The organism is Sphaerotilus sp. (assembly GCF_031429695.1).
In the GTDB taxonomy this organism is placed as follows: Bacteria; Pseudomonadota; Gammaproteobacteria; order Burkholderiales; family Burkholderiaceae_C; genus Sphaerotilus.
Window position 1 is genome coordinate 1 of sequence record NZ_JANPAB010000063.1, and the last position, 92,752, is coordinate 92,752.

82 protein-coding genes, 2 tRNA genes and 3 pseudogenes are annotated in these 92,752 nt (G+C 66.1%); 62 read left to right on the plus strand and 25 right to left on the minus strand.

Annotated features, from left to right (window positions below; all coding sequences use genetic code 11):
- Positions 1 to 480: 480 nt before the first annotated feature.
- The 3 genes from RMP06_RS12375 to RMP06_RS12385 are packed head-to-tail and all read right to left on the minus strand — an operon-like array spanning position 481 to position 4,609.
- Positions 481 to 2,604 carry a transglutaminase TgpA family protein gene (locus tag RMP06_RS12375; RefSeq protein ID WP_310462087.1) on the minus strand — a complete coding sequence of 708 codons (2,124 nt, stop codon included), beginning with the start codon at positions 2,602 to 2,604 and terminating at the stop codon, positions 481 to 483.
- A complete protein-coding gene (locus RMP06_RS12380; protein WP_310462088.1) occupies positions 2,601 to 3,623 on the minus strand; it encodes a DUF58 domain-containing protein in 1,023 nt (340 codons plus the stop codon). The genes RMP06_RS12375 and RMP06_RS12380 overlap by 4 nt, the downstream gene beginning before the upstream one ends.
- 11 nt (positions 3,624 to 3,634) lie before the next feature.
- Positions 3,635 to 4,609 carry an AAA family ATPase gene (locus RMP06_RS12385; RefSeq protein ID WP_310462089.1) on the minus strand — a complete coding sequence of 325 codons (975 nt, stop codon included), beginning with the start codon at positions 4,607 to 4,609 and terminating at the stop codon, positions 3,635 to 3,637.
- An 81-nt stretch (positions 4,610 to 4,690) separates the two neighbouring features.
- On the opposite strand from RMP06_RS12385, the gene RMP06_RS12390 reads away from it, so the two are divergent.
- Entirely contained in the window at positions 4,691 to 5,629 is a 939-nt protein-coding gene (locus tag RMP06_RS12390; RefSeq protein ID WP_310462090.1) for a histone deacetylase family protein, read from the plus strand.
- Positions 5,630 to 5,646: 17 nt separating this feature from the next.
- Here the strand turns inward: RMP06_RS12390 and RMP06_RS12395 are convergent, their stop codons facing one another.
- Genes RMP06_RS12395 through RMP06_RS12425 form a run of 7 tightly spaced genes read right to left on the minus strand, consistent with a single transcriptional unit; the run spans position 5,647 to position 13,158 of the window.
- Complete coding sequence (locus tag RMP06_RS12395; protein WP_310462091.1) at positions 5,647 to 6,309, minus strand: energy transducer TonB; 663 nt, start codon at positions 6,307 to 6,309, stop codon at positions 5,647 to 5,649.
- Between the two features lies 1 nt (position 6,310).
- The gene (locus RMP06_RS12400) at positions 6,311 to 9,697 is read right to left on the minus strand and encodes a pilus assembly protein (RefSeq protein ID WP_310462092.1); all 3,387 of its coding nucleotides are present in this window, start codon (positions 9,695 to 9,697) and stop codon (positions 6,311 to 6,313) included.
- A gap of 6 nt (positions 9,698 to 9,703) precedes the next feature.
- Complete coding sequence (locus tag RMP06_RS12405) at positions 9,704 to 10,363, minus strand: pilus assembly PilX family protein (protein ID WP_310462093.1); 660 nt, start codon at positions 10,361 to 10,363, stop codon at positions 9,704 to 9,706.
- A gap of 22 nt (positions 10,364 to 10,385) precedes the next feature.
- Positions 10,386 to 11,582, minus strand: a complete 1,197-nt coding sequence (locus RMP06_RS12410) for a PilW family protein (protein WP_310462094.1) — start codon at positions 11,580 to 11,582, stop codon at positions 10,386 to 10,388.
- A 10-nt stretch (positions 11,583 to 11,592) separates the two neighbouring features.
- Positions 11,593 to 12,024 (minus strand): type IV pilus modification PilV family protein, encoded by a 432-nt coding sequence (locus tag RMP06_RS12415; RefSeq protein ID WP_310462095.1) that lies wholly within the window; start codon positions 12,022 to 12,024, stop codon positions 11,593 to 11,595.
- A 10-nt stretch (positions 12,025 to 12,034) separates the two neighbouring features.
- On the minus strand, positions 12,035 to 12,670 hold the full coding sequence (locus RMP06_RS12420; protein ID WP_310462096.1) for a GspH/FimT family pseudopilin: 636 nt from the start codon (positions 12,668 to 12,670) through the stop codon (positions 12,035 to 12,037).
- A gap of 2 nt (positions 12,671 to 12,672) precedes the next feature.
- Positions 12,673 to 13,158, minus strand: a complete 486-nt coding sequence (locus tag RMP06_RS12425; RefSeq protein WP_310462097.1) for a type IV pilin protein — start codon at positions 13,156 to 13,158, stop codon at positions 12,673 to 12,675.
- 178 nt (positions 13,159 to 13,336) lie between these two features.
- On the opposite strand from RMP06_RS12425, the gene ettA reads away from it, so the two are divergent.
- Entirely contained in the window at positions 13,337 to 15,001 is a 1,665-nt protein-coding gene (ettA, locus tag RMP06_RS12430; RefSeq protein WP_310462098.1) for an energy-dependent translational throttle protein EttA, read from the plus strand.
- A 48-nt stretch (positions 15,002 to 15,049) separates the two neighbouring features.
- A complete protein-coding gene (locus RMP06_RS12435) occupies positions 15,050 to 15,388 on the plus strand; it encodes a P-II family nitrogen regulator (protein ID WP_310462099.1) in 339 nt (112 codons plus the stop codon).
- A gap of 15 nt (positions 15,389 to 15,403) precedes the next feature.
- Here RMP06_RS12435 and RMP06_RS12440 read toward each other — a convergent pair whose 3' ends face one another.
- From RMP06_RS12440 to RMP06_RS12460, 5 genes are read right to left on the minus strand one after another with little or no spacing between them, the layout of a single operon-like run.
- Entirely contained in the window at positions 15,404 to 15,784 is a 381-nt protein-coding gene (locus tag RMP06_RS12440; protein WP_310462100.1) for a diacylglycerol kinase, read from the minus strand.
- 43 nt (positions 15,785 to 15,827) lie between these two features.
- The gene (locus tag RMP06_RS12445) at positions 15,828 to 16,376 is read right to left on the minus strand and encodes an RDD family protein (protein ID WP_310462101.1); all 549 of its coding nucleotides are present in this window, start codon (positions 16,374 to 16,376) and stop codon (positions 15,828 to 15,830) included.
- Positions 16,377 to 16,403: 27 nt separating this feature from the next.
- The gene (locus RMP06_RS12450; protein ID WP_310462102.1) at positions 16,404 to 17,135 is read right to left on the minus strand and encodes a DUF3106 domain-containing protein; all 732 of its coding nucleotides are present in this window, start codon (positions 17,133 to 17,135) and stop codon (positions 16,404 to 16,406) included.
- 4 nt (positions 17,136 to 17,139) lie between these two features.
- The gene (locus tag RMP06_RS12455; protein ID WP_310462103.1) at positions 17,140 to 17,682 is read right to left on the minus strand and encodes a DUF3619 family protein; all 543 of its coding nucleotides are present in this window, start codon (positions 17,680 to 17,682) and stop codon (positions 17,140 to 17,142) included.
- A 5-nt stretch (positions 17,683 to 17,687) separates the two neighbouring features.
- Positions 17,688 to 18,254 carry an RNA polymerase sigma factor gene (locus tag RMP06_RS12460; protein WP_310462104.1) on the minus strand — a complete coding sequence of 189 codons (567 nt, stop codon included), beginning with the start codon at positions 18,252 to 18,254 and terminating at the stop codon, positions 17,688 to 17,690.
- A gap of 286 nt (positions 18,255 to 18,540) precedes the next feature.
- On the opposite strand from RMP06_RS12460, the gene RMP06_RS12465 reads away from it, so the two are divergent.
- The 8 genes from RMP06_RS12465 to pbpG all read left to right on the plus strand — a co-directional run bounded on the left by RMP06_RS12465 (position 18,541) and on the right by pbpG (position 28,291).
- The gene (locus RMP06_RS12465) at positions 18,541 to 20,268 is read left to right on the plus strand and encodes an acetolactate synthase 3 catalytic subunit (protein WP_310462105.1); all 1,728 of its coding nucleotides are present in this window, start codon (positions 18,541 to 18,543) and stop codon (positions 20,266 to 20,268) included.
- 19 nt (positions 20,269 to 20,287) lie between these two features.
- Positions 20,288 to 20,779 (plus strand): acetolactate synthase small subunit, encoded by a 492-nt coding sequence (gene ilvN, locus RMP06_RS12470; RefSeq protein ID WP_294000799.1) that lies wholly within the window; start codon positions 20,288 to 20,290, stop codon positions 20,777 to 20,779.
- A gap of 58 nt (positions 20,780 to 20,837) precedes the next feature.
- A complete protein-coding gene (gene ilvC / locus RMP06_RS12475) occupies positions 20,838 to 21,854 on the plus strand; it encodes a ketol-acid reductoisomerase (protein WP_310462106.1) in 1,017 nt (338 codons plus the stop codon).
- Between the two features lie 141 nt (positions 21,855 to 21,995).
- Positions 21,996 to 22,781: a class I SAM-dependent methyltransferase gene (locus RMP06_RS12480; protein WP_310462107.1), complete on the plus strand. Its 786-nt coding sequence runs from the start codon at positions 21,996 to 21,998 to the stop codon at positions 22,779 to 22,781.
- An 8-nt stretch (positions 22,782 to 22,789) separates the two neighbouring features.
- Entirely contained in the window at positions 22,790 to 23,632 is an 843-nt protein-coding gene (gene pssA, locus RMP06_RS12485; protein ID WP_310462108.1) for a CDP-diacylglycerol--serine O-phosphatidyltransferase, read from the plus strand.
- A 213-nt stretch (positions 23,633 to 23,845) separates the two neighbouring features.
- Positions 23,846 to 25,519, plus strand: a complete 1,674-nt coding sequence (gene leuA, locus RMP06_RS12490; RefSeq protein ID WP_310462160.1) for a 2-isopropylmalate synthase — start codon at positions 23,846 to 23,848, stop codon at positions 25,517 to 25,519.
- 13 nt (positions 25,520 to 25,532) lie between these two features.
- Positions 25,533 to 27,074, plus strand: coding sequence for a 2-isopropylmalate synthase (locus RMP06_RS12495; protein ID WP_310462109.1), 1,542 nt, complete (start codon positions 25,533 to 25,535; stop codon positions 27,072 to 27,074).
- Between the two features lie 200 nt (positions 27,075 to 27,274).
- A complete protein-coding gene (gene pbpG / locus RMP06_RS12500; protein WP_409050165.1) occupies positions 27,275 to 28,291 on the plus strand; it encodes a D-alanyl-D-alanine endopeptidase in 1,017 nt (338 codons plus the stop codon).
- 12 nt (positions 28,292 to 28,303) lie between these two features.
- Here pbpG and RMP06_RS12505 read toward each other — a convergent pair whose 3' ends face one another.
- Positions 28,304 to 29,080: an IclR family transcriptional regulator gene (locus RMP06_RS12505; RefSeq protein ID WP_310462111.1), complete on the minus strand. Its 777-nt coding sequence runs from the start codon at positions 29,078 to 29,080 to the stop codon at positions 28,304 to 28,306.
- Positions 29,081 to 29,114: 34 nt separating this feature from the next.
- Between RMP06_RS12505 and RMP06_RS12510 the strand changes: the two genes are divergently transcribed.
- From RMP06_RS12510 to zapE, 5 genes and pseudogenes are all read left to right on the plus strand, one after another.
- The gene (locus RMP06_RS12510) at positions 29,115 to 30,257 is read left to right on the plus strand and encodes a TIGR03790 family protein (RefSeq protein ID WP_310462112.1); all 1,143 of its coding nucleotides are present in this window, start codon (positions 29,115 to 29,117) and stop codon (positions 30,255 to 30,257) included.
- A 226-nt stretch (positions 30,258 to 30,483) separates the two neighbouring features.
- Complete coding sequence (locus RMP06_RS12515) at positions 30,484 to 33,339, plus strand: 2-oxoglutarate dehydrogenase E1 component (RefSeq protein ID WP_310462113.1); 2,856 nt, start codon at positions 30,484 to 30,486, stop codon at positions 33,337 to 33,339.
- Positions 33,340 to 33,402: 63 nt separating this feature from the next.
- Positions 33,403 to 34,650: a 2-oxoglutarate dehydrogenase complex dihydrolipoyllysine-residue succinyltransferase gene (odhB, locus tag RMP06_RS12520; protein WP_310462114.1), complete on the plus strand. Its 1,248-nt coding sequence runs from the start codon at positions 33,403 to 33,405 to the stop codon at positions 34,648 to 34,650.
- Positions 34,651 to 34,667: 17 nt separating this feature from the next.
- Positions 34,668 to 36,095 (plus strand): annotated as a pseudogene (lpdA, locus tag RMP06_RS12525) (dihydrolipoyl dehydrogenase).
- A 90-nt stretch (positions 36,096 to 36,185) separates the two neighbouring features.
- Positions 36,186 to 37,286 carry a cell division protein ZapE gene (zapE, locus tag RMP06_RS12530; RefSeq protein ID WP_310462115.1) on the plus strand — a complete coding sequence of 367 codons (1,101 nt, stop codon included), beginning with the start codon at positions 36,186 to 36,188 and terminating at the stop codon, positions 37,284 to 37,286.
- A gap of 18 nt (positions 37,287 to 37,304) precedes the next feature.
- Here the strand turns inward: zapE and RMP06_RS12535 are convergent, their stop codons facing one another.
- Entirely contained in the window at positions 37,305 to 38,072 is a 768-nt protein-coding gene (locus RMP06_RS12535) for a PP2C family protein-serine/threonine phosphatase (protein WP_310462116.1), read from the minus strand.
- A 48-nt stretch (positions 38,073 to 38,120) separates the two neighbouring features.
- Here RMP06_RS12535 and RMP06_RS12540 point away from each other — a divergent pair, with 48 nt between their 5' ends.
- A complete protein-coding gene (locus tag RMP06_RS12540) occupies positions 38,121 to 40,136 on the plus strand; it encodes a DNA repair helicase YoaA (protein WP_310462117.1) in 2,016 nt (671 codons plus the stop codon).
- A 29-nt stretch (positions 40,137 to 40,165) separates the two neighbouring features.
- On the opposite strand, the gene RMP06_RS12545 is transcribed toward RMP06_RS12540, so the two are convergent.
- Positions 40,166 to 40,981, minus strand: a complete 816-nt coding sequence (locus tag RMP06_RS12545) for an outer membrane protein assembly factor BamD (RefSeq protein WP_310462161.1) — start codon at positions 40,979 to 40,981, stop codon at positions 40,166 to 40,168.
- Between the two features lie 57 nt (positions 40,982 to 41,038).
- Between RMP06_RS12545 and RMP06_RS12550 the strand changes: the two genes are divergently transcribed.
- From RMP06_RS12550 to RMP06_RS12645, 20 genes and pseudogenes are all read left to right on the plus strand, one after another.
- Positions 41,039 to 42,064: an RluA family pseudouridine synthase gene (locus RMP06_RS12550; protein ID WP_310462118.1), complete on the plus strand. Its 1,026-nt coding sequence runs from the start codon at positions 41,039 to 41,041 to the stop codon at positions 42,062 to 42,064.
- 212 nt (positions 42,065 to 42,276) lie between these two features.
- Positions 42,277 to 42,783, plus strand: a pseudogene (gene scpB, locus RMP06_RS12555) (SMC-Scp complex subunit ScpB); the annotation flags it as partial.
- A 25-nt stretch (positions 42,784 to 42,808) separates the two neighbouring features.
- Positions 42,809 to 44,929 carry a pseudouridine synthase gene (locus RMP06_RS12560; protein WP_310462120.1) on the plus strand — a complete coding sequence of 707 codons (2,121 nt, stop codon included), beginning with the start codon at positions 42,809 to 42,811 and terminating at the stop codon, positions 44,927 to 44,929.
- Between the two features lie 98 nt (positions 44,930 to 45,027).
- On the plus strand, positions 45,028 to 45,453 hold the full coding sequence (gene ndk, locus RMP06_RS12565; protein WP_310462121.1) for a nucleoside-diphosphate kinase: 426 nt from the start codon (positions 45,028 to 45,030) through the stop codon (positions 45,451 to 45,453).
- A 26-nt stretch (positions 45,454 to 45,479) separates the two neighbouring features.
- Positions 45,480 to 46,646 carry a dual-specificity RNA methyltransferase RlmN gene (rlmN, locus tag RMP06_RS12570; protein WP_310462122.1) on the plus strand — a complete coding sequence of 389 codons (1,167 nt, stop codon included), beginning with the start codon at positions 45,480 to 45,482 and terminating at the stop codon, positions 46,644 to 46,646.
- A 10-nt stretch (positions 46,647 to 46,656) separates the two neighbouring features.
- A complete protein-coding gene (pilW, locus tag RMP06_RS12575) occupies positions 46,657 to 47,592 on the plus strand; it encodes a type IV pilus biogenesis/stability protein PilW (RefSeq protein ID WP_310462123.1) in 936 nt (311 codons plus the stop codon).
- Positions 47,585 to 48,520, plus strand: coding sequence for a helix-turn-helix domain-containing protein (locus tag RMP06_RS12580; protein WP_310462124.1), 936 nt, complete (start codon positions 47,585 to 47,587; stop codon positions 48,518 to 48,520). The genes pilW and RMP06_RS12580 overlap by 8 nt, the downstream gene beginning before the upstream one ends.
- Before the next feature lie 8 nt (positions 48,521 to 48,528).
- Positions 48,529 to 49,818, plus strand: coding sequence for a flavodoxin-dependent (E)-4-hydroxy-3-methylbut-2-enyl-diphosphate synthase (gene ispG / locus RMP06_RS12585; RefSeq protein WP_409050163.1), 1,290 nt, complete (start codon positions 48,529 to 48,531; stop codon positions 49,816 to 49,818).
- Between the two features lie 8 nt (positions 49,819 to 49,826).
- Positions 49,827 to 51,110: a histidine--tRNA ligase gene (gene hisS / locus RMP06_RS12590; RefSeq protein ID WP_310462125.1), complete on the plus strand. Its 1,284-nt coding sequence runs from the start codon at positions 49,827 to 49,829 to the stop codon at positions 51,108 to 51,110.
- A 66-nt stretch (positions 51,111 to 51,176) separates the two neighbouring features.
- On the plus strand, positions 51,177 to 51,851 hold the full coding sequence (locus RMP06_RS12595) for a YfgM family protein (protein WP_310462126.1): 675 nt from the start codon (positions 51,177 to 51,179) through the stop codon (positions 51,849 to 51,851).
- A complete protein-coding gene (locus RMP06_RS12600; RefSeq protein ID WP_310462127.1) occupies positions 51,848 to 52,987 on the plus strand; it encodes an outer membrane protein assembly factor BamB in 1,140 nt (379 codons plus the stop codon). The genes RMP06_RS12595 and RMP06_RS12600 overlap by 4 nt, the downstream gene beginning before the upstream one ends.
- Positions 52,988 to 53,050: 63 nt before the next feature.
- On the plus strand, positions 53,051 to 54,391 hold the full coding sequence (gene der / locus RMP06_RS12605) for a ribosome biogenesis GTPase Der (protein WP_310462128.1): 1,341 nt from the start codon (positions 53,051 to 53,053) through the stop codon (positions 54,389 to 54,391).
- A gap of 75 nt (positions 54,392 to 54,466) precedes the next feature.
- The gene (gene hfq, locus RMP06_RS12610) at positions 54,467 to 54,709 is read left to right on the plus strand and encodes an RNA chaperone Hfq (RefSeq protein ID WP_179635053.1); all 243 of its coding nucleotides are present in this window, start codon (positions 54,467 to 54,469) and stop codon (positions 54,707 to 54,709) included.
- Between the two features lie 41 nt (positions 54,710 to 54,750).
- Entirely contained in the window at positions 54,751 to 56,013 is a 1,263-nt protein-coding gene (gene hflX / locus RMP06_RS12615; RefSeq protein ID WP_310462129.1) for a GTPase HflX, read from the plus strand.
- 173 nt (positions 56,014 to 56,186) lie between these two features.
- Positions 56,187 to 57,380: an FtsH protease activity modulator HflK gene (gene hflK, locus RMP06_RS12620; RefSeq protein ID WP_409050166.1), complete on the plus strand. Its 1,194-nt coding sequence runs from the start codon at positions 56,187 to 56,189 to the stop codon at positions 57,378 to 57,380.
- Between the two features lie 15 nt (positions 57,381 to 57,395).
- Entirely contained in the window at positions 57,396 to 58,274 is an 879-nt protein-coding gene (gene hflC / locus RMP06_RS12625) for a protease modulator HflC (protein ID WP_310462131.1), read from the plus strand.
- Positions 58,275 to 58,463: a DUF2065 domain-containing protein gene (locus RMP06_RS12630; RefSeq protein WP_310462132.1), complete on the plus strand. Its 189-nt coding sequence runs from the start codon at positions 58,275 to 58,277 to the stop codon at positions 58,461 to 58,463.
- A 69-nt stretch (positions 58,464 to 58,532) separates the two neighbouring features.
- Positions 58,533 to 59,696: an ATP phosphoribosyltransferase regulatory subunit gene (locus RMP06_RS12635; RefSeq protein WP_310462133.1), complete on the plus strand. Its 1,164-nt coding sequence runs from the start codon at positions 58,533 to 58,535 to the stop codon at positions 59,694 to 59,696.
- A 47-nt stretch (positions 59,697 to 59,743) separates the two neighbouring features.
- Positions 59,744 to 61,093 carry an adenylosuccinate synthase gene (locus RMP06_RS12640; RefSeq protein ID WP_310462163.1) on the plus strand — a complete coding sequence of 450 codons (1,350 nt, stop codon included), beginning with the start codon at positions 59,744 to 59,746 and terminating at the stop codon, positions 61,091 to 61,093.
- A gap of 30 nt (positions 61,094 to 61,123) precedes the next feature.
- Positions 61,124 to 61,645 carry a phosphoribosyltransferase gene (locus tag RMP06_RS12645; RefSeq protein ID WP_310462134.1) on the plus strand — a complete coding sequence of 174 codons (522 nt, stop codon included), beginning with the start codon at positions 61,124 to 61,126 and terminating at the stop codon, positions 61,643 to 61,645.
- Positions 61,646 to 61,765: 120 nt separating this feature from the next.
- Here the strand turns inward: RMP06_RS12645 and RMP06_RS12650 are convergent.
- Positions 61,766 to 61,850, minus strand: a tRNA-Leu gene (locus RMP06_RS12650).
- Positions 61,851 to 61,931: 81 nt separating this feature from the next.
- A tRNA-Leu gene (locus RMP06_RS12655) sits at positions 61,932 to 62,016 on the minus strand.
- Between the two features lie 67 nt (positions 62,017 to 62,083).
- Between RMP06_RS12655 and rnr the strand changes: the two genes are divergently transcribed.
- The gene (gene rnr / locus RMP06_RS12660) at positions 62,084 to 64,453 is read left to right on the plus strand and encodes a ribonuclease R (RefSeq protein ID WP_409050164.1); all 2,370 of its coding nucleotides are present in this window, start codon (positions 62,084 to 62,086) and stop codon (positions 64,451 to 64,453) included.
- A 10-nt stretch (positions 64,454 to 64,463) separates the two neighbouring features.
- Here rnr and RMP06_RS12665 read toward each other — a convergent pair whose 3' ends face one another.
- The 3 genes from RMP06_RS12665 to RMP06_RS12675 are packed head-to-tail and all read right to left on the minus strand — an operon-like array spanning position 64,464 to position 67,863.
- Positions 64,464 to 66,065: an NAD(P)H-hydrate dehydratase gene (locus RMP06_RS12665; RefSeq protein ID WP_310462136.1), complete on the minus strand. Its 1,602-nt coding sequence runs from the start codon at positions 66,063 to 66,065 to the stop codon at positions 64,464 to 64,466.
- On the minus strand, positions 66,062 to 66,508 hold the full coding sequence (locus tag RMP06_RS12670; protein ID WP_310462137.1) for a PIN domain-containing protein: 447 nt from the start codon (positions 66,506 to 66,508) through the stop codon (positions 66,062 to 66,064). The genes RMP06_RS12665 and RMP06_RS12670 overlap by 4 nt, the downstream gene beginning before the upstream one ends.
- Complete coding sequence (locus tag RMP06_RS12675) at positions 66,505 to 67,863, minus strand: amidase (protein ID WP_310462138.1); 1,359 nt, start codon at positions 67,861 to 67,863, stop codon at positions 66,505 to 66,507. Before RMP06_RS12675 ends, RMP06_RS12670 begins: the two co-directional genes overlap by 4 nt.
- A gap of 213 nt (positions 67,864 to 68,076) precedes the next feature.
- Between RMP06_RS12675 and rpsB the strand changes: the two genes are divergently transcribed.
- From rpsB to RMP06_RS12755, 16 genes are all read left to right on the plus strand, one after another.
- Positions 68,077 to 68,826, plus strand: a complete 750-nt coding sequence (gene rpsB, locus RMP06_RS12680) for a 30S ribosomal protein S2 (protein WP_310462139.1) — start codon at positions 68,077 to 68,079, stop codon at positions 68,824 to 68,826.
- An 89-nt stretch (positions 68,827 to 68,915) separates the two neighbouring features.
- On the plus strand, positions 68,916 to 69,812 hold the full coding sequence (gene tsf, locus RMP06_RS12685; RefSeq protein WP_310462140.1) for a translation elongation factor Ts: 897 nt from the start codon (positions 68,916 to 68,918) through the stop codon (positions 69,810 to 69,812).
- A gap of 49 nt (positions 69,813 to 69,861) precedes the next feature.
- Positions 69,862 to 70,572: a UMP kinase gene (gene pyrH, locus RMP06_RS12690; RefSeq protein ID WP_293998698.1), complete on the plus strand. Its 711-nt coding sequence runs from the start codon at positions 69,862 to 69,864 to the stop codon at positions 70,570 to 70,572.
- Between the two features lie 39 nt (positions 70,573 to 70,611).
- Positions 70,612 to 71,172 carry a ribosome recycling factor gene (gene frr, locus RMP06_RS12695; protein WP_310462141.1) on the plus strand — a complete coding sequence of 187 codons (561 nt, stop codon included), beginning with the start codon at positions 70,612 to 70,614 and terminating at the stop codon, positions 71,170 to 71,172.
- Positions 71,173 to 71,231: 59 nt separating this feature from the next.
- Entirely contained in the window at positions 71,232 to 71,984 is a 753-nt protein-coding gene (gene uppS / locus RMP06_RS12700; RefSeq protein ID WP_310462142.1) for a polyprenyl diphosphate synthase, read from the plus strand.
- 13 nt (positions 71,985 to 71,997) lie between these two features.
- Complete coding sequence (locus tag RMP06_RS12705) at positions 71,998 to 72,834, plus strand: phosphatidate cytidylyltransferase (protein WP_310462143.1); 837 nt, start codon at positions 71,998 to 72,000, stop codon at positions 72,832 to 72,834.
- Positions 72,831 to 74,054 (plus strand): 1-deoxy-D-xylulose-5-phosphate reductoisomerase, encoded by a 1,224-nt coding sequence (locus RMP06_RS12710; protein WP_310462144.1) that lies wholly within the window; start codon positions 72,831 to 72,833, stop codon positions 74,052 to 74,054. The genes RMP06_RS12705 and RMP06_RS12710 overlap by 4 nt, the downstream gene beginning before the upstream one ends.
- 6 nt (positions 74,055 to 74,060) lie before the next feature.
- Positions 74,061 to 75,425: an RIP metalloprotease RseP gene (gene rseP, locus RMP06_RS12715; protein ID WP_310462145.1), complete on the plus strand. Its 1,365-nt coding sequence runs from the start codon at positions 74,061 to 74,063 to the stop codon at positions 75,423 to 75,425.
- Positions 75,426 to 75,429: 4 nt separating this feature from the next.
- Positions 75,430 to 77,733: an outer membrane protein assembly factor BamA gene (bamA, locus tag RMP06_RS12720; protein ID WP_310462146.1), complete on the plus strand. Its 2,304-nt coding sequence runs from the start codon at positions 75,430 to 75,432 to the stop codon at positions 77,731 to 77,733.
- Positions 77,734 to 77,735: 2 nt separating this feature from the next.
- Positions 77,736 to 78,290: an OmpH/Skp family outer membrane protein gene (locus RMP06_RS12725; RefSeq protein WP_310462147.1), complete on the plus strand. Its 555-nt coding sequence runs from the start codon at positions 77,736 to 77,738 to the stop codon at positions 78,288 to 78,290.
- Positions 78,287 to 79,348: a UDP-3-O-(3-hydroxymyristoyl)glucosamine N-acyltransferase gene (gene lpxD, locus RMP06_RS12730; protein ID WP_310462148.1), complete on the plus strand. Its 1,062-nt coding sequence runs from the start codon at positions 78,287 to 78,289 to the stop codon at positions 79,346 to 79,348. Before RMP06_RS12725 ends, lpxD begins: the two co-directional genes overlap by 4 nt.
- Positions 79,349 to 79,407: 59 nt before the next feature.
- The gene (gene fabZ / locus RMP06_RS12735; RefSeq protein ID WP_310462164.1) at positions 79,408 to 79,848 is read left to right on the plus strand and encodes a 3-hydroxyacyl-ACP dehydratase FabZ; all 441 of its coding nucleotides are present in this window, start codon (positions 79,408 to 79,410) and stop codon (positions 79,846 to 79,848) included.
- 16 nt (positions 79,849 to 79,864) lie between these two features.
- Positions 79,865 to 80,653 (plus strand): acyl-ACP--UDP-N-acetylglucosamine O-acyltransferase, encoded by a 789-nt coding sequence (lpxA, locus tag RMP06_RS12740; protein ID WP_310462149.1) that lies wholly within the window; start codon positions 79,865 to 79,867, stop codon positions 80,651 to 80,653.
- Between the two features lie 12 nt (positions 80,654 to 80,665).
- Entirely contained in the window at positions 80,666 to 81,814 is a 1,149-nt protein-coding gene (gene lpxB / locus RMP06_RS12745) for a lipid-A-disaccharide synthase (protein ID WP_310462150.1), read from the plus strand.
- On the plus strand, positions 81,786 to 82,454 hold the full coding sequence (rnhB, locus tag RMP06_RS12750; RefSeq protein ID WP_310462151.1) for a ribonuclease HII: 669 nt from the start codon (positions 81,786 to 81,788) through the stop codon (positions 82,452 to 82,454). The genes lpxB and rnhB overlap by 29 nt, the downstream gene beginning before the upstream one ends.
- A gap of 16 nt (positions 82,455 to 82,470) precedes the next feature.
- The gene (locus RMP06_RS12755) at positions 82,471 to 83,247 is read left to right on the plus strand and encodes a TrmH family RNA methyltransferase (protein WP_310462152.1); all 777 of its coding nucleotides are present in this window, start codon (positions 82,471 to 82,473) and stop codon (positions 83,245 to 83,247) included.
- A 6-nt stretch (positions 83,248 to 83,253) separates the two neighbouring features.
- Here RMP06_RS12755 and ppsR read toward each other — a convergent pair whose 3' ends face one another.
- Complete coding sequence (gene ppsR, locus RMP06_RS12760) at positions 83,254 to 84,075, minus strand: posphoenolpyruvate synthetase regulatory kinase/phosphorylase PpsR (protein ID WP_310462153.1); 822 nt, start codon at positions 84,073 to 84,075, stop codon at positions 83,254 to 83,256.
- A gap of 196 nt (positions 84,076 to 84,271) precedes the next feature.
- On the opposite strand from ppsR, the gene ppsA reads away from it, so the two are divergent.
- From ppsA to dnaB, 8 genes are all read left to right on the plus strand, one after another.
- Positions 84,272 to 86,674, plus strand: coding sequence for a phosphoenolpyruvate synthase (gene ppsA, locus RMP06_RS12765; RefSeq protein WP_310462154.1), 2,403 nt, complete (start codon positions 84,272 to 84,274; stop codon positions 86,672 to 86,674).
- A 178-nt stretch (positions 86,675 to 86,852) separates the two neighbouring features.
- Entirely contained in the window at positions 86,853 to 87,134 is a 282-nt protein-coding gene (locus RMP06_RS12770) for a DUF4212 domain-containing protein (protein WP_310462155.1), read from the plus strand.
- On the plus strand, positions 87,127 to 89,232 hold the full coding sequence (locus RMP06_RS12775) for a sodium:solute symporter family protein (protein ID WP_310462156.1): 2,106 nt from the start codon (positions 87,127 to 87,129) through the stop codon (positions 89,230 to 89,232). The genes RMP06_RS12770 and RMP06_RS12775 overlap by 8 nt, the downstream gene beginning before the upstream one ends.
- A gap of 118 nt (positions 89,233 to 89,350) precedes the next feature.
- Positions 89,351 to 89,719 (plus strand): 30S ribosomal protein S6, encoded by a 369-nt coding sequence (rpsF, locus tag RMP06_RS12780; protein WP_179635079.1) that lies wholly within the window; start codon positions 89,351 to 89,353, stop codon positions 89,717 to 89,719.
- Positions 89,719 to 90,057 carry a primosomal replication protein N gene (priB, locus tag RMP06_RS12785; protein WP_310462157.1) on the plus strand — a complete coding sequence of 113 codons (339 nt, stop codon included), beginning with the start codon at positions 89,719 to 89,721 and terminating at the stop codon, positions 90,055 to 90,057. The genes rpsF and priB overlap by 1 nt, the downstream gene beginning before the upstream one ends.
- Positions 90,058 to 90,066: 9 nt before the next feature.
- Positions 90,067 to 90,351, plus strand: coding sequence for a 30S ribosomal protein S18 (gene rpsR, locus RMP06_RS12790; protein WP_179635080.1), 285 nt, complete (start codon positions 90,067 to 90,069; stop codon positions 90,349 to 90,351).
- A 10-nt stretch (positions 90,352 to 90,361) separates the two neighbouring features.
- Entirely contained in the window at positions 90,362 to 90,814 is a 453-nt protein-coding gene (gene rplI / locus RMP06_RS12795; RefSeq protein ID WP_310462158.1) for a 50S ribosomal protein L9, read from the plus strand.
- A gap of 111 nt (positions 90,815 to 90,925) precedes the next feature.
- On the plus strand, positions 90,926 to 92,344 hold the full coding sequence (gene dnaB, locus RMP06_RS12800) for a replicative DNA helicase (protein WP_310462159.1): 1,419 nt from the start codon (positions 90,926 to 90,928) through the stop codon (positions 92,342 to 92,344).
- An 84-nt stretch (positions 92,345 to 92,428) separates the two neighbouring features.
- Here the strand turns inward: dnaB and RMP06_RS12805 are convergent.
- A pseudogene (locus RMP06_RS12805) lies at positions 92,429 to 92,626 on the minus strand (Bax inhibitor-1 family protein); the annotation flags it as partial.
- Positions 92,627 to 92,752: the final 126 nt, after the last annotated feature.

Consider the following 92,752-nt stretch of genomic DNA (forward strand, 5'->3'; position numbering starts at 1 on the left):
CAGGATTGGAAGTCCGCCATGAACCAGTTCGCGATACTCTACGGCGAGCGGTTCACCCACGCCGCCTACGGCGGCTTTCGATAACCCGGCCAACTGGCCAGTTCAACCAACCGCCTCACACACAGAAATCCGGACACTCTCGGGCGGTGTCGGGCTACGGCCGTTTCCGCTGGAACCTGGCCCGGCGCCTGCGCTTCAACCGTGGCGGCAGCGACCTGTCCCACATGCTGGACCGCCAGATGGCCGGCAAGATCGATTCGTGGTCCATCCGCTTCTGTTTCCACCAGTTCAACCACGGGCTGCTGGATGTGTTCCCGGTGCGCTCGCTGGTCGAGAACATCGGCTTCGGGGCGGGCGGGCAGCATTGTCGGCAGGACGTGCGTGGCTGGACCTCGCAGGTGCAGACCGAGCCGCCCGCTGTCTTCGATCTGCCGACCGAGGTGCGCACGGATCCGGAGGTGCTGCGGCAGTTCCGCCGCTTCAACAGCCTGTCTGCGCGGGCGGTGCGGGTGGTGAAGCGCTGCATGCTCGCCTGCTCGGCGCCTGAACCGGGCGTTCGGGCAGCCGCGCCGCCGCCCGCTGCGCCGCGCGCCACAGCGGACGCAGTGCGGCGCGTTGTCCGGCCGGTGCATAGCGCCACTGGCTGAGCGTCTCCAGCAGGTGGGCGAGGCCGACGAGGTCGGTGTCTGTCTGGCCGCGCAGGTGCTCCAGCAGGCCGGCGGTGGCAAGGTGGTCCGGCGCGTCGTAGCCCCGGCGCCGCAGGACGTGCCGCAGACGTTCGTGGTCCCGCAGCCAGGGGTCGCGCCGCCGTGTCCGTGCCCGCCACGCCGTCCAGGCTGCTCCGATGCCGACAGCTGCGGCAAAGGCGCCGGCCAGCAGGCGACCCAGATCCTGGCTGTCCAGCCTCTCCTTGCCGAGTGCCGCCAGCAGATCCTGCTGCCGGTGGGTCGAGTAGCCCAGGACCCACTGTTTCCACTGGTGCTCCGCGGCGCCCCAGACCGCACGGGCCTGGTCCAGCAGGCGCGGATCGAGATCCACCAGCGTCTGCCCGATCAGCCCGCGTGGCGCGGCCAGCCGCTCGCCGCGCCGGATCCGCTCCGGTGCCACGGCGCCCGTCGGATCCAGGCGCACCCAGCCGCGTGCTGCGTGCCAGTACTCCACCCAGGCGTGGGCGTCGCGCTGGCGGACCTCCAGTACGCCGTTGAGCGGGTTGACCTCGCCGCCCAGGTAGCCGGTGACGATGCGTGCCGGAATGCCCCAGCGGCGCAGCACGACGGTGACCGCGGCGGCGTAGTGTTCGCAGAAGCCGGCCCGGCCGTCGAGCCAGAAGTCGTCGACCGGATCCTTGCCGAGCAGCCCTGGCGCCAGCGTGTAGACATAGGGCTGCTGGCGGATGTGGTCGAGCAGCCACTGGGCGCGGCGGCCGCTGTCGGCCGGGTCTGCGCCGAAGACCACCCGTTGCGCGTCCGCCCAGGCGCGGGTTCGCGGATGCTGGCCATCCGGCAGTGCAAGGTAGGGCACCCAGCGCGGGTCGTCTGCGTCGACCGGGGGGCTGGGCGCGGCCTTGGCGTCGTGCTGCGGCGTCTCCAGCACGGCGGTGGCGAGGACGCGCATCCGCTCGGTCAGCGGCCGTTGGGTGTACCAGTCACCTTCCGGGTGGCGCCACCACGGCAGGTCCAGCTCGGCGTCGGGCAGCGTCGGGCGGGTCCGGGCGTTTTCCAGCATGGGCAGCGTACCGAGGCCGAGCGGCTCCACGGTCATCTCATAGCGCACAGAAGGGGCGGTGCGCGCGGGTGGTGGCTGCGGCGTTGGATCCGTGGCGTGTGCGGTCCGTTGCTGGCGCTGCCAGCCGCTGCCTTCCGGCGCGCTCAGCACCGGCCCGCGGAAATACAGCAGCGACGGCGCGGGCACGGCGCCCTCGAACTGCAGGCGCAGCGCCAGCGTGTCGTCCTGGGCCAGTTCGGCCACATCGCCGAGCGCGAGGTGGTCCGACAGGCCCGTCTTGCCGGTGCCCGGCCCCGGCATCGCCCACAAGGGCGCCACCCGCGGGAATAGGAGAAACAGCGCGATGACCAGTGGCAAGCCGGTCAGCAGCAGCCGCGTCGACAGGGCCAGCGCATGCCGCAGCGGTGGCAGGCCACCGGGATGGTCCGGCAGGTGGGCCAGTACCAGCGCGGCGATCAGCAGCCACACCGAGAGGCCCATCGCCAGCGCCGTGGCCAGCGACTGGGAATGCAGGAAGTTGGCGAGCACCAGGAAGAAGCCGAGAAAGAAGACCACCGTGGCATCGCGGCGCGCGCGCAGCTCCAGCGTCTTGAGCGCCGACATCACCACCAGCAGCGTCACGCCAGCCGACGGCCCGAGCAGCGACTGGTGGCTCGCCAGCGTGCCCGCCGAGGCGCCCGCCAGCGCCAGCACCAGCAGCCAGCGCGACGGCAGTGCGCCCCCGCTCCAGGCTAGCCACGCCCGCCAGCCCAGCGCCGCATACGCCAGCGTGGCGCACCACGGCGGTACTTGCGCGAGTTGCGGCAGCAGTGTCCAGGCCAGCGCCGCCAGCAGGAACAGGGTGTCGCGGGATTCGCGCGGCAGCGTCGCCCAGGTCATGGGGCACTCCAGAGGGCGAGCGCGTCCAGGCACTTGCGCCGATGGCCAGGACCGGCCCCGGCGTCGACCTGCAACGCACCCAGGCTCAGGCGGTAGTGCAGGCCCTGCGCGTCCGCCTGCAGCACCCAGGCGCTCAGGCGGCGCAGGCGGGCCTCGGGGTCGAGGCCGTGCAGGCGGTCGCCATCCAGATGTCGCTCGCGGGACTGCCGGGGCGGCGGCACCTCGCGCACCAGCAGCCCGCCGCCGGCCGCCAAGCTCTGCGCCGAGCGGCGCCAGAGCACTTGCGATGGCCGGTCCTCGCGCCGCCAGGGCCGTGCGCCGTCGTCGTCCCCCGGCTCGGGCAGGAGGCTGGTCCGGCGAGCGGGCGCGTCGGCCGGATCGGTGGTGTCATCCTGCGGGATCGGCGGGGCATCGACCTCCGGTGCCGGCCAGGCGAGCGGCTGGTGCGCGATCCGCCACACCGTCCAGACCCGGAACAGCCCGAGCGGAAAGCGGCTGGAGAGTTCCAGTGGCGGCAGGGTCTGCAGTCCGCGCTGCGCGAGGGTCCGCGTCAGACGCTGCAGCGCGTCCGGACCGGGTGTCCAGGCGAGCGGGACGCCCTTGGCCGCATCGCGCCAGCGCATCACCAGCCCGTGGCGGCCGAGGCGCATGGGGTGGCGCCAGCCGGTGGCCGAGGTCTCGTCCTGCAAGATGATGTCGATGTCGATCGTCTGGCCGACAAAACCTGGCTCGCTCGTCCTTGCACGCAGGTGCAACCCGCTCAAGGTCGCGTGCGTGGCGTGCAGGGCGACCAGCGCGGCGCTGGCGAGCGTGAAGGTCAGCAGGTGGCCGAGGTTGAGCTGGTAGTTGATCGACGCCAGCAGCAGGCACGCCAGCAGCACGCAATACAGCAGGCCCGATGCGGTGGGCACGATGTAGAGCTTGCGGTGGTCGAGCCGCACGGCGTCGGTGCGCGGATGGCGCCGGACCCACCAGGTTTGCCAGCGCACGGTCCAGGGCTGGCGCCAGTCGGGCAGCAAGGCCGCTCGCCTCAGACCAGCCGCACGGCTTCGAGCATCGCCCGCACCTGCGCGGCCCGGCTGCGCCCGGCGCCGCTGCGGGGCGGCAGGCGGTGGGCCAGCACCGGCACGGCCAGCGCCTGCAGGTCTTCCGGCGTGACGTGGGAGCGCCGGGCGAGAAAGGCCCGAGCGCGTGCCACCCGCAGCCACGCCAGTGCCGCCCGCGGCGACAGCCCCTGCGCGAACCACTGGCCGTTGCGCGTCACGGCGATCAGCGCCTGCAGGTAGTCCAGCAGCGCGGGCGCCGCATGCACACGCTGCACCGCGGCCTGCGCAGCCAGCAGCTCCTGCGCGGACATCACCGGCTGCAGGTGCCGCACCGCCTCGCGCCGGTCGTGGCCTTCGAGCAGCGCCCGTTCGGCCGACGGGGACGGATAGCCGAGCGTGAGGCCCATCAGGAAGCGGTCGAGCTGGCTTTCGGGCAGGGCGTAGGTGCCGAGCTGCTCGGTGGGGTTCTGGGTGGCGATGACGAAGAAGGGCGCCGGCAGGGCGCGGGTCTGGCCGTCGAGGCTGACCTGGCGCTCTTCCATCGCCTCCAGCAGCGCGCTCTGGGTGCGCGGGCCGGCGCGGTTGATCTCGTCGGCCAGCAGCACCTGCGTGAAGACGGGGCCTTGATGAAAGACAAATCCCTCGCGTGCGCGCTCGTAGACACTGATTCCGATCAGGTCGCTGGGGGTCAGGTCGGCAGTGAACTGCACTCTGGAGAAGTGCAGGCCGAGCGAAGCGGCCAGGGCCTGGGCGAGGGTGGTCTTGCCGACACCGGGAACATCCTCGATCAGCAGGTGGCCGCCGGCGAGCAGGCAGGCCACGCTGTCGAGGATCTGTGCATGCTTGCCCACCACCACCGACCCGACCTGGTCGATCAGGCGTTCCAGCGCTTCGGTCAGCGGTGTCTCCGGGACCGAGGATGGCGGGGGCGTCAGGAGCGTGTGATGTGGGCGGTTCATCATTGGTGATACCTTACCCGAACCGAAACGAAGCTTGAGGGACAACACAGCGGGCGACGGATGCCCGGTGTGCCAGACAACATGAGCACTGCCTTTTATTCCCACCCCGACTGCCGCGGCCACGACATGGGTCCCGGCCATCCCGAGTGTCCCCAGCGCCTCGATGCGATCGAAGACCACCTGCTGTCCACCGGCCTGGACATCGCGCTGCTGCGTCCCGACGACGTGCCGCTGGCGAAGCACTCGGACCTGATGCAGGCGCACAACGAGGGGTACCTGCTCGAACTCGACGAGTTCATGCAGCAGGCGATCCTCACCGGCGAACACCGCGCGCTCGACCCGGACACCACCGTCTGTCCCGGCACACGCCAGGCGATGCTGCGGGCGGCCGGGGCCGCGGTCGCCGCCACCGACGCGGTGATCGATGGCGTCTACCGCAACGCCTTCTGCGCGATCCGCCCGCCCGGCCACCACGCCACGCGTTCGCAAGCGATGGGCTTCTGCTTCTACAACAACGTCTGCATCGCGGCGCGCCATGCGCTGAACGTGCGCGGCCTGAAGCGCGTGGCGATCATCGACTTCGATGTTCACCACGGCAACGGCACCGAGGACATCATTGCCGGCGACGACCGGGTGCTGATGGCCAGCTTCTTCCAGGACCAGCTCTATCCCTACAGCGGCGGTGTGCCCATGGGCGACAACATGGTCAACGTGCCCGTGCCGGCCTACACCCGCGGCATGGACGTGCGCGAGCTGATCGAGATGTACTGGATGCCGCGGCTGGAGGCTTTCCAGCCCGAGATGGTCTTCATCTCCGCCGGCTTCGACGCGCACCGCGAGGACGACCTGGGGCAGCTCGGGCTGGTCGAGGCGGACTACGCCTGGATCACGCAGCGGCTGGTCGACGTCGCGGACCGCTACAGCCAGGGCCGCATCGTGTCGTGCCTGGAAGGTGGTTACGTGCTGAGTGCGCTGGCACGCAGCGTCGCGGCCCACCTGCGGGTGCTGGCCGACGTCTGATCGGGGCCTGGTCCGGGTCAGCGCGCGGCGGTCTGCGCACTGTCGCGCAGCGGCTCGGTGGCGTATTCGACCTCGATGCGCAGCCGCGAACGGGTCGGGCGCCCATCCACCTCGCCCGGCACGAAGGCACTGCGCAGGAACGTCTGCCGGGTCGCGTCTTCGAGCAGCGGAGGCAGGCCACTGTCGTCTGCCTCGTCGATGCGCACCCGCTGCACCACGCCGCGGTCGTCGATGAACAGCGTCACCACGGCCCGGAAGCGGCCGGACGGCGCCAGCTCCGGGTAGAGCAGGTCGATGGACTGCTGGGGTGCCGGGGCCTTGCTCAGCTGGTTGCGTGGCAGGTAATCGGCGTCTGGATCGCCGGCCGGACCCTCTTGTGGTGTGGCGGGTGGCGCTTGCGCTGCGGCTGCGGGACCGGCGCCGGTGGGCGGCAGGGTGTCCGGATCCCCGCTTGGCGGTGCTGCGCGGTTGGCCGTGGCGGGCGGGATGAACGGCGCCGGGCGGGCTGGCCTGGCCGCGGTCTCGGCGCGTATGCGCACGTCCATGCCGGACGGACTGCCATGTGCCGGACCGCTGTGCGCCGGCACTGACGCAGGCAAGGCGCCAGACAGCAGTGCGCCAACATGCAGCGCGACCGAGCCGGTCACGCAGGCCGCCAGTACCACGCCGCGCACTGCCATCTCAGTTCAGCTCGCGCCAGGCCGCGCGTCGCAAGGTGTTGGATTTGCTGCGGATGCCGAGACCGGCTGCCTTGAGCTGGGTGCTCTGGTCGCGCTTGGTGAAGAAGGCGCTGACCCGCCCGGCACTGTCCATCACCCGGCTGACCCCGACGATGAGCGAGGTCGAGATCTCCACGTCCCGCACGTCGCCCGACGGCAGCAGGAACTGGTAGAGGTAGGAGCTGCCGCCATTGCCGCAGGGATCGCCGTTCGGCACGGTCGAGGCGAAGGCGATCAGGCCCGAGGCCAGCGGAATGCCGTCCAGCGCCACGCGCTCGCCGCTGGACTGGTTCAGGTCGACGTACCAGCCGTTCTGGGCATTCCAGTCCACCGATTTGGCTTCGTCGAGGCGGCGACTGGTGTTGAGTTCCTGGCGGACCAGCCTGGCGTTCGGGTCGCGCAAGGGGCCGATGCCGGTGCTGCCGAGCGTGTCCCGGATCGAGTAGATGCTCTGCAGACCGGTGGACGCCAGATCGGTGTTGTTGATCAGGCGCCCGGTGCCGAAGGACACGACGGTGACCGGCACATTGTCGAACACCAGTTCGGTGAGGACCGGCTTGCCGGTGATGGGTTGCGGCACCAGACTCGGCCCGAGTGCCTGACCGAGCAAGGTCGCTTCGATGCCGGAGGGGGCGATCCGGTCGTCGTGGTCGAAGCGCCAGAGGTTGCCCAGCATGTCGCCCGCATAGAAGCGCAAGGCCGTGTTGTCCGTGTCGCTCGGTACCCAGGCGTTGAGGCGACCCAGGTTGCTGGGCGTCGTGGTGTCGCCGGCCGAGGTGATGATCTCGCCCGCGCCGGTGCGCAGCTTGCCGGTCATGGCGTCCACCAGGTAGATCCGGCCGCGGCCGTCGCCGACGTTGTTGATGCCGGAGGTGAAGGCCACCAGCCAGGTGCCCTTGGCGTCCTTGGTGATCACCGGATTGCCGAAGGTCAGACCCAGGTTGGCGTCCGAGAACTCCCAGAGCAGCGCCGGGGAGGCCGGGTTGGTGATGTCGAGTGCGTAGTAGTAGCGGCCGCCCGCGCCCATGCCACCGACGAGGACGGTGTGCCACTGACCGTTGGCGAAGACGTCGCCGATGGTGGGCGTGGCGTCGAGCAGGTTGCTGTGGTTGGCGTCATAGCCCACGTCCGCAAGCCGCCGCAGGTGAGACAGCACACCGCGCGGCACGAAGGCCCACAGTTCATCGCCGCCGACGGGGTCGGTTTCGTTTTCGCCGACCTGGAAGGCGTGCAGCATGCCGTCGTTGGCCGGGGCGTAGACCATCTTGGCGCGGCTGGCGTGGTCGGTGACAAATTGCGCATAGCCCGCGTCGGCGTATTTGAACGGGGGTTTGGCGACGTAGACCGGCGCAGCGTTCACGAAGTCGCCCAAGCGGGAGTACCGGTTGCGGAAGACCTGGTTGTCCGGTGCGGATGCACCCATCTGGAGCAGCAGGTCACCGCGCAGGAAGTTCACCAGGTTATTGCCGGTGGCCTTGTCCATCGCGGCTGGCGTGAGACGGGTGCATTGCGACAGCGGGCGCGGACCGGCGCAGAGGTCGTCGAAGTCCGAGTTGTATTTCAGGCTCAGCAGGTTGGCGTAGGTGAAGTCGAGCAACTTGCCCGCACCGTTGCCGAACAGCACGCGCCGCGGACGGGCGACGAGGTCACGCGCGTCGAGCCGGGTCCGGGCGCTCCAGACGGCCTTGCCGTCGCTGGTGTCCGGGGCGATCAGACCCGCGGTGACCGCGTCCGTGGTGAACTGGAAGGCGCGCAGGTCGCCGTGCCAGGTGGGTGAATTGCTGTAGCTCGGCAGAAAGACCCAGTTGTCGCCGGTCACCGGCGTGAGCGAGCTGGCCGAGGCGGCGGCGCTGGAGCCGGCGTCCTTGCTGATCTCGTTGAGCGTGGTGCCGATGGCGTCGGACAGGGTCTGCGGGTCGGTGGCCGAGAAGTACTGGCCGCGGCCGTTGACGGCGGCGTGCCACAGGTCGTCGATGTGGGTGGCGTTGGTCGTGTTCGGGGTGGTGCTGACCGTGCCGATCGGCACCGGCCACACCTTGTTGTTCCGGCCGGCGACTATGTCGGCATAGTCGCCGGTGCCCAGCGTGAGGTAGTTGCGGTCGTAGGAGAGGGTTCCCTGCACGCCCAGCCCGACCGTGAAGGTGTTCAGGTGCTGGTGGGTGGCCGAGTCGCGCTTGGTGGCTGGCACGTTGTTGGTGAAATCGGTGCGCAGGTCGGTGGCCCAGAAGTACTGGGCCACGTCGGCCAGCGAATCGCTGTCGCCGCCGCCCGAGGTGCCGGTGCTGTCCTTCATGGGCCTGGCCTCGGCGCCATCCTGCTGGCCGACACGGGTCCGACCGTCGAGCTGGAGGGGGCCGTAGGTGGCGGTCTCCAGACCCGGGTAGGGGCTCTGCCCGCTGTTCCAGTAGCCGTCGGTTGACAGCAGCGCGTAGTTGCGCTGGCAGGAATACTGGACCGGGTCGGCGCGCTGGCCGGCGATCTTGTTGGCGAAATAGCGACCGGTCTTGGACAGGGCCCCCCGCAGCGGCGTGAAGCCCTCGGCGGTCTGGGCGGTGTAGAGCAGGTCGTAGAAGCTGCTGCGCTGGGTCGCGGTGAAGTCCTTGACGTCGAGGAAGCTGCTGCTGGTGACGCTGCTGTCGCTGATGACGGTGAAGCCGACGCGGAACTCGTCGCCGATGCCGCGGAAGGCCTCGCCGGCGGCGGTGCGCATCAGCAGGCGGCGCGTGCGGTAGTAGGCGTGCCAGTTGGCGTATTTCTGCCGCAGTACCGCGTCGGACGTGGTGGTGACGGTGACCGGGATGAACTGGTCCGAGGGTTCGCTCCTGCTGAGCGTGCAGTCCTTGTAGAACGGGGTTGACCTGTCGGGGTTGCCGTCCGGCCGGTAGGACCAGGACAGCGGGGTCAGCTTCTTGTCATTCTTGTAGGCGTAGTAGACGCTGCCGTCGAGCGACGTGGCGCCAGCCGACAGATTGAAGCCGTCGTCCGGTGCCGCGGCAAAGCTCGCATCGGGGTAGGAGGTGCCGTTGGCGCGGACCGGCGGGCGGTAGGACAGGCCCGGGTTGAAGGCCAGACCATTGCAGTGGGCCGAACGGTAGCCGTAGTTGTCACCGAGGACGGCATCGCCATCGTAGATGCCGGCCTCGTCGGGCATGTAGGAGTACGCCATCGAGCCGGAGTCGTCCAGGATGAACATGATGTTCGGCTTGACCTGGGACAACGAGGCACTCAGCGGCACATTGGACACGTCGATCAGCGCTGCGTGCGCGCTGCCGATCGTCCCGCAGCAAGCCAGTGCGGCGGCGAGGGCCAGCAGGCCGAGAGGGTGGCGACGGGTGGGCATGCGGTTCATGGCGACTCAGAAATGCACCAGCGTTTCGGTGGTGCTGACCGTGTTGCGCGCGCCCTGGGCACGCACGACGATGCGGTAGTACTCGGCCACGCTGCTGGAGCCGATGCGCACCGGGTTCTGGCTGTTGATCTCGCCGCGTTCGCTGGTGACCTGGCTGGTGGCGTTGAGCGGGCGAGGGCACTGGTTGGTGCCCGTGGTCGAGCTGCCGGCTTCCGAGCACAGCCGCACGATGAGGAAATGCGCCGTGATCTGGTTGGCCAGCGACTTGGTACGGGTGGGCAGGCAGTCCACCGGAGTCGGGCCGCGCTGCGAGCGGCAGCTGTCGCTGTTCCAGTCGATGGCCACGCGGCTGGCGGACAGGCTGGTCGAGGTGGGGTCGAGTCCGGGCACCAGTTGCGCCCAGTAGCCCTGGTCGCGCTGGGTGACGTTCAGGCCATCCGGGTCGGTCTTCTGCCGCTCTTCGAGCCACAGGATGGCGAGCCGGGTGGCTTCGTCCGTGGCCATCAGGGTGTCCTGCTTGAAGCTCAGGTTGCCCAGGATGGTGGTGCCGGTGTCGACCGAGCGGATCATCGCCACCGCCGCCAGCGACAGCGCGACCACGGTGACCATGGCGAACAGCAGCGAAACGCCGCGCTGCTGGCGGTGGTTCAGCGGGGATGGGTTCATCGCGAGGTGCTCCATGGGCGGCTCACGCGGGTTGCCACAGCAGGTTGCGCAGGGGGATCACGGTCTCGAAGACCTTGTAGCGGTAGTTGCGCCAGTCGTCGCCGGCACCGGGCGGTGCTTTGTCGACACGCAGTGGCTCGGCAGTGACGCCGTCCGGATACCAGACCGGCAGCGTTGGCGTGACCCACTCGCTGGCGGTCCGCACGGCCGACTGGGTGGGGCGCTGTTCGTTCTGCGTGCTGCGGGCGACCACCGCCACGCGCACGGCCACCACGCGCTGCCAGCCCTTGGCCGTGGTCGGTGACACCGCGGTCCAGATGTCGGCGACCTGGTCGGCGATGGCGCTGGTGTCGATGCCGTAGACGGCCTGGAGCTGGACGATCTGCGGATAGAGGTCATCGGCCGTGGTCTGGCCGGTGCCGCTGTCGAAGGAAATCTGGCGCAACTGGTAGGGGATCTGTGACGCAGGGGTGTCGCATCGGGCCTCGGCCAGCCCGGTCACGCAGAAGCGCCGGCTGACGAGGGTGCCCAGGTCGAGCAGCAGGCTGCCAGCGGCGTAGGACAGATCGGTGCTCTGGGTACCGGGGAAGACGGTGTTGGTCAGGTCTTGGTTCCAGGGGCCGTCGGCGCCGGCGTCATGGAAGAGCTGGTTGCTGGCGGCCACTGGCTCGGCGCTCACGTTGAACAGGCTGCAGTAGCGGGCCGGGTCGGTCGGATCGGGTGTCGGGGTGGGCACGGCCAGCATCAGGTCGCCCTTGTGGTGGCCCAGGCCGGTGTTGTTGCCGATGACGAAGACGTTGCTTGCGCGCAGGTGGCTGCCCGCGACGCGGGTCGGCAGCGCAAAGTCGGCGTGGTTGCTCATCAGGACGTCGAGGCTGTCCGCCGCGCCGTCCGCCCCATCGGTGATGACCACCGGTGCCAGCGTGCGCTCGAACCGGGTGGCCACGCCGGCCCGCTGGCCGACGATGCGGCAGCCGGTGGCGCCACCCTCGGACATGCCGTAGCCGCTGGTCTGCACGTCGCGCTGCAGGGTCTGCAAGGCCAGCGCGCCGTTGACCTGGGCGTCGGAGCCGGCGGTGATGGTGCGCTTGCGGCCTTCGTAGACCGTGGTGACCTGGGCGATCACCAGCACGGCGAGCAGGCCGATGACCATGCCGACCATCAGCTCGATCAGCGTGACGCCGCTCTGGGCGGCGGGGGAGGCGGGAGACGCGGTCATGTCGCTCGGGTCAAGGCTGGACGGGGTTGGGGTTGACCGCGGTGGTGGTCTGGAACTGGCGAAGCTCGTCGCTGGGCGCCTGCCAGGTGACCTTCACGGTGACCTGCCCGGGTTCTGTCTTCGAGACCTCGGCCTTGCCGACGCCGGTGGGCAGGCGCTCGCTGACGCGGTCCATCCAGCGCTGGCAAGGTGGATGGCCGGCGCAGTTGCCGGCGTCATAGAGCGCCAGGTTGCGGCTGTCGGTCCACATCAAGCCAACCAGGTCGCTGGCGAGGTAGGCGGCGTCGGCGCGGTACTTGGCGCCGCTGGTGGCGCGGGTCATCGAGGCCTGCAAGCCGACCAGACCAAGCACGGCCAGCGAGAAGATCAGCAGCGCGATCAGCGCTTCCAGCAGCACGAAGCCTTGGGTGGATGGCGCTGCAGCGGTGCGGGAGTGGATCACGGGCATCTCCTCAGTTCACCAGGCAGCGGCGGGTGTCGCGCGGATCGGTTGCGGCGGGGTCGCAGGTGCGCACGGTGCCTCCGATGTTCAGCACCACGTGCAGCGTCCGGCTGGTGCTGCTGCCGGGGTGCTTGACCACGATGCAGCGGATCGGCGCAGGCACCGGCTGTGCACGTCCGAAGCCGTTGAACAGCACCTGGGCCTGACCGGTGGCGTTCCCGCAGGACGCATCGCGCACTTCCAGCGTGACGCCCGGCGAGCCGTCGCCGCGGGCGTGCCTGGCGACGAGGCGGGTGCCGGTGGTGGTGCCCAGCGGTTGGCCGCACTGTCCCGCGGGGTTGTCCAGGCTCACGACCCACGAAGGCGAGGTGGACGACACCGTGCAGGTGTTGTCCAGCGTGCCTGGCTGGGCGTCGTTGGACACCAGCGAGAACAGGATCGGTTCGTTGCGCCGCACGGCCTCGGCGCGGGCGCGGTTCAGGCCGCTGCTGATCGATTCGGCGGCGTTGCGGATCTCGGTGTCGAGCATCCAGTCGCGCACCAGTGGCGTGACCGCCATCAGCAGCGCGCCCAGCACCGCCAGCGTCACCATCAGCTCAATCAGCGAGAAGCCGGGCGCAGCGCGTGGAGGCACCAAGGTCACCATGCTTAGCACTCCGTGCCGCGCTTGAGCCAGCACGCTTTGCTGGTGACGGCGCCCTTGAACTGGGTGGTGCCCTGCTCGCCAGCTTCGTTGAGCGTGTAGTCGTGGCCCTTGGTGTGGCCGCTGGTGCCGGTGGCGGTGAGGGTGTAGGCCTGGTTGCCGTTGTTGCCGCTGAGCTTGCAGGCGTAGCTGAACTTGGCGCCGGTGGCGGGCTGGTCCGAGAACTTGATCTTGCCCTCGCCGCAGGTGTTGGTACCGTATTGGCGGTTGTCCTGGTAGTACTGCTCCATTGCCACGCGCTGGCTGGCGAGCGTGCTGAAGGCCTCTGGCAGTTCGCTGCGGCGGATGTAGTCGCTGTAAGCCGGCATCCCGATGGCGGCGAGGATGCCGATGATGGCCACGACGACCATCACCTCGATGAGCGTGAAGCCGCGTGTGCCCGACGAACAGGTGCGGCGGACGGAAGCGAGGGCGGATGCGGGCAGGGCCATGTCGGCTGGCGACCGGGAAATCGCGCAAAAATGAAAAGGTACCCCGATCGTAGGTGCCAAGCGCCTCGGCGTCACGCGGGCGGCCCGCCGTTGATCGGCCGCAGCGGGCCGTTCGTCGGCTGGGCGGCGGGCTGGGTGACAATACGCGATTGGCAACCGACAACCCCACAAGACACCCATGGCCCAGTACGTTTTCACGATGAACCGCGTCGGCAAGATCGTGCCGCCCAAGCGGCAGATCCTCAAGGGCATCTCGCTGTCCTTCTTCCCGGGCGCCAAGATCGGCGTGCTCGGCCTGAATGGTTCGGGCAAGTCGACGCTGCTGAAGATCATGGCCGGTATTGACAAGGACATCGAGGGTGAAGCCACCCCGATGCCCGGACTGAAGATCGGATACCTGCCCCAGGAGCCGCAGCTCAACCCGGACCAGACCGTGCGCGAAGCGGTCGAAGAAGGCATCGGCGGCGTGATCTCGGCCAAGAAGCGTCTGGACGAGGTCTACACCGCCTACGCCGACGAAAACGCCGACTTCGACGCGCTGGCCGCCGAGCAGGCCGAGCTGGAGGCGATCATCGCCGCCGCCGGCAGCGAGAACACCGATCTGCAGCTCGAAATCGCCGCGGATGCGCTGCGCCTGTCGCCGTGGGATGCGGTGATCGGTAACCTGTCGGGGGGTGAAAAGCGCCGCGTGGCCCTGTGCCGCCTGCTGCTGTCCAAGCCCGACATGCTGCTGCTGGACGAGCCGACCAACCACTTGGACGCCGAGTCGGTCGAGTGGCTGGAGCACTTCCTGCAACGCTTCACCGGCACCGTGGTGGCCATCACCCACGACCGCTACTTCCTCGACAACGCCGCCGAGTGGATCCTGGAACTCGACCGGGGCCAGGGCTTCCCGTACAAGGGCAACTACTCCGACTGGCTGGAAGGCAAGGGCAAGCGCCTGGAGCAGGAGCAGAAGACCGAAGACGCCCGTGCCCGCGCGATGAAGGTCGAGCTGGAGTGGGTACGCAAGAACGCCAAGGGGCGTCAGGCCAAGAGCAAGGCGCGTCTGGCCCGTTTCGAGGAACTGAGCGACGTTGACTACCAGAAGCGCAACGAAACCAACGAGATCTTTATCCCGGTCGCCGAGCGCCTGGGCAATGAAGTGATCGAGTTCGACGGCGTCACCAAGAGCTTTGGCGACCGGGTGCTGATCGACAATCTGAGCTTCAAGGTGCCGGCAGGTGCCATCGTCGGCATCATCGGCCCGAACGGCGCCGGCAAATCAACGCTGTTCCGCCTGATCCAGGGTGTGGAGAAGGCCGACACCGGCGAGGTCAAGATCGGCAAGACCGCGCGTCTGGCCTTCGTGGACCAGAGCCGCCAGAGCCTGGACGACACCAAGACGGTGTGGCAGGACGTCTCGGGCGGACTCGACAACATCGTGGTCGGCAAGTTCGTCATGCCCAGCCGCGCCTACATCGGCCGCTTCAACTTCAAGGGCAACGACCAGCAGAAGCTGGTCGGCAGCCTGTCGGGCGGTGAGCGGGGTCGTTTGCACCTGGCCAAGACGCTGGCACAGGGCGGCAACGTGCTGATGCTGGACGAACCGTCGAACGATCTGAACGTGGAAACCCTGCGTGCGCTGGAAGAGGCGCTGCTGGAGTTTGCCGGCTCGGCCATGGTCATCTCCCACGATCGCTGGTTCCTGGACCGCATCTGCACCCACATCCTGGCGGCCGAAGGCGATTCGCAGTGGGTCTTCTTCGACGGCAACTACCAGGAGTACGAGGCCGACAAGAAGCGCCGCCTGGGCGAAGAGGGTGCGCGGCCCAAGCGGTTCCGCTACAAGGCCCTCAAGTGACGCCCTTGATTGATGCTAAATTGACCTGAACCCAGTCGGAGCACCCCCATGAAACAGATCACCGCCATCATCAAGCCCTTCAAGCTCGAAGAGGTCCGCGAGGCACTCGCCGAGGTGGGCGTCACTGGCCTGACCGTCACCGAGGTCAAGGGTTTCGGCCGCCAGAAGGGCCACACGGAGCTATACCGCGGTGCCGAGTACGTGGTCGATTTCCTGCCAAAGGTGAAGATCGAGGTCGTCGTGAAAACGGTGGATGTCGATCGCTGCCTGGAGGCCATCGTCAAGGCAGCCAAGACGGGCAAGATCGGCGACGGCAAGATCTTCGTGACCGCCGTGGAGCAGGTGATCCGCATCCGCACCGGCGAGACCGACGAAGCGGCGGTCTGAGCGGCTCTAGCCCATTCAGGCGATGAACCGGTGCCAGAGGGCCGCGGCCCAGATGGCGCCGGTCACGGCCAGGGACAAAAAAACCGCGGCACTGCCGAAATCCTTGGCCCGCTTGGCGAGTTCGTGCAGCTCGAACGAAATGCGATCGACTGTGGCTTCGACGGCCGAGTTGAGCAGCTCGACGATCAGCACCATCACTACGCTGCCCGCGAGCAACGCGGTCTCGATCCAGGTCTGGCCGACCCAGAAGGCCAGTGGAACCAGCATGACGGCGAGCCAAGTTTCCTGGCGAAAGGCACTCTCGCCGAGGTAGGCGCTGGTGAGTCCTTGGAGGGAATAGCCAGCGGCGTGGCGGATGCGATCTAGGCCGGTGCGGCCCTTGTGGGGATTCGTCATGGTGGCGCCGATTGTGCCAGCGCCAACCTCCCTGGTGCGCGGTTCAGCGGTGGCGCGGGGCTGGGCGCCAAGTCACTAGCCGGGTCTGGCAGAGGCGGTCGTGCAGGAACTGCTGGTCTGGCAACAGCCGCGTCAAGGCGGCGTAGGCAACCACGCCTGCCAGCAAGGCCAGCGCGTATTCGCCGGAGGTGTGGAGCTTCAGCGCGGCGGCCACTCCAAGTGCTGGCAGAAACCACAACCAGCTCAGCGTGTAGCGGGCCAGCGCGTTCATCCAGCCCAGTGGGTGCCCGTCTCGGCGAACGACCCGGATATGCCAGGTCTTCATTGCCACGGTCTGGCCGCTGTGAATCCAGAACCAGGCGAAATACAGTCCCAGCATCCCGAACAGGAACGCCTGCAGCTCGACCCGGCCTTGCAGCGCGTGGCGTTGATCGGTGAGGGTTGAAAATAGCAGCCCTGCAATCATCAGCACGCCAAACAGAACCACACCCTCGTAGAGCATGGCGGCCACGCGCCGACGCAGGCCAGGTGTCGGCAGTGCAGCCAGATCGGCGTTGTCAGGGGTGTAGGGCAGGGCGGAGCGGGAAACCATCAATCAGTCAATCAGCGAACGGAACGGTCAGGGCACATCCGGGCTCGGCGCAGGGCTGGTGCCGACACCTTGCGGGCCGCGCTGCGGCAACAGGGTGTCGTTCTGGACGAATCCTTGTGTCGCGGCGATCTTCGGCAGGCCCGCCTGCTGGTGCCGCGGGGGCGTCGGTGGCTTGTTGATCGGCCGCGTGCTGGCACCGATGCCGGCCTGCACCGTGCCGGGTGCCACCGATTGCGGCCGGGCCGTCTGGGGTGCTGTCACGATGTTGGACTTGGCTGGCGTGCTGTCCACCGTCGGCGTCTTGCGCGCGGCCGCGGCTTGAGGCGCCGAAGCAGGAGCAGGTCGATTGCCGGCCTGGGTGGACAAGGCCTGGCGCTGTTCGGCAGGCAAGTTCTGATAGGCCTCCCAGCGGGTCTGGCGCTCGGTGGCGGGCACCTTGCGCAGCTCCTCGAAGCTGATGCGCGCCACATTGCGCTGCGCGGGAGTCATCGAGGCCCACTCGACCATGCGCTCGCGCAGACGCTCTTGTTGCACAGCGGGCAGGCCGGGGTAGCGAGTCGCGACATCGCGCCACTTCTGCTTGCGCAGACTGTCGATGTCGCTCCACTGGCTCTGCAGCGGTTGAAGCGCCTGGCGTTCGCCAGCACTGAGTTCGGCCCAGGCCGGACCGGTCTGGGCAGCGACTTGCATCGACAAGGCGAGTGCAATGCCGGCCAGTGCGCCTGTCCCCGACCAGGTCCGAACGACTTTTCGCGCCATGGTGTCAGTTCCCCGCCGATGCGAGCATGCTAGGGGAGTCCTCGGCGGGGGCTGCCGTCGATGCAGGTACTTCTGGTGGGCGGCGCAGGAACTCGCCGAAACCCGCGTCAAGATAGGCTGCTGGAGGCAGGTCATCGCCCAGCAGCGCAGTGTCGATCTCGGCAGCTTGGGCGATCTGCTCGCGTGATTCCCACTCGCCCAGCCCAGTCAGGCCGACAGCAAGAACCAGTGCCGGCACCAGCCAGCCCAGCCGACTCCACCACACCGACTCGCTTCCGCCGCCCATGTGCCCGAGGGTGGTGGCACCGGAGTGCGCATCAATGCCGACGATCGAGATGTCCGGTGCCGAGGCCGCCTGGGGTCGCCGCATCGCCACGGCCTGGTGGCGGGCCTGCGCCAGCGCCTGCATGCGCGCCACACGCAATCGCTCGCTGATGTCGTGGGGCAGCGTTTGGGCGCCAGCTTCGAGATGGGCGGTCAGGCGCAGGGCGAAGCGCGCCTCCAGGGCGTCTGCTTCTCCGGGCAGCAGGTTGCGTGCAATCGACACGGTGTTCACAGTGAAATTCCCTTGGCTTTCAGCGCTTTGGCCAACGCATGCACTGCGCGCGAACAGTGCGTCTTGACACTTCCCTCCGAGCAACCCATGGCCGCGGCGGTCTCGGCAACATCCATTTCCTCCCAGTAACGCATAAGGAAGGCTTCACGTTGACGGCCAGGAAGCTTCGACACCTCTTCTTCGATCCTTTGCAAGGTTTGTACCCGTGCGAAGGCGCTGTCGGCACTTTCGGTATCACCTGCAGTGGTTTCGGTTGCCAGGTGTTCCAGCAGATCGAAGTCCGCATCCCCGTCGTTGCCCTCGAAGTCGGAGAAATTCTTCAGGACGGCGTTGCGGACCTTCTGGTGGCGAAACCAGTCCATCGTCGCGTTCGACAGGATGCGCTGGAACAGCATCGGCCACTCGTTGGTGGGTCGATCGCCATAACGCTGCGCCAGTCGGATCATGGAATCCTGGACGATGTCGAGCGCAGCATCCTCGTCACGCACCATGTACACGGTGCGCTTGAAGGCGCGTTTTTCGACACTTTGCAGGAAGTCGGAGAGGGCTTGATCTTCGGCCAAGGAGGTTGCGCCGGATGGGGCGGCGTGCGTCGGGAGCAGGGGTGGCGGGCGTGTTGATGTCGGCGGGCGCGATTATGGCACCGGCCCACTTTGCGCCGCACTGCAGCAAGGCTGCCACGCAAGAGTGCGATAATCCCGCCTTCGCACGAAGCGTGCAATGGTCTGCGCTGCTCGCCCGACCCGGGTGACAGCGTCAACGACCCCCCGGCACCAATCCCACCTCACAAGGGCGAGGGGAGGCGCACCGATCGATTTTCGTCAGAGAAAACCCGAAAGGTTCATTCACATGGACAACGCTACGCCCGAGCTGAACGGCTCGGAAATCCTGGTCCGCTGTCTGCAGGCCGAAAACGTCGAATTCATGTGGGGCTATCCCGGTGGATCGGTCCTCTACATCTACGACGCTCTCTACAAGCAAGAGACGATCCAGCACGTTCTGGTGCGCCACGAGCAGGCGGCCGTACACGCTGCTGACGGCTATGCGCGCGCCACCGGCAAGGTCGGCGTCGCACTCGTCACGTCCGGCCCTGGTGTCACCAATGCGGTGACCGGCATCGCCACGGCCTACATGGACTCGATCCCGATGGTCGTGATCACCGGCCAGGTGCCGACGGCCGCAATCGGCCTCGACGCCTTCCAGGAGTGCGACACCGTCGGCATCACGCGCCCGATCGTCAAGCACAACTTCCTGGTCAAGGACGTGCGCGACCTGGCCATGACGCTCAAGAAGGCATTCCACATCGCCCGCACCGGCCGCCCCGGTCCCGTGGTCGTGGACATCCCGAAGGACGTGTCGCTGAAGACGACCACGTTCCAGTATCCGGACACCGTCGAGATGCGTTCGTACAACCCGGTGCGCAAGGGCCATGGCGGGCAGATCCGCAAGGCTGTTGCGCTGCTGCTGTCGGCCAAGCGCCCCTACATCTACACCGGCGGCGGCGTGATCCTGGGCAACGCCTCGGCGGAGCTGCGCGAGCTGGTCGATCTGCTGGGCTACCCGGTCACGAACACGCTGATGGGCCTGGGGGCGACGCCGTCCACCGATCCGCGTTTCCTCGGGATGCTGGGCATGCACGGCACCTACGAAGCCAACATGACGATGCAGAACTGCGACGTCCTGCTGGCGGTGGGCGCGCGTTTCGATGACCGCGTGATCGGCAACCCGAAGCACTTCGCCTCGGTCGAGCGCAAGATCATCCACATCGACATCGACCCGTCCTCGATCTCCAAGCGCGTCAAGGTGGACATCCCCATCGTTGGCGACGTGAAGGACGTGCTGCAGGAACTGATCACCCAGATCCGCGAACACCAGCAGCGCGCCGAGCCGGCCGCGATGAACGCCTGGTGGTCGCAGATCAACGAGTGGCGTGGTCGGGAGTGCCTGAAGTACAAGAACTCCGACGAGGTCATCAAGCCGCAGTACGTCGTCGAGACCCTGTGGAACCTGACCCGCGGCCGTGACACCTACATCACGTCCGACGTGGGTCAGCACCAGATGTGGGCGGCGCAGTATTTCGGCTTCGACGAGCCGCGCCGCTGGATCAACTCCGGCGGCCTGGGCACGATGGGGGTGGGCCTGCCCTACGCCATGGGCATCAAGCTGGCCAAGCCCGAGTCGGACGTGTTCTGCATCACCGGCGAAGGCTCGATCCAGATGTGCATCCAGGAGCTGTCCACTTGCCAGCAGTACGGCACGGCGGTCAAGGTCATCTCGCTGAACAACCGCTACCTGGGCATGGTGCGCCAGTGGCAGGAACTGGACTACCAGGGCCGCTACTCGCACAGCTACATGGATGCGCTGCCCGACTTCGTGAAGCTGGCGGAGGCTTATGGCCACGTCGGCATCAAGATCGAGAAGCCCTCCGAGGTCGAACCGGCCCTGAAGGAGCTGATCCGTCTGAAGGACCGCACCGTGTTCCTCGACGTGCGCACCGACCGGACCGAGAACGTCTGGCCGATGGTCAAGGCAGGCCAGGGCATCACCGAGATGCTGCTCGGCTCCGAAGACCTGTGACCCCGCCCAGGAAAACGACATGAAACACATCATTGCCCTCCTGCTGGAGAACGAAGCCGGCGCGCTCTCGCGTGTGGTCGGCCTGTTTTCGGCCCGTGGCTACAACATCGAGAGCCTGACGGTCGCCCCGACGGAAGACGCCTCGCTGTCGCGCATGACCATCGTCACCAGCGGCTCCGACGAGGTCATCGAGCAGATCACCAAGCACCTGAACCGCCTGATCGAGGTGGTCAAGGTGGTGGACCTGACCGAAGGCAGCTTCAGTGCCCGCGAGCTGATGCTCATCAAGGTGCGCGCCGTCGGCAAGGAACGCGAGGAGATGATGCGGCTGGCCGACATCTTCCGCGGCCGCATCATCGACGTGACCGACAAGAGCTACACCATCGAGCTGACGGGTGACTCCGAGAAGCTTGATGCCTTCATCCAGGCGGTGGACCGCACCGCCATCCTAGAAACCGTGCGCACCGGTACCAGCGGGATCGGGCGCGGTGAGCGCATCCTGCGTGTTTGAACGATCCCCGCTACAGCTCCCACAGCTACAACAGCTACAGACTCAGAACGGAACTCCCATGAAGGTTTATTACGACAAGGATGCCGACCTCTCCCTGATCAAGGGCAAGAACGTCACCATCATCGGCTACGGCTCGCAAGGCCATGCCCACGCCCAGAACCTGAACGACTCGGGCGTCAAGGTCACGGTCGGTCTGCGCAAGGGCGGCGCCTCGTGGTCCAAGGCGGAAAAGGCTGGCCTGAAGGTCGCCGAGATCGCCGACGCCGTGCGCGACGCCGACGTGGTCATGATCCTGCTGCCCGACGAGCAGATCGCCACGGTCTACAACGCCGAAGTCGGCCCGAACATGAAGGAAGGCGCTTCGCTGGCCTTCGCCCACGGCTTCAATGTCCACTACGGCCAGGTCGTGCCGCGCAGCGACATCGACGTGTGGATGGTTGCCCCGAAGGCTCCGGGCCACACCGTGCGAGGCACCTACGTGCAAGGTGGCGGCGTGCCGCACCTGATCGCCGTATACGCCGACAAGACCGGCAAGGCGCGTGACCTGGCCTTGTCCTACGCCACCGCCAACGGCGGCGGCAAGGCCGGCATCATCGAGACCAATTTCCGCGAAGAGACCGAAACCGACCTGTTCGGCGAGCAGGCCGTTCTGTGCGGTGGCGCGGTCGAGCTGATCAAGGCCGGTTTCGAGACGCTGGTGGAAGCCGGCTACGCGCCCGAAATGGCGTACTTCGAGTGCCTGCACGAGCTGAAGCTGATCGTGGACCTGATCTACGAAGGCGGCATCGCGAACATGAACTACTCGATCTCGAACAACGCCGAGTACGGCGAGTACGTGACGGGTCCGAAGATCGTGACCTCGGCCACCAAGGACGCGATGCGCCAGTGCCTGAAGGACATCCAGACCGGCGAATACGCCAAGTCCTTCATCCTGGAAAACAAGGCCGGCGCCCCGACCCTGATCAGCCGCCGCCGCCTGACCGAAGAGCACCAGATCGAAGTCGTCGGCGAAAAGCTGCGCGCGATGATGCCGTGGATCAAGGCCAACAAGCTGGTCGACAAGACCCGCAACTGATGGCGTGAATGCCCGATGGCTTGACGCCATCGCAAGTTGAAAACGGCGCCGATGGCGCCGTTTTTTTTTGCCTGTGCTGCGAGGATGGGAAGATTATGTAATTATTTGTTTCATAACATCTTCACATTCAGGAGGCCACCCATGGCGCAAGCAGGCCCGGTTCCGCACTGGGAAACGTTCTACGCATCGGACGACGTTGTCCGCCACTACGCCCGACAGTCTCGTCTGCAATTGCCGGAGCGGGCCATCTTCAACCGCATTGGCCCAGCGCTGTCCGAGAGTCATCTGCTGGACTTGGGGGTTGGCGGGGGGCGCACCACGATGGAGCTGGCGCTGCGCTGCAAGTGCTACCTGGGGGCGGACGTTGCTGCCCCGATGGTGGCGGCCTGCCGGGAGCGGTTCGCCGAGCTGATCCTGAACCACGGTCTCCGGTTCGAGGTGGTGGATGCGCGTGCCATGCCCTTCGAGGATGCGTCCTTCGACGTCGTGCTCTTCAGCTTCAATGGCATCGATCTGGTGGGTGCCGATGCGCGGGCTACGGCACTGGCCGAGTGCCGCCGTGTCTTGCGGCCGGGTGGGCACCTGGTGTATTCGTCGCACAACCTGAACTGGATGGACAGCCGGTGGGGCATCCGCTGGCAGGGCCTGCGCAACTACATCGAAACCCAGCGTTTCTGGTCGCAGATACAGCGCATCAACCGCAGTGTGTGGCCGATTGTGGCGCGTGACTGGGTGGAGCTGATCGACCCCCTGGCCGGTGGGAGCAACTGCTACATCCGCCCGCTGGAACTGGTCCGTCAGACGCTGGAGCAAGGTTTCGAGGATCTCCAGCTCTATGATCTGCGCGGTCGGCAGATCGACGATCCGCAGCAGCAGGCGCGATTGACCGACCCATGGGTGTACGTCCATGCCCGCGCTTCGCGATAATCCATTCCATGAACGATCAAACATCGCCCGACCGTCCCGATCCCCTTGATGAGCTGGATGGACCGGTTCCAAGCCGTCCCCGCCGCAAAGGCATCTACATCCTGCCCAATCTCTTCACGCTGGCGGGCCTGTTCGGCGGTTTCTACGCCGTCGTGATGGCCATGAACGGGCGCTTCGACCAGGCCGCGATCGGCGTGTTCTGCGCGATGGTGCTGGACAGCCTCGACGGCCGCGTCGCCCGCATGACGAACACCCAGAGCGCCTTCGGCGAGCAGATGGACAGCCTGGCCGACATGGTGTCGTTCGGCGCTGCCCCGGCGCTCATCGTCTACGAATGGGCGTTGCGTGGTCTGGGCAAGCTCGGCTGGCTGGCGGCATTTGTCTACTGCGCGGGTGCGGCGCTGCGGCTCGCGCGGTTCAACACCAACATCGGCATCGTCGATAAACGCTTCTTCCAGGGGCTGCCCAGTCCGGCAGCGGCAGCACTTGTCACGGGCCTGATCTGGGTGATGGATGACATGGGCTACAAGGGTGTGCGCGATATCCCGTGGCTGACCTGGGTGGCGTTTGCGCTGACGCTGTACGCAGGGCTGACGATGGTCACCAATGTGCCGTTCTACAGCTTCAAGGACGTGAACTTCAAGCGCACGGTGCCGTTCATCGTGATCGTCGCGATTGCGCTGGGCATCGCGGTGATCACCTACCACCCGCCGCTGGTGCTGTTTGGGGTGTTCATCGTCTACGGGCTGTCGGGCTACGTGGTCTACGCGATCAAGAAGTCCAAGGGCCGACCGGTGAGCGTGATCGCGACCTCCACAGACGAGCCGGATGAAGAGGGCCTGCACCGCTGAAGCGCGGGTCTTGCGTGCTATAGTGATTTGATGATCTGCGTTGTCTGCTTCCTCTCGCTGCGACTACTAGGAGTGCCCCGGGCGCGCTGATCAGTCACATCTCTACCCCTTGTGGATCAACGGCCCGCCTCAGCGCAACGCAGCGGGCCGTTTGTATTTCTGGTGCGGCGTTGCAGGATCCTCGTTTCCTTCATCCCGTCACACCCCATGAGCATGTTGAGCAACCCCGCCGAGAAATACCGCCCGTTCGCCCCGGTGCGCCTGAGTGACCGCACCTGGCCCGACGCCGTGCTGACGCAGGCGCCGATCTGGTGCAGCGTCGATCTGCGCGACGGCAACCAGGCGCTGATCGAACCGATGGACAGCGAGCGCAAGCTGCGCATGTTCGAGCTGCTGGTGCGCATCGGCTTCAAGGAAATCGAGGTCGGTTTCCCTTCGGCCTCGCAGACGGATTTCGATTTCGTGCGCCGCCTGATCGAGCAGCGGCGCATCCCTGATGACGTGACCATCCAGGTGCTGACCCAGGCGCGCGAGCACCTGATCGACCGCACGTTTGAGGCGGTCGAAGGGGCTCCCCGCGTGGTCGTGCATGTCTACAACGCCACTGCGCCGGTGATGCGCCGTGTGGTGCTGGGGCTTGACGAGGACGGCATCGTCCAGCTGGCTGTGACCCATGCGCAAATGATCCGTGACCGCGCCGCACAACGCCCCGGGACGCACTGGACCTTCGAGTATTCGCCCGAGATGTTCTCCGGCACCGAACTGGCATTTTCGCGCCGCGTGGTGGACGCCGTCACCGCCGTCTGGCAGCCGACACCGCAGCACAAGTGCATCGTCAACCTGCCTTCGACGGTCGAGCACTCGACGCCGAACATCTTCGCCGACATGGTCGAGTGGATGCACCGCCATCTCGCCCGCCGTGACGCGATCGTGCTGTCCGTCCACCCGCACAACGACCGCGGCACGGGCACGGCGGCCGGCGAGCTGGCGCTGATGGCCGGCGCCGACCGCATCGAAGGCTGCCTGTTCGGCAACGGCGAGCGCACGGGCAACGTCGATCTGGTCAACATCGCGCTCAACCTCTACACGCAAGGGGTGGCGCCGGGCCTGGATTTCTCCGACATCGACGCCACCCGCCGCACGGTCGAGCACTGCAACCAGTTGCCGGTGCATCCGCGCCATCCGTATGTGGGCGAGCTGGTCTTCACCTCGTTCTCCGGCTCGCACCAGGACGCGATCAAGAAGGCGTTCGCAGCCCGGCGCGAGGGGGATCTGTGGGACATGCCCTACCTGCCGATCGACCCGAAAGACCTGGGCCGCAGCTACGAGGCCGTGATCCGTGTCAACAGCCAGTCGGGCAAGGGCGGCATCGCGTATTTGCTGGAAGCGGAATACGGGCTGGAGTTGCCGCGGCGGCTGCAGATCGAGTTCAGCCAGGCGGTGCAGGCGGTGACGGACGGCGAGGGCCGCGAGGTCAGCGCCGCCGACCTGTGGACCATTTTCGAGCGCGAGTACGGGCTGGACCGGCGCACGGACGACCTGCGTGTCCTCCACCAGGAGGATGCGGGGGCTGACGGGGTCGTCCGTGTCAGCGCCGAGTGGCATGGCCCGCAAGGCTGGCAGGCGCTCGGCGGGCAGGGCAACGGGCCGCTGGATGCCTTTGTCAACGCCCTGAGCCTGGCGATCGGGCAGTCCGTCGAGGTGCTCGATTACCACGAGCATGGCATCGGCGCCGGGGCCGGCGCACGGGCTGCCGCCTACGTCGAGGTACGTGTCGGGTGCGGCGCGGCCTGTTTCGGCGCGGGCATCGACGCCAACATCGTCACCGCGTCGATCCACGCGGTGCTGTCGGGCTGCGCGCGTGCCGCTCGACTTTCCATGGACTGAGGAGCCCATCACCATGACCGACAAACTCATCATTTTCGACACCACCTTGCGCGATGGCGAGCAGTCTCCTGGCGCTTCGATGACCCGTGACGAGAAGCTGCGCATTGCCCGGCAACTGGAACGGCTGAAGGTCGATGTCATCGAGGCGGGCTTTGCGGCTTCGTCCAACGGTGACTTCGAGGCGATCAAGGCGATTGCGGCGGCGATCAAGGACGCGACCGTATGCTCGCTGGCTCGGGCCAACGACCGCGACATCTCGCGCGCCGCCGAAGCACTGCGTGGCGCCAATTCGGCGCGCATCCACACCTTCATCGCCACCAGCGCCCTCCACATGGAGAAGAAGCTCCGCATGACGCCCGAGGAGGTGCTGCTGCAAGCGCGCATGTCGGTGCGCTTTGCCCGCAATCTGTGTGCGGACATCGAGTTCTCGCCGGAAGACGGCTACCGCTCGGATCCGGATTTCCTCTGCCGCGTGCTGGAAGCCGTGATCGAGGAAGGAGCGACTACGCTGAACATCCCGGACACGGTCGGCTACGCGATTCCCGAGCTGTACGGCAACTTCATCAAGACCTTGCGCGAACGGGTGCCGAACTCGGACAAGGCGATCTGGTCGGTGCATTGCCACAACGACCTGGGCATGGCGGTGGCGAACTCGCTGGCCGGCGTGAAGATTGGCGGAGCGCGGCAGGTCGAATGCACGATCAACGGCTTGGGCGAGCGTGCTGGCAACTGCTCGCTCGAAGAGATCGTGATGGCGGTGAAGACCCGCCGCGACTACTTCAACCTCGACCTGCGCATCGATGCGACCCAGATCGTGCCGGCCTCGCGCATGGTCGCGCAGACCACCGGCTTCGTCGTGCAGCCCAACAAGGCCATCGTCGGCGCCAATGCCTTTGCCCATGCCTCCGGCATCCACCAGGACGGCGTGCTCAAGGCGCGTGACACCTACGAGATCATGCGTGCCGAGGACGTGGGCTGGGCCGCCAACAAGATCGTGCTGGGCAAGCTCTCGGGCCGCAACGCGTTCAAGCAGCGGTTGCAGGACTTGGGCATTTCGCTGGAGTCCGAGGCCGAAGTGAACACGGCGTTCATGAAGTTCAAGGATCTGGCCGACCGCAAGAGCGAGATCTTCGACGAGGACATCCTGGCGCTGGTCAACGACGAAAGCGTCAGCGCCGACGTGGAGCACTACCGCTTGCTCGCGCTGTCGCAGCAATCCGAAATGGGCGAGCGACCGCACGCGAAGGTGGCGTTTTCTGCCGGTCTGACCGAGTACCACGCCGAGTCCGACGGCAACGGTCCGGTGGACGCCAGCCTCAAGGCCATCGAGTCGAAGATCGCCTCGGGGGCTGAACTTCTGCTGTATTCCGTGAATGCCATCACGTCCGGCAGCACGGAGTCGCAGGGCGAAGTCACGGTTCGGCTTCAACATGGCGGCCGCGTTGTGAACGGTGTGGGTGCAGATCCGGACATCGTCGTCGCGTCGGCCAAGGCTTATCTGGCCGCGTTGAACAAGCTGCACAGCAAGGCTGAGCGCGTCGCTGCGCAAGGTTGACGTCGGTATCGCGCGAACAGGGGTACAAAACTGAAAATCATCGGGGCTTGCGGGCCTTGTGGAAATGTGTTTCCTTAACCTAGACTGAAATCAGTTCCCTGTCGTGCGGTATCCAAAGGTATTTTGTGAATCAAAAAAAGCTGAGTGGGGCGCGGGCTGCTTCGAAATGGGTGGCCTTGCTGCTGGGGATATGGGTAGCGATGTCCGGTGCAGCAGACGCCACGCCGCGCACCAGCAAGGCCGAGGCCCATGCGGCCAAGGTTCGCAAGGCCGCTGGTGACCGCAGTGGTCAGAGAACGGTGGCGCTCAAATCGGCTGGTCGTGGCAATGCGGCGCGCAGCCGAGCGCAGATGTTGGAGGCCGCAGAGCCACCGCGCCTGTCCTTTGGTGAGGCGAGTGGTCTGCACGCGGTGCGGGATCCTCTTGATCTGAAATCCAGCGTGGCCCTGGTGGTTGACCAAGACACCTCCGAAGTGCTGTTCAGCAAGAACTCGCAGGTGGTTCTGCCGATCGCGTCACTGACCAAGCTCATGACAGCGCTGGTGGTGGTGGAGTCCAAGGCGCCGATGGACGACATACTGCGAGTGACCGACGAGGACATCGACACCGAGAAGGGCAGTCGATCGCGCTTGGTGATCGGCTCCGAACTCAGCCGGGGCGAGCTGCTGCACCTGGCGCTGATGTCGTCTGAAAATCGTGCGGCCAATGCGTTAGGGCGTCACTACCCGGGTGGGCTCGCCGCGTTCGTCGCCGCCATGAACCGCAAGGCCGCTGTCCTGGGCATGACCGGCACCCGCTACGTGGAACCGACGGGCCTGTCGAGCGACAACCAGTCCAGCGCGGCCGATCTGGCGCGGCTGGTCAAGGCGGCGTACGGCTACCCGCTCTTGCGGCAGCTATCGACCTCGCCGGAGCTGGAAGTCGCACTCGGCCACCGCACTGTGCAGTTCCACAACACCAACAAGCTGGTCAGCAATCCGACGTGGGAAATCGGATTGCAGAAGACGGGCTACATCGTCGAGGCGGGGCGCTGCCTGGTGATGCAGGCGCGGCTGTCGGGGCGGCAGCTCATCATGGTGTTCCTGGATTCCGCAGGCAAGTATTCCCGCCTGGGTGACGCGGAACGGGTACGTCGTTGGCTGGAGTCGTCGGAGTCGGTTCGTCCGGCCAAGCATACGCCGGCACATCCCCCGGTCAGTGCAGGATCTGTGTCCTGAGCTGGGTGCCCGTCAGGGTTGATGGTGGCCGAGCGCGGTGGAAATCGCCGCCGCCGTGTCCCGCAGCTTGTCGCACCAGCTTTCTTCCAGGCGGTCAGCCGGTGCCGAGATCGACAGTCCGGCGATGAGCCGGCCCTGATCGTCGTGGATGCCGGCGGCCATGCAACGTACCCCCAGTTCCAGCTCTTCGTTGTCGCGCGCCATTTCGGTCTGGCGCACGCGGGCGAGTTCACGCTCCAGCATGGGCAGGTCGGTGATGCTGTTGCGGGTGTGGCCGGCCAGACCGGTGCGTGTGGCGTAGCTGCGCACCCGCTGCGGATCGTCGTGCGCCAGGAAGAGTTTTCCGACCGAAGTGAGGTGGAGCGGGGCCCTTCCGCCGACGGCACGGACCACCTGCATGCCCGACCGTTCGGAATACGTGCGTTCGATGTAGACGATTTCGTCACCCTGCCGGACGGACAGGTTGACCGGCTGGTGGGTCAGCTTGTGGAGTTCGCGCATGGGAACGAGTGCCGCGTCGCGCACATCCAGCCGGGCCTTGACGAGATTGCCCAGCTCAAGAAGTCGCATCCCGAGGCGATAACTGCCCGCTTCGGGGCGGTCCACGAAGCGCCCGATGGCCAGATCGTTCAAGATCCGGTGTGCGGTCGATGGATGCAGACCGGTCTGTTCGCTGATCAGTTTCAGCGAGACGGGATCCTGGTGTGCTGCCAGCACGTTCAGCAGCGTGAACATGCGGTCCATCACCTGAATGGCCGGTGTCTGACTGGAACTGTCCTTTTTCGTCATGGTGACTCGAGTGAAATTCAATGCCTATTTTTGCATGGCGAAACACTGGATGCGGGACTGCCTTGCCATTGTTGTCGGCGGCTGGCTGGTGACTGGGGCTGGGCTGGTGTTTGCCCAGGCGACCGAAGCCGGTCCGCAGGCTGCATCCAGCACAGGCGCGGGAGCCTCGGCACCGAACATACGGCCGCGTCCCTTGGTTCGTGTACCCCGCGTCATCGGCCGTTTGCAGGCGCAGGAACTGGGTCTGGTGATCAACACGGCTGACCCGTATTCGGTTGAAGTCGGCGACTACTACCGGCGCGTTCGCCGCATTCCGGAAACGCATGTGCTGCGCATCGAGTTGCCCGTGCAGGCCCGCCTGAGTACCGTCGATCTGGAGCGCCTGCGCCGCCGCATCGACGAGCAGTTTGATGCCGGCGTGCAGGCGCTGGCACTGGCCTGGACACAGCCCTACGCCGTCGAGTGCCAGTCGATCACCTCGGCGGTGACGCTGGGCTTTGACCCGCAACTCTGCAACCAGCCCTGTGGCCGCCGCGCGGCTTCACCGCTGTTCAATTCCGCCACCTCGGCGCCGTTCAAGGATCTCGGGCTGCGGCCATCGATGCTGTTGGCCTCCTCCGATACGGAACGCGCGCGCAAGCTCATCGACCGTGGTGCAGCGTCTGACCATACGCTTGGTCTGGTGGGCGCCGCCCCGGTGCAGGCGCACTTCATGACGACAGCGGACACGTTGCGCAGTGTGCGTTCGGTGCTGTTTCCGCCAGCAGGGCTGCAGCGGCGCATCGGGCTGGACAACCATCTGGGTGAGGGTGATCTGCCGCTTGACACCACCCGCGTGGTGCTGGTGCAGACGGGTGTCGCCCAGTTCCAGGGCGCGGACGCAATCGACTGGGTACCCGGTGCGCTGGCCGATCACCTGACTTCGTTCGGGGGGCAACTCGACCGATCGGCAGGACAGAGCACAGTGCTGGACTGGCTTGATGCCGGTGTCACTGCCAGTTATGGAACTGTCAGCGAACCGTGCAACCATCTGCAGAAGTTCCCGCACCCGCAAATCCTGCTGCTGCATTACCTGCAAGGCAGTACCGCGCTGGAAGCCTACTGGAAGAGTGTGGCTTGGCCGCAGCAGGGCTTGTTTGTGGGGGAGCCTCTGGCCGCACCGTTTGCGCGGCAGTGAGCGAATTTGCAACACCATGTCCAGGAGCACCGCACCATGACGCCCCACATGCCGTTCCGGCCAGAAGCCGGTGCTACAGTCCTCGGCTTGACTTTATAGGTCCTTCCCGTCCCCTTTCCTGGCAACAGCTAAGGCGGGTCGCGATCCGCCAATCGGTTTAGCCGTGTCGCGGAAGGTTGTTCAACCCATCCAAGCCCTGGGTACCGGGGCGCTAGGTGAGCGAAATATGATGAAGCAATACGGGTCCAACTCGTACCTGTTCGGTGGCAATGCGCCCTATGTCGAAGAGATGTACGAAGCGTACCTCGACAATCCGGGCTCTGTCGACGACAACTGGCGTGACTACTTCGACGCGCTCCAGCATGTCCCCGCGACCGATGGCTCCGACAGCCGCGACGTGGCCCACGCGCCCGTCATCGAGTCGTTTGCGCAGCGGGCCAAGGCCAACGCCTTCGCCCACAAGGCCAGCGCGACCGATCTGGCCATCGCCCGCAAGCAGGTGCATGTCCAGTCCCTGATCGCTGCTTACCGCTTCCTCGGTTCGCGCTGGGCAGACCTCGATCCCCTCAAGCGCGCCGAGCGCCCCAAGATCCCCGAACTCGAACCGGCGTTCTACGACCTGTCCGAGTCCGACATGGACATCACCTTCAGCGCGTCGAACACGTATTTCAGCAAGGCTGAAAACATGACGCTGCGCGAGATCCTGCAAGCGCTGCGCGAGACCTACTGCGGGACGCTGGGCGCAGAGATCATGCACATCACCGACCCGACTGAAAAGCGGTGGTGGCAGGAGCGCCTGGAGTCGATCCGCAGCAAGCCGTCATTCACGCCGGAAAAGAAGAAGCACATCCTCGACCGCCTGACCGCCGCCGAAGGCCTGGAGCGCTTCCTCCACACCAAGTACGTCGGCCAGAAGCGTTTCTCGCTCGAAGGCGGAGAGAGCTTCATCGCGTCGATGGACGAGGCCGTGCAGCGCGCCGGCACCAATGGTGTGCAGGAAATCGTGATCGGCATGGCCCACCGCGGTCGCCTGAACGTGCTGGTGAACACCCTGGGCAAGATGCCGAAGGACCTGTTCGCCGAGTTCGACCACACCGCGCCCGAGAACCTGCCCTCCGGCGACGTGAAGTACCACCAGGGCTTCTCCAGCGACGTGTCCACCGTCGGCGGCCCGGTCCACCTGAGCCTTGCGTTCAACCCCTCTCACCTGGAAATCGTCAACCCGGTGGTCGAAGGCTCGGTCAAGGCTCGCATGGACCGCCGCGGCGACAAGACCGGTGACCAGGTGCTGCCTGTGCTGGTGCACGGCGACGCGGCCTTCGCCGGCCAGGGTGTCGTGATGGAAACGCTGGCGCTGGCGCAGACCCGCGGCTACTACACCGGCGGCACGCTGCACCTGGTCATCAACAACCAGATCGGCTTCACCACCTCCGACCCGCGCGACGCCCGCTCGACGCTGTACTGCTCGGACATCGTCAAGATGATCGAAGCACCGGTGCTGCACGTGAACGGCGACGATCCGGAAGCGGTCGTGCTGGCCACGCAGCTCGCGATGGACTACCGCCAGGCGTTCAAGAAGGACGTGGTCGTCGACATCATCTGCTTCCGCAAGCTGGGCCACAACGAGCAGGACACTCCCTCGCTCACCCAGCCGCTGATGTACAAGAAGATCGCCCAGCATCCCGGCACGCGCCGCCTTTACGGCGACAAGCTGGTGGCACAAGGTGTGCTGCCGGCCGATGGCCCGGACGAGATGTTCAAGGCCTTCCGCGCTGCAATGGACGCCGGCAAGCACACGGTCGATCCGGTGCTGACCAACTTCAAGAGCAAGTACGCCGTCGACTGGGCGCCGTACCTGGGCAAGAAGTGGACCGATTCGGCCGACACCGCGCTGCCGATGACCGAAATCCGCCGCCTGTCGGAGCGCATCACGACGATCCCGCCGACGTTCAAGGCCCACCCGCTGGTCGAGAAGGTCATCGCCGACCGCGCCGCGATGGGCCGTGGCGAGATCAACGTCGACTGGGGCATGGGCGAACACCTCGCCTACGCCTCGCTGGTGGCTTCCGGCTACGCCGTGCGCCTGTCGGGTGAAGACTGCGGACGCGGCACCTTCGTGCACCGCCATGCCGTGCTGCACGACCAGAACCGCGAGAAGTGGGACACCGGCACCTACGTGCCGCTGGAGAACATCGCCGAGAACCAGGCGCCGTTCGTCGTCATCGACTCGATCCTGTCGGAAGAGGCGGTGCTGGGCTTCGAATACGGCTACGCCGCGGCCGAACCCAACACGCTGACGATCTGGGAAGGCCAGTTCGGCGACTTCGTCAACGGCGCACAGGTCGTGATCGACCAGTTCATCGCGTCCGGTGAAGTCAAGTGGGGCCGCTCCAACGGCCTGACGCTGATGCTGCCGCACGGCTACGAAGGCCAGGGTCCGGAGCACTCGTCGGCCCGTCTGGAGCGGTTCATGCAGCTTGCCGCCGACATGAACATGCAGATCGTCCAGCCGACGACCGCCAGCCAGATCTTCCACCTGCTGCGCCGTCAGATGGTGCGTCCGCTGCGCAAGCCGCTGATCATCATGACGCCGAAGTCGCTGCTGCGGAACAAGGACGCGACCTCGCCGCTGACCGAGTTCAGCAAGGGCGAGTTCCGCACCGTGATCAGCGACCTCAGCACCACGCTGGATGCGTCCAAGGTCAAGCGCCTGATCGCCTGTTCGGGCAAGGTCTATTACGACTTGGTCAAGAAGCGCGAAGAGAAGAAGACCGACGTGGCCATCATCCGTGTCGAGCAGCTGTATCCCTTCCCGCACAAGGTCTTCGCCAACGAGCTGAAGAAGTACCCGAACCTCGCCGAGATCGTGTGGTGCCAGGACGAGCCGCAGAACCAGGGTGCCTGGTTCTTCGTGCAGCACTACATCCACGAGAACATGCAGGACGGTCAGCGTCTGGGCTACGCAGGTCGCCCCGCTTCGGCCTCTCCGGCGGTCGGTTACTCCCACCTGCACCAGGAGCAGCAGAAATCGCTGCACGACCAGGCCTTCGCCAAGCTCAAGGGCTTCGTGCTGACCAAGTGACCTGGACCTGAGGCCGCGATCCCTGCGGCCTCACCTCGCTAACTTCACAAGATTCGAATCATCATGGCCATCGTAGAAGTCAAAGTCCCCCAGTTGTCCGAGTCGGTTGCCGAAGCAACCATGCTGCAGTGGAAGAAAAAGCCCGGCGACGCCATCGCGATCGACGAGATCCTGATCGAGATCGAGACCGACAAGGTCGTGCTCGAAGTGCCCGCGCCGGCCGCCGGCGTGCTGGTCGAACTCGTCGTGGGTGACGGTGGTACGGTCGGCAGCGACCAGGTGATCGCCCGCATCGACACCGAAGGCAAGGCCGGTGCTGCCGTTGCCGCCTCTGCCGCGGCGCCCGCTGCTGCGCCGGCCGCCGCCGCCGCGGTCAACAAGGGTGACATCGCCATGCCTGCCGCTGCGAAGCTGCTGGCTGACAACAACCTGTCCGTCTCCAGCGTCGCGGGCACCGGCAAGGACGGCCGCGTCACCAAGGGTGACGTGCTCGGCGCTGTCGCTGCGGGCACCAAGGTGGCTGTGCCCGCCCCGGTGGCTGCGCCGGTCGCCCCGTCGGTGGCCAGGCCGCTGCCGACCGTGGCCGCTCCGGCCCCGGTGAACCTGGGCGACCGCCCGGAACAGCGTGTGCCGATGAGCCGCCTGCGTGCCCGTGTGGCCGAGCGCCTGCTGCAGTCGCAATCGACCAATGCCATCCTGACCACGTTCAACGAAGTGAACATGGCGCCGGTGATGGAGATGCGCAAGAAGTTCCAGGAGCGGTTCGAGAAGGAACACGGCGTCAAGATCGGCTTCATGAGCTTCTTCGTGAAGGCGGCTGTCCATGCGCTGAAGAAGTTCCCGGTGCTGAACGCCTCGGTGGACGGCAACGACATCGTCTACCACGGCTACTTCGACATCGGCATCGCCGTCGGCACGCCGCGCGGTCTGGTGGTGCCCATCCTGCGCAATGCGGACCAGATGAGCTTCGCCGACATCGAGAAGAAGATCGCCGAGTTTGGCAAGAAGGCCAAGGAAGGCAAGATCTCGATGGACGACCTGACGGGCGGCACGTTCTCGATCTCGAACGGCGGCACCTTCGGCTCGATGCTGTCGACGCCGATCATCAACCCGCCGCAGTCGGCCATCCTGGGCGTGCACGCGACCAAGGACCGTGCGATGGTGGAAAACGGCCAGGTCGTGGTGCGCCCGATCAACAACCTGGCGATGTCCTATGACCACCGCATCATCGACGGCCGCGAAGCCGTCCTGGGTCTGGTGGCGATGAAGGAAGCGCTGGAAGATCCGGCCCGCCTGCTGTTCGACATCTGATCGGAAGACGCAAACCCATGTCCAAGCAATTTGACGTCGTCGTGATCGGCGGCGGCCCCGGTGGCTACATCGCCGCGATCCGTGCCGCGCAACTGGGCTTCCAGGTCGCCTGCATCGACGAATGGAAAAACGAAAAAGGCGGCCCGGCCCCGGGCGGCACCTGCACCAACGTCGGCTGCATCCCGTCCAAGGCGCTGCTGCAGTCGTCGGAGCACTTCGACCACGCGGCCCACCACTTCAATGACCACGGCATCAGCCTGGACAACCTGAAGATGGATGTGGCCAGGATGGTCGGCCGCAAGGACACCGTCGTGAAGCAGAACAACGACGGCATCCTGTTCCTGCTGAAGAAGAACAAGGTCAGCTTCTTCCACGGCCGCGGCTCCTTTGCCAAGGCGGTCGAGGGTGGCTATGAAATCAACGTGGCCGGCGCTTCGAACGAAGTGCTGACCGCGAAGAACGTCATCGTCGCGACTGGCTCCAACGCCCGCGCGCTGCCGGGCGCGGCGTTCGACGAGGACAAGATCCTGTCGAACGACGGCGCACTGCGCATCGGCGCGGTGCCGGCCAAGCTCGGCGTGATCGGCTCGGGCGTGATCGGGCTGGAGATGGGCTCGGTCTGGCGCCGTCTGGGCTCGGAAGTCACCATCCTCGAAGCGATGCCCGGTTTCCTGGGTGCTGCCGACGAAGGCGTGGCCAAGGAAGCGCTCAAGGCATTCAAGAAGCAGGGCCTGAAGTTCGAGTTCGGCGTGAAGATCTCGAAGGTCGATGCGTCGGGTGACGGTGTGGTCGTGTCCTTCACGGATGCCAAGGGTGCCGAGCAGACGCTGGCGGTGGACAAGCTGATCGTCTCGATCGGCCGGGTTGCCAACACCATCGGCCTGAACCCGGAAGCGGTGGGTCTGCAGCTCGACGAGCGCGGCATGGTCGTCGTGGACGCGGACTGCAAGACCAACCTGCCGGGCGTGTGGGCGGTCGGTGACGTGGTGCGCGGCCCGATGCTGGCGCACAAGGCCGAGGAAGAAGGCGTGGCGGTGGCGGAGCGCATCGCCGGTCAACACGGTCATGTCAACTTCGCGACCATCCCCTGGGTGATCTACACCAGCCCGGAAATCGCCTGGGTCGGCCGCACCGAGCAGCAGCTCAAGGCGGACGGCGTCGCGTACAAGGCGGGCCAGTTCCCGTTCCTGGCCAATGGCCGGGCGCGTGCACTGGGTGACACCACCGGTTTTGTCAAGATCCTGGCCGACGCCAGGACCGACGAGATCCTGGGCGTCCACATCGTCGGTCCGATGGCGTCCGAGCTGATTTCGGAAGCCGTGGTGGCGTTGGAGTTCTAGGCCTCCGCCGAGGACATCGCCCGCATCTGCCATGCGCACCCGTCGCTGTCGGAAGCCACGAAGGAAGCGGCGCTGGCCGTGGACAAGCGCACGCTCAACTTCTGAGCTGGCGCGGGTTCTGCCCGCTGCATGCAACCATGGGGGGGCGGCGCGAGTCGCCCCTTTTTCCGTCTTCCCTTGCCCGCCTTGCCGACCATGCCCACCGTCACCGAGATCTACCACCGGACCCTCGCCGAACGCGGCTACCAGGCCGACCCGGCCCAGTTGCGTGCCGTGGCGGCGCTGCAGCGCTGCGAGGACGAGTGGATCGCGTACAAGTCCCGCCGCAGCAACGCGCTGACGAAGGCGCTGATCCGGCCGCCGCTGCCGCGCGGGGTCTACATGCACGGCGGGGTGGGGCGGGGGAAAAGCTTCCTGATGGACAGCTTCTTCCAGGCCGTGCCGCTGCAGCGCAAGACGCGGCTGCACTTCCACGAGTTCATGCGTGAAGTCCACCGCGAGCTGCAGGAACTCAAGGGCATCGCCAACCCGCTGGACGAACTGGGAAAACGCATCGGGCGGCGCTTCCGGCTGATCTGCTTCGACGAGTTCCACGTGGCGGACGTGACCGACGCGATGATCCTGCACCGGCTGCTGGACGCGATGTACGCCAACCGGGTGTCGATCATCACGACCTCCAACTTTCATCCCGACGAGCTGTACCCGAACGGGTTGCACCGCGACCGCATCCTGCCGGCCATCGAACTGCTCAAGGCCAAGCTCGAAGTCATCAGCGTGGACAACGGCACCGACTACCGCCGCCGCACGCTGCAGCATGTCCAGCTTTACCACACGCCGCTGGGCGCGCAGGCCGATGCGGCGATGACACAGGCGTTTGACGAGCTGGCCGAGGTCAAGGACGAGTCACCTGAGCTGCACATCGAAAACCGCGTCATCCACGCCCGGCGCAAAGCCGGCGGGGTGGTGTGGTTCGACTTCAAGCAGCTCTGCGGCGGACCGCGTTCGCAGAACGACTACCTGGAGCTGGCGACCCAGTTCCACACGCTGCTGCTGTCGGGTGTGCCGATGATGTCGCCGCGCCTGGCCTCGGAAGCGCGGCGGTTCACATGGCTGATCGACGTGCTCTATGACCGGCGTGTCAAGCTGATCCTGTCGGCGGAAGTGCCGCCCGAGCAGCTCTACACCGAAGGCCCGATGTCGCACGAATTCCCGCGCACCGTCTCGCGCCTGACCGAGATGCAGTCGGAGGAGTTTCTGGCGCTGGAGCGGCGCGACGTGGACACCTCGCTGACCTGAGCGTCGGGATGGGCGGTTTCAGCCCAGCGTGTCGAGCCGCACGAGGGCGACCGAGAGGTTGTCGCCGCCACCACGGGCGCGCTGGCGTGCCTTGCTGATGAGCATCTTGCTGGCGTCGCGCGGCTTGAGCGCGTTGACGATGGTGCCCAGCTCGCGGCTGGTGAAGTAGTGCCACAGGCCGTCGCTGCAGACCAGCAGCGAGTCGCCCGTTTCCAGCCGGTCCATGCGGGCCACGGTGATCGGTGGATCTTCGTCCGCACCCAGGCAGCCGGTCAGCAGGTGGGCGTGGGGGTGGTCATTGGCCTCGTCTTCGTTGATCTCGCCGTCTTCCACCATGCGCTGCACGAGCGAGTGGTCGAAGGTGCGGGTGAGCATGTTCGACCCGCGGAACACATACACCCGCGAGTCGCCCGCATGGATGATGTGGCACTCGCGGTTGGGTAGGACGAGGAAGGCGGCGAGGGTGCTGTGCGGCTCCTGCTCGGAGGTGATGGCCGTCAGCTTGATCATCAGGTGCGATTCGAGCACGATCTTGCGCAGCAGTTCGGACGCGGAGTCCTTGGCTGGGGCAAATCGTTCGAAGAGCTGGCGGGCGATCAGCACCACCTGATCGGCGGCCTTGCGACCCCCACTCTTGCCGCCCATGCCGTCGGCCAGGATGGCCAGCAGGCAACCTTCGGCGCGAGGGTGCGTGAAGACCTCCACCTGATCTTGTTGATACAGTCGATCACCGCGGTCGATGCCTGTGGCCGCCAATAATCGATATCCAGGGGAATCCGGTGTCATGTCGAAAACTATAAACGGTTCAGCCTTCTTTTCCGGCGAATGATGCAAATGCCAGCGCCAATACCGGCAATCAGCGCACGTTCTCCCTTGCGCGACGAAGTGGCACGGGCTTTCGCCGCCGACGGTGAACTTGCGCAGGCCGATCGCCGCTTTCAGGCGCGCGAGGTGCAGACGACCCTGGCCGACGCGGTGGCCGAGACGCTGGAGTCGCGCAGCGTGCTGGTCGCCGAGGCCGGCACGGGGGTCGGCAAGACCTTTGCCTACCTGGTGCCGCTGCTGCTGTCCGGGCTGCGGGCGATGGTGAGCACGGCCACCAAGAGCCTGCAGGACCAGCTTTTTCTGCGCGATCTGCCCAGCCTGATGCGTACCTTCGGCCTGCCGGTTCAGATCGCATTGCTCAAGGGGCGCAGCTCCTACCTCTGCCTGCACCGGCTGGAGCAGGCCCGCCACACCAACGAATGGCCGGACCGGCAGGCCCTGCGCCAGCTCGCGCGCATCGAGGTCTGGGCGCAGGGCACCCGCAGCGGCGATCTGGCCGAACTCGACAGCCTTGACGAGCGCTCGCCCGTGATCCCGCTGGTCACGTCGAACCGCGAAAATTGCCTGGGCAGCGAATGCCCGAAATTCCGCCAGTGCCATGTCGTGCAGGCGCGCCGGCACGCGCTGCAGGCGGACATCGTTGTCGTCAACCACCACCTGTTCTTCGCCGACATGGCGCTCAAGGACACGGGCATGGCCGAGCTGCTGCCCACCGTGGACGCCGTGATCTTCGACGAGGCGCACCAGCTCAACGAGGCAGGGGTGCAGTTTCTGGGCAAGCTGCTCGGCACCAGCCAGCTACTGGACTTCAGCCGTGACCTGCTGGCGGTTGGCCTGACCGAGGCACGCGGCTTCGGGCCATGGACAGAACTGGCGGCGCGCTGCGAGCTGGCGGCGCGGGAGCTGCGGCTGGCGAGCGCGGGGCCGCTGCGTGGCGCGGTGCGCTTGCGCTGGGAGGAACGTGCAGGCCGCCCCGAGTTCACCGAAGCGCTGGAGCGTGTGCGCGCGGTGAGCGCCGAGACCCTGGAACACCTGGCTGCCGTGGCCGATGGGGGCCCCGATCTGGCCAAACTCGAAGACCGGGCGCGCGCGCTGGTGTCCCGCGTCGAGGCCTTTCTGCAGGCCCCTGCACACGACCATGTCCGCTGGATCGATCTGACCGCCCACCAGGCCCGCCTGACCGAGGCACCGCTGGACATCCGCGACACCTTGCGCGCACAGGTTGAAGGCGGCAGCCGGGCGTGGATTTTCACCTCGGCCACGCTGGGTGACGATCCGGCGCTGAGCTGGTTCACCCGCAGCGTTGGCATGGAAGAGGCGCGCACGCTGCAGGCGGGCAGTCCGTTCGACTATCCGGCCCATGCCCGGCTGTACGTGCCGACCCGGTTTCCCAAGCCGGCTGAACCGGCGCATCCCGGTGCGGTGGCCGATCTGGCCGGGCGCTGTGCGCAGGCGCTGGGTGGCCGCACCTTCGTGCTGACGACCACGCTGCGCTCCTTGCAGCAGATTGGCGCAGGTTTGCGCGAACGGCTGGCGCCGGACGGCATCGCCGTGTTCGTGCAGGGCGAGGCGCCGAAACGGGCCATGCTGGCGCAGTTCCTGGCGGCGCCGCGCGGCGTGCTGGTTGGCTCGCACAGCTTCTGGGAGGGCATCGACGTGCCGGGCGATGCGCTGCAGTGCGTGCTGATCGACAAGCTGCCGTTTCCGCCGCCGAACGATCCGCTGGCCGAGGCGCGCAGCCGCCAGCTGGAGGCCGAAGGCGGCAACGCCTTCAACGACTATTTCATCCCGGAAACCGCCATCGCGCTGAAGCAGGGCGCCGGGCGGCTGATCCGCAGCGAAACCGACCGTGGCCTGCTGGTCGTGTGCGACAGCCGGCTGGTGCAGATGGGCTACGGGCGCCGCCTGCGGGCCGCCTTGCCGCCGATGACGCCGCTGGCCAGCGAGGAACAGGCGCTGGCGTGGCTGCGGGAGCTGGCCGAGGCCCATGCCGCGGAGTCGCGCACGTCCTCGACGCCGGTGTAGCGCCCTCAGGCGCCCATGTGCTCAGGCGTTCACCACAGGCGCCACCAGCGTGCCTTCTCGTCGTAGTCGCGGCCGATCCACTGGCTGCGTGGATAGTTGGTTTTCAGCACACGCTGGGCGTCGTCGCGCAGCGGCACGAGGCCAAGCTTGTCGTAGCTGGCGGCCATCAGGAACAGCGCCTCTTCGGCGGCCGGCACGCCGCGGAAATCCTGCAGCGCCTGCTGCGCACGGTTGGCCGCGGCCAGATAGGCGCCGCGCATGTAGTAGTAGCGCGCCACATGCACCTCGGAAGAGGCCAGTGCGTTGACGATGTACTTCATGCGCACCTTGGCGTCGGGTGCGTATTTGGACTCAGGGAAGCGATCGACGAGTTGCTTGAAGCTCTGATACGCGTCACGCGAGGCTTGCTGGTCGCGCTCCGAGAGATCCTGCTTGGCCAGATTGCCGAAGATGCCCAGATCGTCATTGAAGTTGATCAGGCCCTGCAGATAGTAGGCATAGTCGCCGGCGGGGCTGGTCGGGTGCAGCTTCAGGAAGCGTTCGACCACGGCCAGCGCGCGGGCCTTCTCCTGGTGCTTGTAGAGGAGATAGGCCTGTTCGAGCTGCGCCTGTTGCGACAGCAGGGTGCCGGCGGCGCGGCCTTCGATGCGCTCGTAGAGCTTGATCGCGCGGTCGTTTGCACCGTTGGAGGCCTCCTCCCGCGCCTCTTCGTACAATTTGGCAATGCTCTTGCCGTCATCGACGTTTTTGGGCTCCGACGCGCAGCCGCCCAGTTGACAGGCCAGGGCCACCCCGAGCACGAGGGAGGCGAGGCGCAGAGCCGGTGTCGGGCAGGGCTTGAACATGGTGGTCATGGGCCGGACCCGCGGGTCGGGCCAGATTGGATACAGAGCGTGAATTATATGAACGGGCCCCAGGGCCAGCATGAAGCTTCGGAAGTTGTCGAGGACATTGAGGAGGAGAGCCCAGAGGAAGGCGTTGCTGCATCGCCTGCCGAGATCGAATGCCGCCGGGCCGAGGTCGATCGGGCCTCGCACGGTCTGCGGCTGGACAAGTGGCTGGTGGGTCTGGCGCCCGAGTTTTCGCGCAGCCACCTGCAGCAGCTCATCGACGCCGGGCATGTCCGCAGTGCCGGGCAGGTGCTGACCAGCGCGTCGCGCAAGGTGGGCGCCGGGCAGATCATCGAGGTGGCGCTGCAGCCCACGGCACAGAGCAGCGCCTTCCGTGCCGAGCCGATCCCGCTGGACGTCGTGTTCGAGGACGCCACGTTGATGGTCGTCCACAAGCCGGCTGGGCTGGTCGTGCATCCGGCGGCGGGGCACTGGTCGGGCACGCTGCTCAACGGCTTGCTGGCGCACCACGCTGGCGCGGCGTCGCTGGCGCGGGCGGGCATTGTCCACCGGCTCGACAAGGACACCTCGGGCCTGATGGTTGTGGCCAAGACGCAACTGGCCCAGACGGCGCTGACCCGTGCGATTGCCGCGCACGAGGTGAAGCGCGAGTACCTGGCGCTGGTCCACGGGGTGGTCGATGGGGAGCCGTTCACCATCGAGGCGCCGATCGGGCGTGACCCGGTGTCCCGCATCAAGATGGCGGTCGTGACCAGTGGCAAACCGGCGCGCACTGACGTGGCCTGCCTCGCGGTGCGGGATTTCGGCCCGTCGCCGCAGGCCGGGCGCGTGAGTGCCGTGCGCTGCAAGCTGCACACCGGGCGGACGCACCAGATTCGCGTCCACCTGGCGCGGCGCGGGCATCCGCTGCTGGGGGACGGCGTGTACGGCGGCAAGCCTGCGCTGGGCGTGACGCGGCAGGCACTGCACGCCACGCACCTCGGACTGGCGCACCCGCTCACCGGCGAGTGGCTGTCGTTCGACCGGGCGTTGCCGGTGGACCTGGCGACGGCCTGGAAGCAGGTCACGCAGGGCTGAAAGGGCTTGGTTGTGCGGGCAGGGTGCATGGCAAGCCGTTCAACGCTACAATGTGGTCCAATCCATCAGGAACGCGCCCTGCGTCTGCGTCCTGCGAGCCCCGACCTTCACTTGGTCCGGGCAACCACCCCAAAACCCGACAGCGATCTTCCCCAGACGGGCTGCCCATGGCGGCGAGCCTGTCAGCTTCGCCCAGGTATCAGACCGAACCCATGAATACACGGGATGCCAAACGCGTCCTCGAAACCGCACTCATCTGTGCGCACCAGCCTTTGCCGGTCCGCGAACTCCGTCACCTGTTTGATGGTGCAGTGAGCGCGGACAGTGTGCGCATGTTGCTGGACGAACTGGCACTGGACTGGCAAGGGCGCGGCGTTGAGCTGGTGTGCGTGGCGAGTGGCTGGCGGTTCCAGAGTCGCCCTGAAATGCGTGTCCATCTGGACCGGTTGTATCCAGATAAACCCGCCCGCTATTCGCGCGCCACGATGGAGACCCTGTCCATTGTGGCCTACCGACAACCCGTCACCCGTGGTGACATTGAAGACATCCGTGGCGTGACGGTCAGCACGCAGATCGTCCGGCAGCTCGAAGAGCGTGGCTGGATCGAGGTCATCGGGCACCGCGAGGGCCCCGGGCGTCCGGCGCTGTACGCGACGACCCGACAATTTATGGACGATCTGGGCCTGAAATCCCTGGATCAATTGCCATCCCTGGAATCTCTCCCCGAGGCCTGAGGCCGAACGCATGAACGAACATCAAGACACCGCTGACCAGACTGGCGCCGACGCCGCTGCAGAGACTCCCGAAGCCCCGAAAAAGCGCCGTGCGCCCCGCAAGACGGCGCTGGCCGTCGTGGCGCCGGATACGGTGACGGCCGACGCCGCGCCGGTGGACGCTGCTGCACCGGTCGCCCTGAAGCCCCGCGCGCTGCGCAAGCCAGCGGTGGTCGCCGAGGTGATCGACGCCGTGGTGCAGTCGGGCGTGCAAGACGTCGCATCGGCACCGGTCGAGGCCACCGAGGCATCTGTGCCGGCCGCACGCCCCGCCCGTGCGCCGCGCAGCCGCAAGAAGGACGAGTCCGCAGCGCCTGCCACCGTGCAGGAAGCGGCTCCGGCCGACGCTGCCGCCCTGTCGGCCCCGGTCGCGGTACCTGTGGTCCACGCGATGGTGGAGCCAGTGGGTTCCATCGCGTCCTCGGAGGCCGCATCGGACACCGCCACGGCCTCCCCCGTGGGTGAAGAAGCCGGTGGGCACCGCCGCGAACGCGACCGCCAGCGCCGCAAGGAACGCCTTGGTCCGCGTGAAGACGGTACGGCTGCCGCCCCCGCCAGCGAGGAAGAATTCGAGGTCATCGTCGTCAGCGGCGGCGATGACGATCCCGTCGACGTCGGTACGCTGTTCGCTGAGGTGGTGTCGGGCGACTACGACGCCGAAGTGGCGCCAGACGCCGACGACGAACTGGTCGATCCGGGCAAGCGCGTGCTGCGCCCTGAGCCCGAGGCGCCCAAGTTGCACAAGGTGCTGGCCCAGGCCGGCATTGGCTCACGCCGCGAGATGGAGCAGCTGATCCAGGACGGGCAGGTTTCCGTCAATGGCGAGGCCGCCCACATCGGCATGCGCATTGCTCAGGGCGACCAGATCCGCATTGCCGGCCGCCCGATCAAGGTGCGCATCGCGCCGCCGCCGGCCCGCGTGCTGGCTTACCACAAGGAAGTCGGCGAGGTCGTCACGCACCACGATCCCGAAGGCCGACCGACCGTGTTCCGCCGCCTGCCCCGCCTGCACACCGGCAAGTGGTTGTCGGTGGGCCGGCTGGACATCAACACCGAAGGCCTGCTGCTGTTCACCAACTCGGGTGATCTGGCGAACCAGCTCATGCACCCGCGCTTCGGCGTCGAGCGCGAGTACGCGGTACGGGTACTCGGCTCGCTGGCGACCGAGCAGCGCGCCCGTCTGCTGGACGGCGTGGACATCGAGGGCCAGAAAGCCGCCTTCAAGTCCATCGAGGATGGCGGTGGTGAGGGCACCAACCGCTGGTACCGCGTCGTCATCACCGAAGGCCGCAACCGCGAAGTGCGCAAGCTCTTCGACAAGGTGGGCCTGGCGGTCAGCCGGTTGATCCGCATCCGCTATGGCACCGTGGTGCTGCCGCGTGGCCTCAAGCGTGGTGTGTGGGTCGAGCTGGACGACCAGGACGTGCGCACGATCCGCACACTGGCCAGCCCCGACCAGCCGCCGGCCCGCGTGGCGCCGAACGATGGCCCGCGGGGTGGCCGGCCGCAGAAGGGCCGCGGGCAGGACCGTCCGGAGCGTGGTGCCGAGCCGCGTGCCAACGACCGCGGCGGACGCGGTGGCGAGCCGCGCGCCGAGCGCGATCCGCAGGCGCCGCGTGGCAAGGGTGCGCAGCATGGCGGTGACCGCGGCCAGGACCGGGGGGATCGCCAGGGTGGGCGTCCGGGTGGTCAGGGTGGTGGTGCGCCGCAAGGCCAGCAGAACCGCCCGCCGCGTGGCCCGCGGCAGGATGGGCCGCCGCAGGGTGGTGGCTATGGCAACCAGGGCGGCAACCAGGGTGGTGGGCAGGGCGGAGGCCGTGCGCCGCGCAATGACGGCGACGATCCGTTGCACATCCCGAATCCGTTGGAGCAGACCTTCGACAAGCGTTTCGTGTCCGGCTCCAAGCGCATCACGACCGGCTTTGGCCGCCCGACCGAAGAGCCGACGCCGGGCAGTGGTGGCGGAAATCGCAAGGGTGAACCGCGCCAGCCGGACCCGATGGAGACCTCGGTGGGCTACATCGGCGCCGAGGCTTACTTCACCCGTCCGGGTGGTGGTAACAACAAGGGGCGCGGCGGCCGTCGGCGCTGAAAGCGCCACACACTTCACCGCTAGAATGCCGGGTTTTCCCCGGTTTCGACCCTGATTCGACCGATTCTGTCCACCCTATCCCACAAGGAACCCATTCCATGGCCATCGAACGCACCCTGTCCATCATCAAGCCCGACGCCGTCGCCAAGAACGTCATCGGCCAGATCTATGCCCGTTTCGAAGGCGCCGGCCTGAAGATCGCCGCTGCCAAGCTGGTGCAGCTGTCGCGTGCCGACGCTGAGGCGTTCTACGGCGTGCACAAGGCACGCCCGTTCTTCAACGATCTGGTGAACTTCATGATCTCCGGCCCGGTGATGATCCAGGCGCTGGAAGGCGAGAACGCCATCCTGAAGAACCGTGAGCTGATGGGTGCTACCGACCCGAAGAAGGCTGAAGCCGGCACCATCCGCGCTGACTTCGCTGATTCGATCGATGCCAACGCCGTTCACGGTTCCGACGCTGCCGAAACGGCCGCCGTTGAAATCGCGTTTTTCTTCCCCGGCATGAACGTTTATAGCCGCTGATCGGCGTCTGAACCCGCGCTGACGACATGACCACCGACGCTGCCCTCGACGCTGTCAACCTGCTCGACTTTGACCTCGACGGGCTGGCCGCGCATTGCGAGCGCCTGGGCGAGAAACGCTTTCGCGCCGTCCAGCTGTTTCGGTGGATACACCAGCGCGGTGCGCGCGACTTCGACCAGATGAGTGATCTGGCCAAGTCGCTGCGCGCCAAGCTTGCCAGCGGCTCGGTCATCCGTCCGCTGCCCATCCTTTCCGAGCACCGCTCCACCGACGGCACAGTCAAGTGGCTGTTCGACGTGGGCGCAGGGGATGCCGTCGAGAGCGTCTTCATCCCCGAAGAAGGTCGCGGCACGCTGTGCATCTCGTCGCAGGCCGGCTGCGCGGTGGGCTGCCGTTTCTGTTCTACCGGGCACCAAGGCTTTTCCCGCAACCTGAGCACCGGTGAAATCCTGGCGCAGCTCTGGTACGCCGAACACACGCTGCGCCGCGACCTGAACCGCCCCGTCGGCGAGCGCGTGATCACCAACGTCGTGATGATGGGCATGGGCGAGCCGCTGCAGAACTATGGCGCACTGGTGCCGTCGCTGCGCGTGATGCTCGATGACCATGGCTACGGCCTGTCGCGCCGGCGCGTGACGGTGTCGACCTCCGGTGTCGTGCCTTTCATGGACCGGCTGCGCGTCGATCTGCCGGTGGCGCTGGCCGTGTCGCTGCATGCACCCGAGGACACGCTGCGCAATGAACTCGTGCCGCTGAACCGCAAGTACCCGCTGGCCGAGTTGCTGTCGGCGTGCCTGCGCTACCTGGACACCGCGCCGCGCGACTTCATCACCTTCGAGTACTGCATGCTCGACGGCGTCAACGACAGCGACGAGCAGGCGCGGGCGCTGCTGGCGCTGGTCGGGCCGAAGGGGCCGGTCGGTCGGCTGCCGTGCAAGTTCAACCTGATTCCGTTCAATCCGTTCCCGGCGTCGGGGTTGAAGCGCTCGGACAACGCCCGTGTCCAGGCCTTCGCCAAGGTGCTGGTCGACGGCGGGCTTGTCACCACGGTGCGCAAGACCCGCGGGGATGACATTGACGCTGCCTGCGGGCAACTGGCCGGCGAAGTGCAGGACCGCACCCGTGCCCGCGAGCGCATGGTGCGTGTGCCGATCCGCGTGGTGCGTGCGGCGCCACCGGCGTTGCCGAGCTGACACCGTCAGGATGGCGATGACCCTGCTGCGTTGGTTCATGGGTGGTGTCGGCCAGCGCGGCGGGCACTTGCTTTCCGCCATGCTGGTCATGGTGTTGCTGACGACCGGCTGCGTATCCGGCCCGGCCCTGCCCGTGCCGATGGGCGAGGCCAGCCCGACCAGCGTCAGCGGGCCTCGCCCAACCGCTTCCTCTGGATCCATGGGAACGGCGTCGTCCACCGTGAATGCCGCTGGCCGGCGCGATCTGGTGACTTCCTCCGATGAACCCGAAACGGCCAAACGCGCCCGTATCCGCACCGAACTGGCGGCCGCCTATTTCGGTCAGGGGCAATACGTGACCGCGCTGGACGAGGTCAAGCGGGCGCTGTCGGTCGATCCGAACCATGTGTCGGCACTGAATCTGCGTGGGTTGATCTACGCCAACATGGGCGAGTTCGCGCTCGCGGAAGAGAGTTTTCGCGCTGCGCTGCGGGTGCAACCTGCCGATGCCGACACGCTGCACAATTTCGGCTGGTTCCTCTGTCAGCAGCGCCGCTACGCGATGGCGCGCCAGCAGTTCGAGGCGGCGATGGCCGTTCCCCAGTACCGCGAGGCCGCGCGCACGCTGCTTGCTGCGGGGATCTGCGAGGCCCGAGCGGGTGAATTGCCGACCGCCCAGATCATCCTGCAGCGCAGTTTTGACCAGGATCCCGGCAATCCGGCCACCGTGTTCAATCTGGCCGACGTGCTGAAGCGCCGTGGCGATCTCGAACGCGCGTTTCTCTACATCCAGCGGCTCAACCAGACACCGGAGCTGGTGAGCCCGGAGACGCTGTGGCTGGCAATCCGCATCCAGCATCGACGAAATCTGACCTCGTCCGTGGAAGAATTGGGGGCATCGCTGCGCACGCGATTCCCGAAATCACGCGAGGCAGCAGCCTACGACCAAGGACAGTTTGATGAGTGATGTGACAACGCCGCCTGCTGGCTCTTCAACGGCCGGCGCCATGCTGCGTGCCGCGCGCCAGGCACGTGGGCTGGAGATCGATGCATTGGCCCAAGTACTGAAGGTGCCTGAGCGCAAGCTGGCGGCGCTGGAGGCCGACCGCTACGACGAGCTGCCCGGGCTGTCCTTCGTGCGCAGTCTGGCGCAGTCCTATGCGCGTCAGGTCGGATTGGACACGGCCAGGGTGCTGGCCCTGCTGCCGAGCGCCGGTCCGCCGCCGCAGCAACAGCTCGAAAATGTGTCCCGTGGCCTGCAGACCCCGTACCGGGAGGGCGCCAGCAGCAACCCGTTCGGTCGCAGCGCAACGGGTCTGCCAGAGTGGCTGAAGCCGGGTTTTCTGGTGCCGGCGATCCTGCTGCTCGCGGCGCTGGCGTTCTGGTTTGCGCCGCCGATGCGCTCGATGTTCGGTGCGATGGGTTGGCCGGCGGCGGGTGCCGAATCGGCGGGCACGGCCTCGGTGTCCGAGGTGTCTGCGTCCCCCGCCAGTGCCGCCAGCGCGGTGAGTGCCGGGATGCTGGTGTCGGCGCCGACGGCGGTCGTGGTGCCTGTCGCGCCGGCGGCTTCGAGTCCTGTCGCTTCGCCGGTGTCCGAAACTGTGCACTCCGCGCCACCGGAACCCGCTCCCAACGAGGCCAGCGCGCCTCCGGCCGTGGGCGGCGCGGTGGTGCTGCGCACGACGGGCGAGTCCTGGATCGAGGTACGGGATGCGGGTGGTGCCGTGCTGCTGTCGCGCACCGTGCTGCCGGGTGAGGTGATCGGTCTGGATGGTGCCATGCCCATGCGCCTGAAGGCCGGCATCGCCAGCGTGACGCAGGTGACCGTGCGGGGTGAGCCCTTCAGTCTGACCCCATTCACCCGCGGCAACATCGCCACCGCCGTTCTGAAGTGAGTCCGACCATGAATGCTCCGATGCCCGTGCCGATGTCCGAACAACCGATTCCGCTGGGTGAGCCCGCCGCGCGCCGCAGCCTCCAGGCCCGTGTCGTCTGGGGCGACCGTGTCGTGACGGTCGGCGGGGATGCGCCCGTGCGCGTGCAATCGATGACCAACACCGACACGGTGGACGTGATCGGCACGGCGATCCAGGTCAAGGAACTCGCGCTGGCCGGCTCCGAGATGGTCCGCATCACCGTCAACACGCCCGAAGCCGCCGAGGCCGTGCCGCACATCCGCGATCAGCTCGACCGGATGCAGATCGACGTGCCGCTGATCGGCGACTTCCACTACAACGGCCACCGCCTGCTGACCGAATTCCCCGCGATGGCGCAGGCGCTGTCCAAGTACCGCATCAATCCGGGCAACGTCGGCAAGGGCGACAAGCGCGACCGCCAGTTCGGCATGATGGTCGAGGCGGCGATCCGCCACGACAAGCCCGTGCGCATCGGCGTGAACTGGGGCAGCCTGGACCAGGAACTGCTCGCCAGCCTGATGGATGTCAACGCCGGTCGCGCCCAGCCCTGGGAAGCGCGTCAGGTGATGTACGAGGCGCTGATCCAGTCGGCGCTCGACTCGGCGGCTTACGCGGTCGAACTCGGCATGCGGCGGGAGCAGGTGCTGATCAGCTGCAAGGTCAGCGGTGTGCAGGATCTGGTCGCCGTGTACCGCGAACTCTCGAAACGCTGTGACTATCCGTTGCACCTCGGCCTCACCGAAGCGGGCATGGGCACCAAGGGCACGGTGGCGTCGGCGACCGCGCTGGGCATCCTGCTGCAGCAAGGCATCGGTGACACGATCCGCGTGAGCCTGACCCCAGCACCGGGCGAGGCGCGCACGCAAGAGGTGACGGTGGCGCTGGAGATCCTGCAGTCGCTGGGGTTGCGTACCTTTGTGCCGAGCGTGACGGCATGCCCCGGTTGTGGCCGCACGACGAGCACCACGTTCCAGGAACTCACGCAGCAGATCGACCACTTCCTGCGCGCGCAGATGCCAGTCTGGCGTGCCAAATATCCGGGCGTCGAGACAATGAAGGTGGCCGTGATGGGCTGTATCGTCAACGGCCCTGGCGAGAGCAAGCACGCCGACATCGGCATCAGCCTGCCCGGCACGGGTGAGGCGCCCGCTGCGCCGGTCTACATCGACGGCGAGAAGGCCATGACGCTGCGCGGCGACGGCATCGCCAGCGAGTTCCAGGCCGTGGTCGAGCAGTACATCGAGCGCCGCTTCGGCCAGAAGATTTCCGTTTCCTGAATTCCCTGATGAGCGAAAAAATCCAGGCCGTCAAAGGCATGAACGACCTGCTGCCGCCGGATTCGGCGCGGTGGGAGTGGTTCGAAGACTGTGTGCGCGCGCTGATGAAGCGCTACGGCTACGCCAACATCCGCACCCCCATCGTCGAGCCGACGCCGTTGTTCGTGCGCGGCCTGGGCGAGGTCACCGACATCGTCGAGAAGGAGATGTACTCCTTTGAAGACAAGTTGAACGGCGATGCGCTGACGTTGCGGCCGGAAGGCACGGCGGGTGTCGTGCGCGCCGTGGTGCAGCACAACCTGCTGTACGAAGGCCCGAAGCGGCTGTTCTACATCGGCCCGATGTTCCGCCACGAGCGCCCGCAGAAGGGCCGCTACCGCCAGTTCCACCAGGTGGGTGTCGAGGCCTTGGGCTTCGCCGGCCCGGACGTGGACGCCGAGGTGATCCTGATGGCGCGCAGCTTGTGGCGCGACCTGGGCTTGACCGATGTACGGCTGGAGATCAACAGCCTCGGCCAGGCGGAGGAACGCAAGGCCCACCGTGTCGCCCTGATCGCCCACTTCGAGGCCCATGCCGCCCTGCTGGACGAGGAGGCGAAACGCCGCCTGCACAGCAACCCGCTGCGCATCCTCGACACCAAGAACCCGGCGATGCAGGCCGTCGTCGAGGCCGCGCCGAAGCTGATGGACTTCCTCGGCGAGGCCTCGCTGAAGCACTTCAATGCGGTGCGCGCGGTGCTGGACGCGGTCGGCCAGCCCTACCGGATCAACCCGCGCCTCGTGCGAGGCATGGACTACTACAACCTGACCGTGTTCGAGTGGGTCACCGACCGCCTCGGCGCACAGGGCACGGTCTGCGGCGGTGGACGCTATGACGGTCTGATCGAGCAGATCGGCGGCAAGCCGGCGCCGGCCGTGGGCTGGGGTCTGGGCATCGAGCGGGTACTGGCGCTGCTGGAAGACAGCGGTGTGGCGGTCCCGGTGCAGGTGCCCGACGCCTACGCCGTCGTGCCCGACGCGGCGGCGCTGGCCACGGCGATGGTCACGGCCGAAGCACTGCGTGAGCGGGGCCTGAAGGTCGTGCTGCACGCGGGCGGCAAGGACGGCCCGGGCAGCATGAAGTCCCAGTTCAAGAAGGCGGATGCCAGCGGTGCCCGTTATGCGTTGGTCTTCGGTGGCGACGAACTCGCGCAGGGCATGGTCGCCGTGAAGCCGCTGCGTGACGGGGGCCGCGCCCAGGCGCTGCGTCCGCTGGCCGATGTCTCCGCCTGGGCGGCCGAGATCGCCGACTGATCCGGCGTGGCACGACCGCGACCCGCATAATCCTTCCCTCCACGGTTACACCTCCGACACACGCGCATGGCATCCCATCTCGACCTCGAAGAACAGGAACAGCTCGACCAGATCAAGCATTTCTGGGCCAAGTTCGGCAACCTGATCACCTGGGTGCTGCTGATCGTGCTGACAGCCTATGCCGGCTGGAACGGCTGGCAGTACTGGCAACGTGACCAGGCCGCCAAGGCCGGTGGCATCTACGACGAGCTGGACCGCTCGGCGCAGGCTGGTGACGCCGAGCGGGTCACCAAGGTGTGGGCCGATCTGCAGAGCCGCTATCCCTCGACCGCCTTCGCGGAGCAGGGTGGTTTGCTCGCCGCAAAGGTGCAGTTCGACAAGGGCCAGGCCGACGCCGCCCGTGGCACGCTGGAATGGGTGGCCCTTAATGCCAAGGAAGACGAATACCGCGCGCTGGCCCGACTGCGGCTGGCCGGTGTGCATCTGGAGGCCAGGCGGTTCGACGAAGCCCTGAAGCTCGTCACCTCGGAGGTGCCCGAGTCGCTGACGGCGTTGGCCGCCGACCGCCGGGGCGACATCCTGCAAGCACAGGCCAAGCCGGCCGAGGCCGTGGCTGCCTACCAGCAGGCCTGGAAGGCGCTGGGCAAGGAGGTCGATTACCGTCGCCTGGTCGAGGCCAAGCTGGTTGCACTGGGTGCGGCGCCGCAGGAAGAGGGCGCTGCCTCGGGGGCTGCGCAATGACCCGGCTGCGCGTGCGCGGGCGCACTGCTGTCTGGCGTTGGCTGGCCGTGTCGGCGGCGCTGGTCCTGGGTGCCTGCTCGTCGGTCGAGAAGCCCAAACCCACGCCGCTGGAGCCGCTGTCGGCCAGGATTGCTGGCAAGCAGGTCTGGCGCGCGAGCATGGGCAAGCCGTTGCACGGCATGACCGTGGCCGTGCTCGGCGACCGATTCATGCTCGCCAGCGAGGATGGCCGCATCACGAGCCTGGACATCGGCACCGGCGCCGTCCGGTCGCAGGTGTCGGTTGGTGCCGCGCTTTCGGCTGGAGTGGGCAGCGATGGCCGACACGCGGCGGTGGTGACGCAGAACAACGAACTGGTGGTCATTGACGGTCAGCGCGAGATCTGGCGGACCCGTCTGAATTCGCGCGTGGTCACGGCGCCGCTGGTGGCGGGTGAGCGCGTGTTTGTCCAGGCGGTGGACCGCAGCGTGCTGGCCTTCGACGTATTCGATGGCCGCCGGCTATGGACCGTGGGCCGCTCGGGCGAGGCGCTGTCGCTGGCGCAGCCGGGCGTGCTGCTGGCCTACCGCAACACGCTGCTGGTCGGCATGGGGGCACGTCTGCTTGCCCTCGATCCGCTGACCGGTGCCGTGCGCGCGGACAGCACCTTTGCCTCCCCCCGCGGCACCAACGAGGTCGAGCGACTCGCCGATCTCGTCGGCCCCGCAGCGCGCAGCGGCGAAGTGGTCTGTGCGCGCGCCTTCCAGGTGGCGGTGACCTGTCTCAATGCCGAGCGCAACGCCGTGCTCTGGAGCCGTCCGCAAGGCGGTTTCGAGGGGCTGGCAATCGACCCGGAATTCGTCGCTGGTGCCGATGCCACCGACCGCATCAGCGTCTGGCGGCGTGCCAGCGGCGATGTGGCCTGGACCTCGGACCGCCTGCGCTACCGGGGTCTGACGGCGCCGTTGTCGGTCGGCTCGACCCTGGTGTTCGGCGACAGCGAGGGCTGGCTGCATGTGTTTTCGCACGACCGCGGCGAGCCGCTGCTGCGCTTGTCCACCGATGGCAGCGCGATCGTCGCGCCGCTGGTGCGGTCCGGACTGACGATGCTGGCGGTCACCCGGTCCGGCAACGTCTTCGCGTTCCGGCCGGAATGAGCCCGCCGTTGCTGTTCCTTCTCCCATAACAACCATTCAACCGCTACAGATCGGAACCGACCCATGAAACCCGTGATTGCCCTCGTCGGACGTCCCAACGTCGGCAAGTCCACGCTGTTCAATCGACTCACTGGACGCCGCGACGCGATCGTGGCCGACTACGCCGGACTGACCCGCGACCGCCATTACGGCGACGGCGCGCTCGCCGGCCATGAATTCATCGTCATCGACACCGGCGGCTTCGAGCCGGACTGCGTCACCGGCATCTTCCAGGAGATGGCCAAGCAAGCGCGCCAGGCGGTGGCCGAGGCGGATGCCGTGATCTTCGTCGTCGATGTCCGCGCCGGTCTGTCGGCGCAGGACCACGACATCGCCCGCTACCTGCGCACGACCGGCAAGCGCGTGCTGCTGGCCGCCAACAAGGCTGAGGGCATGAAGGACGGGCCGCAACTGGCCGAGTTTCACGAGCTGGGCATCGGCGAGCCGCTGGCGGTGTCGTCGGCGCACGGGCAGGGCATCCGCAGCCTGGTCGAACTGGCGCTGGAGGGCATCGCGCCCGAGGTCGAGGAAGACGACGGCGTGCCCGAAGAGCAGCGCCCGACGCGGCTGGCCGTGTGTGGACGCCCGAACGTGGGCAAATCGACACTGATCAACACTTGGCTGGGTGAAGAGCGTCTGGTGGCGTTTGACCTGCCCGGCACGACACGCGATGCGATCGAGGTGCCCTTCGAGCGCAATGGCCGAAAGTACCAGCTGATCGATACGGCCGGCCTGCGCCGCAAGGGCAAGGTGTTCGAGTCGATCGAGAAGTTCTCGGTGGTCAAGACGCTGCAGGCCATCGGTGACGCCAACGTCGTGCTGCTGCTGATCGATGCCACCGAAGGTGTGTCGGACCAGGACGCCCATATCGCCGGCTACGTGCTTGACGCGGGCCGGGCCGTGGTCATCGCGATCAACAAGTGGGACGCCATCGACGAGTACCAGCGCCAGACGCTTCAACGCTCGATCGAGCAGCGACTGGCCTTCCTCAAGTTCGCGCCCATCCTGCACATCTCCGCCAAGCGCCGACAGGGCCTGGGGCCGCTGTGGAGCGCCATCGACGAGTCCTGGGCCTCCGCCAAGCGCAAGCTGCCCACGCCGGTGCTGACGCGCCTGCTGCAGGAAGCGGTCGATTTTCAACAGCCCAAGCGGGCGGGAATTTCTCGCCCCAAACTGCGTTATGCCCACCAAGGTGGACAGAACCCGCCGTTGATCGTGATCCATGGCAATGCCGTGGAACACATCACCGACGTGTACAAACGCTATCTGGAGAGCCGTTTCCGCGAGCATTTCAAGCTCGTTGGCACTCCGTTGCGTATCGAGTTGCGCTCCTCGCGCAATCCCTTCACGGAAAAGGATTCCTGATCCGTCGGATCGTGGTCCCGGGCGTGTGATAACGTGCGGGCCTTCTTAGACTCCATTTCCAACACGGAGAATATCGTGAGCAACAAAGGGCAACTGCTGCAAGATCCCTTCCTCAACCTGCTGCGCAAGGAGCATGTTCCGGTGTCGATTTACCTCGTCAACGGCATCAAGCTGCAGGGCCACATCGAGTCTTTTGATCAGTATGTGGTTCTCCTGCGCAACACCGTCACCCAGATGGTCTACAAGCACGCGATTTCGACCGTCGTGCCGGGCCGACCGGTGAACTTCCACGCGGCAGAATCGCCGGAAGCCAGCTGACCGCCCGCAGCGGCCAGCCAGATGCGTCACCTCGAAGCACCTTGACTGCAACGGACTCTTCCCCTCTCCCACGCGCTGTTCTGGTCGGGGTCGATTTCGGCGTAACCGCGTCTTTCGATGCGACGCTGGATGAACTGGCCCTGCTGGCGCAGTCTGCCGGTGATGACCCGGTCGCCCGGATCATCTGCCGCCGTCGTGCCCCCGATGCCGCACTCTTCGTCGGTTCGGGCAAAGCCGATGAAATCAAGTTAGTCGTGGCTGAGCACGGCGCCCAGTGCGTGATCTTCGATCAGGCGCTGGGTCCGGCCCAGCAACGCAATCTTGAGAGGCACCTGGGCGTCGAGGTTCTCGACCGAACGGCGCTCATCCTCGAAATCTTTGCCGCCCGAGCGCGCAGCCATGAAGGCAAGCTTCAGGTCGAACTCGCGCGGCTGCAATACCTCTCCACCCGCCTTGTGCGCCGCTGGTCCCACCTGGAACGGCAGCGCGGTGGTGTCGGTCTGCGCGGCGGTCCGGGTGAAACACAGATCGAGCTGGACAAGCGCATGATCGTCGTGCGCATCAAGGCGGTGAAGGACCGGCTCGACAAGGTCAAGCGCCAGCGCGGCACCCAGCGCAAGGCGCGCGAACGCCAAGGCACTTTCCGCGTCTCGCTGGTCGGTTACACCAATGCGGGCAAGAGCACGCTCTTCAACACGCTGGTCAAGGCGCAGGCCTATGCTGCCGACCAGCTGTTCGCCACGCTCGACACGACGACGCGCCAGATGTACCTGGAAGAAGCGCAGCGCAGTGTGTCGCTGTCCGACACCGTGGGCTTCATCCGGGCGCTGCCGCACACGCTCGTCGATGCCTTCCAAGCCACATTGCAGGAAGCGATTGACGCGGACCTGCTGCTGCATGTGGTCGATGCGGCCAGCCCGTTCTGGCTGGAGCAGATCCGTGAAGTCGAGCGCGTGCTGCACGAGATCGGCGCGAGCGACGTGCCGCAGGTGCTGGTGTTCAACAAGTTGGACGCCATGGAGCCTGCACAGTTGCCGCGCGTGCTAGGTGATGTGTACGAGCTGGAGCCCGGGCGTGCGGTGCCGCGCTGGTTTGTCAGCGCCCGCTCGGGTGAAGGTCTGGTCGCGTTGCGCCAGGTCATCGCTGAAGCGGCGCTGAACCAGGAGCGACTGGCCGCGTCGGCGCGTCTGGATCCACGATTCGATCCCGACCGCAGCGATGTCGATCTTGTCGATGACGATGATGAGGTCGATGACACGACGCCAGAACGGGTCGAAACCCTGCTCACGCCGCCGGCGGTGTGATGCGTGTTGTAATTTCGGACATGAACAAAACGAATCCGATGGATGCTTACACGCCTGTTCGGGCCCCGTTGGGGGCCGTGGCTGGATCTGCGCTGAAGCTGATTTCCGGCGCCACCAGGGCCCTTGTGCAGCAGTTGCGCGGCGCCCGTGCTGCCCCGGCTGCCGCAGATGTCATGGCCAATTCCGGTCGCAACGACGGTCCACCGGATCTCGACGAACTCTGGCGCGATTTCAACCAGAAGCTCGGCGGCTTGTTTGGCGGCAAGACGCCCGCAGGGCGTGACGGCGGAGGCCCGCCTCCTTCCGGGCGCCCGGATCCGTCTTCTGATGGTCGGCTGTTCGGTCTGGGCGGCGGGTTGGTGCTGGGTGTAGCGGCCTTGTTGTGGTTCGGAAGCGGCTTCTTCATCGTGCAGGAGGGTCAGCAGGCCGTCATCCTGACGTTCGGCAAATTCAGCCGCACGGTGGATGCGGGCATCCAGTACCGTTGGCCAGGGCCGTTCCAGTCGCATGACACCGTCAATGTGACGCAGACCCGTTCGACCGAAGTGGGGCGCAACTCTGTCGTCCAGGCGACTGGTCTGCGTGACTCGTCGATGCTGACGCAGGACGAGAACATCGTCGATATCCGCTTCACGGTGCAATGGCGCCTGAAGCAGGCCAAGGACTTCCTGTTCGAGAATCGCAATGTCGAGGAAGCGGTTCAGCAGGCTGCCGAATCGGCCGTCCGCGAGATCGTCGGCCGCGGCACGATGGATTCTGTTCTCTACGAGCAGCGCGACGCGATTGCCGTGGACCTGGTCAAGTCGATCCAGGCGCAGCTCGACCGTCTCAAGGCAGGCATCCTGGTGGTCAACGTCAATGTTCAGAGCGTGCAGGCGCCTGAGCAGGTGCAGGCCGCGTTCGACGATGCCTTCAAGGCCGGTGCCGACCGCGAGCGCCTGAAGAACGAAGGCCAAGCCTACGCCAACGATATCATCCCGAAGGCCCGCGGCACCGCCGCCCGTCTGGCGGAAGAATCGGAAGGCTATCGCGCCCGGGTGGTGGCCCAGGCCGAGGGTGATGGCGAACGCTTTCGCAGTGTGCTAGCCGAGTACCAGAAGGCACCCGGCGTGACCCGCGACCGGATGTACATCGACACCATGTCCCAGCTGTACGCCAATGTCAGCAAGGTGCTGGTCGATTCCCGCAGTGGCAGCAATCTGCTGTACTTGCCGCTCGACAAGCTGGTCGCGCAGTCGGGGGCTTCATCGGCGACAGCGGCTTCGGCGGTACCGCTGGTGCCTTCAAGCACCGATGGCGCATCGGGCAGCAGCGTGGACGTGCGTTCACGCGATGGGCAACGCGGCCGCGACCGTGACGTGCGCTGAGCAGGGGAACTCCAAATGAATCGAATCGGACTAATCGCGGTCAGCGCGCTGCTGGCGTTGCTCGTCACCATGTCGATGCTGTTTGTCGTCGATCAGCGCAATTTCGCTGTCGTCTACTCGCTCGGTGAAATCAAGGAAGTCATTGCGGATCCTGGGCTGAAGTTCAAGCTGCCGCCGCCTTTGCAAAACGTGATCTTCATCGACCGCCGCACGCAGACGCTGGACAGCCCCGAGACCCGCCCGGTGTTCACCGCCGAGAAGCAGAGTCTGGTCATCGACTGGTTGGTCAAGTGGCGCATCACCGAACCGCGCCAGTTCATCCGCAACACCGGTGTCGATCTGCGCAATGCCGAGGCGCGCCTGTCGCCAATCGTGCAGGCGGCCCTGAACGAGGAAGTCACCAAGCGCACCGTGCGCGCGATGCTCTCGACCGAGCGCGACAAGGTGATGCAAGGCGTGATGCAGCGCCTGAGCGATGACGCGAAGAACATGGGCATCGAGATCGTGGACGTCCGCATCAAGCGGGTTGATTTCGCCTCGACCATCACCGAATCGGTCTACCGGCGCATGGAGTCCGAGCGCAAGCGCGTGGCGAATGAGCTGCGGTCGGAAGGTGCGGCGGACGGCGAGAAGATCCGGGCCGACGCGGACCGCCAGCGCGAAGTCATTCTGGCTGGTGCCTACCGCGATGCTCAGAAGGTCAAGGGCGACGGCGATGCGAAGGCCTCGGCGCTCTATGCGGAAGCGTTCGGACGCGACCCGCAGTTCGCCCAGTTCTACCGCAGCCTGGAAGCCTACCGGTCGAGTTTTCGCAGCAAGAGCGATGTGCTTGTGCTCGATCCGTCGAGCGAGTTCTTTCGCGTGATGCGCAACGGTAGTGTCGGTGGCAAGTAAGTGTCGGCGGAGACACTGCTGTCGGCGCTTGCGCTGGTGTTCGTGATCGAGGGACTCATGCCGCTGCTCGGTCCCGCACAGTGGCGCAAGTTCTTCGAGCAGGTGCTGGCGCTGGGCGACGGGCAGATCCGGTTCATCGGGCTGGCCAGCGTGCTCGCGGGGTTGCTGCTGCTGTTGCTCATCGCTTGAGCCCACCCTGTCCGATTCAGGCCGGTGGTTTCGCCCGGTAGAATCGACCTTTTGATTTCCTGACCTGCTATGTCTTCTGCTTGGCTATTGCCCGAGCACATTGCCGATGTGTTGCCCCATGAGGCTCGGCGAATCGAGGAGTTGCGTCGCATCCTGCTGGACGCTGCCCGCGGTTATGGCCATGAACTGGTCATGCCCCCGCTGCTCGAACACCTGGAGTCGCTGCTGAGCGGCACCGGGCGTGCGCTGGATCTGCGCACCTTCAAGCTGGTCGATCAACTCAGTGGCCGCACGCTCGGTGTGCGCGCCGACACCACGCCGCAGGTGGCGCGCATTGATGCCCATCTGCTCAACCGTGCCGGACTGACGCGCCTGTGCTATTGCGGCCCGGTGCTGCATACGCTGCCTGCCGGCCCGGACAGCACCCGCGAGCCCCTGCAGTTCGGTGCCGAAATCTACGGGCACAGTGGCCTGGAAGCCGATCTGGAAATCCACGAACTGGCGCTCGAATGCCTGGGCCGTGCCCGCGTCGATGCGCTGGTGATGGATCTGGCGGACGCCCGCATCGTGCAAGGTGCGCTGGCGGGTGTGACCTTGTCGCCGACCCAGCGTGACGCTTTGCATGCCGCCCTGGCCGCCAAGGACCAGGCGGATCTGCATGCATTGACTGCCGATCTGCCCGCAGAAAACCGCGCTGCGCTGCGTTTGCTGCCAGCACTCTATGGCAGCGACGAGGTGTTGTCGGTGGCCCGCGAGCGCCTGCCGGGCAATGACCTGATCACCGCGGCATTGGCCGACCTCCAGTGGCTGGCCGCACACCTGCGCCGCGATTACCCCGCACTGCATCTGGGTTTTGACCTGGCCGATCTGTCGGGCTATGCCTACTACAGCGGCACCCGCTTCGCGGTCTACCGTGCTGGCAGCACCGATGCACTGGTGCGCGGTGGTCGCTACGACAATGTCGGCGCCATCTTCGGCCGCCGCCGGGCTGCGGTGGGCTTCAGTCTTGATCTGAAGTCCGTTGTCGAGCATGTCCGCTTCGATGGACGCCACGCCGCGATCCGCGCACCGTGGAGTGAAGACGCGGCGCTGCGAGCGGCCGTGCGGCGACTTCGCGCAACGGGTGAAGCGGTGGTTTGTGTGCTGCCCGGGCATGAGCACGAGGCAGACGAGTTCGAGTGCGACCGGGAACTGGTCGCCGTCAATGGGCAGTGGGTGGTCTGTGCGCGCTGAGCGTTGCCTCCCCTGACTGGACCTTTCCTTTCGATCGGATACTTGAGATGGATACTCGCAGTGCTGCGTCTGCAGAAGTTCGTGGGCGCAATGTCGTTGTTGTCGGTACGCAATGGGGTGACGAGGGCAAGGGCAAGGTCGTCGACTGGCTGACCGACCACGCCGCGGGGGTGGTGCGGTTCCAGGGTGGTCACAACGCTGGACATACGCTGGTGATCAATGGCGTGAAGACCGCGCTGCAACTGATCCCCTCCGGCATCATGCGCACCGGCGTAGCCTGCTACATCGGCAACGGCGTCGTCGTCGATCCGGCTCACTTGCTGCTGGAAATCGGACGCCTCGAAGCGGCTGGCCTGGATGTGCGGTCGCGCCTGTTCATCAGCGAGTCCTGCCCGTTGATCCTGCCGTTCCACGTCGAAGTGGACAAGGCGCGCGAGGCGGTGCGCGAAACCAGTGGTGCGGGCAAGATCGGCACGACGGGCAAGGGCATTGGCCCGGCCTACGAAGACAAGGTCGCTCGCCGCGCACTGCGCGTGCAGGATCTGAAGCACCCCGACCGTTTCGCGAAGAAATTGCGCGAGCTGCTGGCGCTGCATAACTTCGCACTCGAAGGCTACCTGAACAGCCAGGCGCTGGAATTCCAGCCGATCTTCGACCATGCCATGCAGATGGCCGAACAGCTCAAGCCCATGATGGCGGACGTTGGTGTGCGCATCGACGCAGCCAACCGTGCGGGCGGCAGCATCCTGTTCGAAGGCGCACAAGGCACGTTGCTCGACATCGACCACGGCACCTATCCGTTCGTCACGTCGAGCAACTGTGTGGCGGGGAATGCAGCCGCCGGTTCTGGCGTAGGTCCGCAGTTGCTGCACTACATGCTCGGTATCACCAAGGCCTACACCACACGTGTCGGCTCGGGTCCATTCCCGACCGAGCTGCCGATGGATGAGCCGGGTACCGTTGGCTACCACCTGTCCACCGTGGGCCAGGAGCGCGGCACTGTCACCGGGCGCCCCCGCCGCTGCGGTTGGTTGGATGGTGCAGCGCTCAAGCGCGCGATGCTGATCAACGGCATCACGGGACTGTGCCTGACCAAGCTCGACGTGCTGGATGGTCTGACCGAGATCCGCATGTGTGTCGGCTATGAACTGCACGGCGAGCGTGTGGATATCCTGCCGCTGGACGCTGACGAGATTGTCAACTGCAAGCCGATCTACGAAGTGTTCCCGGGCTGGACGGAAACGACCTTTGGTGTCACGACGTGGGAAGGCCTGCCGCTCAATGCACAGCAATACCTGGAGCGCGTGCAGGAGTTCATCGCGACGCCGATCGCGATGGTATCGACTGGTCCAGACCGTGACCACACGATCCTGCTCCGTCACCCCTACAAGGACTGAATGTCCGATCCGATCAAGCTAGGAGTCAGCATGCTCACCGATGACGGCAAACACCTGTATGTGTCTTGGGACGAATACCACCTGCTGACCGAGAAACTCGCGATCAAGGTGCATCAGTCCGGCTGGGAATTTGACCAGATTCTCTGTCTGGCCCGAGGCGGGCTTCGTCCCGGCGATGTCATGTCGCGTGTCTTCGACAAGCCTCTGGCGATCATGGCCACGAGTTCCTACCGTGCCGAAAGTGGCACGATCCAAGGTCGACTGGACATGGCGAAATACATCACCATGCCCAAGGGGGAACTCGCTGGCCGGGTGCTGCTGGTCGATGATCTCGCCGACTCTGGGGTTACCTTGCAGGCGGTGGTCGACCGTCTCCGCGGCATGCCGTCGATACGTGAACTGCGCTCGGCCGTGCTGTGGGTGAAGGGCGTTTCCTGCTATACGCCGGATTATTTTGTCGAGTCGCTGCCCACAAGTCCGTGGATTCACCAGCCGTTCGAGGAATATGACGCGATGCGGCCGGATGCACTGACCCGCAAGCTGTCGGTCTGAACAGAGCAGTCAAAAAAACCCCGCTGTCCGACAAGGGCAGCGGGGTTTTTTGTTGAATTCTCGGAGATGTTCAGACGCAGTAGCAATAAAAAAGCCAGCTCGAAAGCTGGCTTTTCATGTTGGTGCCCAGGAGAGGACTCGAACCTCCACGGAGTTACCCGCTAGTACCTGAAACTAGTGCGTCTACCAATTCCGCCACCTGGGCTTTGAAATCCTGAATACGAACACAGACTGGGATTTCATCAGTCTGTGCAAGTGACTGAATTCAGCGTATGCTAAATTCTATTGGTGCCCAGAAGAGGACTCGAACCTCCACGGAGTTACCCGCTAGTACCTGAAACTAGTGCGTCTACCAATTCCGCCATCTGGGCTCTGTCGCGGCAAGAAATTTTGTTCCAAACCGCGAAGAACGCTAGTGTAGCATCAGATAAAAACCGAATGCAAGGATTTTCATTGAACAACAGTACTTTGTCGAATGAAGTCGTGGGCACGGTGCAAGGGCACCGCGATGGTCATGGCTTCGTGGTGGTCGATGGCGGTGATGCCGACATCTATCTGGCTCCGCAGGAAATGCGCGCCGTTCTGCACCACGACCGGGTGCGTGTGCGGGTCATGCGTCTGGACCGCAAGGGCCGGCCCGAGGGCCGCGTGCTCGACATCCTGGAGCGTCGCAAGGCACCGATCATCGGTCGGCTGCTGCTGGAGAACGGTGTCTGGGTCGTTGCTCCGGAAGACAAGCGCTATGGGCAGGACATTCTGATTCCGAAGAATGCCACTGCCAACGCGGAGGCCGGGCAAGTGGTGGCAGTGGAATTGACAGAGCCACCGTCCTTGCACTCCCAGCCGGTCGGCCGCATCACCGAAGTGCTTGGTGACATCGACGACCCGGGCATGGAGATCGAGATTGCGGTGCGCAAGTACGAAGTGCCGCACCGTTTCTCGCCCGAGACGCTGGCACAAACCGGCAAGCTGCCTGACAAGGTCCGCGCGGTCGACATGAAACACCGCGTCGATCTGACCGATGTGCCACTCGTGACGATCGACGGCGAAGACGCACGCGACTTCGATGACGCCGTCTATTGCGAGCCCACCAAGATCGGCCGCAAGAAGGGCTGGCGCCTGCTGGTGGCGATTGCCGATGTCAGCCACTACGTCAAACCGGGTGATCCGCTCGACGACGACGCCTACGAGCGCGCGACCTCGGTGTACTTCCCGCGGCGGGTCATTCCGATGCTGCCGGAAAAGCTCTCCAACGGCCTGTGTTCCCTCAACCCGAACCAGCCCCGCCTGTCGATGGTCTGCGACATGCTCGTGGACGCCGAGGGTGAGGTCAGTGCCTACCAGTTCTACCCGGCCGTGATCTGCTCGCATGCGCGGCTGACCTACACCGAAGTGGCTGCTGTGCTCTCGAACACCCGCGGGGCCGAGGCCCAGCGCCAGGTGCATCTGGTGCCGCACCTGCTCCACCTGCACGAGGTCTACCGCCTCCTGCTCAAGCAGCGGGCCAGCCGCGGTGCGATCGATTTCGAGACCACCGAGACACAGATCGTCTGCGACGACAACGGCCGCATCGACAAGATCATTCCGCGGGTGCGCACCGAAGCCCACCGCCTGATCGAGGAGGCGATGTTGGCAGCCAATGTCTGTGCGGCTGATTTCATCCAGGCCGGCAAACATCCCTCGCTGTACCGCGTCCACGAAGGCCCGACCCCCGAGAAGCGGCTGGCCTTGCAGAACTACCTGCGCAGCCTGGGGCTGAACCTCACCGTCAGCGACGACCCGACGTCCGGCGAGCTGCAGGCGCTGGCGCAGCAGACCCGCGACCGGCCGGACGCGACGCAGATCCATTCGATGCTGTTGCGCTCCATGCAGCAGGCGATCTACACCCCCTTCAACAACGGCCACTTCGGCCTGTCCTACAGCGCCTACACGCACTTCACCAGCCCCATCCGGCGCTATCCGGATCTGCTGGTCCACCGGGTCATCAAGGGGCTGCTGGCGGGCAGGAAGTACGGGCTGGTCGTCAAGGCCACGGTGCCGGGTGCTGCGCTGCCGCCGACCCGTCGCCGGCAGCCGGCCAAGGTGCAAGGGCCTGCGCCGTGGGTCGAGGGCATCGCGCCGCGTGACCTGGAGGTCTGGGAGGCGGCCGGCGCCCATTGCAGCGCCAACGAACGCCGGGCGGACGAGGCCTCGCGCGATGTGGAGGCTTGGCTGAAGTGCAAGTTCATGCGCGACCGGCTGGGCGAGGAGTACGGCGGCACGATCAGCTCGGTCACGAGCTTCGGGCTGTTCGTGCAGCTCGATGAGCTGTATGTCGAGGGACTGGTCCACATCACCGAGCTGGGTGGCGAGTATTTCCGCTACGACGACGTGCGCCATGAGCTGCGCGGCGAGCGCACGGGTGTGCGCCATGCCGTGGGTGGCCGCATCCGTGTGCAGGTCAGCCGTGTCGATCTGGATGGTCGCCGCATCGACTTCCGTCTGGTGCGCGATCCGCTGACGCCGGCCGTCGTGCCGCCACGTCCGGCCCGTGAACGGTCAGCCGGTGCGCAGGAGGAGTTGGCGACCATCCAGGAGGCCGATCGCGCCGTGCGGCGTTCGTCGCGCAAGTCTGTTGCCCGCTCGGCTGGCCCGCATGCAGGAAAATCTGCGGGCAAGACGGCTGGCAAGGTGGCTGGCAAAGCGGCAGGAAAGGCCGCGGGCAAATCGTCCGGAAAGCCGCCTGCGCTGCTGCCGTCAGAGGTGCCGGCCGTGGTGGCCGTACCCATACCCGCCATCGAAGGCCGCAGGCGCCGCAACAAGCGCTGACGCGCTCCGCTCAGCGGCCCGACGCTGGCGGAATCAGCCGACTGGCGACCAGCACGTCGCCGGTCGGGCTGAGCCGCTCCGCCCGCAGGCCGTGCTGGTGGACCGCGTGGCGGGCGGCCAGTTCCGCCTCGGACCAGGCCATGGCCTGGTTCGTGCCGGACCGCCCGCCAGACAACTGGCTCCACAACCCTCCGATCCAGCCAGCCAGCACGTCCCCGCTGCCCGGTGTGGCGAGTGCGGCGTTTCCGCTCGTGTTGAGCCACGGGGTGCCGTCGGGCGCGGTGATCAGGCTGCCGGAGCCCTTGAGCACGACCACGGCGCCCGTCCGGACGGCCAGCGCGTGCACGGACCGGAGGCGATCGGACTGCACCTCCGCGGCGCTGCAGCCCAGCAAGCGCGCGGCTTCCAGCGGGTGTGGTGTGAGCACGGTCGGCAGGCCGCGGTCCCGGCGTTCGCGCAGACTGTCCTGCAAGGCCGGATCCTCTGCCACGGCGTTGAGTGCATCGGCATCCAGCAACAGGCGGGCCGCCTGGGTCAGGACTTCCGGCAGCAGCGCCCGGATGGCCTGCCCGCCGCCGCAGCCAGCGACCACGGTCGCGCCTTGCAGACGCGCGGCGTCGGGCGTGTCGGCGAACATCAGCTCGGGGTGTTCCGTGTCGAGGCGTGCCACGTCCGGGTCGAGCAGGTGGGCATAGACCCGGCCCGCGCCGACACACAATGCCGTGCGCGCCGCCAGCAGCGCGGCGCCCGCCATGGATGGCCCACCGCCCAGCACCCACACATCGCCGAAGCTGCCCTTGTGCTGCGCATGGTGCCGCACGGGCCAGACTGCATCGACCCAGGCAGGGCTATGCAGCCAGGCGGCCGGCGAAGGTGCGCCGGGATGCAGCAGGTGCACGCCCAGGTCGTCCCACCAGATTTCGCCGGCCTGGTCGCGGCCGCTGGCAGTGAACAGGCCTGGCGCCATCGTCAGCAGGGCCAGCGTCCAGCGGGCGCGGATGCAGGGTGCGCCGATCTCCAGCGCGCCGGTGTCGCCGGGCAGTCCGGACGGCAAATCGACCGCCAGCACGGGTGCGGCGTGTCCGCGCAGCCGCCGGATCGCCTCGGCCAGTTCACCACTGGCCGGGCGCGTCAGTCCGCGGCCGAGCAGGGCGTCGATGACCAGATCGGAGCGAGACAGCTCGGACGGATCCAGCCCGTCCACGATGTGGACGCCCGAGGTCTGGGCCTGCTGGCGCGACGCGGTGGCGTCCGGCGGCCAGGCGGTGCCGCGCCCGAAGGCATGCAGCACGACGGTCCGGCCGGCGCGGTGCAGGTGCATGGCGGCTTCGTAGCCGTCGCCGCCGTTGTTGCCATTGCCGGCCAGCACGTCGATGCGGCGGGCGTTCGGCGCCAGTGCCATGGCCAGACGCGCGACGCTCAGCCCGGCGCGCTGCATCAGCGTGTGGGGCGGCAGGCTCTGGGCTGCCAGCGCGTCCAGGGTGCGCGAGGCGGCGCTGTCATGCACGGGCCAAGGTCCGGCGAACTGCCGCAGCAGCGCCGATACCTGCACCGGGGCATGCCCCTTTGGAAGGTGGCGGTGCACAAGGGGGGCGGCGGGTGGGTGGTTCATGCGGTCTGCGTGTGTGCCCAGGCTTCGGGCGTGAGCACGGCGACCCCCAGTGGCCGGGCGCGCCGGGCGAGCCGGCGCAGGGCGTGGTCCCGTGTCAGCAGACTGGGTGTGCGCCGGGCGATGGCCAGGTCGATGAAACACTGGTCGTCCGGATCGGTGCAGCGCAGACGCTCGCTGAACGGCAGTGGGCCGGGCGCCGGAACGGCATGTGCCCACGCGCGCATGCCGGCCATGGCCGGGGCATGTCGCGCGCTCCAGCGCATCAGCGTTGGCAGGGTGAGCAGGCGCCCGAACACATCGACCAGCTCTTCCTGCATGGGCGGGCTGACGATCCAGCGCATTTCGCCTTCGGTGATGGCCCGCCCGACCGCCAGCCCGCTGGCGTGTTCGAAGACCAGCCAGTCGAGCACGACATTGGTGTCGAGGATGATGTCCGGCGTCATCGGACGCGTGCCGGCTGCAGGGCGGCTTCGACGGCCAGTGCCGCGCCGAGCAGGGCTTCGTCCCGTCCGCCGGTGGTCCAGAGCATCAGGCCGACCGGTGCCGCGCCGGTCTGGTGGCAGGGCAGGCTGATCGCGCAGCCGTCCAGCAGGTTGACGATCGACGGATTGCGCAGCAGCCGTGCATTGACATCGAAGAAGGCGGCGTCGTCCGTCAACAGCGGCGCCAGCGGTGGCGCGACCATCGGTACCGTCGGACTGAGCACGATGTCGACGTCGCGCAGCGCCATGGCCATGCGTTCGATCCAGCGGGCACGCCGGCTGTGCAGGTCCGCCAACGCGACCGGCGTGATGGCGGCGCCACGTCGGATGCGGGTTGCCACACGCGGGTCGTAGCGATCACCGCGTTCAGCGAGCAGGGCCTGGTGCCATGTCCAGCTTTCTGCGGCGGGCAGTCCACCGCCCTGCTGCAGCGCGGGCAACTCATCCAGGGCGGGCAGCGCCCGCCGCGAGAGGTGCGCGCCAGCGCGGGCGAGCGTGGACAGGCTGCGTTCGAAGTCGCGGGCCACGTCCGGGTCCAGCCCGTCGAGCAGGATTTGCTCGACCACGCCGAAACGCCAGGCCGACAGCGGGCGGGCCAGCGGTGTGCAGTTGCGCGCCGAAAGCACCGCGTGCACGGCCACGGCATCGCGCACGGTGCGGGTGATGGCGCAACCCGTGTCGAGACTGGGTGACAGCGGAATGCAGCCGGCATTGGGTGTGCGGGACTGGGTATTCTTGAAGCCGACCAGTCCCTGCAGTGCCGCCGGGATGCGGATCGAGCCGCCGGTGTCGGAGCCGAGCGCCGCCCACGCTGCACCGGTCGCCACCGACACGGCGCCACCGGACGTCGAGCCGCCAGGCACGCGGGGCACCGGATCGATCGCGGCCATCACGGGGTTGGCGGGCGTGCCTTGGTGCGGGTTGATGCCGACACCAGAAAACGCGAACTCGGTCATCTGGGTGCGGCCGATCAGCGCAGCACCGGCTGCGCGCAGCCGTGCCACGACCGGGGCATCGGCGAGCGCCAGCGGGCGGTCCGCCAGCGCAGTCGAGCCTGCCGTGGTGCGCTGTCCGGCCACGTCGAACAGGTCTTTGATGCTGATGGCGCGACCGTCCAGTGGGCCGATGACCGCGCCGCGCTGACGCCGATGGTCTGCCCGTTCTGCGGCGGCGCGCGACCCGTCCCGATCGACCAGTACAAACGCGCTGGCGGCTGCGCCACCGGCGATCTCCAGCGAAATTTCGAGGGCGTCACGTGCCCCGTGGTGGCCGGGGTCTGCGTCGGCGAGGGGTTGAGCTGGATCGATGGGATTCAAGGCTGCTACAATCTCGGGGTTTTTCCGATGCCGCTTCCTCAGCGGCGAGCTGTCCGGTACATGGCGTACCCGGCAGTCCTGGTTTCCGGGACGGAAGAATCAATCCCGAATCCGACTGGCTGAAGGTGTTGCGCCGAGTGCGGTGTTGACTGCGCACTGCGTGCAATTCGAGTCGGATTCTAGATCCAACCTTTGGAATTTTTGGAGTTACTCATGTCCTTCACGATGCGTGAAATGCTGGAAGCCGGCGTCCACTTCGGTCACCAGACCCGTTTCTGGAACCCCAAGATGGCGCAGTACATCTTCGGCCACCGCAACAAGATCCACATCATCAACCTGGAAAAGACGGTCCCGCTGTTCCAGGAAGCCACCAAGTTCGCCCGCTCGCTGGCTGCCAAGCGCGGCACGGTGCTGTTCGTCGGTACCAAGCGCCAGGCCCGCGACATCGTCGCCGAAGAAGCCCAGCGCGCTGGCATGCCTTACGTCGACCAGCGCTGGCTCGGCGGCATGCTGACCAACTTCAAGACGGTCAAGGGATCGCTGAAGAAGCTCAAGGACATGCAGGCCCAGGTGGAAGCCGGCCTGGAGTCGATGAGCAAGAAGGAAGGCCTGCTGTTCCAGCGTGAGCTGGCCAAGCTGGAAAAGGACATCGGCGGTATCCAGGACATGGCTGTCCTGCCGGACGCGATGTTCGTCATCGACGTCGGTTTCCACAAGATCGCCATCGCTGAAGCCAAGAAGCTGGGCATCCCCATCATTGGCGTGGTGGACACCAACCACAACCCGGTTGGCATCGACTACGTGATCCCTGGCAACGATGACTCGGCCAAGGCCGTGGCGCTGTACGCCCGTGTGATGGCTGACGCCGTCCTCGAAGGCAAGGCCCAGTCGATGAACGAAGTGGTCGCTGCTGTCGCGACGCCGAGTTCCGACGAGTTTGTCGAAGTGAACGACGCCGCCTGAGCCCCTTCGGTTCGATGCGCAAGGGGCTGATTCAGCCCCTTTTTTTCAAAGATTTGAAGATCCGTCTTCCAAGATTCAAGGACAAAGCAATGGCTGCAATTACCGCCAAGATGGTCGGCGACCTGCGCGCGAAGACCGACGCTCCGATGATGGAGTGCAAGAAGGCACTGACCGAGGCCGATGGTGATCCGGTCCGCGCTGAAGAAATCCTGCGGGTCAAGCTCGGCAGCAAGGCAGGCAAGGCCGCTTCCCGCGTGACGGCCGAAGGTGTCATCGCCGCGGCCGTGTCGGGCTCGACCGGTGCGCTGGTCGAAGTCAACTGCGAGACCGACTTCGTCTCGAAGAACGACAGCTTCCTGTCGTTCGTGCAGTCGTGCGCTGACCTGATCGCTGCACACAACCCGGCCGACGTGGCTGCGCTGTCGGCCCTGCCGCTGGCGATGGGTGACTTCGGCCCGACCGTCGAAGACGTGCGCAAGGGCCTGATCGGCAAGATCGGCGAGAACATGGCGATCCGCCGCTTCAAGCGTTACGCCGACGGCGGCCAACTGGCGCATTACCTGCACGGCGTGCGCATCGGCGTGATGGTCGAGTACACGGGTGACGCGGTCGCCGCCAAGGACGCCGCGATGCACATCGCCGCGATGAAGCCGGTCGCGCTGTCGTCGGCCGACGTGCCGGCGGCGCTGATCGAGATCGAGCGCCGTGTGGCCACCGAGAAGGCGGCCGAGTCCGGCAAGCCGGCCGACATCGTCGTCAAGATGGTCGAAGGCTCGGTGCAGAAGTACCTCAAGGAGGTCTCGCTGCTCGACCAGGTGTTCGTGAAGGCGGCAGACGGCAAGCAGACTGTCGGCCAGTACTTCAAGTCCACCGGCACCACCCCCGCCGGCTTCACGATGTTCATCGTCGGCGAAGGCATCGAGAAGAAGCAGGACGACTTCGCCGCCGAAGTGGCGGCACAGGTCGCTGCCGCCAAGGGCCAGTAACGTTCCTGTCCTAAACTCGCGATCGTCTTTTTCGCTTCGAGGTCACTGCATGCCCGCTTACAAACGCATTCTTCTCAAGTTGTCTGGTGAAGCCCTGATGGGCGACGATGCTTACGGCATCAACCGAGCCACCATCGTGCGCATGGTGCGCGAGGTGCAGGAAATCACCCAGCTGGGATGCGAAGTGGCAGTGGTGATCGGCGGCGGAAACATCTTTCGCGGGGTGGCGGGCGGCGCGGTCGGCATGGACCGCGCCACCGCCGATTACATGGGCATGCTGGCGACCGTGATGAACGCGCTGGCGCTGTCCGACACGATGCGCCAGGAAGGCATGACCGCGCGTGTCATGTCCGCGCTGAGCATCGACCAGGTCGTCGAGCCTTATGTGCGTCCCAAGGCGCTGCAGTATCTGGAAGAGGGCAAGGTCGTCATCTTTGCGGGTGGTACCGGCAATCCCTTCTTCACCACCGACACGGCCGCCGCGCTGCGTGGCGCCGAGATCGGTGCCCAGATCGTGCTGAAGGCCACCAAGGTGGACGGTGTCTACACGGCCGACCCCAAGAAGGATCCGACCGCGACCCGCTACGCGACCCTGACCTTCGATGAAGCGATCGGCCGCAACCTGGCGGTGCTGGATGCGACAGCGTTTGCGCTGTGCCGTGACCAGAACCTCCCGATCAAGGTATTCTCGATCTTCAAGCCGGGCGCCCTCAAGCGCGTCGTCATGGGTGAAGACGAAGGCACGCTGGTCCACGTCTGAACACATCCGGGACCGCGGAGACCACGAAGGAGCACCACGATGAGCATTGCCGATATCAAGAAAAACGCCGAAGCCAAGATGGCCAAGTCCATCGAGTCCTTCAAGAACGATCTCCAGAAGATCCGCACCGGCCGTGCCCACCCAGGCATCCTGGACCAGGTCCACGTCGATTACTACGGATCGATGCTGCCGATCAGCCAGGTGGCCAATGTGTCGCTGATCGACGCTCGCACCATCAGCGTGCAGCCGTGGGAAAAGAGCATGGCCAAGCCGATCGAGAAAGCCATCCGCGAGTCGGATCTGGGCCTGAACCCGTCGTCGCTGGGCGAGATGATCCGTGTGCCGATGCCTGCGCTCACCGAAGAGCGCCGCCGTGACCTGACCAAGGTCGTGCGCAACGCCGGGGAAGATGCGCGCATTGCCGTGCGCAACCTGCGCCGCGATGCCAACGACCATGCCAAGCGTCTGGCCAAGGACAAGCTGGTCTCCGAGGACGAAGAGCGCCGCTCGGTGGACGACATGCAGAAGCTGACCGACCGCGTGATCTCCGAGATCGACCGGCTGGTAGCGTCCAAGGAAGCCGAGGTCCTGGCTGTTTGAGCCGGGCCGCGCCCGCATGCACCGTTCGAACGACATCTCCGCATCCGAGGCCTGCTGCCGTGGCTGATAACGCGAAACGCATTCCCCGCCACGTCGCGGTCGTGATGGACGGCAACGGGCGCTGGGCGAACAAGCGACTGATGCCACGCATCGTCGGCCACAAGTACGGTGTGGACGCGCTCATCAGCTCGATCAACACCTGTGCCGACCGCGGAATCGAATACCTGACGGTCTTCGCCTTTTCGTCTGAAAACTGGAAGCGTCCGGAAGACGAAGTGTCAGGTCTGATGAACCTGGTGCTGACCGCCGTGGCCAAGTACCTCGTGCGGTTGTCGGACATCGGTGTGCGTATCCAGATCATCGGCGACCGTGCGGCGGTGTCCGAGAAGGTGCGCTCTGCCTGGGAGCATGCCGAACGGGTGACCGCTGGCAACACCCGCATCACCTTATCCGTGGCCTTCAACTACGGTGGCCGCTGGGACATCGTGCAGGCTTGCCAGCGTGCGGTGGCCGATGGCGCGCGCGCCGAGCAGATCGACGAGGCCCTGCTGTCGAAGTACATGGCGCTGGCTTACGCGCCCGACCCGGACCTGTTCATCCGCACGGGGGGCGAGGTGCGCATCTCCAACTTCCTGCTGTGGCAGGTGGCGTACTCGGAGCTGTATTTCACCGACTGCCTCTGGCCCGACTTCGACGCAGCCGAGATCGACAAGGCCCTGGCCGACTACGCCGCCCGCGATCGCCGCTATGGTGGCGTGAAAACCGACATCTCGGCCAGCGGGCAGAAAATCACCCTGGCGCCCGACGCCTGACCTCTCCGCTCCCATGCTCAAACAGCGCATCATCACCGCAGTGCTCTTGCTGCTGGTGCTACTCCCGGCGCTGTTCGCGCAGGCGGTCTGGCCCTTCGCCCTGCTGACGCTGGTGATGGTCGCTGCGGCTGGCTGGGAGTGGGCGCGCCTCAACAGCTATCTCGGTGTGCCAGCCTTGCTGACGGGTGGTGTGGTCGCTGCCGGCTCGGCCTCATTCTGGCTGGCTGGCTGGATCGGTCACACACCCGGCGCGCTGTGGGTGCTGGCAATGCTGGTGTGGGTGCTGGGCGGGGCACTGGTGCTCAAGCGTGGCGTGAATGCGTGGCCGCAGACGCCTCGGATGCTGCGCCTGCTGGGCGGTGTGCTGCTGCTGTGGCTGGCCTGGCTGGCGATTGCCGAAGGCAAGGCACGCGGCCTGAATTTTCTCCTGTCGGTGTTCTGCCTGGTCTGGATGGCCGATATCGCCGCTTATTTCAGTGGCCGCGCCTTCGGTCGCCGCAAGCTGGCCCCGGCGATCAGTCCCGGCAAGAGCTGGGAAGGCGTGTATGGCGGCATGGCGGGTGTGTTGCTGCTGGCGCTGGCCTGGATTGCCTTTGATCAGCGTGGGCTGGCTGACAGCCCGAGCCTCTACACCGCCCTGCTGCAACGCTGGGGCTGGGCCGGGCTGCTGGTGTCTTGCCTCTTCCTGTCGAGTCTGAGCGTCGTCGGCGATCTCTTCGAGTCGCTGGTCAAGCGCAGTGCCGGAGCCAAGGACAGCAGCGCGCTGCTGCCTGGCCATGGCGGTGTGCTGGACCGCATTGACGCGCTCCTGCCCGTGTGTCCGCTGGCCCTCGCCCTGGTACTTGCATGACCGTGACCGCTTCTGTTTCCACCCACTCCGGCATGCCGCGTCAGCGCGTGACGGTGCTGGGCTCCACCGGCTCGATTGGCACCAGCACACTCGATGTGTTGTCGCGCCACCCTGACCGCTACGAGGTGCTCGCGCTCAGTGCCCACAGCCGTGTCGGGGAACTCGCTGCCCAGTGCCGTGTCTGGCGACCGCGTTTTGCGGTGATGCCGACCACCGAACTCGGGCGCGCACTGACCGACCGCCTGCGTGCTGACGGCGTGCCGACCGAGGTGCTGGTCGGCCCCGCCGCGCTGGAAGAAGTCGCCGCACACCCGGAGGTGGACAGCGTGATGGCTGCCATCGTCGGCGCTGCGGGTCTGCCGCCGTGTCTGGCGGCGGCCCGTGCCGGCAAGCGCCTGCTCCTGGCCAACAAGGAGGCCATCGTCGTCGGTGGCGAGCTGTTCATGCGCGCCGTGCGCGAGGGTGGGGCGCATCTGCTGCCCATCGACAGCGAACATTCGGCCATCTTCCAGTGCCTGCCCGAAGACCGAACGACCTGGGCCCAGCGCATCGACCACATCGTGCTCACGGCCTCCGGTGGCCCGTTCCGCGACCGCGATCCGAAATCCCTGCGCGACGTGACGCCCGAGCAGGCGTGCGCGCATCCGAACTGGGTCATGGGCCGCAAGATCTCGGTCGACTCGGCCACGATGATGAACAAGGCGCTCGAAGTGATCGAGGCGCGCTGGCTGTTCGACCTGACGCCGCGCCAGGTGAAGGTGGTGATCCATCCGCAGAGCATCATCCACTCGATGGTGGTCTGCCGCGACGCCTCGGTGCTGGCGCAGCTCGGCACACCCGACATGCGCGTGCCGATCGCTTACGGGCTGTCGTGGCCAGCGCGCATCGAATCCGGCGCGTCGCAGGTCGATTTCCTGTCACTCAAGCCGCTGACTTTCGAGCCGGCGGATGCCAAGCGCTTCCCTGGTCTGCAATTGGCCTGGGCCGCACTGGAAGGCCCACCGGGCAGCACAGCGGTGCTGAACGCAGCGAACGAAATCGCGGTGGAAGCCTTTCTCGACCGGCGGCTGCGTTTCGACCAGATCCACGCGGTCAACGCCGACACGCTGGCGCGCATTGCGGTACCGGGTGACGCCACGGCCTCGGTGGCGAGTCTGCTCGACCTGGACCAATCGGCGCGCAGTCTGGCCGCTGAACTTGTCGGACGCTCCGGCGTCTGACCCGGCATGAACACGCTGCTGGCTTTTTTCGTCACCCTCGGGGTGCTGATCGTCGTCCACGAGTGGGGGCACTTCCGGGTGGCACGCGCATGTGGTGTCAAGGTGCTGAAGTTCTCGATCGGCTTTGGTCCGACGCTCTGGAAGCGGCAGATCGGTGAAACCGAATGGGCCATCAGCGCATTGCCGCTGGGCGGCTTCGTGCGGATGCTCGACGAGCGTGAAGGGCCGGTTGCCCCGGACGAGCTGCACCGGGCGTTCAACCGCAAGACGCTGCTGCAGCGTTCGGCTGTAGTCGTCGCGGGGCCTGCGGCCAATCTGGTGCTGGCGGTGCTCCTGTACGCCGCGTCGTCGTGGATCGGCACGCAGGAGCCGAGTGCCGTGATCGGCTCGCCCGCTGCGGGCAGTCTGGCCGAGCGCGCCGGTCTGCAGGCAGGGCAGTGGGTGCGTCGCTGGTCGCCGGCCGAGTCGGAGCAGTGGCAGGACGTGGCATCGCTGACCGATTTGCGTTGGCAGCTCACGCGGGCTGCGCTGGACGCCCGGGATCTGCGGCTGGAAGTCACTGGCGCGGGCGGCAGTGGTCGCCGTGAGGTGGTGCTGGCCCTCTCCGGGTTGCAGGCCAGCGAAGCCGATGCGGAACTGGTTCGGCGCATCGGGTTGGTTGCACCTTATTCAGAGCCAGTGCTCGGCGACGTCAAGCCGGGTGGCCCTGCCGCCAGGGCGGGGCTGCAGGCAGGCGACCGCGTCTTGCGCGTCGATGGGCACGACGTGGTCGATGCAACGAGCCTGCGGGCCCAGATTCGGGCGTCCGGTGCACGTGGTGATCCGATGTCCCAGTCGTGGCAGATTGACCGCAGCGGGCGTTCGCTGGCGATCGAGATCAAGCCGATGCGGATCGAGGACCGTGGCCAGCAGATCGGACGCATCGAGGCGGTTGTCGGCACCCGGCCACAGATGGTCCTTGTCACGTTGGGTTTCGCTGAAGGGCTGCTTCAGGGCGTCGTGCGCACCTGGGACATGTCCGCGATGTCGCTGCGCATGTTTGGCCGCATGCTCATCGGCGAAGCGTCGCTGAAGAACCTCAGCGGCCCGCTCACGATTGCGGACTACGCCGGGCAGTCCGCCGAGCTGGGATTGGCCTATTACCTGGGGTTCCTCGCGGTCGTCAGCGTCAGCTTGGGTGTCCTGAACCTGCTGCCGCTGCCGATGCTCGACGGCGGGCACCTCCTGTATTATCTGATCGAGGGTGTCACCGGTCGGCCGATTTCCGACCTCTGGACCGCCAGATTGCAACGTGGCGGTTTCATGGTGATCCTGCTCATGATGTCGCTCGCCCTCTACAACGATGTGGCCCGTTACCTGGGCCTGCACTGACCGCATGCGCGTACCCGCCTACCAATTCGCTCTCTCTCCCCGTGCCTGTGCCGTTGCGGTGCTGGTGGCGTCCGCGGCCTTGCCCGCTCTGGCTGTCCAGCCCTTCGTGATCAAGGACATTCGTGTCGAGGGCCTGCAGCGGGCCGAAGCCGGGACGGTCTTCGCCGCCTTGCCATTCCGGGTGGGCGACACCTACAGCGATGAAAAAGGTGCGGCCGCCCTGCGCGCGCTGTTTGCGACCGGTTTGTTCAAGGACGTGCGCATCGAGGTGGATGGGCAGGTCGCCGTGGTGGTGGTGGAAGAACGTGCGGTCATCGCCAGCGTCGACTTCACTGGCACGAAGGAGTTCGACCGCGAGACGCTGATCAAGGCGCTCAAGGACATTGGCGTCGGCGAAGGTCAGCCGTTTGACAAGGCGCTGGCCGACCGTGCCGAGCAGGAACTCAAGCGCCAGTACCTGACCCGCAGCCTCTACGGCGCGGAGGTCGTGACCACCATCACCCCGGTGGACCGCAACCGCGTCAACGTCACGTTCGCCGTGACCGAAGGCGGCGTGGCGCGCATTCGCGACATCCACATCACCGGCAACGAGGCGTTTTCCGAGGGCACCTTGCTCGGGCAGCTCGACCTGACGACCGGCGGAATGATGACCTGGTACACCAAGAGCGACCGCTACGCCCGCACCAAGCTCAATGCCGACCAGGAAACGCTGCGCGCGTGGTACCTGAACCGCGGCTACCTCGAATTCAACGTCGAGTCCACGCAGGTGGCGATCTCGCCTGACAAGCAGGACATCTCGATCACGATCAACATCAAGGAAGGCCAGCGTTACACCGTCACCGGCGTCAAGCTCAGCGGCGATTTTCTGGGCAAGGATGAAGAGTTCAAGGCGCTGGTGAAGATCCGTCCCGGCGAGCCTTACCGTGCCGAGGACGTGGCCACCACCCAGAAAGCCTTCACCGACCGCTTCGGTCTGTTCGGCTACGCCTTCGCCAAGGTGGATCTGGTGCCGCAGATCGACCGCAACACGGGCCGTGTCCAGATTGTGCTGAATGCCGATCCGGGCCGCCGGGTCTACGTGCGCCGCATCAACGTGTCGGGCAACACCCGCACGCGCGACGAAGTGATCCGCCGCGAGATGCGCCAGTTCGAATCTGCCTGGTACGACGGCCAGCGCATCAAGCTCTCGCGTGACCGGGTGGACCGGCTGGGCTATTTCAGCGAGGTGGATGTCGACACCAATGAAGTGCCTGGCACCTTCGATCAGGTTGATCTGACGATCAACGTCAAGGAAAAACCCACCGGCAGCCTGCTGATCGGCGCGAATTTCTCCAGTGCGGACAAGTTCTCCTTCACGGGCTCGATCAAGCAGGACAACGTGTTCGGCTCGGGCAACTACCTCGGCATCGAACTCAACACCAGCAAGTCGGCCCGCACGCTGGTGTTGTCGAGCGTCGATCCGTACTTCACCCGCGACGGCATCTCGCGCTCGCTGGACGTCTACTACCGCACCAACAAGCCGCTGAACAGCCAGGGCGAGGCCTACGAGCTGGTCACGCCCGGTGCGGCGGTGCGCTTCGGGGTGCCGTTTTCGGACTACGACACGGTGTTCTTCGGCATCGGTGCCGAGCGCACACGCATCAAGTCGGCCACTGCGCTGCCGGAAAACTTCTACCGCTACCGCTCGACCTATGGCGAGTCCAGCACCTCGTTCCCACTCACGCTCGGCTGGCAGCGCGACGGCCGCGACAGCGCGCTGGTGCCAACCGACGGGCGTTACCAGCGCATCAACCTGGAGTGGGGTGCCTTCGGAGACACGCGGTACCTGCGCAGCAACTACCAGATCCAGCAGTACTTCCCGATCAGCAAGAAGCTCACCCTCGGCCTGAATGCCGAAATCGGCCACGGCATGGGGCTGGGTGGCCGGGCCTTCCCGATTTTCAAGAACTTCTACGGCGGCGGTCTGGGCACCGTGCGCGCGTTTGACCAGAACTCGCTCGGCCCGGTGGACGTGACGGGGGCCTACATTGGAGGCACCAAGCGCATCAACCTCAACAGCGAACTGTATTTCCCGTTCCCGGGGACCGGCAACGACCGGACGTTGCGCTTCTTCGGCTACATGGACGCCGGCAATGTCTGGGGCGATGGCGAGACACCGACCATCGCCTCATTCCGCACCTCCGCCGGCCTGGGCCTGTCCTGGATCTCGCCGGTCGGTCCGCTCAAACTCAGTTGGGGCCAACCTATCCGCAAGTTTGCTCAGGATAGAATCCAACGCTTCCAGTTCCAGATCGGTACCGCATTCTGATGATGACTTCCTTCATACGTTCGCTGACTGCCAAGGCCCTGCTTGCCCTCACCACCAGCGTGGTTGCCACTGCGGCGCTGCTGGTGTCGCCGGCGGTTTCGGCGCAGGAATTCAAGATCGGCTATGTCAACAGCGACCGCATGCTGCGGGACGCGGCACCGGCCAAGGCGGCGCAGGCCAAGCTTGAAGTCGAATTTGGCAAGCGCGAGAAAGAACTCAACGACGCGGCTGCGCGGCTCAAGACGACCGCCGACAAATTCGAGAAGGAGCAGGTCACCCTGGCCGAATCCGAGCGCGGACGCCGACAGCGCGACCTCGTCGAGCAGGAGCGTGAGCTGCAGCGCAAGCGCCGCGAGTTCCAGGAAGACCTGAACCAGCGCAAGAACGAAGAGCTGTCGGCCGTGGTCGAGCGCGCCAACCGCGTCATCAAGCAGATCTTCGATGCCGAAAAGTACGACCTGATCCTGCAGGATCCGGTGGTGTTTGCCGGTCCCCGTGTGGACATCACCGACAAGGTGATCAAGGCGCTCAACGCCGCTCCCGCGCCGACCAAGTGAGTTCCGTCTTCTCCGTGCGCCTGCACGAGGTGCAGGCGGCCCTCGGGGGAGATCTGGTCTCGAACGACGGCGCCGACGAGTCGCTCGGTGACCGCCTGATCAGCCGCATCGGGTCGCTCGCCGGCGCCGATGCCGCGACGATCAGCTTCCTGTCGAATCCCCGCTACCGCGCTCAATTGCAGGATACGGCTGCCGGCTGCGTCGTCGTGGCGCCTGGTGTGCGCGGCGATGTTCGGGCAGGTTGTGTTGCGCTGGTCACGCCGGATCCCTACCTCTACTTTGCCCGCCTGACGCAGTGGTGGGCGGCACGCTCGCGTGTTGCTCCGCAGGTCGGCCTCCACCCCAGCGCGGTGGTGGCACCGGATGCCCTGCTGGGCGAGGGCGTGTCCGTCGGGCCGCTGGCGGTCATCGAGTCTGGTGCAGTGATTGGCCAGGGCGCCGTGGTCGGTGCCCACGCGTTCATCGGCGCGGGTGTCGAGATCGGTGCGGCCACTCGCCTTGCGCCGCACGTGACGCTGATGCCGGGCACGCGTCTTGGTGCGCGTTGCCTGCTGCACAGCGGCGTCGTCATTGGCGCCGACGGTTTCGGCTTCGCGCCGACCGAAGGCCGCTGGGAAAAGATCGAACAGCTCGGCGGCGTGGTCGTGGGCGATGACGTGGAAATCGGCGCGAACACCTGCATCGACCGCGGTGCCCTCGACGACACCATCATCGGCTCCGGGGTCAAGCTCGACAACCTGATCCAGATCGGCCACAACGTCCAGATCGGCGACCACAGCGCGATGGCCGGCTGCGTCGGCGTGGCGGGCAGTGCGCGCATCGGCCGTGGCTGCACGGTGGGAGGTGGCGCCATCGTGCTGGGTCACCTCGCGCTGGCCGATGGGGTCCACATCTCCGCGGCCAGCGTCGTGATGCGCTCGATTGCCAAGCCCGGGCAGTACAGCGGGGTCTTCCCGCTCGACGACAACGCCTCGTGGGAGAAGAATGCCGCCACGCTGCGGCAACTGCACACCTTGCGCGACCGCCTGCGCGCCCTCGAAAAGAAGATGACACCATGACCACGACGCCGATCCTGCCTGCCGACCTGACCGAGACGCCCGCTCCGGTGCTGCTCAAGATGGACATCCACCAGATCCTCAAGAAGCTGCCGCACCGCTACCCGATCCTGCTGGTGGACCGTGTGCTGGAGATCGAGCTGGGCAAGCGCATCAAGGCGCTGAAAAACGTCTCGATCAACGAGCCAATCTTCCTGGGCCACTTCCCGCACCGCCCGGTGATGCCGGGTGTGATGATCCTCGAAGCGCTGGCGCAAGCCTCGGCGCTGCTGTCCTTCGCGACCATGGGCGAGGATCCGGGTGAGGACACGGTGGTCTATTTCGCGGGCATCGACGGTGCGCGTTTCAAGCGCCCGGTCGAACCCGGTGACCAGCTCATCCTTGAATCGACCCTGGAGCGTTCCAAGGGCGGCATCTTCAAGTACAAGGCCCGCGCCACGGTCAATGGCGAACTCGCCACCGAGGCCGAGCTGATGTGCACGATGCGCAAGATCGTCTCCTGATTCGGGCAAACGGCGCATGAGCAGCATCCACTCCACCGCAATCGTCGATCCCGAGGCCCGCCTGCACCCTTCGGTCGAGGTCGGCCCGTATTCGATCATCGGTGCCCATGTGAGCCTGGGTGAGGGCACCCGCGTCGGCCCGCACTGCGTGATCGACGGTCACACGACCATCGGCCGGAACAACCGCTTCTATCCGTTCTGCTCGATCGGCTCCGATCCGCAGGACAAGAAGTACGCGGGCGAACCGACCCGGCTGGAGATCGGCGACGGCAACACCTTCCGCGAGTCCTGCACCGTGTCCACCGGCACGACGCAGGATGAAGGCGTCACCCGCATCGGCGATGACAACTGGCTCATGGCCTATGTCCACATCGCCCATGACTGCCGCATCGGCAGCCACACCATCATGGCCAACGTCACGACGCTTGCCGGCCATGTGCAGGTGGGCGACTGGGCGATCATCGGCGGCCTGACGGGCATCCACCAGTTCAGCCGCGTCGGCGCCCACGCGATGGCCGGGTTCGCCTCGCGCATCGCGCAGGACGTGCCGCCCTTCGTCATGGTCGCCGGCAATCCCTGCGAAGCCCACGGCTTCAACCAGGAAGGCCTCAAGCGCCGCGGCTTCAGCGCCGAGCGCATCGGCGTGGTCAAGCAGATGTACCGCGCGCTCTACCGCAAGAGCCTGACGCTGGACGCCGCGAAGGCCGAAATCGAGGCCTTGCTGGGCACGGTGCCGGAGGCAGACGGCGAGGTGCGCCAGATGCTGGACTTCCTCGCCCACGCGCCCCGCGGCATCGTCCGCTGAGCCGGTCTGCCGATGGAGACGACCGATCCGCGCATGGCACTGGTGGCCGGCGAAGCCTCGGGTGACCTGCTGGCGGGTCTGCTGCTGGGCGGTGTGCGCCGGCGCTGGCCCGGTCTGCAGAGCTACGGCATCGGCGGCCCGCAGATGAAACAGCAGGGTTTTGACGCCTGGTGGGCCTACGACCTGCTTGCCGTGCACGGCTACAGCCTGGAACTGCTCTGGCGCCTGCGCCGTCTGTTCGCGCTGCGGGCCGAACTGGGCGACCGCCTGCTCGCCGATCGGCCGGACGTGTTCATCGGCGTCGATGCGCCGGATTTCAATCTCGGGCTGGAAACGCGGCTCAAGGCGGCCGGCATCAAGACCATTCACTTTGTCAGTCCCTCGATCTGGGCCTGGCGTGGCACGCGCATCCACAAGATCCGCAAGGCCGTGGACCATGTGCTGTGCCTGTTTCCCTTCGAGCCGGAGATCTACCAGCGCGCTGGCATCGCCGCGACCTACGTGGGCCACCCGCTGGCGGACGCGATTCCGATGGAGGTGCCGCGTGCGGCGTCCCGCACGGCACTGAATCTGGCCGATGGCGCCACTGTCATTGCGCTGCTGCCGGGCAGCCGACGCAGCGAGATCCGCTACATCCTGCCGAGTCTGCTGGGCGCCGCTGCCTTGCTGACCAGGCAGCGGCCCGGGCTGACGTTCGTGCTGCCGGCCATGCGGGGCGTGCGCGACCTGATCGATCCGCTGGTGGCGAAGTACGCCGGGCAGATCGACCTGCAGGTACTCGATGGCCGCTCGCACGAGGTGCTCGCCGCCTGCGACCTGACGCTGATCGCCAGCGGCACCGCCACGCTCGAAGCCGCGCTGTTCAAGCGCCCGATGGTCATCACCTACAACATGCACTGGCTGTCATGGCTGCGCATGAAGCGCATGGCGTATCAGCCATGGGTGGGGTTGCCGAACATCCTCGCGCGCGGTTTTGTGGTGCCCGAGTTGCTGCAAGACTCCTGCACCCCGGAGGCGCTGGCGCAGGCCGCTGGGCAATGGCTGGACAGCCCTGCGCGCTGCGAGGGCGTGCGCCAGCGTTTCACCGAACTGCACCACCTGCTGCGCCAGGACACGGCGCGACGAGCCACCGATGCCATCGCGCAAGTCCTCGGCCGCTGAGCCCATCCCCTTCATCAGCGAGCAGTTCGCGCTGAGCTTCGACCGCCCCGGCCTGATCGCGGGCGTGGACGAGGCCGGGCGCGGGCCGCTGGCGGGGCCGGTGGTGGCGGCGGCCGTGATCCTCGACGACCTGCAGCCCATCGCCGGGCTGGCCGACTCGAAGGTGCTCACGGCGAAGCGGCGCGAGCGGCTCTTCGACGAGATCCGCGCCAAGGCGCTGGCCTGCTGCATCGCCGAAGCGAGCGTCGAGGAGATCGACCAGCTCAACATCCTGCACGCGACGATGCTGGCGATGCGCCGCGCCGTCGAGGGCCTGCGGCTGCGGCCGGTCAAGGTGCTGGTCAATGGCAACCGCATCCCGACGCTGCGCATTCCCGCCGAGGCCATCGTCAAGGGCGACGCCAAGGTGCAGGCGATCTCGGCGGCATCGATTCTCGCCAAGGTCTACCGCGACCGGCTCTGTGCCGAGCTGCACGCACGCTATCCCCAATACGCCTTCGACGTCCACAAGGGCTATCCGACCGCGGCCCACCTCAGCCTGCTGCGCGAACACGGCCCGTGCGACCAGCACCGACGCTCCTACGCACCCGTGCGCGCCGCCGCCTTGCTGCACCCGTCTCCGATTCCGCCCCAGACTTGACCCCGAACCCGACCCGATGAAAGAACCTCGCCACATCACTTCCCGCAGCAGCCCGCTGGTCAAGGACCTGCGCAGGCTCGCCCAGGAGCCGGGCGCTTACCGCAAGCTCGGTCTCGTCTGGCTGGAGGGCGATCACCTGTGCCGGGCGTTTCTGGCGCGGGGCGGGCGGCCGAAGCAGGCAGTGGTCGGTGCCAGTGCGTGGTTGCAACCCGGCCCGCGCGAGCTGGCGCTGAAGGCGGACGAGATCAGCGTGCTCGACGACGGCCTGCTGCCCGAGATCAGCTCGCTGGAGTCGCCTGCGTCGATCGGCTTCCTGATCGACGGCCCCGCCAAGGGACAGGCCCCGTTGGCCAGCGTGGCGACGGTGGTGCTCGACCGGCTGCAAGACCCCGGCAACGTCGGCACCATCCTGCGCAGCGCTGCGGCCTTGGGCGTGAAGCAGGTGCTGACGATGAAGGGCAGCGCGGGCCTGTGGTCGCCCAAGGTGCTGCGCGCCGGCATGGGAGCGCACTTTGCCTTGCATCTGGTCGAGGGTGTGATCGTCAGCGAACTCGATTCGCTCGGCGTCACCCTCATCGCCACCAGCTCGCACGCCACACAGGCTCTGCACGAGCTGACCCTGCCTGCGCCGTGCGCCTGGGTCTTCGGGCATGAAGGGCAGGGTGTCGCCGAGCCGCTGATGCAGCGTTGCGGGCTGACGGTGCGCATTCCGCAGCCCGGTGGCGAGGAGTCGCTCAACGTGGCGGCAGCGACGGCGATCTGTCTGTACGAGTCGGCGCGGCAGGCGCTGTAAACCCGATCAGTAGATCAACCGATCCGGTCGGATATCGCGCAGGATCGTCGTGGCAATCTCCTCGATCGACTTGTGCGTCGAGGACAGCCAAGCGATCCCTTCGCGCTTCATGATCCGCTCGGCCTCGTTGATCTCGGCGCGGCAGTTTTCCAGCGCGGCGTACTTGCTGCCCGGCCGGCGCTCGTTGCGGATCTGGCTCAGCCGATCGGCGTCGATGGTCAGGCCGAAGCACTTGCGCTTGTGCGGCTTGAGCATGGTGGGCAGGCTGTCGCGCTCGAAGACCTCGGGGATCAGCGGGCAGTTGGCAGCCTTGATGCCGTGCTGCATCGCCAGATACAGCGACGTCGGCGTCTTGCCGCAGCGGCTCACACCCACCAGGATCACGTCCGCCTCAGCCAGGTTGCGTGCCGACTGACCGTCGTCGTGCGCCAGCGAGAAGTTGATCGCCTCGATGCGGTCGTGGTATTCCTGACTCTTGGCCACGTCCGAAAAGCGGCCGACGCGGTGGTTGCTCTTGACGCCCAGCTCGATCTCGATCGGCTCGACGAAGGTGCGGAACATGTCGAGCACCAGTGCATTGCACTGGGCGCTGAGCAGGTCGCGCACATCGTTTTTGGCGAGTGTCAGGAAAACAATCGGGCGCTGGCCTTCCTGCAGCGCGAGCTGGTTGATCTCCTTGACGACGTGTTCGGCCTTTTCCTGGGTGTCGATGAAGGGCCGGCGGATGTGGCGGTGCTTGGCCGGGAACTGGGCCATGATGGAATTGCCGAAGGTTTCCGCAGTGATGCCGGTGCCATCGGAGACAAAGAAGACGGTGCGGTTGGGCATGAAGGTGATCGCATGAATTGGGTACAGGCGAGGTACATCATAGGTCGGCCTGCCCCTAGAATGGCACCCAATCGCTTCTCGCCATGCCACGCCCGATCCCCCTCTCACACAAACAACCACCACAAAGCGGGTGGGGGATGACGGCTGGCGTTCGCCGCAGGGAAGCCCCAGATTTTTTACATCATGGAGCTTTGTCATGTCTTCAACCTCTCTGGCGACCCCCCTGGTAGTTCCGTTCGAGCACCTGCGCATGACCGATGTCGAATCGGTCGGCGGCAAGAACGCCTCGCTCGGTGAAATGATCAGCCAGCTCGCCGCCTCTGGCGTGCGGGTGCCCGGTGGTTTTGCCACCACCGCCCAGGCCTTCCGCGAGTTCCTCACCGCCAGCCACCTGACCGAGAAGATCAACGCCCGCCTTGATGCGCTGAACACCGACGACGTGCGCGCCCTGGCCGAAGCCGGTGCCGAGATCCGAGGCTGGGTCGAGTCCGCGCCGTTCCCGGCCGAGTTCGAGGCGCAGATCCGCGCCGAATTCATCAAGCTCACCGAGGGCAACCCCGGTGCGTCCTTCGCCGTGCGCTCGTCGGCCACCGCGGAAGACCTGCCGGACGCCTCGTTTGCCGGGCAGCAGGAGTCGTTCCTGAACGTCGTTGGCATCGACAGCGTGCTGCACAAGATTCGCGAGGTGTTCGCGTCGCTCTACAACGACCGCGCCATCTCCTACCGCGTCCACAAGGGCTTCGCGCACGCCGATGTCGCGCTGTCGGCGGGCATCCAGCGCATGGTGCGTTCGGATCTGGGTGCAGCGGGCGTGATGTTCACGATGGACACCGAATCCGGTTTCCAGGAGGTCGTTTTCATCACCTCCAGCTACGGTCTGGGCGAGACGGTGGTGCAGGGTGCCGTGAACCCGGACGAGTTCTATGTCCACAAGCCCACGCTGCGCAACGGCAAGGCCGCCGTGATCCGCCGCAACCTGGGCTCCAAGCTGATCCGCATGGAGTTCGCGACGCCGGAAGAGAAGGCCGCCACCGGCAAGCTGGTGCGCACCGTGGACACGCCGCCCGAGATGCGCAACCGCTATTCGCTCAACGATGCGGACGTGACGGAGCTGGCCCGCTACGCACTGATCATCGAGAAGCATTACGCCCGCCCGATGGACATCGAGTGGGGCAAGGACGGCAGTGACGGTCTGCTCTACATCCTGCAGGCCCGCCCGGAAACGGTGAAGAGCCAGATGGGCGGCAAGGTCGAGCACCGCTACAAGCTCAAGAACAGCACCGACCGCACCATCGTCGCCGAAGGCCGCGCGATCGGCCAGAAGATCGGCACCGGCCCGGTACGGCTGGTTCATTCGAGCGCCGAGATGGAGCGTGTTCAGCCCGGCGACGTGCTCGTGACCGACATGACCGATCCTAACTGGGAGCCGGTGATGAAGCGCGCGGCCGCGATCGTCACCAACCGTGGCGGGCGCACCTGCCACGCGGCGATCATTGCCCGCGAACTGGGCATCCCGGCGGTGGTCGGCTGCGGCGATGCGACCGAGCACCTGAAGGACGGCCAGCTCGTCACGGTCGCCTGCTCGGAAGGCGACACCGGCTACATCTACGATGGCCTGCTCGACATGGAAGTCAGCGAGGTGCAGCGCGGCGAGCTGCCGTACTCGCCGGTCAAGATCATGATGAACGTCGGCAACCCGCAGCTCGCGTTCGACTTCTGCCAGATGCCGAACTCGGGCGTGGGCCTGGCGCGCCTTGAATTCATCATCAACAACAACATTGGCGTCCACCCGAAGGCGATCCTCGACTACCCGAACATCGACTCCGACCTGAAGAAGGCTGTCGAATCGGTGGCGCGGGGTCACGCCAGCCCGCGGGCGTTCTACGTGGACAAGCTGGTCGAGGGCATCTCCACCATCGCCGCGGCCTTCTGGCCCAAGCCGGTGATCGTGCGCCTGTCGGACTTCAAGTCGAACGAGTACCGCAAGCTGATCGGCGGCAGCCGCTACGAGCCGGAAGAAGAGAACCCGATGCTGGGCTTCCGCGGTGCGGCACGCTATGTCAGCGCCGAGTTCGGCGAAGCGTTCGCGATGGAGTGCGAGGCGATGCGCCGTGTGCGCAACGACATGGGACTGACCAACGTCGAGATCATGGTGCCCTTCGTGCGCACGCTGAAGCAGGCCGAGCGCGTCGTCGGCATGCTTGCCGACCAGGGCCTCAAGCGCGGTCAGGACGGGCTGCGCCTGATCATGATGTGCGAGATCCCGAGCAATGCCATTCTGGCCGAGCAGTACCTGGAGTTCTTCGATGGCATGTCCATCGGCTCGAACGACCTGACCCAGTTGACGCTGGGCCTGGACCGTGATTCGGGGCTGGAAATCCTCGCCGCCGACTTCGACGAGCGCGATCCGGCCGTCAAGGCACTGATCTCCCGGGCGATCGCTGCCTGCCGTGCGCATGGCAAGTACATCGGTATCTGCGGCCAGGGGCCCAGCGACCACCCCGACTTCGCTGACTGGCTGGCGCAGGAGGGGATCGTGTCGATCTCGCTGAACCCGGACTCGGTCGTCGAGACTTGGCAGCGCTTGGCCAAACGCTGATCGGCCACGCGCGGCGCATCGGCTATTCACTTGCAAGGTGGCTTCGGCCCCCTTTTTTCCTGCAGCCCACCCATTCCGGTGGGCTGTTGCGTTGCATGGTTCACCTTGGTGTCAATCCCGTGGCGGAGTTGGCGGCGGCTGCGCACAATTCCCTTCAACGCACACCCAAGGTGATTGCATGGACCAGAAGAATCCCGAACGTCCCTCCGAGACAAGCTACTGGCGCCGCGTGTGCCTGTGGACTTTGCTGGGGTTGGTGCTGTGGTTTGGTGTCACGTTCGGGGTGTCGTGGTGGGCCCATGCGCTGGATGTGTGGCACGTCGGGCGGATGCCGGCAGGCTACTGGTGGGCCACACAAGGGGCGATCGGGGTGTACCTGTTGATCATCGTGGTGCATGGCTGGGGGATGGACCGGCTGGAGCGCAGGGTGCTGACCGAGGCTGACGAGCGCCATGGCTGATCCGGTGCTCGGTGCGTCCGAGGAGACGCGGGCCTTCACGCGGGTGCTGGGGCGGCGCTATGGCTACTACACGCTCGGAGTGCTGGCCTTCATCCTGGGGCTGGGGGCGATGGAGCGCCTGGGTTGGCCGCGGGGCTGGATCGGCGGCACGTTTCTGATCGCGACCGTGGCGGTGTACGCGGCCATCGGACTGATGTCGCGCACGACCGACGAGTCCGAGTACTACGTCGCCGGTCGGCGTGTGCCAGCGATCTTCAACGGCATGGCCACTGCGGCGGACTGGATGTCAGCTGCCTCGTTCATCGGCACGGCCGGTGTGCTGTATCTGCAGGGATTTGCTGGACTGGCCTACATCCTTGGCTGGACGGGGGGTTATTGCCTGGTGGCGCTGCTGCTGGCGCCCTACCTGCGCCGGCTTGGCTGTTTCACGATCCCCGAGTTCCTCGGCGCCCGCTATGGCGGTGAGCTGCCGCGTCTGGTGGGCGTGGTCGCGGTGACGCTGGTGTCCTTTGTCTACGTGGTGGTGCAGATCTACGGTGTGGGGCTCATCACCTCGCATCTCACTGGCTTCAGCTTTGAGATTGGCATCTTTGTCGGGCTGGGCGGTGTGCTGGTGTGCTCGTTCCTGGGGGGCATGCGGGCGGTGACCTGGACGCAGGTGGCGCAGTACATCATCCTGATCCTGGCCTATCTGACACCGGTGGTGTGGATGTCGCTGAACCAGACGGGCAGTCCCTTTCCGCTGTTTTCATATGGGCAGCAGTTGGAACACGTCACACAGCGCGAGGAGGTTCTGAAGAATGACCAGGCCGAGCTGACCGTGATTCGCCAGTTGCAGGTGCGCGCCGATGACGCGCTGCGCAAGCTCGACGACGTACGGCAGGCGATGACCGATGACGCCGAGACGCTGGCTGCGCAGGTCAAGGCGCTGCAGGCAGGCGATGCGGCGCCGGCGCGGGTGCAGCAGGCCGAGCGGCGCCTGCTGAGTCGTCCGCAGACCGAAGCTGCTGCCCGTACGGCCTACCAGCAGGAGTACGACGACGCCCGTCAGCGTGCACTCCCGCTGGGTGGCATGCCGCCGCAGGCGCAGCCGATCGCTGCGGGCGATCCGCGCGGGGATGCATCGGCGCGTGAGGCGTATGAGGTGGGAAGACGCAACTTTCTGGCGCTGGTTCTGTGCCTGATGCTGGGTACGGCTGCGATGCCGCATGTGCTGACGCGCTACTACACGACCCCGTCAGTCAGCGAAGCAAGGCGGTCCGTGGGCTGGTCGCTGTTCTTCATCGCGCTGCTCTATCTGGCGGCACCGGCGCTGGCGGTGATGGTCAAGTACGAGGTGTTCACGAATCTCATCGGTACGCCGTTTGATCAATTGCCGGGCTGGATTCGGCGCTGGGCCAAGCTCGATCCCACACTGGTGTCGGTCGAAGACATCAACGGCGATGGTCTGCTGCAACTGGCCGAGCTGCACCTTGGCGGCGATGTCATCGTGCTGGCCGCGCCGGAGATTGGCGGGCTGCCGCTGGTGGTGACCTATCTGGTGGCGGCGGGTGGATTGGCTGCGGCGCTGTCCACGGCAGACGGGTTGCTGCTGACCATCTCCAATGCGCTGTCACACGATCTGTACTTTCGGCTCATCAACCCGCGCGCGCCGGCCATGCGCCGCGTGATGCTGTCCAAGTTCCTGGTGCTGGTGGTGGCGCTGGTGGCGGCGTTCATCGCATCGATGCGGTTCGCGGACATTCTCCAGTTCGTTTCGGCGGCGTTTTCGCTCGCGGCGGCGACGTTCTTTCCGGCGCTGGTGATGGGCATTTTCTGGCGACGTGCCAACCGGACTGGCGCGGTGCTGGGCATGTTGTCTGGCCTGAGTGTCTGCAGCTACTACATGGTCACCAACCATGAACTGCTGCGCCGGCTTTTTGGTGTCACCCGACCGCTGCAGGACTGCGCGTGGTGGGGGATCGAACCGGTGGCGGCCGGCGTGTTCGGTGCGCCTGCTGGCGCGCTGGTGCTGGTGATCGCGAGCTTGCTCTCGCGTCCGCCAGCGGCGGCTGAACAGGCCGTGGTTGATCGGCTGCGCACACCCGGATGGTCCTAGCGGGTGCCTGCGGAGACTGGCAACGGAATCGGGCTATAATCGCAGGCTTTTCTCTTGCTGCACCCGTTTCTTGACGCGACGGGGCGGCTTCCGCAACAGGAATCCATGAGGAGTATCCATGCGTCACTATGAAATCGTGCTGCTGGTCCATCCGGACCAGAGCGAGCAAGTTCCGGCCATGCTGGAGCGTTACAAGGCTCTGGTGGCCGCGTCCGGTGGTCAGATCCACCGTGTCGAAGACTGGGGTCGCTTCCAGTTGGCTTACCTGATCAACAAGCTGGCCAAGGCGCACTACCTGTGCCTGAACATCGAATGCAGCAAGGAAACCCTGGCTGAAATCGAAACCGGCTTCCGCTTCAACGACGCAGTCCTGCGCCACCTGACGGTTCGTCGCGACAAGGCCGAAACCGGTCCTTCGTCGATGATGAAGCGCGTGGAGAAGGAAGAAGCGCGCAAGTCGTCGTCCCAGCAGGAAACGAGCAACTGATGTCGGCAGACGCCTGCCACGCTCCGGTGGTCAACCAGGTGCTGCTCGCAGCCCAGGTCATCGAGCGTGCGGCCATGCGCTATACCCCGGCAGGTCTGCCGGCGCTGGATGTGCGATTGGCTCACGCCTCGCAGATCGAGCACGCCGGACACCCCAGGCAGGTCAGCGTGGAAATCCACGCGACGGCCCTCGGGGACACTGCCCGCCAGCTCGAAAGACTGGCGATCGGCGAATCCGCAGTGTTCAGCGGATTCCTGGGCAAGCAGCGCAGCGGTCGGGGCGTCATGTTCCACATCCGTCAGCTCGACACCAGTCCCAACGTTCCAGTATTGACTTAGGAGGTTGTCATGCCCCCGCCACGTGGTAAATTTTCCAAGGACCGCAAGGTCAAGCGCAACCAGCAATCCCTGCTGTTCAAGCGCAAGCGTTTCTGCCGCTTCACCGTCGCCGGTGTCGAATCGATCGATTACAAGGATCTCGACATCCTGCGTGATTTCGTCGGCGAAAACGGCAAGATCACCCCGGCCCGCCTGACCGGCACCCGTGCGATCTACCAGCGTCAGCTGACCACCGCGATCAAGCGTGCGCGCTTCCTCGCGATGCTGCCGTACAGCGACCAGCACAAGGTCTGAGGAGTCCGGTATGCAAGTGATCCTGCTCGAAAAAGTGGCCAACCTCGGCACCCTGGGTGACGTGGTCAAGGTCAAGGACGGCTACGCCCGCAATTTCCTGATCCCCAAGGGTGCTGCACGCCGTGCCACCGAAAAGGCCATCAAGGAATTCGAAGTCCGCCGTGCCGAACTCGAAAAAGTGCTGGCCGACAAGCTGGCTGCCGCACAGGCCGAAGGCGAAAAGCTGGCTGGCAAGACCGTCACCATCGCCCAGAAGGCCGGTGTCGATGGCCGTCTGTTCGGCTCGGTGACCAACGCCGACGTGGCCGAGGCCCTCAAGGCCGCTGGCTTCGCCGTTGCCAAGGCCCAGGTCCGCATGCCCAATGGCCCGCTGAAGGTCGTTGGTGCGCAGACAGTGGCCGTTGCACTGCACCATGACGTCGTGGTCGATGTGACCGTGGCGGTCGTCGGCGCGACGGACTGATCCCCGTCCCTGTGCCCGCACCGTGCTGGTCACGGTGCTCCTGAAGGCCGGCGCAAGCCGGCCTTTTCATTTGGTCTGTCCACCGCCCGCCTCCCGACCTATCATCGAACGATGTCTTCCCTGTCATCCGGATCCATGATGCCGTCCTCCCGGGGCGGTGACGAAGAGGTCGCGCGGCTGCGCGTGCCTCCCCACTCGGTCGAGGCCGAACAGAGCGTGCTGGGAGGCCTGCTGCTCGACAACAGCGCCTCCGACCGCGCCGGTGACCTGCTCACCGACAACGATTTCTACCGCTACGAACACAAGCTGATCTACGCGGCCATCATGGCCCTCATCAGCGGCAACAAGCCTGCCGACGTGATCACGGTCTTCGAGCACCTGCAAAGCCTGGGCAAGTCCGACGACGTAGGCGGTCTGGGCTACCTGAACGCGCTGGCCAACAGCGTGCCGGGGGCCGCCAACCTGCGCCGCTATGCCGAGATCGTTCGCGAGCGGGCCATCCTGCGCAAGCTGGTCGAGACCAGCGATGAGATCGCCACCAAGGCACTGAACCCGCAGGGAACCCCTGTCTCGATCATCCTCGACGAGGCCGAGAGCAAGATCTTCAAGATCGGCGAAGAGGGCTCGCGCAACAAGCAGGGCTTCCATTCGCTCGACAACCTGGTCGTGTCGCTGATCGACCGCGTGCAGGAACTGGCCGACAGCGGCGCCGGTGAGGTGACCGGCGTGCCGAGTGGCTTCATCGACCTCGACCGCATGACGGCGGGGTTCCAGGGCGGCGATTTGATCATCCTGGCGGCACGGCCCTCAATGGGGAAAACTGCCTTCGCGCTCAACATCGCCGAACACGTCGCCGTCAAGGAGCGCAAGCCGGTCGTCGTGTTCTCGATGGAAATGGGTGCATCGCAACTGGCGCTGCGGATGGTCGGCTCGCTCGGCCGCATCGACCAGCAGCACCTGCGCACCGGCGCGCTGAACGATGACGAGTGGGGGCGGCTGTCCGAGGTGCTGGACCTGCTGCACGGCGTTCACCTGTTCATCGACGAAACGCCTGCGCTGACGCCGGGTGAAGTCCGTGCGCGGGCGCGGCGGCAGGCGCGCCAGTTCGGGCAACTCGGCCTGATCGTGGTGGACTATCTGCAGCTCATGAGTGGCTCGGGCTCCGGCAACGGCGAAAACCGGGCGACCGAGATCAGCGAGATCTCGCGCGGTCTGAAGGCGCTCGCCAAGGAGTTGCAATGCCCTGTGATCGCGCTGTCGCAGCTCAACCGGTCGGTGGAAACACGCACCGACAAGCGGCCGATGATGAGCGATCTTCGCGAATCTGGTGCGATTGAGCAGGATGCAGACGTCATCATGTTCATCTACCGCGATGATTACTACAACAAGGAATCGAAAGAGCCGGGTGTGGCCGAGATCGTGATCGGCAAGCAGCGTAACGGTCCAGTGGGCACCATCAAGCTGGCGTTCATGAAACCGCTGACCAAGTTCGAGAATCTGGCCCCGGGCAGCTATGGCGGCGAGTACTGAGCCGATGCTGCCGGTTCATGCATGAAGTGAAGAAGGGGCCTTGCGGCCCCTTCGACGTTCTGACGTTCTGGTGTGGGACCAGCTTCAGTCGTCGCCACCCACGATGCCAAACAGCATCAGCAGGTTCTGGAACACGTTGTAGATGTCCAGATACAGCGCCAGTGTCGCGCTGATGTAGTTGGTCTCACCACCGTCAATGATGCGGCGGATGTCGTAGAGCATGAACGCCGAGAAGATGCCGATGGCAAGGACCGACAGCGTCATCATCGTGAGCGACCAGCCATGCCCACTTGAAGGAGGTGGATAGCTCCGAGACGATGGTGTCCAGCAATGTGAATTGGTGGACAGCAATGGAACACAAGGACAAGACTCGGCGAGTGCATGACGCCGAGTTCAAGGCGAAGGTGC

Bases quoted from the DNA above. Each gene is read 5' to 3' on its own strand.
- RMP06_RS12375 (WP_310462087.1), bottom strand. From the start codon at position 2,604: ATGACCTGGGCGACGCTGCCGCGCGAATCCCGCGACACCCTGTTCCTG.
- RMP06_RS12385 (WP_310462089.1), bottom strand. From the start codon at position 4,609: ATGAACCGCCCACATCACACGCTCCTGACGCCCCCGCCATCCTCGGTC.
- RMP06_RS12390 (WP_310462090.1), top strand. From the start codon at position 4,691: ATGAGCACTGCCTTTTATTCCCACCCCGACTGCCGCGGCCACGACATG.
- RMP06_RS12395 (WP_310462091.1), bottom strand. From the start codon at position 6,309: ATGGCAGTGCGCGGCGTGGTACTGGCGGCCTGCGTGACCGGCTCGGTC.
- RMP06_RS12400 (WP_310462092.1), bottom strand. From the start codon at position 9,697: ATGAACCGCATGCCCACCCGTCGCCACCCTCTCGGCCTGCTGGCCCTC.
- RMP06_RS12405 (WP_310462093.1), bottom strand. From the start codon at position 10,363: ATGAACCCATCCCCGCTGAACCACCGCCAGCAGCGCGGCGTTTCGCTG.
- RMP06_RS12410 (WP_310462094.1), bottom strand. From the start codon at position 11,582: ATGACCGCGTCTCCCGCCTCCCCCGCCGCCCAGAGCGGCGTCACGCTG.
- RMP06_RS12420 (WP_310462096.1), bottom strand. From the start codon at position 12,670: ATGGTGACCTTGGTGCCTCCACGCGCTGCGCCCGGCTTCTCGCTGATT.
- RMP06_RS12425 (WP_310462097.1), bottom strand. From the start codon at position 13,158: ATGGCCCTGCCCGCATCCGCCCTCGCTTCCGTCCGCCGCACCTGTTCG.
- ettA (WP_310462098.1), top strand. From the start codon at position 13,337: ATGGCCCAGTACGTTTTCACGATGAACCGCGTCGGCAAGATCGTGCCG.
- RMP06_RS12435 (WP_310462099.1), top strand. From the start codon at position 15,050: ATGAAACAGATCACCGCCATCATCAAGCCCTTCAAGCTCGAAGAGGTC.
- RMP06_RS12440 (WP_310462100.1), bottom strand. From the start codon at position 15,784: ATGACGAATCCCCACAAGGGCCGCACCGGCCTAGATCGCATCCGCCAC.
- RMP06_RS12445 (WP_310462101.1), bottom strand. From the start codon at position 16,376: ATGGTTTCCCGCTCCGCCCTGCCCTACACCCCTGACAACGCCGATCTG.
- RMP06_RS12450 (WP_310462102.1), bottom strand. From the start codon at position 17,135: ATGGCGCGAAAAGTCGTTCGGACCTGGTCGGGGACAGGCGCACTGGCC.
- RMP06_RS12465 (WP_310462105.1), top strand. From the start codon at position 18,541: ATGGACAACGCTACGCCCGAGCTGAACGGCTCGGAAATCCTGGTCCGC.
- ilvN (WP_294000799.1), top strand. From the start codon at position 20,288: ATGAAACACATCATTGCCCTCCTGCTGGAGAACGAAGCCGGCGCGCTC.
- ilvC (WP_310462106.1), top strand. From the start codon at position 20,838: ATGAAGGTTTATTACGACAAGGATGCCGACCTCTCCCTGATCAAGGGC.
- RMP06_RS12480 (WP_310462107.1), top strand. From the start codon at position 21,996: ATGGCGCAAGCAGGCCCGGTTCCGCACTGGGAAACGTTCTACGCATCG.
- pssA (WP_310462108.1), top strand. From the start codon at position 22,790: ATGAACGATCAAACATCGCCCGACCGTCCCGATCCCCTTGATGAGCTG.
- leuA (WP_310462160.1), top strand. From the start codon at position 23,846: ATGTTGAGCAACCCCGCCGAGAAATACCGCCCGTTCGCCCCGGTGCGC.
- RMP06_RS12495 (WP_310462109.1), top strand. From the start codon at position 25,533: ATGACCGACAAACTCATCATTTTCGACACCACCTTGCGCGATGGCGAG.
- pbpG (WP_409050165.1), top strand. From the start codon at position 27,275: ATGTCCGGTGCAGCAGACGCCACGCCGCGCACCAGCAAGGCCGAGGCC.
- RMP06_RS12505 (WP_310462111.1), bottom strand. From the start codon at position 29,080: ATGACGAAAAAGGACAGTTCCAGTCAGACACCGGCCATTCAGGTGATG.
- RMP06_RS12510 (WP_310462112.1), top strand. From the start codon at position 29,115: ATGGCGAAACACTGGATGCGGGACTGCCTTGCCATTGTTGTCGGCGGC.
- RMP06_RS12515 (WP_310462113.1), top strand. From the start codon at position 30,484: ATGATGAAGCAATACGGGTCCAACTCGTACCTGTTCGGTGGCAATGCG.
- odhB (WP_310462114.1), top strand. From the start codon at position 33,403: ATGGCCATCGTAGAAGTCAAAGTCCCCCAGTTGTCCGAGTCGGTTGCC.
- zapE (WP_310462115.1), top strand. From the start codon at position 36,186: ATGCCCACCGTCACCGAGATCTACCACCGGACCCTCGCCGAACGCGGC.
- RMP06_RS12535 (WP_310462116.1), bottom strand. From the start codon at position 38,072: ATGACACCGGATTCCCCTGGATATCGATTATTGGCGGCCACAGGCATC.
- RMP06_RS12540 (WP_310462117.1), top strand. From the start codon at position 38,121: ATGCCAGCGCCAATACCGGCAATCAGCGCACGTTCTCCCTTGCGCGAC.
- RMP06_RS12545 (WP_310462161.1), bottom strand. From the start codon at position 40,981: ATGTTCAAGCCCTGCCCGACACCGGCTCTGCGCCTCGCCTCCCTCGTG.
- RMP06_RS12550 (WP_310462118.1), top strand. From the start codon at position 41,039: ATGAACGGGCCCCAGGGCCAGCATGAAGCTTCGGAAGTTGTCGAGGAC.
- RMP06_RS12560 (WP_310462120.1), top strand. From the start codon at position 42,809: ATGAACGAACATCAAGACACCGCTGACCAGACTGGCGCCGACGCCGCT.
- ndk (WP_310462121.1), top strand. From the start codon at position 45,028: ATGGCCATCGAACGCACCCTGTCCATCATCAAGCCCGACGCCGTCGCC.
- rlmN (WP_310462122.1), top strand. From the start codon at position 45,480: ATGACCACCGACGCTGCCCTCGACGCTGTCAACCTGCTCGACTTTGAC.
- pilW (WP_310462123.1), top strand. From the start codon at position 46,657: ATGGCGATGACCCTGCTGCGTTGGTTCATGGGTGGTGTCGGCCAGCGC.
- RMP06_RS12580 (WP_310462124.1), top strand. From the start codon at position 47,585: ATGAGTGATGTGACAACGCCGCCTGCTGGCTCTTCAACGGCCGGCGCC.
- ispG (WP_409050163.1), top strand. From the start codon at position 48,529: ATGAATGCTCCGATGCCCGTGCCGATGTCCGAACAACCGATTCCGCTG.
- hisS (WP_310462125.1), top strand. From the start codon at position 49,827: ATGAGCGAAAAAATCCAGGCCGTCAAAGGCATGAACGACCTGCTGCCG.
- RMP06_RS12595 (WP_310462126.1), top strand. From the start codon at position 51,177: ATGGCATCCCATCTCGACCTCGAAGAACAGGAACAGCTCGACCAGATC.
- RMP06_RS12600 (WP_310462127.1), top strand. From the start codon at position 51,848: ATGACCCGGCTGCGCGTGCGCGGGCGCACTGCTGTCTGGCGTTGGCTG.
- der (WP_310462128.1), top strand. From the start codon at position 53,051: ATGAAACCCGTGATTGCCCTCGTCGGACGTCCCAACGTCGGCAAGTCC.
- hflK (WP_409050166.1), top strand. From the start codon at position 56,187: ATGGCCAATTCCGGTCGCAACGACGGTCCACCGGATCTCGACGAACTC.
- hflC (WP_310462131.1), top strand. From the start codon at position 57,396: ATGAATCGAATCGGACTAATCGCGGTCAGCGCGCTGCTGGCGTTGCTC.
- RMP06_RS12635 (WP_310462133.1), top strand. From the start codon at position 58,533: ATGTCTTCTGCTTGGCTATTGCCCGAGCACATTGCCGATGTGTTGCCC.
- RMP06_RS12640 (WP_310462163.1), top strand. From the start codon at position 59,744: ATGGATACTCGCAGTGCTGCGTCTGCAGAAGTTCGTGGGCGCAATGTC.
- RMP06_RS12645 (WP_310462134.1), top strand. From the start codon at position 61,124: ATGCTCACCGATGACGGCAAACACCTGTATGTGTCTTGGGACGAATAC.
- rnr (WP_409050164.1), top strand. From the start codon at position 62,084: ATGCAAGGATTTTCATTGAACAACAGTACTTTGTCGAATGAAGTCGTG.
- RMP06_RS12665 (WP_310462136.1), bottom strand. From the start codon at position 66,065: ATGAACCACCCACCCGCCGCCCCCCTTGTGCACCGCCACCTTCCAAAG.
- RMP06_RS12670 (WP_310462137.1), bottom strand. From the start codon at position 66,508: ATGACGCCGGACATCATCCTCGACACCAATGTCGTGCTCGACTGGCTG.
- rpsB (WP_310462139.1), top strand. From the start codon at position 68,077: ATGTCCTTCACGATGCGTGAAATGCTGGAAGCCGGCGTCCACTTCGGT.
- tsf (WP_310462140.1), top strand. From the start codon at position 68,916: ATGGCTGCAATTACCGCCAAGATGGTCGGCGACCTGCGCGCGAAGACC.
- pyrH (WP_293998698.1), top strand. From the start codon at position 69,862: ATGCCCGCTTACAAACGCATTCTTCTCAAGTTGTCTGGTGAAGCCCTG.
- frr (WP_310462141.1), top strand. From the start codon at position 70,612: ATGAGCATTGCCGATATCAAGAAAAACGCCGAAGCCAAGATGGCCAAG.
- RMP06_RS12705 (WP_310462143.1), top strand. From the start codon at position 71,998: ATGCTCAAACAGCGCATCATCACCGCAGTGCTCTTGCTGCTGGTGCTA.
- RMP06_RS12710 (WP_310462144.1), top strand. From the start codon at position 72,831: ATGACCGTGACCGCTTCTGTTTCCACCCACTCCGGCATGCCGCGTCAG.
- rseP (WP_310462145.1), top strand. From the start codon at position 74,061: ATGAACACGCTGCTGGCTTTTTTCGTCACCCTCGGGGTGCTGATCGTC.
- bamA (WP_310462146.1), top strand. From the start codon at position 75,430: ATGCGCGTACCCGCCTACCAATTCGCTCTCTCTCCCCGTGCCTGTGCC.
- RMP06_RS12725 (WP_310462147.1), top strand. From the start codon at position 77,736: ATGACTTCCTTCATACGTTCGCTGACTGCCAAGGCCCTGCTTGCCCTC.
- fabZ (WP_310462164.1), top strand. From the start codon at position 79,408: ATGGACATCCACCAGATCCTCAAGAAGCTGCCGCACCGCTACCCGATC.
- lpxA (WP_310462149.1), top strand. From the start codon at position 79,865: ATGAGCAGCATCCACTCCACCGCAATCGTCGATCCCGAGGCCCGCCTG.
- lpxB (WP_310462150.1), top strand. From the start codon at position 80,666: ATGGAGACGACCGATCCGCGCATGGCACTGGTGGCCGGCGAAGCCTCG.
- rnhB (WP_310462151.1), top strand. From the start codon at position 81,786: ATGCCATCGCGCAAGTCCTCGGCCGCTGAGCCCATCCCCTTCATCAGC.
- RMP06_RS12755 (WP_310462152.1), top strand. From the start codon at position 82,471: ATGAAAGAACCTCGCCACATCACTTCCCGCAGCAGCCCGCTGGTCAAG.
- ppsR (WP_310462153.1), bottom strand. From the start codon at position 84,075: ATGCCCAACCGCACCGTCTTCTTTGTCTCCGATGGCACCGGCATCACT.
- ppsA (WP_310462154.1), top strand. From the start codon at position 84,272: ATGTCTTCAACCTCTCTGGCGACCCCCCTGGTAGTTCCGTTCGAGCAC.
- RMP06_RS12770 (WP_310462155.1), top strand. From the start codon at position 86,853: ATGGACCAGAAGAATCCCGAACGTCCCTCCGAGACAAGCTACTGGCGC.
- RMP06_RS12775 (WP_310462156.1), top strand. From the start codon at position 87,127: ATGGCTGATCCGGTGCTCGGTGCGTCCGAGGAGACGCGGGCCTTCACG.
- rpsF (WP_179635079.1), top strand. From the start codon at position 89,351: ATGCGTCACTATGAAATCGTGCTGCTGGTCCATCCGGACCAGAGCGAG.
- priB (WP_310462157.1), top strand. From the start codon at position 89,719: ATGTCGGCAGACGCCTGCCACGCTCCGGTGGTCAACCAGGTGCTGCTC.
- rpsR (WP_179635080.1), top strand. From the start codon at position 90,067: ATGCCCCCGCCACGTGGTAAATTTTCCAAGGACCGCAAGGTCAAGCGC.
- rplI (WP_310462158.1), top strand. From the start codon at position 90,362: ATGCAAGTGATCCTGCTCGAAAAAGTGGCCAACCTCGGCACCCTGGGT.
- dnaB (WP_310462159.1), top strand. From the start codon at position 90,926: ATGTCTTCCCTGTCATCCGGATCCATGATGCCGTCCTCCCGGGGCGGT.